The following is a 110893-nucleotide window of genomic DNA, read 5'->3' as shown; positions in this document are numbered from 1 at the left end:
GCTCGAAACATGTGCAGATAGACAACGATAAAGAAGAAGGAGGCGCCGGTGGAGTGCATGTACCGGATCAGCCAGCCCCACTCCACATCGCGCATGATGTACTCGACCGAGGAAAACGCCCCCTCCGCCGAGGGGTTGTAGTTCATGGTCAGCCAGATGCCGGTCAGCAACTGGTTCACGAGCACGAAAAGCGAGAGCGCACCGAAGTAGTACCAGATATTGAAGTTTTTCGGCGCATAGTACTCAGCCAGGTGTTCGTTCCACATGCGGCTGAGGGGGAAGCGCGCATCCACCCACCCGAGCATGCCGCCCTGGATCTTGTTCGTATCACTCATCAGGCCGCCTCCGGATCCTCGCCCACTACGATCGTTCCGTTATCGACGACCCGATGGGGGGGGACCTGTAGATTGGTCGGTGCCGGGACTCCGGCGTATACACGACCTGCATTGTCAAACCGCGAACCGTGGCAGGGACAGAAGAAGCCACCGGGCCAGTTCGTATCCAGCGACCCGGCTTGCGGCATGAACGACGGGATGCATCCCAGATGGGTGCAGATCGGAACAACCACGAAAAACTCGGGGTTGATCGAGCGGTGCTCGTTCTGTGCATAAGCCGGTTGCTGCGAAGCCACGGCGGATGACGGATCACTGAGCCTGTCACTGTTCGCCGCCAGCGCATCAAGCGCGGCCTCCGACCGCCGGATGACCCACACCGGCTGCCCCCGCCAGGTCAGATTGACCTTCTGGCCGGGCTGGAGCGTGCTGGTGTCGACCTCGACCGGCGCACCCGCCGCACGCGTCCGGGCGCTCGGGTTCCAGTAGGCAAGGAACGGAACGGCGACATAGGCCGCACCAACACCGCCGACTACTCCCACCGCGCCAGTCAGGAAGCGGCGTCGGCTATTGTTCGCGTTGTCCTCTGACATCTGGATCCTCTGAGTCAAACCTGTCTGCGGACACAGACCAACCACACGTCAGACAGGCCGCTTGAAGCCCCCAATCGCGCGGTCAGAGCCCGAGTTCTATACAGCTAGAATCCCGCATCCGATGACTAGCGTCAAGGTTGCACAACGCCTCGGATCACAGTGGCAAACGCCGGCAGCGCGTCATCAGACCGATCGGTTAGGTGTACAATCCGGATTGGTATATTGAGTGCTGGCTCGAGTATTACGGATGGCTTTGAAACGCTTTACCCGCTTCATTATCAGTTACACATTGGTGGGCGTTATCGTCGCCATCACCGTTGTATGGCTGGCGCCGGAGCTACTGGAAAATCGCACGCCAACAGCGGGAGACAACAGCAACCCGGCCGCACAACAGCCAGTGAGCAGGCAGCCGAATGAGCAACCGTTCACCTATGCGGATGCAGTCGACGCCGCGGCGCCTTCAGTGGTCAACATCTATACCGCGACCCGCGATCCGGACCCCCGCAACGTTTTCCTCGACTCCCCGGCACTGGACGAACTCCTGGGCGGCATGACGCCGACGGAGGACGCGCAACTCGACACCTCGCTAGGCTCCGGATTGCTGGTCGATGGGCGTGGTCACCTGCTCACCAACCATCATGTCATCAGGGGTGCAGAGCGCATTCAGGTGATGCTCGCGGACGGTCGCAGCGCGCCGGCGAGCGTGATTGGAACCGATCCGGAATCGGACCTCGCAGTACTCCAGGTGAATGCCGATAACCTGCCCCACGTGGCACTCGCCGGATCCCGCCAGAATCGCGTAGGTGATGTCGTGTTTGCGATCGGCAATCCGTTCGGTGTCGGCCAGACCGTGACCCAGGGCATTGTCAGTGCCCTCGGTCGAAGCGAGCTTGGGCTGACAACCTTCGAGAACTTCATCCAGACCGATGCCGCGATCAATCCGGGCAACTCCGGCGGAGCGCTCATTAATGCGCGCGGGGAAGTGATCGGCATCAACACGGCCATTTTCAGCGAAACCGGCAACTCCACCGGAATCGGTTTCGCGATTCCAGCCGACCTGGCCCAGGCCGTTCTAACCGATATCGTCGAAGAAGGAAGGGTGATTCGTGGCTGGATTGGCGCCCGGATTCTCCCCAATCCGGGCCGGAGCGGACTTCGCATTGCCGCCGTCCTGCCAGGAGGCCCGGCCGACGAAGCCAATCTTCAGACCGGCGATGTCGTCGAGACCGCCGACGGTCAGTCCGTTCAGACGGTTCGGGAGCTGCTCAATTGGATTACCAGGCAGTCGCCGGGGAGCGAAGTAATCCTCAGCGGGCGACGCGATGGTGAACCCAGGCGCTGGCAGGTCGCCATCAGCGAGCGGCCGACCGACCTCACCGGTGGCGCGCCGGAGCGCCCACCGCAGCGCTAGTTATCAGTGATCGAAGCGGAGCTCGGCGGAGCGTGCATGGGCCGTGAGCCCCTCGCTACGGGCGAGCCGTGCCGCAACCGGCCCCAGCACTGCAGCACCCTCGGGCGTACACTGAACGATACTGGTTGTCTTGCAAAAGTCGTAGACGCCGAGCGGCGAGGCGAATCGGGCCGTGCGTGACGTCGGCAGCACGTGGCTGGGCCCTGCGCAGTAATCGCCGAACGCCTCTGGCGTGTACCGGCCGAGGAAAATGGCGCCTGCATGATGGATGGCGGCGGCCAGCCGCTCCGGTTCCACCACGGACAGCTCGAGGTGCTCCGGCGCGATCAGGTTGGCTACCTTGGCCGCCTCCGCCAGATCCCGCACGCAGATCAGCGCGCCCCGGCGCGCCAGCGACGCACGGATGATCTCGGAACGCTCCATTTCCGGGAGCAGACGCTCCATCGCCGCCTGAACGTCATCGAGATAGCGTGCCTCCGGGCAAATCAGCAGAGCCCGCGCATCCTCGTCGTGCTCCGCCTGCGAGAACAAGTCCATCGCGATCCACTCCGGATCGGTCTGGCCGTCACAGACGATGAGGATTTCGGACGGCCCCGCCACCATATCGATGCCGACATGCCCGAAGACCCGGCGCTTGGCCTCGGCGACATAGGCATTACCCGGGCCGACGATCTTGTCCACGGCAGGGACCGTCTCGGTCCCGTAGGCCAACGCAGCGACCGCCTGCGCACCGCCGAGCAGGAACAGTCGATCGACGCCGGCGACCGCGGCGGCGGCAAGTACCATGGGGGCGATGTGGCCACCGGGCGCCGGCGCCACCATGACGATCTCGTTAACCCCGGCCACATGCGCCGGGATGGCATTCATGAGCACCGACGACGGGTAGGCGGCCTTACCCCCGGGGACATAGATACCGACCCGCTCGAGTGGGCGGATCTGCTGGCCCAGCCGACTCCCATCCGGATCGGTCTTCTCCCAGTCGCTCTGACGCTGATGGAGATGATAGTGGCGGATCCGTGCAGCGGCCGTCTCGAGGGCGTCGCGATCGGCTGCATCCAGGCCCTCGAGCGCTGCCTGGCAGCCGGCAGCGTCGACCTCGAGTTCGCTGACGGCGTCCACCGCCAGACCATCGAGTTTTTCGCTGTAGTGGCGCAGCGCCTCGTCGCCCCGTTCACGAACGGCGGTGAGGATATCGGCCACAGCCGACTCGACGCCATGCGTGGCCCCGTCTTCCCAGTCGGTCAGGGCCGTGAGCTGCTCGTCGAAGTCGGGCTGAGTCGTGCTGAGACGTTGTATATCCAACATGCCGTTCACCTTTGGGCGCGTTCGTTCGCTGTCTCGGCAATCCGGCCGATCAGTGGTTTGAGTTCGCGGTGTCTGAGTTTCATCGATGCCTTGTTGACCACCAGTCGAGAGCTGATATCCGCGATATGTTCGAGGGGCTCCAGGCCATTGGCGCGGAGCGTATTGCCGGTGTCGACCAGATCGACAATGAGATCCGACAGCCCCACCAGGGGTGCCAGCTCCATCGATCCGTAGAGCTTTATAAGATCGACCTGACGCCCCTTGTCGGCGAAATACCGCCGGGTGATATTGACGAACTTGGTCGCTACCCGGAGGCGCCGCCCCGTCAGCGAGACATCCGGATGTCCCGCCACCATCAGGCGGCAGCGGGCAATGCCGAGATCCACCGGCTCATAGAGCCCGTGACCACCCTGCTCCATGAGCACATCCTTGCCGGCCACCCCGAGATCGGCACCGCCATAGGCGACGTAGGTGGGCACATCTGTCGCGCGGACGATGATCAGTCGCACCGAGGCATTAGTGGTTGGCAACACCAGGTTGCGACTCTCCTCCGGGTCCTCCAGCGGTTCGATGCCGAGAGGGCTGAGCAGGGGCAGCGTCTGGTCGAGGATGCGTCCCTTCGAGAGGGCCAGCGTGAGCTTTTCAGTCATGAGTCGGTCCGCTGTTTCCCGGCATACGGCGGATATCGGCGCCCAACTGCGCCAGTTTCTCCTCGATGCATTCGTAGCCGCGATCGATGTGATAAATCCGATCGACGAGGGTGTCGCCCTCGCTCACCAGTCCGGCGAGCACCAGACTCGCCGAGGCGCGTAGATCCGTCGCCATCACGGGTGCGCCGGTGAGGCGCTTGACGCCATTGCTGATGGCGGTATGCCCTTCCAGGCGGATATCCGCCCCCATGCGCTGGATTTCCTGGACATGCATGAACCGGTTCTCGAAGACCGTCTCCGTCACCATCCCCACCCCGTCGGCGACGGCGTTGAGCGCGCATATCTGGGCCTGCATATCCGTCGGATAGGCCGGGTAGGGTGCGGTCCGCACGGTGACGGCCCGCGGCCGGCGCCCGGCCATGTCCAGATGAACCCAGTCGTCACCCACGGTTATGTCGGCACCACTCTCACGGAGCTTGGCGATCACCGCATCCAGCAAGTGAGGCGCGGTATTGCGCAGATTGACCCGACCGCCGGTCATTGCAGCCGCCACCAGAAACGTACCGGTCTCGATGCGATCGGGCAGCACGTCATAGCGTGCGCCCTGCAACCGCTCGACGCCCTCGATGACGATCGTATCGCTACCGGCACCGCTGACCTGCGCCCCCATTGCATTGAGGCAGTTGGCGAGATCGACGACTTCGGGCTCGCGGGCCGCATTCTCGATCACGGTCCGCCCCTCCGCAAGCGTCGCCGCCATCATCAGATTCTCGGTACCGGTGACTGTCACCAGGTCCATGACCAGGCGCGCGCCCCTCAGCCGACGGCAGCGGGCCCGTATATAGCCATTCTCCACCGAGATATCCGCGCCCATGGCCTGCAGCCCCTCGACATGGAGGTTGACCGGGCGAGTTCCGATCGCACACCCCCCCGGCAGCGAGACCTCCGCCTCGCCATAGCGGGCGAGCAACGGCCCGAGCACGAGAATGGAGGCGCGCATGGTCTTCACCAGCTCGTAGGGCGCGTGGCAGTTGTCGATGAAAGTCGGATCGATCTCGACCCGCATGCGCTCGTCAACGGTCAGGCGCACACCCATCCGCCCCAGCAGCTCCATGGTGGTGGTGACGTCGTGCAGATCAGGAATATTACCAATCGTCGAAGGGCCGTCCGCCAGCAGCGCTGCCGCCATGATTGGCAGTGCCGCATTCTTCGCGCCGGATATACGGATATCACCGTCGAGGGGACGCCCCCCGCGGATCAGCAGTCGCTCCACCGGATCAGTCCTGCTCGGCGGCGGCCTGCGCCGGCGTCAGTGTCCGCATGGAGATGGCATGCAACACGTCACCGTCGATATGCGTCTGGAGCAGGTCATAGACCATGCGATGACGACGCAACAGCGGGATGCCTTCGAAATCGGGCGTGACGATCCGGGCCTGGAAGTGGCGCCCGTCACCGACGACTTCAACATCCGCCTCATTCAAACCCGTCTGCAACAGCGCCCGAATAGCTTCCGGTTCCATCATTGCTCTGCGTCTCCCGCTTCCTCGGCTTCAAAGCCCAACAGTGTAGCAACGGAACTGATCCGCGCGAGCCGCATGAGCGATTCGGGGACGGCCTCGATCTCCAGCGCCCCCTGCACGTCTTCCAGGCGACGCTGCCACTCGATCAGGAGGGCAAGCCCCGCGCTGTCGACCCGGTCAATGCCCGCCAGACTGACACGGTGGGCCCCGCTGTCGACTGGAAGCGTCTCCAGCAGGGCCCCGACACCCTCTGCGGTCAAATCGCCTTCAATGCGCAGATCATGCGGAGCCGTTCCCAGCAGCTGCACCGGCGTCACTCATCGCTCCCGCTGGACTGATCGTACAGAAACTGCCCGACGATCTCCTCGAGCACCAGGGCAGACTGCGTCAGCGTGATGTCGTCACCGTCACTCAGTGAATCGGGCATGCCACCCGGCTCGAGCGAGACGTATTGCTCGCCCAGCAAACCGGACGTTCGTACGCGTGCCGCCGTATCGCTCGGCAGATTGTCGAATTCCGATCGGATGGTCAGCTCGACACGTGCCTCGAAGCGATCGGGGTCAAGCGTAATGGCACTGACCCGCCCCACCTGCACGCCACTGAGGCTCACCGGCGCCCGCTCGCGCAGCCCACCGACGTTCTGGAAATAAGCATCAACGGTATAGCCCTCGGTTCGCTGGAATGCAGTGATATTGCTCACCTGCATCGCCAGCACGAACAGGGCCGCGAGGCCCGCGGCCACGAACACCCCGACGGCAATCTCCATGTTGCGGGAATTATCCACCTGACAAACCTCCGTCAGTCGAACATCAGGGCCGTGAGCACGAAATCCAGAGCCAGTACGACAAGTGATGTCACCACCACCGTCCGCGTGGTTGCCCGGCTCACGCCATGGGAAGTGGGCAGACAGTCATACCCGTTGAAAACCGCGATCCAGCCGGCCGCCACACCGAATAGACCACTCTTGATCAAGCCATTGAGAATATCGTCGGAAAAGCTGACCTGGGACTGCATCTGCGACCAGAACGATCCGCCATCCACGCCGAGCAGGTTCACGCTGACGAGCCAGGCGCCAAAAATGCCCAGCACGTTGAAGATGACCGTGAGCACCGGCAACGACAGCACCGCTGCGAACAGCCTCGGGGCGACCACCCGATGTTCCGGGTCCACCGCCATCATCTCCATACCGGCGAGCTGCTCGGTCGCTTTCATCAGCCCGATCTCGGCGGTGAGCGCGGAACCCGCACGACCTGCGAACAGCAGCGCCGTAACAACCGGGCCCAGCTCACGGGTCAGCGAGAGCGCGACCAGCACGCCGAGTGACTGCTCGGCACCGAAATCGACGAGGGTGTAGTAGCCCTGCAGCGCCAGCACCATTCCTACGAAAAGCCCCGAGACCACGATGATGACCAGCGTCAGGACGCCCACCGAGTAGATCTCGTGGACAAGCAGCCGCGGGCGCCGGAGCAGAGTGCCGATCCCGCCCAGTACGCGCAGCAGGAAAAGCACCGCCCGACCCAGCGTCGCGGCGGTTTCGAAGCTGGTTGCCCCCAGGCGCTGAAACACGCCGATCATCGTCCCCCCTGACGCAACTCGTCCGCCATCGAAGGCGCAGGATAATGAAACGGCACGGGGCCATCAGGCAGGGCGTTCAGAAACTGATCCACCCATGCGCTCTTGCTGTTTCGTAGTTCGGCCGGCGTCCCCGACTCGATCACCCGACCGTCCGAGATCACGTAGGCGCGATCGGCAATCTGTAGCGCCTCTCCCACGTCGTGCGAGACCACCACGCTCGTCAGTCCGAGGGCATCGTTGAGTTGCCGGATCAGCTGCATCAGCGCGCCCATGGAAATCGGATCCTGACCGGCGAAGGGCTCGTCATAGAGAATAATCTCGGGGTCGAGCGCGAGGGCGCGGGCCAGTGATACCCGCCGCGACATCCCCCCCGAGAGCTCACCTGGATAGAAATCGCGAACGCCACGCAGCCCCACCGCCTCGAGCTTCATGAGAACGATTGTACGAATCAGCACCTCGGGCAGGCGGGTGTGCTCGCGAAGCGGAAACGCGACATTATCGAAACAGTTCATGTCGGTGAACAGCGCGCCGCTCTGGAACAACACCCCCATGCGCCGGCGTAGCCGATAGAGATTGCGCCGCGAGAGCCCGGCAACCGATTCACCATCAACCGCCACGCGCCCCGCCGCTGCTCGCAATTGGCCACCGATAAGTCGCAGTAGCGTGGTCTTGCCGGTTCCGCTCGGTCCCATGATGGCCACCACCTCACCGCGGTAAACCTGCAGGTCGATACCGTTGAACAGCCGATTCTGGCCGCGGCTGAAAACGACACCGCTCAGGTCAATCAACGCCTCGGACTGGCTTGCTGGCATGCGGTTGGCTTCGCTACTAACTGGCTCTGACGGGACCCGGAGTATCCGCCAAGGCATAACACCGGTCAAATGCGATACCGTACATTGAGTAACACACCACAGACGGGATTCCATGCTGCTTGCATTCCTTATCGTCACGATCACGATCGGTTTCGTCGCCCTCGCCTGGAGCGCCGACCGTTTTGTCGACGGCAGCTCCGCCCTCGCCCGTCACCTGGGGGTCTCGAGCCTGATGATCGGCCTGACGGTGGTAGGTATCGGGACCTCGCTGCCGGAGATGCTGGTTTCCACTATCGCTGCCCTCGAGGGCACGCCGGGGATAGCCTTGGGTAACGCGCTCGGGTCGAATATCGCCAACGTCGGGCTCATCCTGGGCACCACCGCGCTGGTAAGTCCGTTGATCATCAACGCCGGCATCCTGCGCCGCGAGTTTCCACTGCTGATGATCGTCGTTGTGGCGACTGGTGTTCTCCTTTTCGACGGCGCGCTATCGCGCGTCGATGGTCTGCTGCTCCTCGCCGGCATGATCGGTGTCCTCGCCTGGATGGCCTGGCAGTCGCGCCATGGAGAGAGCGCCGACGCCCTGATCAGTCGGGAAATCGAAACGGCCATACCCGAGGCCATGCCACTGCGGCGGGCGATACTGTGGACCGCCGCAGGGCTCGTCATCCTCATTGTGAGTTCCCGGATCCTCGTCTGGGCAGCCGTAGCGCTGGCGAGCCAGCTGGGCATCAGCGACCTGGTAATCGGATTGACGATCGTTGCCGTCGGCACCAGCCTGCCCGAGCTCGCGGCGGGAATCGCCAGTGTGCGTCGCGGTGAGAGCGAGCTGGCAGTGGGCAACATTATGGGATCGAACGTCTTCAACCTGCTGGCGGTACTGGGGATTGCCGGCGCGATCGCGCCCTTCAGCTTCGACATGAATGATCTGGCGCGGGACTACGGCATCATGACCGGCTTTATGCTGGCGATCGCGGTCATGGGATTTCTGGTCGGCCAGCGCGGGCGACTCAGTCGATGGAAGGGCGGATTGCTGATTATTGCCTACTGCAGCTACCAGGGGCTGCTGTTCTTCAGCCAGAGTTGAGAGGGAGCCAATGACTACGGATACAGATTTCTGTCGTCTCGGCCGCGCGGTGATCGAAACCGAGATGGCCGCCCTCGCCGCGCTCGAGGCCCGTATCGACGGAACCTTTGCCGATGCCTGTCGGATCCTCCTCGCCTGTAGCGGGCGCGTGGTCGTGCTGGGAATGGGTAAATCCGGGCATATCGGCGGCAAGCTGGCCGCGACCCTGGCGAGCACCGGCACGCCCGCATTCTTCGTCCACCCGGGCGAGGCCGGCCACGGTGACCTGGGCATGATCACGTCCGGCGATTGCATCATCGCCCTTTCCAACTCCGGGGAGACCGAGGAAATCAACCGACTGCTGCCGGCCATCAAGCGGCGCGGCCTCGATCTGATCACCATCACCGGCAACGCCGGGTCCACACTTGCCAGTGCCGCGGATGTTCATCTCGATGCCGGCGTCGATGCCGAGGCCTGCCCCCTGGGACTGGCACCCACGGCGAGCACCACCGCCGCCCTCGCCATGGGTGATGCACTCGCGATTGCGCTGCTCGATGCGCGCGGCTTTACCGCCGAGGACTTCGCCCGTTCCCACCCCGGCGGCCGTCTCGGTCGACGCCTGCTACTGCGTATCGAGGACCTGATGCACACCGGCGAGGCGATTCCCGCCGTCTCTCCGGGTACAGCCATGGCGGATGCGCTGCTGGAGATGACTCGCAAGGGCCTGGGCATGACCGCGGTGGTCGATTCCGACCAACGGGTGATGGGCATTTTTACCGACGGTGATCTGCGCCGGGCGCTCGACGAGGGTGTGGATGTCCATGCCACGGCAATCGACACCGTCATGACGCCCGACCCGCGTTGCGTGGAAGCCTCTCAGCTCGCTGCCGAGGCGCTGGCCGTCATGGAGCGACACAGTATCAACGGTCTGCTTGTCAACGACGCCTCGGGGTGCCTGTCCGGCGCGCTGAACATGCACGACCTGCTGCGCGCGGGCGTCGTCTGAAATGCGCCGCGTGGCCATCGGCCTGCTGGCGATGATCCTGGCGACACTGATCGGCTGGCGGATAGTGGGATCTGGCGACGATGATGGCGCCGATACCGCGAGCCCCGACCCTGCCCTGGACGCCTATGCCCGCGATGTCACACTCACCACCACGGATGGCGAGGGTCGGATTGCCTGGCGCGTACGCTCCCCGGATGCGCGCCATAACCGTCACGACAACGCCTGGCGGCTGGTATCGCCGGAGTGGCGAATGGAAACGGACAACGGGGCACCGTGGCGGGGAAGCTCCAACCACGCCTGGATCGGTCCCGAACGAACGCGGGCCCGACTGACCGGAGACGTCGTGATGGAGCGTCAGCGCCGCTCGGGCTGGACCCGTCTGACGACCTCACTGCTGGAACTGGACATACCCGCTCGCTATGCCGAGACCGATCGCGCCGTGACGCTGACTCAACCGGATACCCGGATTGATGCCGTCGGCGCCCGCGCCTGGCTAGACGAGCGTCGGATCGAGCTACTGAACAATGTAGAGGGACACCACGATGCCGCTTCATCCTGAGCACCGTCTGACCGGCGTTATTCTTGCTTTTCTGATCGGGCTGCCAGTAGCCCATGGCCAGGACAGCAGCGACGAGTCCACCGCCCCCCCGGTGGAGATCGTCGCCGACAGCGCCGAAGTCGATGATGCCGAAGGCATCAGCATCTACCGCGGTGATGTTGTCCTGACCCGCGGTACGCTCCGCATCAAGGGCGACGTCATGCACGTCTACGCCAATGATGGCGGGCAACTCGAACGCGTCACCGTGGACGGCGAGCCCGCCACCTACCGGCAAACCCTGGACGACGCGGCCGCCCGGCGCGCCGAGGCGCCGCGCATGGAGTATTTTGCCGCCGGCCCGGAACGCCTCGTCCTCCGGCGGGGGGGACGCCTCTGGCAGGGGGACAACACCGTCACCGGACGCATCATTACCCACTATCCGCAGGAAAACCGCACGGTGGCGGAGCGCGGCGATGACGAGGGCGAGCGTGTCAACGTCAGTGTCACGCCGGCATCGGATTGACCCGGATGACCGCCAACCGACTCGAGGCACACGGGCTGTCCAAGGCCTATCGCGGCAACCCGGTGGTGGATGCGGTATCCATCGGGCTGCAGAGCGGCGAGATCGTGGGGTTGCTCGGCCCCAACGGTGCAGGCAAAACCACGAGCTTTTACATGATCGTGGGCCTGATCCGCGCCGACGGCGGCGAGATCTGGCTGGATGGCCGGGACATCACCGGGCTGCCCATGCATGCCCGGGCCCGGCTCGGGATCGGATATCTGCCCCAGGAGGCATCCGTGTTCCGACGCCTGTCAGTGATCGACAACCTGATCGCTGTCCTCGAGACCCGGAGCGACCTCTCGCGTATAGCGAGGTTCAAGCAGGCCGATGCCTTGATGGATGAATTCAGCATCGGCCATCTGCGCAATCAGTCCGGTATCAGCCTCTCGGGCGGAGAGCGCCGTCGCGTCGAGATAGCGCGGGCGCTCGCCGCCGATCCCCGCTTCATCCTGCTCGACGAGCCGTTCGCGGGCGTCGACCCGATTTCCGTCGGTGATATCAAGGCCATCGTCCGCCATCTGTCCGACCGCGGCATCGGCGTTTTGATTACCGACCACAATGTTCGCGAGACACTGGCACTCGTCGATCGGGCGAGCATTCTGAACGCCGGGCGGGTTATCGCCGACGGCACCCCCGATACGATTCTCGATAACGCCGAGGTTCGTGCCGTCTACCTCGGCGAGGACTTCCACCTCTGACACTGGCGACGGGGTCATGCCCGGCGTTAGGCTTGGCTCGTCAATTGAAGGCACGGTAATAATGAAGCAATCGCTTGAACTTCGGGCAAGTCAGCAGCTGACCATGACGCCGCAGCTGCAGCAGGCGATCCGGCTGCTGCAGCTGCCGGCTGCCGAGCTGAGCCTGGAGATCCGCGATGCGCTCGAATCGAACGTAATGCTCGAGCCGGACGAAGAAACCGACGCCTCGGCTACCGAAGAGCCACCAGAGGCGCCGAGCACCTCTTCACTGGACCCGTCGGAGGCGGTGCTCGGATCAAACGCCACCGATGCCACGGGATTCGGTGAGGGCATCGCGGTCGCCGATCACTGGGATGAACCGGGGGGTAGCGACGACTCCCTTGATCGTCACGCGTCTCCGTCCGCCTCGCTGCGGGATCATCTGCAATGGCAGGTCGATCTCTCGAGTCTCGGGGAGCGAGACCGGCGGATCGCCGCGGCGTTGATCGACGCACTGGACGAGCGCGGCCATCTCACCGAACCCGTGGTCGAGCTGCTGGAAACGCTCGGTGATAACGGCGATATCGACGAGGACGATGTGAATGCGGTGCTGACTATCCTCCAGCACATGGATCCCGTCGGCGTCGCGGCGCCTGACGTCCGTCAGGCACTGCGTATCCAGATCGATGCAATGCCGGCCGAGACCCCCTGCCGCGAAGTCGCGCGGCGTGCCATTGATGCGGACTGGAAACTGTTCAGCCCCGGTCAGCAGTCGACGCTCCGGGATCGGCTCGGCGTGGATCAGGCGACGCTGGACGAGGCGCTGCGGCTCATCCGCCAGCTCGATCCGCATCCCGGGTCACGATTCGGTGAGACACGGACCGAGTACGTCATTCCCGACTGCCGGGTCCGGCGGATCCATGGCCGCTGGGAGGTCGAGATCAATCCCGAGGCAACCCCGCGGATCCGCATCAATGACTACTACGCCAGCCTGGTGCGGCGCGGCGATGGCGGCCACGATAACAACCTCCTGCGCGAGCATCTGCAGGAGGCGCGCTGGCTCATCAAAAGCCTCCAGTCCCGCGGCGAGACACTGCAACGGGTGGCCGAGTGCATCGTCGCGCGCCAGCAGGGATTTCTGGAGTATGGTGAAGAGGCCATGCAGCCGCTGGTGTTGCGCGATGTCGCCGAGGCGATCGAGATGCACGAATCCACGGTCTCACGGATAACCTCCCGCAAATACATGCTCACCCCCCAGGGCACGCTCGAGTTCAAGCATTTCTTCTCGAGCCATGTCCCCACCGCCGATGGCGGTGAATGCTCGGCCACCGCCATCCGCGCCAGGATCCGGCGCCAGGTCGCTGCGGAAAATCCCGCCCGGCCACTCAGCGACTCACGACTTACTGACATCCTTCGCGACGAGGGCATCCACGTCGCACGCCGGACCGTCGCCAAATACCGGGAAGTCATGGGCATTGCGTCGTCGACGGAACGCAAACGTCCGTGTTGAAAAGAAAACAAGAGGGGAAATCATGAAAATCGACATCACCGGCCATCATGTCGACATCACCGACGCACTCCGTGACTACGTCGAGGAGAAGTTCCAGCGCCTCGAACGCCATTTCGATCACGTGGTCGATGTACACACGATACTGACCGTGGAGACAAACACCCGAAAGGCCGAGGCGACCGTGGTGGTCAGTGGCGCCCGACTGTTTGCCGACTCCTCGGCAGAAGAAATGTATGCCGCCATCGACCTGCTGGTCGACAAACTGGATCGGCAGGTCGTCAAGCACAAGGAAAAGCGCAGCGACCATCACCGCGAGCAGGGACGTGTCGGCGACAATCTGGAAGACTGATCGCTATGGAGCTTACCCGACTGCTCTCGGCAGGGCGGACACGCTGCGGCGTGACCGCCACCAGTAAAAAGCGTGCCCTGGAGCGCCTGAGCGAACAGCTCATGGCTGATGTCCCCGCGGGGAGCGAGGCGACGCGCAACATCTTCGAGGGGCTAACGGTCCGCGAGCGCCTTGGCAGCACCGGTCTCGGGCGTGGCGTGGCATTACCACACACGCGCAGTCCCGACATCGAATCGTCGCGAGCGGCACTGATCAGGCTGTCCACCCCCATCAACTTCGATGCCGCTGATCGACAACCCGTGGATCTGCTCCTCGCACTACTGGTGCCGGAGCACAGCAACGACGAGCATCTGCGCATCCTCGCGCGGCTGGCGGAAATGTTCCGGGATGAGGCGCTCTGCGACCGGCTGCGGAACTGCAGTAGCGACGCCGAGCTCTACGCGGTGATAACGGGTGAGAATAACGGGAATGCCGGCGAATGAGCCAGATCCCGGGCACGCTGGTAAGCATCAACGGTATCGGAGTGCTTTTGCGGGGCGCATCCGGCATGGGCAAGAGCGATACCGCCCTGATGCTGCTGCGTGACGGGCATCGGCTGGTGGCGGATGACGCGGTGGATGTCCAGGCCACCGGAGGTCGCTTAATCGGACGGTCACCCGCTGAAAAGCCGGGCTTGCTGTGCCTGCGCGGACCGGGGTTGTTCGATGTCACCCGGCGCTTTGGTCAGGCCGCCATCGCTGCGAGTGCGTCCATCGACTGGGCGGTCGAACTGACCCGGGATCGGCGCCCCGCGACATCGGAAACGGACTGGCAGTCGGTTGTGATCGCCGGCATCCGGATCCCGCAAATCATCATCTCGCCGGATCGGCCGGTAGCGGAGCTCATTCAGGTCGTAGAGGTGGCGAAATGCGACTGATCATCGTCAGCGGACTGTCGGGCTCGGGCAAGAGTGTCGCGCTGGCAACGCTCGAGGACTCGGGCTTCTACTGTATCGATAATCTTCCCGTCGATCTGCTGGATGCCTTTGGCCGGCATATTTCCGACGACGGTGGGAACACGGACTATGCCGTGGGCATCGACGCACGCAACCGGCCGATGTCTCTGAGTCGCTTCCCGGGCATCCTCGACGCCCTGGCCAACCAGGGAATCCGTACGGAAATCGTCTTCCTCGACGCGGATGATGCAACGCTGCTCAAGCGCTTTTCCGAAACCCGGCGACGTCACCCGCTCAGCGGGCCCGACATGCCCCTCAACGAGGCGATTCGCGGCGAGCGGGAGCGGCTGCTACCCCTCAACGAACGCGCCGATCTGACCGTTGATACCTCGCGAACGACACTCCACGAGCTACGCCGCATTATCCGTACTCGACTTGCAGAGTCGGGCAACCACCTCTCGGTCCAGCTCGAGTCGTTCGGCTACAAACATGGCACACCCACGGACGCCGACTTCGTCTTCGACAGTCGTTGCCTGCCAAACCCGCACTGGGAGCCCGAACTGCGTCCCCTGACAGGGCGCGATGCCGCGGTCTCGGCCTTTCTCGCCGACAGCCCGCTGGTATCGCGCTACCTCAGGCAAATCCGCTGTTTCATGGACGACTGGTTACCGGTGTTCGAGACCGAAAACCGGAGCTATCTCACTGTCGGCATCGGATGCACCGGTGGCCAGCACCGCTCGGTCTATCTGATCGAAGCACTCGCCACCCATCTACGAGAGCAGGACATTGGTGTCACCGTCCGGCACCGCGAGCTGCCATGAGCGTCGGCCTACTGCTCATCACTCACCCCCGGGTCGGCGACGCCCTGCGTGATACGGCGCAGGGCATCCTGCAACCGCTGCCGCTCGCGATCGCTACCGCCAGCCCCCGGGCGGACGAGACACCGGGGGCGACGCGGAACCGCATCGAGTTACTCGCCGACGGAGTCGAAGATGGTGACGGGATCCTGATTCTCACCGACGCATTCGGCGCGACACCGGCCAATATCGCCGTTGCCGTCGGCCGCGGTCGAGGCTATCCGGTGATCGCCGGTGTCAATCTGCCCATGCTGTTGCGAGTTCTCAACTATCCGCAACAGCCTGTGGAGGCCCTCGCGGAAACGGCGCTGTCCGCAGCCCACGATGGAATTATCCAGATAACCCCGCCGGGGATCGGCGAGCACGAGGCGAACCATGGCGTCGGATGATTCGATACGCCGGTGTCAGGTGCAGATCGTGAACCGGCTCGGACTCCACGCGCGTGCCGCGGCTCGGTTCGCGACGCTGGCGGGGGAATACACGGCCGCGGTCACGGTGCATTTCAGCGGCCATTCGGCCAACGGCAAGAGCATCATGGGGTTGATGATGCTGGCCGCCGGTCAGGGTAGCGAGCTCGAGCTGGTCGCCGAGGGCCCCGACGCCGAGCAGGCGATCGCCGGCATCCGCGCACTCGTCGCCGATGGCTTCGGCGAGACCGACTGATCACACACAGGAACACGCATGATCGAAGAGCGCGAGCAAAAGCAAGGCAGGATTGCCGAGACCGTCACCGAGCTTTTGCAGGATGGCACGCTGCCGGAGGCGCGCCGCATGCTCAATGCCCTGCATCCCTCGGAGATCGCCAATCTGCTGGAATCCTTCCCCCCTGCCCAGCGCAACGTCCTCTGGGAGCTGGTGGACGAGGAAGTCGATGGCGAGGTCCTCCTCCAGGTCAATGACGAGGTACGCGGCGGTCTGATCCGGGAAATGGACGACCGGGAACTGCTCGCGGCCACCTCCGGCATGGATATGGACGACCTCGCCGATTTCATGCAGGACCTGCCCCGGACCCTCACCGCCGAGATCCTTCACTCGCTGGACAACCAGAACCGTCAGCGCCTCGAAGCCGTCCTCGCCTACCCGGAGGACAGCGCCGGCGGCCTGATGAACACCGATACCGTGACGGTCCGGCCGGACGTGAGCCTGGACGTGGTGTTCCGCTACCTGCGGATGCGCGGCGAGATGCCCGAGCTGACCGACCACCTGTTCGTGGTCAGCCGCTACGACCATTTCCTCGGTATCCTTCGCGTTAGCGATCTGCTGACCTGTGACCCGGCCGGTCGTGTCGAGGATTTGCTAGTCGCCGACACGCTGGTGATTCCGGCCGAGATGTCGGATCGCGACGTCGCCCGTATGTTCGAGGACCGGGATCTGATATCGGCGCCGGTGCTCGACAGCCGCGGGCGACTGATCGGTCGAATCACCATCGACGACGTCGTGGATGTGATCCGGGACGAGGCGGAGCGATCCATCCTGAGCATGGCGGGGCTGGGAGAAGAAGAAGACCTGTTTGCACCGGTATGGTCCAGCTCGAAGCGCCGGGCCGGGTGGCTGGGACTCAACCTGATCACCGCCCTCATGGCGGCGTATGTGATCGGCCTGTTCGAGGCAACGATCCAGGAGATAACCGCGCTGGCCGTTCTGATGCCGGTGGTCGCCAGCATGGGCGGCATTGCAGGCACTCAGACGCTCGCGCTGGTGATCCGCGCCCTGGCGCTCGGCCATCTCGCCACCCGTCACACCCGGGCGTTGCTCCTCAAGGAACTGGGCATCGGATTGCTCAACGGGCTGCTCTGGGCAGTGGTCCTGGCGGGTATCGCGCTATTGTGGTTCGGCCGACCCACCATCGGCGTAATCATCGCCGTGGCAATGACGGTGAACCTCGGTACTGCCGCCGCCTCCGGCGTTATCGTACCGCTGGTCCTCAAGCGCTTCGGGATCGATCCGGCGCTGGCCGGCGGCGTCATCCTGACGACGGTGACCGATATCGTCGGGTTTACCGCGTTCCTGGGGCTGGCGACGTTATTCTTGCTATAAAACGAGGAGATATCATGACAACACGGATGATGACGGCCATTGCCACCGGGGCACTCGGCCTCGCGGCAATTGGCTCAAGCCAGGCTGCAGACTTCAGCTTCCGCATCGGTGGGGGCAGCTGGGACCAGAATCTGTCCGGGCAGTATGCGGACGAGGGGAGCAAGAGTTTCGACCTCGAGGACGACGCTGGCCTCAGCGGTTCGTCCAACGGGTATCTGTATGCCCAGCTCGAGCACCCCGTCTTTCTGCTCCCCAACATCCGCCTCGAGCGCTCGAGTTTCGATGAGGATGGGCGGGGTACCTTTCGGCGTGAAATCGATTTCGGAGGCAAAACTTACAACATCGACGAATCGGTGGATTCAACATTTGAAATCAAGCAGACCGATATCATCGCCTATTACTCGGTACTCGACACGCTGGTCGATCTGGACCTCGGGCTGGATGTTCGCCTGATCGATGCGGACGTCAGTATTCGCAGCCGGGACAACACCAAGGCAGCATCGGAGTCGGTCAGCGCCCCGGTCCCCATGGGATACGCCGCCGTTCGGGTCGACGTCCCCGGCACCGGCGCCTACGTCCGGGCACAGGGCAGCGGCATCGGTTTCGATGGCAGCAGCTTTATCGATACCCGGGCGCTTGTCGGTTATACGTCCGACTTCGGCATCGGGGTCGAACTGGGCTACCGGCGCCAGGAGCTCGAGATCGACGACATCGATGACATTGATGGCGATGTGACGCTTGAGGGCGGATTCGCCGGCGTCCATTACGCGTTCTGACGGGCAGGAGTTTCACAGCAACACGCCTTTTTCCTGGGCCAACTGGTGAATCAGAGACGTCTCCAGGTTAGGCGCCTTCAGAACGATGTCGACCTCGCGCTCACCCAGCACGTCGCCGACCGCCTGCTTGATAGCCGCAATATCTTTCGCTGTTAGACGCATGGGTCTTCCTCTCGGCTTATATACCTTTTATTCAACCACGTCGCTCCGCCTCCGTCTTCAGTGCTCTGGCTGACGAGTATTAATAAAAGCTGTTGAAAACGCACCGCCACGTCCCGGGGGTGCTATGTTTCAAGTCAGTCGTTCAGGCCTGGAGCCCGCCGTATGAAGACCGTCAGTACATTGCCATGCGAGATCATGGAAGAAGCCAACGTCTGGATCCCGATGCCTGATGGCATACGGCTTGCCGCGCGCATCTGGCGCCCCCGGGATGAACGGCCGGTGCCAGCGATCATGGAGTACATCCCCTACCGCAAGCGCTTCGGAACCGCCGCTCGGGACGCCATCGCCCACCCCTACATCGCCGGGCACGGCTACGCCTGCATCCGGGTGGATTTGCGCGGTAGCGGTGAGTCCGAGGGCATTCTCACGGACGAATACCTGCAGCAAGAGCTCGATGACGGCTGCGCGGTGTTGCGCTGGCTGGCAGAACAGCCCTGGTGCACGGGCGATGTCGGCATGATTGGCATTTCCTGGGGTGGATTCAACGGTCTCCAGATCGCGGCCCTCCAGCCACCGGAGCTCAAGGCGGTGGTCGCCGTCTGTGCCTCCGACGACCGGTTTGCCGACGACGTCCACCACATGGGCGGCTGTCTGCTGGGCGACAACATCTCCTGGGCATCGGTGATGTTCGCGTACAACTCCCTGCCCCCCGATCCGGAGCTGGTGGGCGATCGCTGGCGTGACATGTGGTTCGAGCGACTGCGCGGCAGCGGACTCTGGATAAAGAAATGGCTGGATCACCAGCGCCGTGACGACTACTGGGCGCACGCCTCGGTGTGCGAAGACCACGGCGGCATCCGCTGCCCGGTCTATGCCGTCAGCGGCTGGGCGGACGGCTACTCCAACGCCGTTTTCCGGCTGATGCGGAATCTGGATGTCCCGCGCAAGGGACTCATCGGCCCCTGGAGCCACAAGTACCCCCACCTTGGCGTCCCCGGCCCCGCCATCGGCTTCCTGCAGGAGCTGGTGCGGTGGTGGGATCACTGGCTCAAGGGCAAGGATACCGGCGTGATGGACGGGCCCATGCTGCGGGTGTGGATGCAGGAGGCTGTCCCGCCCAATACCTACTACCGACGGCGCCCGGGACGCTGGGTAGGCGAGTCGGAGTGGCCGAGCCCGGATATCCGGGAGCACAGTTACGCGCTGGCCCCTGCTCAACTGGTATCGCCGGAAGACGCCAGCCCTGAATTCGAGCACTCGGTGCAGTCGCCGCTCACGCTCGGGTTGTTTGCCGGTAAGTGGTGCTCCTATGCAGCGGGCCCGGATCTTGCCCACGATCAGAGAGAAGAGGACGGCGGGGCCCTGGTGTTCGAAAGCGATTCCCTGGAGTCCGTATTCGAGATCATGGGCGAGCCCCGCCTGGAACTGGAAGTGGCGGCCGACCGCCCAGTCGCCATGGTGGCGGCGCGACTCTCCGACGTCGCACCTGACGATAAGGCGACACGCGTCACTTACGGGCTTTTAAACCTCACACACCGGGACAGCAGTGAGACACCAGAGCCACTGGAACCGGGACATCGCTATCATGTAACGATCAAACTCAACGGCATCGCCCACGCCTTTCCGGCGGGCCACCGGTTGCGGCTTTCCCTGTCAACATCGTACTGGCCCCTGGCCTGGCCGCCACCGGAACCGGCGCGCCTGCATGTCTATGGTGAAGGGAGCCGGTTCGTACTGCCGGAACGCCCACCGCGTGCATCGGATGCAGCACTACCCGATTTCCAGCCGCCCGAGGGGACGCCTTTACCTGAGATAGAGCGCCTTGGTGCGGCCCATCACAACTGGCTGGTCCATCGCGATCTGTCGACGGACCAGTCAACGCTGGAAGTCATCGACGACGCCGGCAGCCAGTATCACAAGGCCATTGATCTGGTGACCGGATCGCGCACCGTGGAGACCTACTCCTCCATCGGGGATGATTTCCAGTCACTCCGGGCGGAAGTAGTCGCCGAGCGCCACCTCCGGCGGGGAGACTGGGACATTCGCACCGTGACGCGGACCGTGGTGACGTCGACCACGGAGGAATTCGCCGTACACGCCACCCTCGATGCCTACCAGCGGTACCGGCACGGGGAAATCCGCGTGTTCTCGCAGGACTGGAATGAATCCGTCCCCCGGGACCTGGTGTAAGGGGTGGTACGGGACATGGATCGAACAGAAAGCAAACACGTATTCGTGATCGGGCTCGACGACTTCAACCTCGCCGAGCTGCAAACCGTTCGGAATGCCGATGAGTATGAATTCCACGGCCTTGTCGACTACGACACGATGGTCCACCCCCCTTCCTATCCCATGGACGCCATCCTGGCCGAGGCGCGGGAGACGCTCGCGAATGCGCCGGCGGTGGATGCCATCATTGGCCACTGGGATTTCCCCACCACCTCGATGCTGCCGATTCTCCGGCGCGAGTGGGGGCTGCCGACGCCAAGCCTGGAGAGCGTGCTCTACTGCGAGAACAAGTACTGGAACCGGCTCGCCGGCCAGGAGGCAGTGCCGGAGTGTACACCGGCATTCCAGGGACTCGACCCGTACAGCGATGATCCGGTTGGGGACCTGAACATGGCCTATCCCTTCTGGCTGAAACCGTCCGTGGCCTTTTCGTCCTATCTGGGCTTTCGCATCGATGACGAACAGCAGTACCTCCAGGCGATGGCGACCATCCGGGACAACATCCATGTCTTCGCCGAGCCCTTCGACAATATCCTGCAGTACAGCGCCAACAGGGCCGCCCTGCCCGACCATGGCAGCGGTGCCACGTGTATCGCCGAGGGCCTGATCAGCGGCCGGCTTTGCACCCTGGAGGGCTATGTCCATAAAGGCGAGGTGGTGGTCTATGCCATTGTCGATTCGCTGCGGGCGTCGAATAACGTGAGCTTTTTCAGCTACCAGTACCCGTCTCACCTGCCGGTGGGAGTGCGCAACCGGATGATCAGTTACGCCGACACCATCCTGCGCCACATCGGAATGGACCAGTCTCCGTTCAACATGGAATTCTTCTGGGACGAGGCGACCGACAGGTTATGGCTGCTGGAGATCAATCCAAGGATCTCCAAGTCCCACTGCCCGATCTTCCAGATCGCGACCGGGGCTTCCCACCACGAGGTAGCCATCGATATCGCACTGGGCCGCAAGCCGAACTTCCCCCGTAACGAGGGGCGCTTCCCCATCGCCGGCAAATTCATGCCGAGGGTATTCGGCGACACGGTGGTCACCCGAGTGCCCTCCCGCGAGGGGATCGAGACCCTGCAAAAGCAGCATCCGGAACTGGTCGTCCACGTGGCCGTGAACGAGGGCGACCGGCTCTCGACACTGCGCGCCCAGGACAGCTACAGCTATGAAATCGCCGATATCTTCATCGGCGCGGACAGCGAGTCGGCGCTCCACGACAAGTTCCGCCACATCATGGAGGTACTGGATTTCCGGTTCTCCGACGTGGTGCCCACCAACTACAACTGAGACGCGCAACGCCATGGTCCGTCGGACATCCTTTGTCGATATCGATCGCATCCGCGAGCGCCTGGTGTCCCTGATCCGCATTCCTTCGGTGACCGGCGAGGAGAATGCAATCGTCTCCTACATCGCCGACTGGCTGCAGCAGTTCGACGCCGAGATCGATTACTGGAACGACGGCATCGCCGCCCTGCAGCGCGATCCCCGCTATCCCGGCCACGAGGTGGACCGCGCCTGGGCGCCAGTAGTGGTCGGAGTGCTGCGCGGCGAACAGTCCGGTCCCACGGTCCTGCTCACCGGCCACGTGGACGTGGTTCCTCCCGGCGACTATTCACGCTGGGATCACGAGCCCTTCTCCGGGATGACCCGGGGTGATCGGGTGTTCGGTTGCGGCGCCTCGGACATGAAATCGGGGATCGTCGCCGCCATGGCCGCCTTCGAGGCCTTCGCCGAGAGCGGTCGATCATTCCCCGGGCGCATCATCTTCGCCGCCGTGCCCGCCGAGGAAGACAGTGGCCTGGGCACCCTGGCCGCCATCCGTGGCGGCTGGAACGCCGACGCCTGCGTGATCCCGGAGCCCACCACCGGACCGAGCGGTGTGCCCGATCTGGTGATCGCCCACGCCGGGGCCATGTCCCTGAAGGTGAATGTCTCCGGGCGCTCGGCCCATGCCAGCAAACGGCTCCAGGGGGAGAGCGCCCTGGATCACTTCATCACCCTCTACAAGGCCATGCGCGAAGACGAAAAGGCCCTCAACGAGCGCGAGCAACATCCGCTGATGAGAGTCCATCCGCTCCCCTATGCCACGAACGTCGGCACCATCAAGGGCGGGATGTGGTCCTCCAGCGTCATGGACCAGCTCGAGGCGCAGGTGCGGGTGGGGGTTGCCCTGCACGAGACCATTGATCAGGCCGAGGAGCGCTTCCGCTCCGCCATCTTCGAGCACACCCGGGACGATCCGTGGCTGCGGGACAACCCGCCCCGTATTACGCGCCTGGCCTCGGGATTCGGCTCAGCGGAGACACGCCGCGATCACCCCCTGGTGGGAGCCCTGAGCGAGTCGGCAGAGGAAGTGTTCCACAAGAGTCCAACCATTTCAGCCGCCCCCTATGGCTGCGACATGTCCGGCTGGGTTCGCCACGCTCACGTGCCGACGGTGATTTACGGACCCGGCGACATCGGACTGGCCCACGCGCCGAACGAATCCGTCTCTCTGGAGACCACTTACAAGGTCGCACGCACCCTGGTAAAGATGACCGAGAGGCTGCTGGAGATGGACCCCGACGATCTGAAGCTGACCGTCGAAGAGACGGCGGAGTAGGAGGCCTGATGCGCCCGATTGTTGGCATTACGGCATGCTCGGAGATCGTCAACGGCGTTGACAGCCAGTGCGTGGGCGACAAGTACATCCGATCGATCGCGGTTGCCGCCGACTGCGTACCCGTCCTTGTTCCCTCGCTCGGGGAGGCGCTGGATATTCCCTCGCTGCTGGAGCGACTCGACGGCATCCTCGCCACGGGCAGTGATAGCGGAGTGCATCCCCGACACTACGGTGGCAATGCCGCACGGCAGACGCCCGACGGCCTCGATCCGGCCCGTGATGCCACCACGCTGCCATTGCTGCGTGCGGCGGTGGAGAAAGGCGTCCCCGTCCTGGCGATCTGCCGCGGTCATCAGGAGCTGAACGTCGCGCTCGGGGGAACGCTCCATCAGTTTGTCCACGAGCTGGGCGACAAACGCGACCATCGCGAAGACACCGCTCTCCCCAAAAAGGAACGCTACGAGCCCGTACACACCGTGCATCTGGCGCCGGAAGGATTCCTGGCGACACTACTGGAGCGCGAAGACATGGAGGTCAACTCGTTGCACTGGCAGGGGATTGATCGTCTAGCATCTTTGCTGGTGGCGGACGCCTGGGCCGATGATGGGCTGATCGAGGCCACCCATGTGGCCGATGCCCCCGGGTTCGCGGTGAGCGTGCAGTGGCACCCCGAGTGGCGAGCGGAGGAGAACCCGCACTCCGTCGCATTGTTCGAGGCGTTCGCGAAGGCCTGTCAGCAGCGGGCAGCGGAACGTCGGCACTGCTCGGGCAGCGAGTGAACCGGGGTTCCGCGCCCGTTAAAGATTCAGCCGTGCCCTGGCGGCAGTGAGTATCGATTCAAGGAACCGGGGATAGCTCTGGCCGCGATACCCGGCCATGGTCGGAAGCATGCCGCCCTCGCCCCACATGGGATGGGCATTCAGGTCCATGAGCCGCACCTTGCCATCGGAGCCCGTGCGGAAATCCATTCGAGCGTAATCGCGACAGCCCACGCGCTCGAAGAGCAAGCCGGCGTAGCCTGTCATCTTGCGACATACGTCCTCCGAACGAGCCGGCATGAACGCCACTTTACGCCAGTAGGGCGAGTCCGCATCGACCTTCGAGCCATACGTCATGATGGGCGGCAAATCGTCGTCCAGCGCGGAGAAGTCGATCTCCAGCGGCGGCAATACGGTATAACCCGTGGCGGGGTTGCCGATCACTCCAACGGTGTATTCCGGACCGGGGAGATACTCCTGGATAAGCACTTCCTGACCAGGCTCGATCGCGTCGAGGTCAACCAGACGGCGTTTCGCCTCCGCTACGTCATTCACCACGGAACCGCTGTCGACACCGGAGCTCCCGTCACCCCCGTTGGGTTTAATGAAGGCGGGATAGGACGCCCTTTCACACGCCGCGGGATCACCGGTCCGGGCGAGCACCTGGCGCGGCACGGGGATTCCCAGATCCTCGGCCAGTGCGTAGACGAGAAACTTGTGATGACAAAGGACGATGCTCTCGGGACCGGCGCCGGCGTAGGGCAACTCCAGCATTTCGAGCAGCGCCGAGATGTGATGCTGGCGCGCCGGGTTGTTGCGATAGCCGGTGTTACAGAAATTGAGGACCAGGGACGGTGGCCCTTCCGTCAGGGTGCGCCAGAGATCGTCATGGTCATCCAGGAAGCGAAAGCGATACCCCTCAAGCGTCTCCAACGCATCCTGCATGATGCGGACAGCATCATGATCCTGCTGCTCGAACCGGTTGCTCAGGTTGTATCCATAATGCAGACGCGGATCGCCAAGTAGCACCGTTACGTCGAACATTGCCGCCCTCCCCGAGCGTTTTTCTGGTTATGAACCAGAGTCTACAGGGTTAATGCCCTGGAGGAGCGGCATTGGCATTTACCCAATGGTCATTGCCCAGAACCGTAGACCCGTTACCGTCAGAGACCCAGTCGGCATAGCTGTCGGCTCCGGATCGTGGCGCCGAGATTATGCGTGTAAAGAGTGTCTGAGATTGTCGGCATCCGATGCTTGATCGATCTGATCAAGCGGTCCGGACCCGACTGCCAAAGTAAGCAGGCTGGCATCGTCCCGCAGGCAGTGCCGTGGCGTACCTGCTTCAAAGTATTCTTGCCAGTAGCCATCAGTGCCGAGAAGCAGCGCTTCGCCCTGCCGGAGCGAGAAAACCTGGTATTCGGGGGCTCTGAAACGCCTGGCGTTCAGACACCGTGTCAGCTGCTGCTCGTGCCGGTCCTTCTCTTCGCTTGAACGAGGTGCCAGTAGACGGGGCTGCCTCGCCAGAATATGCGGCGTGTTCAGCCATTGCGTCTCAGTCTGGTGGCGTAGGCCTACCCGGCAGTCGCCGCAGTGCCAAACTTGGATCGCAAGCGTATCCAGGTCGAGGGCGACCATGCAGTAGCTGCCGATATCGCGTAGGAAACCGTGCCGGAGCTGGGCCTGCTCTTGTTTGAGGCGAGAATAAACTTCCGCCGGTGAACGAGCAGAAGTCTCGGCCAGCACTTGTAGCGCGATATCGGCCCAGTGCCGAGCTAGCTCAGCGCCCCGAGAGCCTGTCTCTGCGCCATCAACCAACACCGCCAGGAGGCGTTGATCTTGCTGGCCTACTGCGGCTGCATCGTTATTGCGGACGCGCTCGTTGCCTTACCGACTGAACCAGCTGGTCCTCATCAGCCTTTCTCTCCGGCCAGAATCTCCAGGCGCTCGAAGAGCAATGCCTCCCGGTCGGCGTCACCGGCCTGGCTCTGTACGGCATACGCGAAATCATCATTGTTGAGGAGCTCGCCGAGCTCAGTGTCCTCAATGTCATGGCTCGACAAAGGATCACCTGCTCCGCGACCCTTGTAGGCCTCTATCTTGGTCGCAACAAACAGCGGGGGTGTGACCACTCGAATGCTGAGATCACCGCCCAGCGAAACGGGCTCTGCCGTTTTCATTGCCCGGGGATACCAGTGATTGCTTAAGCCCAGCACCTCATCACGGTCCGGCATCAGGTCGACTCGCAGCTCACCCAGCTTCATGGAGCAGGTAGCCATGTCCTCGTCCATCGACGAAGGCTCCTTGAACCCCCTCGCCTTTAGCGCTTGCTTGAAGCGTTGCAGATCAATATAGCTCATGACGCTGATGATCAAATCCACGTCATCGGTGCTGCGCACCTGCTCACGGGTGAACGCATCGGTCAGCAGCAGCCCGGTCGTGCAGCCCCCGACGAAGGCGGCTTGGTCGCGTAATTCTTCTCCGAGTGCCTCGGCCACCTGATGCAGCATGGCCCGCTGATCGTCGAATAGGCTCATCGTTTAATCCAGATACTTTGCCAGCCGTTCGGCAGCAACCTTGCTCTCACGGGGATGACCGAGTCGAATGGCATCAACCAGGGCCAACATGGCGTACAGCTCGGGGTCGCGACGCACCGCAAAGGGCACACTTTTGAAAAGCGGCTCGATGGCCTGACCTTTGTTGTTGCCCCGGGCGTCCGGCCACACCATTGGCAACTCGCCCGAGCTATACAGCTGACCCTCCAGAACCGGTGCGGCGAAGGTCGTAGCAATGCCACGAGTGATCTCGCCAGGCTTGGCCGGGAACACATAGCGTAATCCGTGCACGATGAAGTTGAACAGGGCGCGGGCATTCGCCCGCGGTACGCCGGTCTTGCGATCCTTGCGAACCAGGCCCACCTCCAGACATCGCTGCAGGGCCAGGCTCACCTGGCTCTTGCTGATCCCGGTCGCTTCTGCCAAGGCTCTTACACTATAGCGGGCGAGCAGATGGTCATCATCAGGCCCAGTCCAATAGTGTTCCCAGGCCAGGTCGCGCTCGGCGTCATCCAGCACCCAGTCTCGCCAGTCATCAGGAAGGGCCATGGCCCCCCTACTAGCATGGCTGTTGGAGAGGTTGTTTTCCCTGCGCCCCAGTGCGATTAGCTTCAAGAGCAAGCCAATATCTTGATTTTTCATCTGCTCGCCTTATTACGCTGTCCTTGGTCCCAGGACAAGGGACAGCATTAGTGAAGCAGTATTTAATTGTCAAGAACATGTGCTCAGCGGAAGATAGCGAGACTTGGTAACCGTGCTGGAGGGAATGAGGGTCAACCACGAAGACGAGTGGATAACCGTGAACCTGCCAATAGAGCGGCAAGCTGAATGGAACGCATGTCTGAACACAAAGGAGGTATGCCGTGGGCACGACGTGGGCACAATGCCCAAAACGGCCAAGGGGTATTGCTGTAACCCCTTGATTATATGGTGGCTACGGGTGGATTCGAACCACCGACCCCATCATTATGAGTGATGTGCTCTAACCAGCTGAGCTACGTAGCCTGATTGAGAAGCGGAAGTATCCAGTGCCGGGCGAGCCGTGTCAAACCATTGCCGTCACACGTTGAAGCGGAAATGGCAGACATCTCCCTCACGCATGATGTACTCCTTGCCCTCGAGCCGCATCCGGCCGGCTTCCTTGGCAGCATGCTCGCTCCCGGCCTGAAGATATTCATCCACCGCGATGACCTCGGCGCGGATGAAACCCCGCTGGATATCACTATGGATCCGGCTCGCCGCCTCCGGCGCCGTGGCACCCTCGGGCACCGTCCAGGCCCGCACTTCCTTCGGACCTGCCGTGAAGAACGTCTGCAGGGCGAGTAACGAATACCCGGCCCGGATCACCCGGTTGAGCCCCGGTTCTTCGAGACCGTAGGCGGCCAGCATCTCGCTGCGCTCCTCGGCATCCAGCTGCGAGAGCTCCGCCTCGATCGCCGCGCACACCGGAACGACCCGGGCGTTCTCCCGTTCCGCGAGCTGCTCGAGGTCGGTGAGTGCCGCATTGCCACTCAGCCCCTCTTCATTGACGTTCGCGACGTAGAGAACCGGCTTGGCGGTCAGCAGGTGCAGTTCCCGCAGTACCTCCCGACCGCTGTCGTCCAGTTCCTGCGCCCGGATCGGCTGACCGGCATCGAGTCCGGTCGCCATGGCCTGCAGGGCATCGCGCATGGCGATCGCCGTCTTGTCGCCCGACTTCGCCCGCCGACCATACCGGTCCAGCGCCTTGTCCACGGTTTCCATATCCGCCAGCAACAATTCGGTGTTAATGGTCTCGATATCGGCAACCGGATCGACCCGCCCTTCGACGTGGTGGACATCCTCGCTCTCGAAGCAGCGCACCACGTGCGCGATAGCATCGGTCTCGCGAATGTTGGCGAGAAACTGGTTGCCCAGTCCCTCGCCCCGGGAGGCCCCGGCGACGAGCCCGGCGATGTCGACGAACTCCATCGTCGTAGGGACAACGCTTTTCGGCTTGACGAGCGCGGCCAGCCGATCCAAACGCGGATCGGGAACCGGGACAATGCCGACGTTCGGATCGATGGTGCAGAACGGGTAATTCTCCGCCGGGATACCATTCTGTGTCAGGGCATTGAATAACGTCGACTTGCCAACGTTGGGCAGGCCCACGATGCCGCATTTAAAGCCCATAAAAGCTTCTAGCCTCGCGTATGTAGCTGTTGTTGCGCCGTGTCCCAATGGCCGATGGCCAGCTCGGGTACCTGTGCCGCCCCGGCGTCGACCGCCGAATCGATCGCCAAGCGCTCGTCCCTGGACGGCGCATGGAGAACGTAGGGGATCACCTGGTCGCTGTTCCCCGGATGCCCTACGCCGACGCGGAGGCGGGCGAACTCGCGGCTACCGAGCGCGCCAACAATGTCTCGCAACCCGTTATGCCCGCCATGACCACCGCCCCGCTTGAGCCGGACCACGCCGGCCGGCAGATCGATTTCGTCATGGACAATCAGCACCGCCTCGGGATCGATTCGGTGAAACCGCGCCAGTGCCGCTACCGCCCGACCGCTGTGATTCATGAACGTATCCGGGCAGAGCAGATGCAGATCGGCCCCGTCGGCACGGTAACGCCCGGTCGCGCCATGGAATTTGCGCTCGCTGCGCAGATCCACGCCGAGCCGGTCGGCCACCCGCTCTACAAGCCAGAACCCGGCGTTATGCCGGGTTCCTGCGTACTTCGGGCCGGGGTTACCGAGCCCGGCGATCAGACGGATAGGTGTTGCGGTCATACCGCGACCCTCGGCGGCGGGACTCAGCCCTGCTCGTCGGTGTCACCCGACTCGCCGGTGTCGGCACCATCATCAGACTCCTCGGCGTCTTCGTCGCCCTCCTCGACCGCCTTGCGCGGCATATGGATGCTGACGAGCACCGGGTCATGATCATTCTCGACATCCAGCCCGGGAAAGCTCACCCCCGCCGGCGCCTCGATCTGCGACAGATGGACTGAGTCACCGACGTCGAGCTCGATAACATCCAGCTCGATGGCGGTGGGCAGGTCGTCGGGCATGCACTCGACGTCGATCTCGATCAGATCGTGGTGAATAACCCCGTGGCCCTGCTTCACGCCGACCGCTTCCTCCTGGTTGAGCAGATGGATCGGCACCTGCTGGCGCATCTTCTCCCCGGCCTTGATTCGCAGCAGATCGAGGTGGGTGACCAGCGGCTTGAACGGATGACGCTGGAGGTCCTTGAGAATGGCCTTCTCCGTGCGCTTACCCTTCACCTTCACATCCAGGATCTGGGAGAAAAAGGCCTCTTCGCGCAGCAGACGCAGGATCTGCTCTTCGTCGAAGGACAGCGAGACGGGTTTCTTGTCCGCGCCGTAGAGGATACCGGGCACCCGTTTTGCACGACGCAGGCGGCGGCTCGCACCTTTCCCCTGGTCGTCGCGTACGGCGGCATCCAGTTTCAGTTCAACACTCATTCGTTTTTCTCCATCGTGGCCCCCGCGACCAGGGGCAGTTGGGACAATCAGTCGACGAAAAGCTCGCTGACCGATTCATCGTTATTCACCCGCCGCATGGTTTCGGCGAGCATTTCCGCCAGCGAAAGCTGACGAATCCGGTCGCTGGCGTCGGCGGCCGCGGACAGCGGGATGCTGTCGGTGACCACCAGTTCGTCCAGGTAGCTGTTCTCGATGCGCTCGATCGCCGGCCCCGAGAGCACCGGGTGGGTAATATAGGCAACCACCTTGCCGGCGCCGCGCTCTTTGAGCGCCGAGGCCGCCTGGCAGAGGGTGCCGGCGGTGTCGATGATGTCATCGACGATGATGCAGGTCTTGTCCTCGACGTCGCCGATGATGTTCATCACCTCGAGCTCATTGGCCCGCGGCCGGCGCTTGTCGATGATTGCCAGATCGGCGTTATCGAGTCGCCTCGCCACCGCCCGGGCCCGCAGTACGCCACCAACGTCCGGCGAGACGACGATCTTGTCGGCATGGGTCTGTCGCCAGATATCGCCGAGCAGGACCGGCGAGGCGTAGACATTGTCAACGGGGATATTGAAAAAGCCCTGGATCTGGTCGGCGTGCAGGTCGACGGTGACAACGCGGTTAATGCCGGAGGTGGTGATCATGTCGGCGGCGAGCTTCGCGGTAATCGGCACCCGCTGCGATCGCTGGCGACGATCCTGCCGCGCATAGCCGTAATACGGTATGACCGCCGTGATACGCGCCGCGGACGACCGTCGGAGGGCGTCGGCGATCACCAGCAACTCCATGAGGTTATCGTTGGTGGGCGCGCAGGTGGGCTGGATGATGAAAACGTCGTGACCACGGACGTGTTCGTTGATCTCGACCTGGACCTCACCGTCACTGAAACTGGTGACGATGGCATCGCCAAGCCGGGTCTTGAGGTGGGACGCCACGGATCGAGCGAGTTGCGGATTGGCATTCCCCGCGAACACCATCATGCTTCCGTTTTCCATGGCAACTGCACCCTGCTGCTGATGTATGGCTGGGGCGGCAGGATTCGAACCTGCGCATCCGGGGATCAAAACCCCGTGCCTTACCGCTTGGCTACGCCCCATTTGTCGAAGATTGCCGGGCCTCGAGGCGGCCGGGCAAGGGAGACCGGTTAGCGGCCCGGGTAACCCAGGCCCTGCCATGCGCGTCGATGCCCGCCTTTGCCCGGTCCGCGGATGGTCGATCGTCGAACCAGGCGAATATGCATCCGCCGGTGCCGGTCAGCCGTGTCGGCCCGAACTCCGAGAGCGCGTCGATTGCTGTAGCGATTCGCGGATGGAGCCGACGGACGACCCGCTCGCAATCATTTCGCGAATCCAACGCGTTAAAGCGCGGTATTGTTATACGCTCAGTATGGCGTGTCAATTTGGGATCGTTGAATACGCTGCCCGTATTCACGTTGACGCCGGGATCGAGGACCACCAGCCAGGGTCGGTCAGCATCCATCGGGGTCAGCTGCTCGCCGATACCCTCCGCCCAGACCGCCTGCCCGCGCACGAACACCGGCACGTCGGCGCCCAGTTCAAGACCCAGCTGCTCGAGCGCTGCCGGGGCAAGGCCGCATCCCCAGAGCGCATTCAGCGCCACGAGCGTTGTTGCGGCATCCGATGAACCGCCCCCCAGACCGCCACCGGCGGGAATGCCCTTGCGGATGTGGATACGCACACCGGCGGTTACGCACGCCCGGCGTTGCAATGCCGTGGCCGCTCGCACGGCCAGATCAGCGGACGGTGCCAGGCCCGCCAACCCGCCGTCGCGAACGATTGCACCGTCTCCGGTCACCGTAAAATCAAGCCAGTCCAGCGGTTCGATGAACTGAAAGAGCGTCTGCAGCGTGTGGTAGCCATCCGCCCGCCGACCGGTGATGTGCAGGAAGCGATTGATCTTCGCCGGTGCCGGCCAGTCACGCGACACGTCATTCACTCGCGTGACTCCCACTCGCCAATGGCGATGCGCACCGACATGTCACCGCGGACGACGGCGACCCGCTCGGGAAGGTGGTAGTCGCCGACCGCCCGGAAGGTCTCATAGGTCACACGCCAGCCATCCTGGTGGATGACGCTCGGGCGCCCTTGCGGATCCGGAATGACCCGGCCATCCAGCCAGGGCACCGGACGCCCGGTCACCCAGTAGCGCAGGAAGCTGACCGGCAGGTCGTAACCGGTCACCGCCCGGACGAGCTCGCGCGGGCTCTCCGCGGTGTAGCGCTCGCCATCAGAGGTAGTCAGCCGAACCACGTCGCCATCGCCGGTGATACGCAGGCTACCGGCCCCGAGGGCACCACGCAGGTCGATACGATACTCTCTCCCGGACTGATCCCAACTGACGGTAGCGGTGGCGCCCTCGTCGCCGAGCCGCAGCGAGGTCCGCCCGTTCAGCCGCCAGGCGGCCGGGACCGGCGAGGGCTCCCAGGTCGCCAGCGCCACGCCGGCATCGGTCGAATCGGGTTGCGGTGAGCGAACCGCACAGGCGGTCAGCAGCACGCACAGCAGAATCGGTACCGAGGCACGGAATAGACACCGCTCCTTCATTGATCCAGCCGCTCCATCGTTTCCTCCAGTACTGGATGATCGCCGTCAAAGGCCTGCTGCGCATCCCGCCAGACCGTGCGTGCCTCGTCACGCCGATCCAGCACCCAGAGCACCTCGCCCAGGTGCGCGGCGATCTCCGGGTCGCCGTTGGTCCGTTCATGAGCGCGCTCCAGAAACCCCAGCGCCTCCTCGAGCCGGCCCTGCCGGAAGGCGGCCCACCCCATGCTGTCGACGATCGCCGGTGCATCCGGGCGGATCTCGTAGGCCCGCTCGATCAGCTTCGCCCCTTCGCGGATCCGGTCGGTCTGATCCACGAGAACGTAGCCCAGCGCATTGAGCGCCTCGGGGTTGTCAGGGTTGTCGCGAAGGACATGGCGCAGATCCGCCTCGCCACCCTCGAGATCACCCGCCGCAAATCGGGTCATCGCCCGGGCGTAGCGTAACTCCGCGTCATCCGGCCGCGGCTGGAGCGCGAGGTCGAACACGTCGAGGCTCTCTTCCAGCCGATCGAGACGACGCAGCAGCCGACCCTCGAGCAGCAGACTGCGGCGACCAAGCGGAGCGTTGGTGGCGCGCAAGCGCTGCAGAGCCGTCAGCGCAAGGTCATCATCGCCGCTTCTGAGCGCCACGACCACGGCGGCATTGAGGAGCTGCAGCCGCGTCGTCCCGGCCTCGACCAGCGATCGAAACTGCTCGAGTGCCTGGGAATCGCGATTACCCGCCATCAGTGCACGCGCGTACTCGAATCCCAGGGCCTCGTTGTCCGGTGACTCGGCGAGCAGTGCGCGGAAGACGGCCAGTGCCTCGTCGATGCGATCCAGTTCCAGCAGTGCATCGGCGCGAATCAGTCGGGCGTTACGCGATTCCGGGCGGCTGGCGAGGACGGATGCCACCACCTCCAGGGCCACCGCAGGCTGGTCGCGATGGATTGCCAGTCGCGCCAGAGCCAGTTGCGCCCCTTCCGACTGCGGCGCCGACGCCGCGACCGCCCGCATGACGTCGAGGGCCTCCGGGGGCAATGCACTGTCGCGCAGGCGCTGGCCCAGCCGATCGATGACGGCATCACGATCTCCGGGATCCGTCGGCAGCCCTTCCAGGAACCGATCGATGGCCCGCTCGGTGTTGCCACGGCGCAGGCTGACCAGCCCCTGCAGACGCCTTGCCTCACCACTGTCCGGCGCCAGCGCCACCCAGCGCCCGCCGAGACGGCTTGCTGCCGCCATGTCGCCGGCGCGGAGCGCCAGGCGCGCGCCGCGCGCGATAACTTCGACATCGCTCAGCCGCTCGGCAGTGCGATCATAAAGCGTGCTCGCCCGAGCAATATCACCGCGCGCCACCGCCAGTTCCGCAGCCATCACAATCGCCATTGGCGCCCGATCCGTCGGGGCGGGCGCGGGGGACGCATTGCGCTCCAGCCGGGTGCAGGCCGCCATCAGGCAGACCACCAGCAGTACGCTGAGCAACTTTCGATTCGCGAACCTTTCCATCGACCCCGTATCCTACTTGTGTTGAGGCACTGCTGCCCTACAATCTGCCACATTCCAGTCAACCGGATCCCGATGCCTGTCGTCACCCTGGGGCTCAACCACGAATCGGCACCGCTCACCGTCAGGGAGCAGGTGGTCCTGCCGGCGGAAATGCTGGACAGTGCGCTGTCCGCCCTTGCGCAGCGCCCCGGTGTGCGTGAAGCCGCGGTCCTGTCGACCTGCAACCGAACCGAGATCTATGCCGTGCTGGCACCCGAAGCAACTCCGGCCATCCTGCATCGGTGGTTGGCTCACCAGCAGGGCCTGAGCGCGGACTGGCTCGAGCCCTATCTCTATGTCTACGAAGGCCGGGATGCGGTCGTCCATCTCCTGCGGGTCGCGGCGGGGCTGGACTCGCTCGTCCTTGGCGAGCCGCAGATCCTCGGCCAGGCCAAACTGGCTTATCGCTCGGCGGCAGACGCGGGGTTGCTCGGGCAGATCCTTGACCGCCTCTTCCAGCATGCCTTCTCCCTCGCCAAGCGCGTGCGTACGGAGACGGTGATCGGCACCCATCCGGTATCGGTCGCCTTTGCCGCCGTCACCCTCGCACGCCAGATATTCGACCGGCTCGACCGTCGCCGCGCACTGCTCATCGGGGCCGGCGAGATGATCGAGCTCACGGCCCGGCACTTCCGGGAACAAGGCATGGGCGAGCTCGTGATCGCCAACCGGAGCCACGACCGGGCCGAGGCACTGGCGAGTACCTGCGGCGGAACCGCAATCGGGCTCGACGGGATTGATGCGTTCCTCCCGAAAGCCGACATCATCATCTCCTGCACAGCCAGCAACGAACCCGTTGTCAGTCGCGAGCAGATCCGCAAGAGCCTTCGCAAGCGTCGACACGAACCGGTCTTTATCGTCGATCTCGCGGTGCCGCGGGACATCGAGGCCAGCGTGGACCGGCTCGAGGACGTCTACCTGTACACTGTCGACGATCTTCGCAATGTCATCGACCGCAACCAGCGAAGCCGCGCCGCGGCCGCCGAAGAGGCGGAAAAGCTTGTCGATGAGCAGGCCGAGCGGTTCATGGACTGGATCCGGACGCTGGATGCGGTCAGCGCGATCCGACGCTATCGACTGCATGGCGAGCACCAGCGTGACTATGCCCTGGAACAGGCGCGGCGCGAGATCAGCGCCGGCCAGCCACCGGAGCAGGTGCTGGAGGCGCTCGCGCACCGCCTGACCCGTAAACTTTTGCACTTACCCACCATGGGGCTGCGCGACGCTGCCCGCAGCGGCGATCCGGAGATTATCCGGCAGAGTCATCGCCTGCTGGGCCTCGACGACAGCCGGGACGACGACGACCAATGAATGACAACCTGCGCCGCAAACTCCAGAGCCTGCTGGAGCGCCACGAGGAGATCGAGCAGCTGCTCGCCGATCCGGAGGTCATCGGCGATAACCGTCAGTTCACCCGCCTTTCCCAGGAGTACGCCCGGCTCGAACCGCTGGCGAAGACACTCACCGCATTCGAATCTGCCGAGGCCGATCTCGCCAGTGCCGAGGAACTGGCCACGGACGCCGACGAGGCCATGCGGGCCATGGCCGAGGAGGAAATCGGTGATGCACGGGATCGCATTGCCGAGCTCGAGAGGGCGCTGACGCTGCTGATGATCCCGGAGGATCCCAATGATGCGCGCAATACGTTCATCGAGATCCGCGCCGGCACCGGGGGTGACGAGGCGGCGCTCTTCGCGGGCGACCTGCTGCGCATGTATCTGCGCTATGCAGAGCATCAGGGCTGGAGAACGGAGATCCTGAGCGAGAGCTTTGGCGAGCAGGGGGGGTACCGTGAGGTGATTGCCCGCGTAGCCGGCGAGCGGGTCTACTCAAAACTCAAGTTCGAGTCCGGCGCCCATCGCGTTCAGCGCGTTCCGGCCACCGAGTCCCAGGGCCGCATCCACACCTCGGCCTGCACGGTCGCTATCCTGCCCGAGGCGGCAGAGATCGATGAAATCGAGATCAATCCCGCGGATCTGCGCATCGACACGTTCCGGGCGTCGGGCGCGGGTGGTCAGCATGTCAACAAGACCGATTCCGCGGTACGCATGACGCATGCGCCGAGCGGAGTCGTGGTGGAATGCCAGGAGGAGCGATCGCAGCACAAGAACCGGGCCCGGGCGCTGTCACTGCTACAGGCACGCCTGATGGACCAGCAGCGCGATGCCGCCGCAGCGGAGCGCACTGAAACCCGGAGACTGCTGGTGGGTACCGGTGATCGATCCGATCGAATTCGGACCTATAACTATCCCCAGGGTCGGGTAACCGATCACCGCATCAATCTCACTGTCTACAAGCTCGAATCGGTGCTGACCGGCCATCTGGAGGAGATCATCGATCCATTGATCAATGAATACCAGGCCGATCAGCTCGCGGCACTGGCGGCCGAGAGCTGATCGCCTCGCGCAGCGGCTGACCGCTCAGGCCACCCGCTGCTTCTCGCGGATTTCCTCTAGAGTCTTGCAATCGACGCAGAGCGTCGCCGTGGGGCGTGCCTCGAGTCGGCGGATGCCGATTTCGACGCCGCACTCGTCACAGAACCCGTAATCATCCTTGTAGATGCGCTCCAGCGTCTTGTCGATCTTGCGGATGAGCTTGCGCTCCCGGTCCCGAGTCCGAAGCTCGAGCGCGAATTCCTCTTCCTGCGTGGCCCGGTCAGCCGGATCCGCGTAGTGATGTGCGTCATCGCGCATGTGGCTGACGGTTCGCTCCACTTCTTCCAGGAGCTGGTTTTTCCAGGCACCGAGTATCGACTGAAAATGCGCCAGCTGGGCCTCGTTCATGTACTCCTCATCCTCGGCGGGATGATACGGCTCGATCCCTCGAACGGGCAGGGAAGCATTGTCGGTCATAGTCACCTCCGTTTGGCTCGGCCACTTGTTCATCGTGTCTCAGGCAATGCGCGCCTGAAGCGGTTGAGAGAGTTTAGCGGCGGCTTCGCGCAGCGTGCCCTCGGTCGTTGTCCAGTCGATGCAACCATCGGTAATGGAAACGCCGTACTCGAGCGCCGAGGGGTCATCTCCAAGCTTTTGCTTTCCCCAACCGATATAGCTTTCGATCATTGCCGCGACAATCGATCGGTTACCTTCGACAATCTGATTGACGATATTATCCATCACCAGCGGCTGCAGGCTCGGATCCTTGCTCGAATTGGCATGGCTGCAGTCAATCATCAGGCGGGCCGAAAGCCCCTCATCGGCCAGCGCCTTCTCGCAGAGGGCAATGCTGACCGAGTCATAGTTCGGCTGATCGCCGCCGCGCAACACCACATGCCCGTAGGGGTTGCCGGCGGTCCGGATGATCGCCGAGCGACCATCATGCTGGGTAATGCCCAGGAAGCTGTGACGGCTCGCCGCCGAGCGCATGGCGTTGATCGCGACATCGAGACTGCCATCGGTCCCGTTCTTGAAGCCGACCGCCGTCGACAGCCCGCTCGCCATCTCCCGATGTGTTTGCGACTCGGTGGTGCGTGCGCCGATGGCCGTCCAGCTGATGAGGTCCCCCAGGTACTGCGGGGTAATCGGATCCAGTGCCTCGGTCCCGGCGGGCAGCCCAAGCTCGGCCATATACAGCAGCAGCTCGCGTGCCCGACGCAGTCCCTCTTCGATATCGAAGCTGTCATCCATGTACGGGTCGTTGATCAAACCCTTCCAGCCCACGGTAGTCCGCGGTTTCTCGAAATAGACCCGCATCACGATGAAAAGCGAGCCACTGAGCTCATCGTGCAGTGCCTTGAGGCGTCGCGCATAATCGCGGGCCGCCTCGAGATCGTGGATCGAGCAGGGACCGATCACCACCAGTAGGCGCGGGTCGCGGCCGTCGAGAATGGCCTCCACTGCCTGCCGGCCGGCCTTCACGGTGGCTATCGCCTTGTCCGAGAGCGGCTGCCGCGCCTTCAGGTCAGCCGGCGTCGGCAGCGGATCCTGCGCGATGACGTTGAGGTTATCGATACTGGTTTCGCTCATGAGGTTTTTTCACCCAATGTCTGTTGCTCCTCTCTCCCGGCATGGTAGCCCGCGGCCCGGATTTTCTCCATGGAGGGCGTCGCCCGGAACGCAGTCTGCTATCCTTCGAGATCATTTGTACAGGTTTTATCGCCATGGCCATCGATCGCAAATTACTCGACATTCTTTGCTGCCCGGTTACCAAACAACCGGTCCACATACTCGAGCGCCACAGACTCAAAAGCCTCAACGAGCGCATTGCCGAAGGCGGCGTTCACTACCAGGACGACTCTCCCGTGGAGACGCCCCTCGAGGAGGGGCTGATCACCGCCAACGAGGAGCGTGTCTACCGGGTCGATGACGGCATTCCCGTGATGCTCGAGGAGCGAGCCATCAACCTGCGCGCCGCCGATCTGAAGTGAGCGACGGCATCACCCTCGGCGAGGCTCAGCGACGGGGCGTGGAGTTGCTCGCGGCCGCCCGGAGCGATGCCGAGATCGACGTGGACTGGCTGCTCACCGCTGCGACCGGGCTGAACAACGCCCGGCGCCGCGCCCATCCCGAAGACTGGATGACGGAGACCGCCTGGCGGCGCTTTCGCGCCCTGCTACAGCGCCGCTACCGGGGTGAGCCTGTTGCCTATCTGCTGGGCCGGCGGGGATTTCTCGATTTCGATCTGGTGGTGACACCCGCGGTGCTGATCCCGCGCCCGGAGACCGAGCATCTGGTGGAAGCGGCGCTCGAAACACCGGCGGCCCGGGTACTCGAGCTGGGCACGGGCAGCGGCTGTATCGCCATCGCACTGGCCCGGGCCTGGCCCGCCGCCAGCGTCGACGCCACCGACTGCTCGGCCGAGGCATTGACGGTCGCCACGCAGAATGCGGCCATTCTCGGCGTGGAGGGCATACGCTTTCTACGCGGTGACTGGTACGAACCGGTCTCGGGGCCGCGTTATAACCTGATTGTTGCCAACCCGCCCTATATCGGCGAACAGGAACCGGAACCGGACCAGGACGATGCCCGCTTCGAACCGCGGATTGCACTAAGGGCGGAGGAAGACGGCCTGGCTGCATTGCGGACCATCATCGCCGGTGCACCCGATCATCTGGAGCCGACCGGGCGGCTCTGGGTCGAGCATGGCTTTCGCCAGGGGCCCGCCGTCCGTGATTGCCTCGCAGCGCACGGGTTCGAGGCCATTGAGACACGCCTGGATCTGGCCGGCCATGAACGGGTCAGTGGCGGCCGGCTGGGATATCCGCGCGATGAATGACGAACAGCTGATTCGCTACAGCCGCCAGATCATGGTGCCGGGCCTGGACCTCGCCGGTCAGGAGCGGTTGCTGGCAAGCCGCGTGCTGCTGGTCGGGGCCGGCGGACTGGGTTCCGCCGTTGCCCTCTACCTCGCGGCGGCGGGTGTCGGCCATCTCAAGGTGGCCGACTTCGACCGGGTGGCGCTTACCAACCTGCAACGCCAGATCCTGCATGGCACATCGGACGTGGGCCGACTGAAAACCGATTCCGCCCGCGAGCGGCTCGCCGATATCAATCCCGAGGTAACGGTCGAGCCGGTTAACCAGCCGCTGACCGCGGATAACCTGCCGGCGATCGTTGATGCCGTGGACCTCGTCATTGATGGCTCCGACAACTTCGCCACCCGCTTCGCGGTGAATGCCGCCTGCGTTGGCAGTCGAAAGCCCCTGGTCTCCGGCGCCGTGATCGGCATGGACGGTCAGGTCGCCGTATTCCGACCCGACCTCGGCGGTCCCTGCTACCACTGCGTCTACCCAGACACCGGCGAGGAAGCCGTCAGCTGCAGCGAGAATGGCGTACTTGGACCCATGCCGGGCGTGATCGGCAGTCTTCAGGCGGTTGAAGCCATCAAGGTGTTGACCGGACTGGGCGAGCCACTCAACCACCGGCTCCTCAGCGTGGATGCCCTCACCCAGCGCTGGCGCCGGATCGGCCTACGTCGCGATCCGGCCTGCCCTGTCTGCGGCCCCGACGCGGGTCAGTGCGACTGACTGCTGTCCGGTGACCGGTTGGCCGGATCGGTAAACATCGCCTCGACATCGACGGCATCGAAACGATACGGCTCGTTACAGAAATCGCAGCGCACCTCGACCTGCCCTTCTGCTTCGAGCGTATCCCGCATCTCCTGCTCACCGAGCCCCTCGAGCATCGCCGCGACCCGTTCGCGCGAGCACCGACAGCGGAATCGGAACGGCATGGGGTCGAAAATGCGGAGATCCTCTTCGTGGAACAGGCGGCGGATGACTTCGCCGGGCGCCAGCTCACGCAGTTCCGGCCCGGTAATCGTCGCCGCCAGCTGATCCGCCCGTGCCCAGGCATCGGCATCGCCACCGGCGGCATCACTCGCCGGCAAACGCTGGATCAGCATGCCGGCGGCGCGACCCTCGTGGGCGGACAGCCAGACTCGGGTCGCGAGCTGTTCGGACTCGCGGAAGTAATGCTCCAGCGCAGCGCCGAGACTGCCCCCGGCGAGATCCACCACCCCCTGGTAGCGATCGGCGTCCGATTCCGGATCGATGGTGATCGCGAGCGTCCCGCCGGCGGCCTGGGTGTCGAGCGGCACGTCCACCGGGACCGTATCGCTGGTCCGCGCCATCGCCCGCAGTGAGCCGTCGCTACCCGCCTGAACCAGCAGAAGGCGGAGCGGACCGCCGGCCTGTAGCTGCAGGGTCAGGTCGCAGGGATACTTGAGCGTCGCCGCCAGCAACGCCACGGCCGCGAGCCCCTCGCCGATCAGCCGATCCACGGCCGGATCGTACTCCGCCCGCCGGGTGATCTCGGTGAAGGCCTCGTCCAGCTGGACGACTTCGCCGCGTACGTCGGCATGCTCGAAGAGGAACCGATGGAGCCGATCAGTCATGGGGCATCAACCATCCAGACGCCGTTTGAGGATCTCATTGACCTGTTGCGGGTTCGCCTTACCGCCCGAGGCCTTCATCACCTGACCCACAAAAAAACCCATCAGTTTCGTCTTGCCGGCACGGTACTGCTCGAGTTGCTCCGGGTTGGCAGCGATCGCCTCATCCACCATCGCCTCGATGGCAGAGTTGTCGGTGACCTGCCGGAGGCCGCGCGCGCTGATGACCGTATCGGCATCGCCCTCGCCATCCCATATCGCCTCGAAGACCTCCTTGGCGATTTTTCCCGAGATAGTCTCGTCACGGATTCGCTCGAGCAGACCCGCGAGTGTCGCGGCGTCGACCGGGCTCTGGGTAATATCCAGGCTCGCCTTGTTCAGCGCTCCCGACAGCTCACCCATGACCCAGTTGGCAGACAGCTTGGCATCACCAGCGGTCGCAACCACGGCCTCGAAGTAGTCCGCCAGCTCGCGCGAGCCGGTCAGCACGCCAGCGTCGTAGCCGGACAGGCCATAGTCCTGCTGGAAGCGCGCGGACTTGGCATCGGGGAGCTCCGGCAGCTCGGCGCGCACCTCGTCGATGAACGCGGTGGTAATCTCCAGTGGCAGGAGGTCGGGATCGGGGAAGTAGCGGTAATCATGGGCCTCTTCCTTGCCCCGCATCGAACGGGTCTCGCCCCGGTCCGGATCGAAAAGCCGGGTCTCCTGGATCACCTGGCCGCCGTCCTCGATCAATTCGATCTGGCGCTCGATCTCGTAGTTGATTGCCCGCTCGACAAAGCGAAACGAATTGAGGTTCTTGAGTTCTGCGCGGGTCCCGAACTCGGTCTGGCCGACCGGCCGTACCGATACGTTGGCGTCACAGCGAAAGCTGCCCTCCTGCATGTTGCCGTCACAGATGCCCAGATAGCGCACCAGTGAGTGCATTTTCTTCATGTAGGCAACCGCCTCTTTCGCGGTCCGCAGCTCCGGCTCCGAGACGATCTCCAGCAGCGGAGTCCCGGCACGGTTGAGGTCGATGCCGGTCATCCTCGCGAAGCCTTCATGCAGGCTCTTGCCGGCGTCCTCCTCGAGATGCGCCCGGGTGACACCCACCCGCTTGCGCGGGCCATCCTCGGGATCGATGTCGAGATGGCCGGTACCAACCACCGGTAACTCGTACTGCGAGATCTGATACCCCTTGGGTAGATCGGGGTAGAAGTAATTCTTGCGCGCGAACACCGACCGACCGGCAACATCCGCATCCAGCGCCAGGCCCAGGCGAACGGCGAAGCGCACCGCGCGCTCATTGAGAACGGGCAGCATGCCCGGCATGCCCAGGTCGATGGCCGCGGCCTGGCGGTTGGCTTCGGCGCCATACGCCGTCGGCGCGCCCGAGAATATCTTGGTGCGGGTGGCGAGCTGCGCGTGCAGCTCGAGCCCGATCACTGTTTCCCATTGCATGTTCTGCTACCCCTCCACCGACGGCCGCTGCCGGTGCCAGTCCGTGAGCTGCTGGTACCCGTGGGCAGCGCCAAGCAGGCGCCCCTCCTCGAAATGATTGCCGATCAGCTGCAGACCGACCGGCCGACCGTCACCGAATCCGGCAGGGATCGACAGCGCCGGCAGCCCGGCCAGATTCACCGCGATCGTAAAGATATCCGACAGATACATCTGCACCGGATCATCCGCCTTCGACCCCAGCGGAAAGGCCGTGGATGGCGACGTCGGGCCGGCGATCACGTCCACCGACTCGAAAGCCCGCGCGAAATCCTGCTGGACCAGCCGCCGTACCTGCTGCGCTTTGCGATAGTAGGCGTCGTAATAACCCGCCGACAGGGCGTATGTCCCCACCATGATGCGGCGCTTGACCTCCTCCCCGAAGCCCTCGCCGCGACTGCGCTTGTAGAGATCTTCCAGATCCGCTGGACTGTCACAGCGATAGCCGTAGCGCACGCCATCGAAACGCGACAGGTTGGACGAGGCCTCGGCGGGAGCGATTACATAGTAGACCGGCACCGCCATGCCGGCGTTGGGCAGCGAGATCTCACGCACCTCGGCGCCGGCCTCGCGCAGCGCCTCCGTCGCGGCGGTCACCGCGCTCGAGACCTCGGCATCCACGCCGTCCGCCTCGATGAACTCTTTCGGCAGACCCACTCGCAGTCCCCGCACATCGGTCTGCGCCAGCGCGGCCCGGTAATCCGGTACAGCGCGATCGACGCAAGTGGAGTCGCGGCGATCGAATCCGGCCATGCCCCGCAGCATGATCGCCAGATCCTCGGCGCTCGAGGCCATCGGCCCGGCCTGATCGAGGCTCGACGCAAAGGCGACGATGCCGTAGCGCGACACCCGCCCGTAGGTGGGCTTGAGGCCGCTGATCCCCGTTAGCGCCGCGGGCTGGCGAATCGAGCCGCCCGTATCCGTGCCCGTCGCCGCCGGCACCAGCCCCGAGGCAACGGCCGCCGCCGACCCGCCCGACGACCCACCGGGCACCGCCTTGCGATCCCAGGGATTTTTCACCGGACCGAAAAAGCTCGTCTCGTTGGACGACCCCATGGCGAACTCGTCCATGTTGGTCTTGCCGACGGTCACGGCACCGGCCGCCCGGAGCTGCTCCACCACGAAGGCGTCGTACGGGGGAACAAAGCCCTCGAGCATTCGGCTGCCACAGCTGGTGCGCACCCCGCGGGTGCAGAAAATATCCTTGTGCGCGATCGGGATGCCGGTCAGCGGACCCGCCTCGCCACGCGCCCTGGCCGCATCTGCGGCCTCGGCCTCGGCCAGCGCCGAATCGGGCGTGAGGGTGATGAAGGCGTTGAGATCGGCGGCCTGCTCGATCCGCTCGAGCGTGGCACGGGTCAGCTCGACGCTGGAGCATTCCCCCTGTTCGAGCGCCCTACCGAGTTCAGCAATGGTGCGGTCATGCATAGTGAGTCGGAATCCTGAGCCATAGCCCTATCGGGCCGGTGATTATTCGATAACGCGGGGGACGAGGTAATAGCCGTCCTCGGTGGCCGGGGCAATGGCCTGGAAACGCTCGCGCTCATCCGGCTCGGAGGGCTCATCCGTTCGAAGGCGCTGGGTCATCTCCAGGGGATGGGCGAGTGGATCGACGCCCTCGGTATCAACGGTGCCCAGCTGTTCAACGAAATCGAGGATCTCGGAGAGATTGCGGGCATGCGTCTCGCTGTCCTCGGCACTTACCGCCAGTCGGGCCAGATGCGCGATCTGGGCAACTTCATTGGCACTGATGGGCATGTCGGATTTCCTGACGGCTTGATCATTAAGCCTCTAAAACTACCACAGGGCCTACCTTGCCCAAACCCCCGCCGGTTGATAGATTGATGCGTCTTTTCAACTCGTCTGGATTTCTTCATGTTCAAGGGCATACGGGGTATTTTCTCCAATGATCTTTCGATCGATCTGGGTACGGCCAACACCCTGATTTACTCCCGCGGGCAGTCGATCCTGCTCAACGAACCCTCGGTCGTCGCCATCCGGCAGGATCGCGACGGCGGCCCCAAGACCATCGCCGCGGTCGGCCGCGAGGCCAAACTGATGCTCGGTCGAACACCGGGGACAATCAAGGCGATACGCCCACTCAAGGACGGCGTGATCGCCGATTTCACCGTCACCGAGAAAATGCTCCAGCACTTCATCAAGAAAGTGCACGAGGCCCGCTTCTTCCGGCCCAGCCCGCGGGTCCTCGTCTGCGTGCCTGTCGGATCGACCCAGGTGGAGCGCCGTGCGATCCGTGAATCGGCCGCCGGCGCGGGGGCTCGCGAGGTATTTCTGATCGAGGAACCCATGGCCGCCGCGATTGGCGCCGACATGCCGGTTGGCGAGGCCCGGGGCTCGATGGTGCTGGATATCGGCGGCGGCACCTCGGAAGTTGCCGTAGTCTCGTTGAATGGCATCGTCTACTCGGCCTCCGTGCGTATTGGCGGCGACCGCTTCGACGAGGCCATCGTCAATTACGTTCGCCGCAATTACGGCATCCTCATCGGCGAATCGACGGCGGAGCGGATCAAGCACGAGATCGGCCAGGCCTTCCCGGGCAACGAGGTTCGCGAGCTCGAGATCAAGGGGCGCAACCTCGCGCAGGGCATCCCGCGCAGCTTTACACTGAACAGTAACGAGATCCTCGAAGCCCTTCAGGAGCCGCTCTCGGGGATTGTCGGCGCGGTCACCACCGCCCTCGAACAGACACCACCGGAGCTGGGGGCGGATGTCGCCGAACGGGGGATCGTCATTACTGGCGGTGGCGCTCTGCTCCGCAATATCGACCGGTTGCTCATGGAGGAAACCGGCCTGCCGGTCGTCATCGCCGAGGAACCGCTGACCTCGGTCGCCCGCGGCGGCGGCCGGGCGCTCGAGCTCATGGACGAGAAGGGCGCGGACCTTTTCACCAGCGAGTAATACCGTTCAGGCTCACATGACCGGGAGGGCTTCACGCCGGAGGCTGCAAGACCATTAAACCGCTTTTCTCACAGGCGCCATCCGTCACTGCCCGATTCGTCCTCGTCGCCGTTATGTCGTTCGGGCTCCTGCTCGTCGACCACCGCGACGGGCTTCTGGAACCGATCCAGGACAGCCTGTCGGCCATCGCGCAGCCGATCCGCTTCATCGCCTCCTTCCCCGACCGGGTAGGCCAGCTAGCCACCGAGATAACCACCAGCCGTCGTGAACTGATCCAGGAAAATCAGCGGTTGAAAGATCGGCAGCAGGTCTACCAGGCCCGGCTCCAGCGCCTCGACGCCCTGGAGGTCGAGAACATTCGCCTGCGCAGCCTGCTCGATTCGTCCTACGAGCTCGAGCGTCCGGTGGTCATTGCCGAGCTCACGGCGGTCGACCTCGATCCATTCAACCATCTGATCCAGATCAACAAGGGACTGCGTGACAGCATCACCGCCGGGCAGCCGGTCATTGACGCCAACGGGGTAATCGGCCAGGTCGAGACCGTTTCTCCTTTTACCGCCACCGTCCGACTGATCAGCGATCCCAGTCATGGCATTCCCGTGCAGGTCAATCGCAATGGTCTGCGAAGCGTTGCCTTCGGTACCGGCCGCACGGATACGCTGACCATCACCAGTCTGCCCAATAACGCCAGTATCGAGGTCGGCGACCTGCTCGTAACCTCCGGCCTGGGCGGGCGCTTCCCGGCCGGCTACCCCGTGGGCGAGGTTCGAAGTGTCAGCATTGATGAGAGCAAGGCCTTCTCCAGCATCGACGTCAAACCCCTCGGCGCGCTGGGGCGGGTCGAGGAGGTCCTGCTGATCGAGGAGGGAGGCAACCGTCGTGAGTAGCGCCCGCCCCCATGCACGCTGGCTCATCGCACTCACCCTGGTGATTGCGCTGGCGCTGACCATCCTGCCGCTGCCGGACGTCCTCGAGGCCTATCGGCCGGAGTGGGCGATGCTGGTCGTCCTCTACTGGAGCCTCGCCCTCCCGGCTCGCGTGGGAGTTGGCGTGGCCTGGCTGGCGGGACTGCTGCAGGACGTGCTCCAGGCCACGGCGCTCGGCTCCCACGCCCTGGCATTCGCGATCGTGGCTTACCTGACCATTCAGCTGTATCAGCGTATCCGCAGCGTGCCGATCTGGCAGCAGGCACTGACCGTACTGGTCATGCTCAGCGCGGCCCGGGGCGTGCTCTTCGTGACCCGGGGACTGACCGACAACCCGAACGTGGGCTGGCAGTTCTGGCTCCCCGCGCTCACCAGTACGCTCCTCTGGCCCGCGGTGTTCGTGCTGTTGCGATTCCTGCGCCGGAGCTTTCAGGTCAACTGATATGGACCTGGGCACACTGCGCGACAAACCCCGCGAACGCCGGATTATCCGCGGTCGCTTGCTCACCGCCGGAGTGATCGGGACGCTCCTGTTTCTGCTGCTCGCAGGCCGGATCGCCTGGCTGCAGACGGTTCAATACGACCATTTCGCCGCCCAGTCGCAGAACAACCGCGTCCGTATCGCCGCCGTTGCCCCGACCCGCGGACTGATCCGGGACCACCGCGGCCACATCCTCGCCGAAAACCAGCCGGCGTTCCGCCTGACGATCGTGCCGGAGCGGACTGATGACCTCGCCGCGCTGATTGACGAGATCGATGCGTTGATCGGGGTGAGTGATGCGGAGCGGGACGCCTTCAACGACGCCCGTCGACGCGGCCGGGGGTTCCAGGCAGTCCCACTCAAGCTGCAACTGAGTGACAGGGCCGTGGCTCGTATCGCAGTCAATCGCCACCGTTTCCCCGGTGTCGAAGTCCAGCCGCATCTTGTCCGCCACTACCCCTACGGACCAATCGGCGCCCATGCCGTGGGCTATGTTGGCCGGATCAACGAATCCGAGCTCCGCGAGCGCGACCGTCGCCGGTACCGGGGTAGCAGTGTGCTCGGCAAGACTGGTGTGGAGAAGGCCTATGAAGACCGGCTTCGTGGCGAGATGGGGTCCGAGCGCATCGAGACCAATGCCCTCGGCCGTCCCATCAATGTCATCGAGCGCGATCCGCCGGTCCCCGGCGAAGACCTGACCCTTACCCTGGACATCGACCTGCAGCGGGTCGCCGAGCAGGCCCTGGGGGAACGCCGCGGCGCCGTTGTCGCGCTCGATCCACGAACAGGCGCTATCCGGGCCCTTGCCAGTCAGCCGTCTTTCGACCCCAACCAGATCAGTCAGGGACTGGACCGGGCGACTTTCCAGGCGCTGCAAAGTGATGTGGATCAGCCGCTTTTCAATCGGGCGATCGCCGGGCGCTATCCGCCCGGCTCACTGGTCAAGCCCTTCCTCGGGATTGCCGGCGTTGCCTCCGGTGCCGTCGATGTCGACGAGGAAATCTACAGTGACGGGACATACCGCCTTCCCAACGTCTCCCGTGTGTGGCGTGACTGGAAGCGGGGGGGGCATGGCGAGGTCGACCTCGAAAAGGCAATCGTCGAATCCGTTGATAGCTACTATTACGAGCTCGCCCGGCGCATGGGGATCGACGCCATGCACGACTGGATGACCCGATTCGGTTTCGGCCTCGAAAGCGGCGTTGATCTGCCGGGGGAACGCCAGGGCATCATGCCCTCCCGTGAGTGGAAAACCGAGACCCTGGGAGAGCCGTGGTATCAGGGCGAGACGCTCAACACGGGCATCGGGCAGGGATTCATGCTGGCGACACCGATCCAGCTGGCCACTTCCACCGCGATGCTCGCCAACCGCGGCGCACCGATCCGACCGCACCTGATCGATACGGGCGATGAATCCGCACCCTCCCCGGTAAAAACACGGCCGTTGATGCTTGAAGACGAGACGCTGTGGCAGACAACGATCAACGGCATGGTGGACGTTGTTCACGGCGATTCCGGGACGGCACGTGGCATCAACGAAGGACTCGATTACCGGATCGCCGGTAAAACCGGCACGTCACAGGTAATCAACATCCCGCAAGGCGAGGAATACGACGAGGACGAGATTGAGCAACGCTTTCGCGATCACGCCATGTTCACGGCCTTCACACCCGTCACCTCGCCCGGGCTCGTGGTGACCGTTCTCGTCGAAAACGGCGGCAGCGGCGGCGGTACGGCGGCACCCGTCGCTCGCGAGGTCATGGACGCGTGGAGACAACAACAGGAGACAGGTGGTGAACTGGCCCGACGGTGGCGTTAATGCGGTCGCCCGCCGGGCGACAGGAGGCCTGCTCCAGCGTGCCCTGCACCTCGACGGCGTGCTACTGGTCCTGCTTGCGCTGCTGTCGGGATTCGGCCTGATCGTCCTCTACAGCGCCTTTGGCGGTAGAATCGAACCGGTCCAGGGACACCTCATCCGGCTCGGCATCGGCGCTGCGGCGATGGTGATCGTCGCACAAATCCCGCCCTGGCAACTGGCACGCATCGGCCCCGGGCTTTTCGTTCTGGGGGTCGTGTTACTGATCGCCGTTCTGGTCGCCGGCCAGCTGGGCGGCGGGGCCCGTCGCTGGCTGGACCTGGGCATCGTCGGTTTTCAGCCCTCGGAGCTCATGAAGCTCGCCCTGCCCATCTTGGTGGCCTGGATGATCGCGCGATCCCCCCTCCCGATCACATTGGGTCGGTCCGCCATCGTGCTTCTGATTATTGCCCTGCCTGTCGGCCTGATCGGCGCTCAGCCCGACCTCGGGACCGCCGTGCTCGTGGGCGCCGCCGGCGCCAGCGTCCTGTTCCTCGGCGGGCTGCGCTGGCGGATCATCACTGCGCTGGCGCTGCTCGCCTCCGCCGCCGTGCCGCTGCTCTGGCAGTTCGGCATGCAGGACTACCAGCGCGAGCGGGTACTGACTTTCCTTGATCCGTCACGCGAGCCGCTCGGTGCCGGCTACAACATCATCCAGTCGCAGATCGCGATCGGATCCGGCGGCATCAACGGCAAGGGCTGGCTGAATGGCACCCAGGCCCATCTGGAATTCATCCCCGAGCGGCACACCGATTTCGTCTTTGCCGTAATGGCCGAGGAGTTCGGTTTCGTCGGCGTTGTGTCGCTACTCGCCCTCTACCTCGCGATCACGGCCCGGGGTCTGTGGATCGCCTACGAGGCGCAGGATAATTTCTCGCGCCTGCTCGCGGGCGGCCTGTCGCTGACCTTCTTTGTCTACTGCTTCGTCAATGTCGGCATGGTCTCCGGTGTGCTTCCGGTGGTGGGACTGCCGCTGCCCCTGCTCAGCTACGGTGGATCAGCCATGGTGACGCTTCTGACAGGCTTCGGTATTCTCATGTCCATTCATACCCACCGGCGGATGTGGTCATCGTGAAAACGCCTCATCACTGTCTGCGTCTCGTATCAGCCACTGCGCTCAGCCTTTTGCTTGCGATACCGGGGATCGCCGCTGAACCCGCTGATCCGGCCGAGTCAACGGCGATCCGCGCCTTCAGCGAGCGGGTCGCCAAACGCCACGATCTGAGCGCCGACGCGATCGAGCGACTGATCAGCGACGAGGCCAGGTACGAGCCGGCAATCATCGAGGCCATCAACCGTCCGGCAGAGGCATTGCCCTGGCACCGCTACCGCGACATCTTCCTCACCGAGGCACGGATCGCCGGCGGGCTTGAATTCCGGCGGCGCCACCAGCAATGGCTCGAGGCCGTTGAAACGCAGTACGGTGTGCCGGCCGAGATCGTGGTGGCGATCATTGGCGTCGAGACGTTCTACGGCCGCTATACCGGGGATTATCGTGTGATCGATGCGCTGCGAACGCTGGGATTCGGCTACCCGGCGCGCGGCGAATTCTTTCGGGATGAACTCGAGGCGTTCCTCGTCCTCACCCGGGAGGAGGACATAGACCCGACCACCCCGCTCGGTTCTTACGCCGGCGCCATGGGCGTCCCGCAGTTCATCAGCAGCAGCTATCGCGCCTATGCCATCGACTTCAACGACAACGGCCGTCGCGACCTGTTCTCGGAGCCGGCGGACGCCATCGGCAGCGTCGGTCATTACCTGTCCCGCCACGGCTGGCAGGCCGGCGCCCCCATCGCCGTTCCCGCCGAGCTGGACGGCAGCGGATGGCGCTCGCGGTTGCGGCCGTCACTCGAGCCGGTCGATACGGTCGCCACGCTGGCATCGGCGGGCGTGAGCCCCGAGCGTCCCCTGGCCGCCGGGCTCGATGCGCGATTACTCGAGCTGCAGGCCGAAACCGGCGCAAGGCACTGGGTCACGCTGCGCAACTTCTATGCGATCACCCGGTATAATCACAGCTCGCTGTATGCCATGGCGGTGCATCAGCTCGCCGACGCCATCCGCGAAGCCGGTTCCTGAGATGCGGATCCCTATCCTGTTGGTAACCCTCCTGATTGCCGGCTGCAGTGGTCTGGCCCCCGAACCGCAGGACGGTCCCGGGCGGGTGATCGATGATCCGATGGCGATCCCCGATGCGGAGCCGCAGGACATGCCCCTCAGCCAGTATGGCAACCCGGAACGCTACGAGGTTTTCGGCCGCACCTACCGGGTCATGGACAGTGCCGATGACCACCGCGAGCGGGGCATTGCGTCATGGTATGGCCGCAAGTTCCAGGGCCGGCGGACCTCGAGCGGCGAACCCTACGATATGTACGCCATGACCGCTGCGCACAAACACCTGCCCCTGCCCACCTGGGTAGAAGTTCGGCACTTGGACAACAATCGATCGATCGTGGTCAAGGTCAACGATCGGGGGCCGTTTGCCGACAACCGCATCATCGATCTGTCATACGCCGCGGCGGCGAAACTCGGGATGCTCGACACGGGCACGGCACCGGTGGCGATCCGCACGGTGACAGCCGGCGAGGCCTCCGAGCCGGCCGAGGAACCCGCTGACGGCAACGAGAGCGATTACTGGATCCAGCTGGCCGCGTTCCGCAGCGCCGGCAACGCCGAGCGTCTCGCCAAGCGGCTTCGAGCCGCAGAGCTATCCGCGACGCCCACGATCCGACAGGGTGAGGATGGATTGCATCGTGTCCGTCTCGGCCCCCTGCCGGACGCCGACAGCGTCGATCGGCTCAGCGCCGAGCTCGATAGCGCCCGTTTTCCCGCCGGGCATGTCATCATTCCCGACAAACCAAGCCAATCGGACTGAGAACACCCACCATGACGCCGTTCAGACTCGCCATTCTGGTCATCACCCTCCTGCTCGGCGGACACGCCGCCGCGCAGTCCCAGCCGGTACCGGTGCCGGATCCACCGCAGCTGGGCGCCAAGGGGCATATGTTGATGGACTTTCACAGTGGCCGGGTACTGGCCAGTGAGCAGAGCGATGTCCGACGCGACCCGGCCAGCATTACCAAGGTGATGACGGCCTTCGTGGTATTCAACGAGCTGCGCTCGGGCGATCTCTCCATGGACGAACAGGTCCTGGTCAGCGAAAAGGCCTGGCGGGCCACCGGCTCGCGGATGTTCATCGAGGTGGGTAATCGGATCGCGGTCGAGGACCTGGTGCGCGGCATGATCATCCAGTCCGGCAACGATGCGAGCGTCGCACTGGCCGAGCACATCGCCGGCAGCGAGGCGAACTTCGCCGCACTGATGAACCAGTATGCCGCTCAGCTGGGCATGACCAACACGCACTACACCAATGCCACCGGGCTGCCCGGCGACGATCACTACTCGTCGGCGGCGGATACGGCGACCCTGGTACGCGCCCTGATCAGCCAGTTCCCGGACTACTACCGCTTCTATTCCGAGCGCAAGTTCACCTGGAACGACATCACCCAGCGCAACCGCAATCGCATGCTCTGGCAGGATCAGTCAGTCGATGGCGTCAAGACCGGCTACACCCAGGCCGCGCAGTATTGCCTGGCGACCTCTGCCAAGCGCGATGGCATGCGGCTGATTTCAGTCGTGATGGGCGCGGAGACACCCGGAAAACGCGTCGAGCAGTCAAGGTCCCTGCTCAACTACGGCTACCGCTTCTTCGAGACTCACCGCCTCTACGGGGCCGAGGAAACCGTCGATACCCCACGTCTGTGGAAGGGGACCGCAGACACGCTGCCGGTGGGCGTGAGCGAGGATATCTACATCACCCTGCCGGCCGACACCTACGACCGGCTGGATGCGCAAATCACATTGAACGACCCGCTTGAGGCCCCCGTCGCCAAGGGCGACAGCATCGGCCGCCTGACCGTCTCGATCGATGGCGAAACGGTCAGGGAACGGCCCGTCATCGCCCTCGAGGCCGTGCCGGAGGCCGGCTTTGTGGGTCGGACCATCGATAGTGTGCGGTTATGGATCAATTGAAAGCGTCTCCCGAGGGATTGACCTTTCCCTGCAGCTTCCCGATCAAGGCCATGGGCCGGAACAGTGACGAACTCCGTCAGACAGTGCTCGAGATCGTCCAGCGCCATGCCCCCGAGCTATCGGCCGACACCCTGACCACCGCCGAAAGCCGGGGCGGGCGTTTCATCTCGGTGACCGCCACCATTACCGCCAGCAGCCGGGCCCAGCTCGATGCGATCTACGGGGAGCTGAAGGCCCACGACAGCGTGCTCGCCACGCTCTGATGGACGCGCCGATCGCGATCCGCGACTGGGGCCGGTGCGACTACGAGACGGTCTGGGCGGCGATGCGACGCTTCACGGACACGCGCGACGCTGACACCACGGATGAGCTCTGGCGGGTCGAGCATCCGGCGGTATTCACGCTGGGGCAGGCCGGCCGCCACGAGCATGTCCTCGATCGCGGTGACATCCCCCTCGTACAGACCGATCGCGGGGGCCAGGTCACTTACCATGGTCCGGGACAGGTCATTCTCTATCCCCTCCTCGACCTGCGCCGCCGACGGTTGGGTGCCCGGGCACTGGTCACCCGGCTCGAGCAGACCGTCGTCGACTGGCTCGCCAGCCGGGGAATCACCGCCGCGCCGCGCGCCGATGCACCGGGTGTCTATGTCGATGACGCAAAGATCGCGGCACTCGGCCTGCGGGTCCGGCACGGGTGCAGTTATCACGGGCTTGCCGTCAACATCGCCATGGATCTGTCGCCGTTCCAGCGCATCAACCCCTGCGGTTATGCCGGCATGGCGGTCACCGACCTGGCCTCGCTGGGCGTCGACTGCTCGCTGACCAACGCCGGAGAAGCCCTCACCGACCAGCTGCTGGCGCGGCTCAGCGCCGGCTGAGGCGGGCATCCAGGGTGGCGAGGCGCGCCGGCGTCCCGACGTCGCACCATTGCCCCGCGTGATGATGACCGGTCAGCTGACGCCGCTCGCAGGCGCGATGGAGGATGGGCGCCAACGGTGCAACACCGGGGAGCACACCGGCGAACAGCTCCGGGCGATAACAGGCGATGCCGGCGAAGGTGTACCGCGGCGCATCACCACCCTCGGAGACCACCGCATAGCCATCGAACCGGAAATCACCGTCGGGGTGATGCTCGGGGTTATCCACCAGCACCAGGTGGCCCAGTCCCTCGGGCCGGGTCGGCAGCATCGCCGGATCAAAGTCGCTCCAGACATCGCCGTTGATCACCACGAACGGATCCGATCCCAGCAACGGCAGCGCGCGGACAATCCCGCCGGCGGTCTCGAGCGCCCGATCCCCCTCGTCGGAGAGCCGGACTTCGAGGCCCTCCGGGGCATGCCGGGCGACGTGGTCACGGATCGCATCCCCCAACCAGGCCGTATTGATGACCACCCGCTCGAAGCCACTGGCGGCAAGCCGCGCGAGATGCCAGTCGAGCAGCGTCCGCCCGCCGACACTCAGCAACGGTTTCGGGCAGTGATCGCTAAGCGGGCGCATACGCTCGCCCCGCCCCGCGGCCAGGATCATTGCATTCATGCCGGGGCACCGCCGTCCGGCGAGGGCAGATCCGCAATCAGCCGCGCAAGGTCACGACAACGCGGATCATCCCCGAGCTCACGCTGCAGATAACCCAGAAAACGGGCCGCATCGGCGATATAGCCCGGTTTGTGGTCGCGGTGGCATAGCCTGGCGAAAATCCCCAGGACCTTGAGGTGTCGCTGGGCCGCCGTTCGGTCGATCGCCCGCGAGAGGTTGTCCGGCAACATGATCTCTGCGGCCCTCGCCTGATCCCGATAGTAGTCGATCCAGACCGACTCCTCGGCCGGGTCCAGACTGAAAAAGGCATCCCGCAGCAGGCTTGCCAGGTCATAGACGACCGGCCCCACCAGCGCATCCTGGAAGTCGATGATGCCGGGGTTCGGAGTGGCCACCATCAAGTTGCGCACCATGTAGTCGCGATGCACCACGACCCGGGACTGTCGGGCCATTTCCTCGACGAGTACCGCGGTACCCGCGTGCCAGCGCGACCACCACCGGGCATCGGGCTCGATACCCAGGTGGCGGCGCACATACCAGTCGGGGAAGAGCGCGAGCTCGCCGGCGATCCGCGACGCATCGAAGCGCGGCAGCCAGTCCGGTGGTGCCCGGCGCTGCAAACGGACCAGCGCATCAATGGCGTCGGTCAACAGCGATTCCCTCGGTTCGTCCCGCAGGGCGCCGAGATAATCGCGGTCGCCGAGATCCTCGAGGAGCATGAAACCGGCGGCACTATCGGCGGCGTGGATAATCGGCACATGCAGTTCGGCGTCCGCCATCACCCGGCGGACATGACGGAACGCCTCGCAGACGGCGAACTGATCCGGCGCGTCCATCACCACGCGGGTACCGCGGGGCGTATCCAACCGGAAATAGCGGCGATTACTGGCATCACCCCCCATTGAATGAATAGCCATCGGCGCGACCCCCTGCGCCCGTAACCACTCGATCATCCGCTCGCCGCGCGGATCGAACCGCTCGATTGCCACGATTGCCGGCACCCCCCACCGTGAATATCCTGAAGTCTATAAGGTACGCTCCTATCTCCAAAGCGCTCTATCAACCGACTGGGACAACCGATTCCGTGCCGCGACTACACCCCGTGCCCTTCATCGCCGTCGCCCTGGTAACGGCACTGATCTGGACCAGGACCGCGACGGCGGCCGACGGCCGCTGGTCCCTGTGCAGCGCGCCGCTACTGGCGCCCATGACCGATGCCTCCGGTACCGCATCGACGGATAACGGCATGATCAACGTCAGCGCCGATGAGGCGCGGGTCTCCGGCTCGCCGCCAGTCTACGAATTCAGTGGTGATGTCCGCGTACAGGAAGGCGATCAGCGCGTGCGCGGTGAGCGGCTGCGCTACGACACGGGCGTGGGCGACGTGCAGGGCGATGGCGGCATCCGGTTACGCCACCCCGGTGTCCTGATCAGTGCCGAGCGGGCGCGCTACTGGCTGACCTCGGAGCGCGGCCAGTTCGAGGGAGTCAGCGATTACCGTATCGCCGCCGGGCATCTCCAGGGCAGTGCCGAGCGCATTATCCGCGAAGGCCCCACCCGCAGCCGCTACCAGGGCGTCACCCTGAGTACCTGCATGCCGGAACAACCGTTCTGGACCCTGAGCGCAAGCAGCGCCGAGATCAATCGCGAGACGCGGCAGGGACGCGCCCGCAACGCGGTACTCTCGATCGGCCGACTGCCGGTTTTCTACACCCCGTATCTCCAGTTCCCGGTGGGCGACGAGCGGCTGACCGGACTGCTCGCTCCTACGATCGGGCATTCCGACAGCAACGGCACAACGGTCTCCCTGCCCTGGTACTGGAACATCGCTCCGAATCAGGACGCGACCATCACGCCCACTTCCTACTGGAAACGCGGCGTGCTCCTCGATACCGAGTACCGCTATCTCTCCGACTGGGTCGAGGGCGAGATCAGCGGGAGTTACCTCCCTTCGGACGATGTCTACGGCGACGATCGCTGGGCCATCGATCAGACGCATGAACTTCGCCTCGGCCGCTCCGTCCGCGGCGAACTCCGGCAGCAACGCACCAGTGACATGGCGTTCAACGACGACTTCGGGAACGACTTCAACTACCGCTCGGCGGCCTTCATGGAGAGCCGTGCGGAACTCTCCTGGGCCGACCGGGGATTCCTGGCCTCGATCGACGCCCAGACATGGCAGCGCGTCGATGACGAACGCCGAGCCCCCTATGCGCGTCGACCGCGGGTGCAGCTTGGCTACGATCCCATCGAGGGCGTGGGGCCGTTCCAGTTCGATATCGCCTCGGAGTGGACCGATTTCTACAACGACGATGCCACGCGAGAACAGGGTGTCGAGTACAACATCGCCCCGCGCGTTTCGATGCCCGTCAACGAGCTCGCCTACCGCTTCGAGCCCGCCGTGGCGTTTCAGCATTCAGGTTATGATCTGACCAACCCCGTTGGCGATGACGATTCGCCGAGTGCATCGGTACCGATCTACACTGCTGATGCCCGGTTGTTCTTCGAGCGACCGGACACGCTCTTCCAGGGCGTCTACCAGACGCTCGAGCCGCGCATCCTGTACCGCAATGTGCCCGATCGTGACCAGGACGAGCTTCCGGATTTCGGAAGCGCCTCGACAGACGGCAATTTCTCGCGGCTTTTCCGGGCGACAGCATTCAACAACGACCACACCGAGCAGGCCAGCGTGGGTGTCACGACCCGATACGTCGACGATCGCACGGGCCGGGAGTACCTGCGCGCGTCCTTTGGCCAGACGTTCTTCTTTCATGACAGCGCGGAGCAGGACCGGTCGGATTACATCACTGAACTGCGCCTGTCGCTGCCGCGCGGCTTCGAGATAGACGCCGACTATCGCTGGGATCCGGAAAACACCCGTACCAACAAACTGCGGACACTGCTCCGGTGGCGCGGGGATCGTCAGGCAGCGGTCAATCTATCCCTGAGACGCAAAAAAGAAGACGGCATCACGGAGCAGAACCAGGTCACCGCCTCCCTGGCCGTCCCTGTTACCCCGGCATGGCGGGCCTTCGCGGGGACACGGGAGGATCTCGAGGAGCGACAGACACTGGAGAGCTTCTTCGGCGTTGAGCAATCGGGCTGTTGCCATTCCGTCCGCTTTGTCGTGAGCGAGGAGCGCCTGCGCGATGCGAGCCCGGGGCAACCCTCGCTGGATCAGGAAATCATGCTGGAGCTCGAGCTCAAGGGTCTGGGCGGCATCGGTGATAGAATCCGGGCTTTCCTTGACGCCGAGATCGACGGCTACAACCCAAGGCGCTGAAATCAATGATGAGAACGCTGCTTGCCACTCTGCTGCTGGTGTTCGTACAGACCGCCCAGGCGGAAGAGGTACTGCTCGAGCGCATCGTCGCGCTGGTCAACGACGATGTCGTGCTCAGCTCCGAGTTCGAGGCCGAACTCGCCTCGGTGCGACAAAACCTCGAACAGCGAAATGTAGACATGCCGCCGGCCTCCGAGCTCCGCCAGCAGGTGCTGGACCGTCTGATCGTCCAGACCCTGCAACTGAATGTCGCTGAGCGGCGGGGTGTCCGCATCGATTCGGCAACGCTGGACGCCGCCGTGCGGCGGGTTGCGGATCGTAACCGCCTGTCACTGACCCAGCTTCGTGACGCCCTCTCCGAGCGCGGCATGGACATGGCGGCATTCCGGGACCAGCTGCGCCGCGACATCGTCACGCAGCGGCTGCGCCGCCAGGTCATGAACCAGCGGGTGGATGTCACCGAGCAGGAGATCCAGCAGTTTATCGAGCGCAACCGCAGCCTCGACCGGGATTACCGCCTCTCGCAGATCCTCGTCAGCCTGCCCGAGGCGGCCTCGGCAGATGCCATCGAGGCGGCGCGCAACGAGGCGCAGACGGTCATTGAGCGTCTCGAGGACGGGGAATCATTCGCTCGCGTTGCGACGGCCGCCTCTGACGCGCGTAATGCCCTCGAGGGCGGCGATCTTGGCTGGGTTCCCGCCTCGCAGCTGCCGACGGCCGCCGCCGATGCGATCCGGGAGCTCGAGCCGGGCGAGCGAACGGCGCCACTGCGCACCCCGGCCGGATTCCAGATCTACCGACTCGAGGAGACGCGCGGCAGTGGCCAGGAGATGGTCGAACAGGCCCGCTTACGGCATATCCTCATCCAGCCCAACGAGGTAGTCAGCAATGAAGACGCCCGACTGCGTCTGCAATCGTTGCGCAGCCGCCTCCAGGGCGGCGGTGATTTCGCCGATCTGGCGCGCGCCAATTCCGACGATCCCACCTCGGCCGGCGATGGCGGCGAACTGGGCTGGGTCGACCCCGGCAGCCTGCCCGATGCGTTCCGCACCGCCGTCACCCGGCTCGAGCCGGGCGAGATCAGCGAGATTTTCCGAACGCGGGGCGGCTGGCATATCGCCGAGGTGCTCGAGCGTCGCGAGCGGGACACCAGTGAGACCATCGCCCGCGAGGAGGCGGAACAGGCCATCAGGCAGCGTAAAAGCGAGGAGGAAACCGAGCTCTGGCTGCGTGAACTGCGCGAAGAGGCCTACATCGAAAAGCGGCTCGGCAACGGCTGATGACCGATCGGCCGCGAATTGCAATCACTCCGGGGGAGCCTGCCGGCATCGGCCCGGAGCTGGTCGCACGGCTTGGCGATGCCTTTCCGCAGGCCCGGCTCGTGGCGATCGGCGACCCCGCTCTGCTGCCGGCCACCGATCATCTGGAAATCATGGCGGTGAAGACAGCGGCACCCGTGACGCCCGGTGTCCTCGACCCGCGCAATGCGGCGTACGTCCTCGAGACCCTGCGCACGGCAGTCAGCGGCTGCCAGGACGGGACCTTCCAGGCTATGGTCACCGGCCCGGTCCACAAGGGCGTGATCAACGAGGCCGGCCATCCGTTCAGCGGCCACACCGAGTACCTCGCCGCGCTGACCGGCGCACCGATGCCGGTCATGATGCTTGCCGCCGGTTCACTGCGGGTAGCGCTGGTCACCACCCATCTACCGCTTCGGGACGTCGCCGATGCCGTCACGGCCGAGCGTCTGGAGACGATTCTGCGGATCCTCGACCACGATCTGCGCCGCTTCTATGCCATCGAACAGCCCCGCATCCTGGTGGCCGGTCTCAATCCGCATGCCGGTGAATCCGGCCACATGGGTCGGGAGGAAATCGAGACCATAACGCCGGTGATCGAGCGGCTACGTGACGCCGGGCTCGACCTCACCGGTCCGCTGCCGGCGGATACCCTGTTCACGCCCGGTCGGCTGGACGGAGCGGATGCCGTGCTCGCCATGTACCACGACCAGGGCCTGCCGGTGCTCAAGCATGTCGGCTTCGGTCGTGCCGTGAACATCACCCTCGGGCTGCCCATCATCCGCACCTCGGTGGATCATGGCACTGCACTCGATATCGCGGGGCGCGGTATTGCCGATACCGGCAGCATGCGAGCCGCCATCGAGGAGGCGATCGCCATGGGCCGGACGGGTCGCTGATCCATGCATCGCGCCCGACGGCGTTTCGGCCAGAACTTCCTCCACGATCGCCAGATCATCCAGCAGATGGTCATGGCAATCGCGCCGCGGGCGGGGGAAGCGTTCCTCGAGGTCGGTCCCGGCCCGGGGGCCCTGACCCGACCACTCCTCGATCATGTCGGCAGCCTCGCCGCCATCGAGGTCGACCGTGACCTGGCCGCCCGGCTGCGCCAATGGGATGCGGCCGGAAGCGGGCGGCTGCGGGTCATCGAGGCGGATGCGCTATCGGAACCGGTCGAGCCGTTGATCGAGGCGGCGGGACAGCCCCTGCGTATCGTGGGCAATCTGCCCTATAACCTCTCCACCCCTCTGCTCTTCCATCTCACCGCCCCTACCCACGGGATCGGGGACCTGCACCTGCTGCTGCAGCGCGAGGTCGTCGACCGAATGGCCGCCGGACCGGGATCACGGATCTATGGCCGCCTGTCCGTCATGATCCAGGCCCGCTGCGCGATCGAGCCACTGTTCGAGGTCCTGCCGGGGGCCTTCTCGCCGCCGCCGAAGGTCACTTCCCGATTCGTCAGGCTGACCCCCCATGCCTTTCCCCCGCTGGGTGAAACCGACAACGAATGCCTCGCCCGGGTTGTAGCCGCGGCGTTTGCCCAGCGCCGCAAGACCCTGCGCAATGCACTCGGCGGTCTGCTCGACGCGACGGCGATCCGCGACGCCGATGTCGATCCGACGACCCGTGCCGAACAGGTCGACCTGGCCGGCTACGGCCGCCTGGCGGACACGCTGCACAGACAGCGGACAACGCAATAGGAGTTTTTATGGCGGACTATGCCATCGGTGATATCCACGCCTGCTACGAGCCTTTCCAGGCACTGCTCGAACAACTCGAATTCGACTCCACCCATGACCGGCTCTGGCTGACCGGCGATCTGGTCGGGCGTGGACCGCAGCCGGTCGAGACGCTGCGGGCGGTACGCGACCTCGGCGATGCCGCCCACACCGTGCTCGGCAACCACGACATCCACTGCCTAGCAGTTGCCATCGGCGAGGGCAAAAAGCGCGCCAGCGATCGGCTCGAACCGCTCCTCGAGGCCCCGGATCGCGATGATCTCATCGACTGGCTGCGCCACCAGCCGCTGCTGATCGATTTGCCCGACCTCCCCTACACGCTCACCCATGCCGGCATCGCCCCGCAGTGGGACCTGGCCACCGCCGCGCATTGCGCCGCCGAGGCCGAGGCCGCGCTTCGGAGTGCCGACCCGGCTTCGCTGATGGCCAACCTCTATGGCGACGACCCCGATCGCTGGTCGAACGACCTGGCCGGCTGGGACCGCCTACGATTCATCATCAACGCCTTCACGCGGATGCGCTTCTGCAAGGCCGACGGGCGCCTCGACTTCAGCGCCAACGGCCCGCCGGAGTCGGCGCCGGACGGGCTTTATGCCTGGTACGAGGCGCCCGATCGGCAGGTCGGCCCGAACACGACCACCGTGATCAGCGGTCACTGGTCCCGACTCGGCTGCCGACAGGGCCCGGGCTACGTGACGCTGGATACAGGCTGCCTGTGGGGTGGCCAGCTGACCGCGGTGCGGCTCGATACAACGCCGGCAGTGTTCACGCATCGGGATTGCCCCACCCAGCAGCCGCCCGGCTAGGCGGGCCGTTGATCAGCCCCGGCGATGATCGAGGGCGGGCAGTCGCTCGCGAACGGCGCACTGATAACCCGGATCAAGATCGGCCAGGGCGATGGCCGGGCCGGTGCCGATCCCGGCGCTCGCGATGCACTCGCCCCAGGGATCGACAATCAGACTCTCGCCATGGGTGGCGCGATCGTTGGCATGGCGGCCGCCCTGATCCGGGGCCAGCATGTAGCAGCCGTTCTCGATCGCCCGCGCCCGCACCAGCACCGACCAGTGCGCGGCACCCGTGGTGGCAGTGAACGCGGACGGCGCCAGCAGGATAGTGGCACCGGCATCCACCAGTGCCCGGTAGTGCTCGGGGAAACGCAGGTCGTAACAGATCGACAGTCCCAGCCGGCCGGCCGGTGTCGGCGCGACCACTACCGACTCGCCGGGAGCGAACGTCGCCGACTCGCGATAGGTCTCGCCGCCGGGTAGCGACACATCGAAGAGATGCCGCTTATCATAGCGTGCGATCCGGCCACCGGTGGGGCCATAGACCAGGCAGGTCGCGCGGACGCGGTCCGCCTCGCTCCCGTGCAGCGGCAGGCTCCCGCCCACGAGGGTGATGCCATGGCGACAGGCCGTGTCGGCCAGGAAGGCCTGGATGGGCCCCTCGCCGTCGGCCTCCGCCACTGTCAGCGTGTCACGCTGATGGCGGCCGAGGAACGCAAAATTCTCCGGGAGGACCACCAGTTCGGCGCCCTGCGCCACGGCCGAGTCGATGAGATCACCGGCATCGGCGAGGTTGGTCGCCACATCCATTCCCGAGACCATCTGCACCACGGCGGCCCGGGTGGACCGCTCCAGGCTTGTATCACTCATCGTTGCCACCCGTCAGATTCGGTGAAACAAGGTCGAACTCGGGCGCCTCCCAGGTCCCACCGATGTGGTACGTAAAATCGGTCAGTTGCTCGACGCCCGATTCCAGCATTCCCCGCGTCACGAACAACAGCGCCGCGGCGGCCGGCCCACCGGCCAGTCCACCGATAAAGGCCAGTGCCGATGACAGTTGCGGCGTGACCGTGACCCGCTGATCGTAGCGCCGTCGGACCAGGTCTGTCTCGCCGCGCACCGACAGATCCATCGATGGCCCGGTGAGCGACAGATCGTCGGTGTACATGCGACCGGCATCGACCTGCCAGGTCCCCTGCAGCCGATCGTAACTGAGCCCCTCGCCCACCACGTCGGAGAAATCGAGACCCAGACGGCGGGGGAGCACCGACAGGCTGAACAGCCCCAGCGCACGACCGGCACCGGGATCGACTGCCGGTAGACTGCCGTTGCGCAGATCGATTTGCAGATTACCGGCAAGAGACGGTATCGCTGGCTGCAACATCGCCCCCTGCCAGCGCAGATCGCCACTCAGCGTCCCGTCACCGCGCTCCATCGCCCCGGGCAGGCCCAACGCCCGTAGCAGCTGGCCGGCATCGCGGGTATACAAATCGAAGCGCAGCTCGCTGTCGGCCACACCGTCCGGTGTTCGGTCCACCTGCGCCTGCAGATCCACCCATTCACCATCCAGTCGCAGGCGCGCTCGCCCGGCTGCCGCATCGGCGTTGACCTGGCTGAGCTGCAGGCGACCGAGCCGCTCACCGGCAACATGGAGCTGCTCGGCCACCAGATCAATATCGGTGGCAGGTAGTGGAGGGGCAGATCCGGACGATCCGTGCGACGTCGCCTCGGCCGATGCCTCGGTGGAGCGCGGCCGGACATCCAGGCGATCCAGGCGCAATACCCAGGGGGCCTGCGGCCCCGGGCGCTGGATCATACCCTGCGCCGCGCCGGTCGCCGCCAGCGACCAGTCATCGGGACGCAGCCACCCGGCCAGGTTCATCGCCCCGACCCGCCAGCGACTGACATCGAGACCTGCAAGCGCCAGATCGACGCGAATGGGTGTCGGCAGCCCGATGCCCTGCGTCTGCCCGCCTGCCGCGCCGGCAAGCTCGGTGAGATCGACCACCGGGAGGGCGCCACTCAGCCGGGTCGACGGGCGCTCGGGCAGCGACGGTGGCGTATCACCGAAATGCAGCGCGGCTCGGTCCTGCTGCATCACCGCCTGCAGACGGTCATCGTAGTCCAGTCGCCACTGCGACGTGCCGGTATCCGACCACTCCAGACGCAGCGGCGCGAGCGCGTCGGCCTGTTTTGCAAGCCCCGCGGGCAGTCTCAAGGCAATGCCCTCGAGGCTCGATCGAACGGTCAGGCGCCGTTCCCCCGTCGTCTGCCGCTCCATCGCCACAAAACCGGGCTGCTCCCAGCGGAGCTGCCAGGCGGCGACGCCATCGGCACGACCTGCCACCGGCGCCATTCCGGGCCAGTCGGCAAGCGCCAGCCGGGTATTCGCCGAAACCCGGATACGCGCCTCATCACCCTCGCCCCGCGTCTCGGCGGTGGCCACGATCGGCCGGTCCGCGAGGCGCGCTCGCACCCCGGATGATGCCACCCCCTGCCGATCGAACGTCACCTCGCCCCTTATGTCATCGAGCGCGAGCGCCGGATCGGTCACCGACAGGTCGGCCCCGGTCAGCCGCAGGCGCCCTTCAAGGGTCATGGGCCGACCCTCGAACGGAAACAGGAGGTCGAGGGCGAGATCACCGTCGCCCCGCCACTGCAGCCGCTCGAGGCGTTGCTGCGAGGGCATCAGGGGGGAGCGCTGGAGCACCGCCTGCATTCCGGCGAGCGGTCCCGCCAGCCGCCCGTTGATACGCAGGCGGGGACTGGCCAGATCATCGATACGTGCCGTTGCCTGCTGCAACGCGGTGGAACCGATACGCCCGCTATCGACGCTTATCTGCATGCTGCGGTTACGGAACCGCAGCTCGCCGCCCAGTGCCTCGAATCGTGGCCAGTCACGCTGGAAGCGGAACTCCACATCGTCGACACGGGCGCGCAGATCGAAAAGCGATCCGCCATCATTCCCGGGAAAGCGATCCGGGCGCCCGAACCAGCGCAGGCTCGCCGCACGCATCGCACCCGATTCAACCGCTCGATCGAGCCAGTCGACGAGGCGCTCGTCCATGATGCCAACGGGCAGCCACTGCAGAGCCCGGGCGGCGTCGACCCGCCCCACCGCCGCGTTGAGATCGACAAACGGCGGCTCTCCGGCACCGACATCCATCCGGCCATCGAACCGGATCGGTGTACCGCCGGCCTGTCCCTGCCCGTCGACGAGTTCGAGTCGCCAACGCCCCTGCGGCGATCGCCACCACTGGAGCGTCGTGGCGATGCCATCGATTGCCGGTGGCTGGCGGATCATTGGATCGGCGGGATCACCCCGCCAGCGCATCCGCAGTCGATCCACCTCGACACGCCCGCCCCGCGGTCCCGCCTCGACGCGCAGCGACGCACCGTCGATGTCGGGGCCGGTGCTCACATCCGTCAGACCCGCCGCGCTCAGATCGGCGGAGAGACGCCAGTTCGAGGGCTCCCGCCAGACCAGTGTCGCGCGCTCGGCCCGACCGGCAACCTCGACCGGTCTGTCCAGACGGTCCCCCAGCAGGGAGGCCATCGGGGCGAGTGGGGCATCGCTGAGGGCAACCCGCCATTGGCGATCGGCACTGCGGGCGAATGCGATCGGACCCGGCGCTGGTACGGGACCGTCCGCCAGCACCAGGCGTTGTGGCTGAACCTGCCCCTGCCAGTCGCCATCTCGATGCCGTGCCCGGGCAAGCACTCGCAGTGACTGGACCTCGCCGTCAAGCCACCCCAGCGCCTCCCCCGACAGGTCGGCGCTGACCCGAATCCCCCCAGTCTGCGGGAGACTGATCCAGAGCCGACCGGACAGCGTTGCGGCACCATCCGGCCGCATCGCACCGGCCGGGAGCCAGGGGCCGATGCGCTTACCGCTCAGCCCCTCGAGGTCGACCACCGCGCGGGCGCTGGACATCTCGCTCGAATCCAGTCGCATGCGGCCCTGAACCCGTTCGTCTCCCTGGCGGGCATCGAGCGCAAAGCGCCACTGACCACCGGGTTCACGGCGCCAGCGCAGCGCCACCGACTCGAATCCCGGCCGGGCCTCATCATTGCGATCCACCAGTGAAAGCCGCGAATCGCGGATCAGTAAACGATCCACAGGCAGGCCCTGCAGGGCCTCGAGAAAGGATTCAGGGGCGATCGGCGAGGCGCCCGGCAGCAGTCCGGCGATACGCCAGTTACCGGAGGGCTGTTGCCGAAGCGTGACATCGAGTCCCTCGGCACTGAGCGCATGGAGCCGGAGCTCGCCGGCACGCAGCGATCGCCAGGGAGCGATGGCGAGCGTCATCGTCGACAGCGCGAGCGGTCGGGTTTCATCCGCATCCCCAACCCTCACGTCGCGCAGCACCAACCCCGGGCGCAGACGATCGAGCCGCGCATCGAGACCGCCGATCGCAACCGGCACCCCCAGCTGATCGGAGACAAGGGCCCCAACGGGTGCCGTCAGTGCCGGCGCCGCGGCAAAGACAAGCCGCACACCGGTGAGCAGGATCGCCGCCGAGACCAGCAGTGTTACCAGCGTGTAGAGCAGCACCGCCTTGAGGCGCTCTTCACGTTGGGGCCAGATCCAGCGATGCAGCCTCTGAGCGATAACCGTGCCCACGTTCATGCCTACATCAGCACCACATCGAACTGCTCGGGGTTGTAGAGCGGCTCGGCCTGGAACGCGATGGGCTTGCCGATGAACGCCTCCAGCTGAGCCAGATTATCGCTTTCCTCTTCCATCGCTCGATCCACCACGTCCTGCGCGGCGAGCACCATCAGGCGAGTGATTTCGAACTGCCGCGCCTCGCGCAGGATCTCCCGGGTAATCTCGTGGATGACCGTCTCGGCGCTTTTCAGATGGCCCCGGCCACCGCAGGTGGGACAGGGCACACACAGCTGATTCTGGAGTGACTCGCGAATGCGTTTACGGGTCATTTCCACCAGCCCCAGGGCCGAGACCTCGCTAATCTGCGTTCGCGCCTGATCGTGCTCCAGCCCCTTGGCGAGCGAGCGCATCACCTGGCGGCGATGCTCGGCGGTCGCCATATCGATGAAGTCGATAATGATGATGCCGCCGAGATTACGCAGCCGCAGCTGTCTCACGATCGCCTGGGCGGCCTCGAGGTTGGTCTTGAAAATCGTCTCCTCAAGGGTGCGATGGCCGACATAACCACCGGTGTTGACGTCGATGGTGGTGAGCGCCTCGGTCTGATCGATAATCAGGTAACCGCCGGACTTGAGCATGACCCGTCGCTGCAATGCCCGCTGGATCTCGTCTTCCACGCCGTACAGATCAAAGATCGGCCGTTCGCCGGGATAGTGTTCGAGCCGCGACCGGGCGTCGGGAAGAAAGGTCTCGCTAAACGCGAGCATGCGCTCGTACCACTCACGCGAGTCGATACGGATCCGTTCCATGTCCTCTCCGACCGAATCGCGCAGGACACGCAGCATCAATGGCAGGTCTTCATGCAGCAACGTCCTTGGCTGCGCGCTTCGCGAGCGCTCATGGATCGATGCCCAGACGCGCTGCAGGAACTGCCAGTCACGGGTCAGTGCAGGCTCCGAGGCGCCCTCGGCGGCGGTGCGGAAGATACAGCCGCTGCCAGGGTCCCCGGCAAGCAGCGATGTCCCGATCCCGCGCAGCCGCTCGCGCTCCGCGGAGGACTCGATGCGGGCCGAGATACCGACACCGGGATTGTCAACGAGCAGGACCAGGTAGCGTGACGGGATCGCGATCTGAGTGGTCAGGCGCGCGCCCTTGCCCCCGATCGGATCCTTGACCACCTGCACCAGGATGCGCTGCTGCTCGCGGAGCAGGTGCTGGATGCTGCGCGGCTCGATGGTCGGCGGATCTACCAGCGCCTGGCTCGCATGGATATCGGAGGCGTGGAGGAAGGCCGTGCGCTGCAGCCCGGCGTCGATAAACGCCGCCTGCATCCCCGGCAGGATCCGCGAGACCTCGCCGAGGTAGATATTCCCCACCAGTCCGCGACTGCGGGACCGCTCGATGTGGATCTCCTGGACACTGCCATTATCGAGGACGGCGACCCGCGTCTCCTGGGGAGTAATGTTGACCAGCAGCTCGTGTGTCACTGCCCCGCCGGCCAGCGCAACTGGTAATCGATACCGAACTCGACAAGCAGACTGTGTGTTTCCACCATCGGCAGGCCCATCACGCCGCTATAGCTGCCCTCGAGCTGCTCGACGAACACTCCGCCCCGCCCCTGGATCGCGTAGGCGCCGGCCTTGTCGAGCGGCTCGCCGCTCTGCCAGTAGGCTACCTGTTCAGTAGCGCCTATCGAGCGCAGGGTCACCATGCTCAGGGAGAGCCGAGTCAGCTCACGCTGGCCGTCCACCATGGCGATGCCGGTGAGCACCCGGTGGGTACGGCCCGATAACCGCTCGAGCATCGCCATTGCATCGTCTCGATTATCGGGCTTACCGAGAATATCGTCGTCGATCACCACGGCTGTATCCGCACCCAGCACCGGCATGCCGGTCCCGGGCTTGAGCGCCGCAAGACCCGCCCGGGCCTTCTCCAGCGCCAGGCGGAACACGAGCACCTCCGGGCTCTCGCCGCTCTGAACCTGCTCGTCGATCGCCTGCGGAATGCACTGGAACCGCACTCCCATGCGCTCGAGAATCTCCGCTCGACGCGGCGAGGCCGATGCCAGATAGAGGTCGGGGGAGTAATCCGGGTGTTGCGCGTCAGTCATTTGAACCTCCAGCGACGGACGTTGATCAGGCGCGGTGGTAGGGATGCCCGGCAAGGAGCGTCCACGCCCGGTAGAGCTGTTCCGCGACAATGACGCGGACCAGCATATGCGGCAGGGTCAGGGCCGAGAGCGACCAGCTTCGCTCGGCAGCGGCAAGGCAGCGATCGTGGAGCCCGTCGGCGCCGCCGATGATAAAGGCGAGATCGCGGCCGTCGTGGGTGGCGGCATCGAGGTACTCGGCCAGGTCCGGCGTTCGCCATGACCGGCCACGTTCATCGAGCGCGATCACCCGCGCCTTGCCCGCGGAGGCCAGCAGCGCATCCGCTTCCTGGCCCCGCGCCCGCTCGACATCGCCGCTGCGCCGGGCGTCGCCGGCATTCACGGCCTTGACCGTCAGCGGCAGATGACGGGGCATTCGCTGGGCAAACTCCTCGACACCGGTCCGAATCCATGCCGGCGGGCGCTGCCCGACCGCGACCATGTTCAGGCGCATCGCGATCAGTTCTCCGACTCGTCCACCGTCCAGATTCGCTCGAGACGATAGAAATCGCGAACATCTTCGAGCATGACGTGGGCGACCACATCCCCCAGATCGACCAGCACCCACTCGCTGTCATCGAGACCCTCGATGCCGCCGGGCCGCAGGCCCTGCTCCCGGGCCGCATCCACCACCGCCTCGGCGATCGAGCGGACATGGCGCCGGGAATTGCCAGTGGCGAAAGCCATGAAATCGGTAATCGGCGTACGCCCGCTGACATCAATGATGCGCGGATCAACGGCCTTCAGGTCATCCAGTGCCGTAACCACGCAATCGCGCAGGGCCTGGGGTCGGACAGCGGTTTCAGACATGATGGGGGTTCAACCTCCCGGGCGTGATTGCCCTTGATACCTGGGGATAACCATAGCATCCACTTAAAGCCAGTTCGTGCCAGACGGCATCGGGCATCAGCCCCTGGGCCGAGTGACCGAGCGCGAGGCAGCGACGGATCGCGGTAGCGGAGATCTCCAGCCGCGACACCGCATGGAACAGCACGTATCCGGACGGCGCCACGCGCAGAGCGGCGGGATCGACGACCCGACGCGGGCGCATCCACTCATCGAGTGCCGGCGCCACCGCCGCAGTGTCTCCGCCCCGGGTCACCACCACCAGGTGCGCCAGCGACGCGAGCCGCCGCCACTCGTGCCAGCGCATCAGCCCCCGGAATGCGTCCTGCCCCATCATGAAGCAGAGCGGCCGGCGATCGCCCAGCGCGCGACGCAGGTGGTGGAGGGTGTCCACCGTGTAGGACGGTCCGGGTCGATCCAGCTCGCATCGATCCACCACCAGCCCGGGAATCCCGGCGACGGCGGTATCAAGCAGATCGGCCCTTGCCCGGGCGCCGAGACGGGGCTGGGGCCGATGCGGGGGGACGTGACCCGGCACCAGGCGAATCTCGGACAGATTGAGCGCCTCGAGCAGCTCGATCGCCGGTCGCAGGTGACCGTAGTGCACCGGGTCGAAGGTACCGCCCAGCAGCGCGACCGGCGCGCCCCGCGCGTTATTCATTCGCGGATATGCCCCTCGCCGAGGACGATGTATTTCTGCGTCGTCAGTCCCTCGAGACCGACCGGTCCGCGGGCATGGAGCTTATCGGTACTGATGCCGATCTCGGCCCCCAGGCCGTACTCGAAACCATCGGCAAACCGCGTCGAGGCATTGACCATGACCGAGCTTGAATCGACCTCGCGCAGAAAGCGCTGCGCACGGGCATGATCACGGGTAATGATGGCCTCGGTGTGCCGAGAGCTGTGGCGATCGATATGCTCAAGGGCGGCATCAATGCCGTCGACCACCGCCACCGAGAGGATCGGCGCCAGATACTCGGCATCCCAGTCATCGGCCTGCGCCGGAGTGATCCCGTCGACGATCGCACGGCTGCGCTCGCAGCCCCGCAGCTCCACGCCATGGCCGTCGAACACGGTCTTGAGTCGCGGCAGCAGGGCCGGCGCGGTAGCGGCGTCGACCAGCAGTGTCTCGAGGGTGTTACAGGTCCCGTAGCGCTGGGTCTTGGCATTGACCACCACCCGCTCGGCCATGTCCGCATCGGCGCCGGCATCGACAAAGCAGTGACAGACCCCGTGGAGGTGCTTGATCATCGGTACCGTCGCTTCCCGCATGATGCGCTCGATCAGCCCCTTGCCCCCGCGCGGGACCAGCACGTCGATGAACGCGTCGAGGGTGATCAGCGCGCCCACAGCGGCGCGATCGGTGGTGCCGACAACCTGGACGGCGGTCTCCGGCAGCCCCGCCTCGGCCAGCCCCGCGGCAATGCAGTCGGCGATCGCCCGGTTGGAGTGGAGTGCCTCGGAGCCGCCCCGCAGCACGCAGGCGTTCCCCGATTTAAGGCAGAGTGCCGCGGCATCAGCGGTCACGTTGGGGCGCGACTCGTAGATGATGCCGACCACGCCGAGCGGCACGCGCATACGCCCCACCCGGATACCACTGGGCATGGGATCGAGATGACTGACCGCGCCGACCGGATCCGGCAGTGCGGCGATCTGTTCCAGACCGGCGGCCATCGACTCGATGCGCGCGTCGGTCAGCGTCAGCCGATCGAGCAGCGCCGCATCGAGACCGCTTTCGCGACCGGCCGCCAGGTCCACCTCGTTGGCCGTGCGCAGCGCGTCGCGCTCGTGGCGCAGGCGCGCCGCGATGGCATGGAGCGCCGTATTGCGCGCGCCGCCGTCACTCGCCGCCAGGCGTCGGCCGGCGGCACGGGCGGCGCGACCGAGGCCGTGCATATAGGCATTGATATCGTTGTCAGGGCTATGGCTTTCCGCGCTCATCCATGTCTCTCTTTGCGATCCGCGGTTGCGACGCGACGCGCCGCAACGGTCGATAATTCCAGCAGTTCGTCCCAGGGCCGTCCCGGCTCCGCGCCCTTGATCACCCGATCGACCCGCGCCGCCCGGCCGAGCAATCGCGCCCAGACACCCGCCGGCGTGGCGCGAGCGACCGTCTGCAGGCGGCCCTGGCGGTTTTTCCAGATCCGGTGCCGGCCCATTACCGCGGCGGCGCGCTCACCCCCCGCCATGGAGGCCTGCAGATCGGCCAGCACGCGAATATCCCGGGCGACACCCCAGAGTACCAGCACCGGTTCCTCTCCTTCGGTGCGCAGACGACGGAGAATACGCAGCGTGCGCACCGGATCCCCCGCCAGCATCGCCTCGGGCAAATCAAAAACGGCGAACCGGGCGCTGTCGCTGACAGCATCCCGCGCCATCTCCTCGCTGATCGGACCGCCATCGGCGAGCAGGGCGAGCTTCTCGATCTCCTGGGCCAGTGCCAGCAGATTGCCCTCGTTGCGCTCGGCCATCACCGCCGCAGTCTCGGCATCCAGCTGCATTCCGTGCTCGCGCGCGCGGCGCCGGGCCCAGCCACCGAGTTCGCTGCGCCGCAGCGGCCAGGCGTAGGCCATCACACCGGCACTGGCGATCGCCTTCGCCCACGCTGACTGGCGCTGGGCGGTCTCAAGGCGACCGGTGACCACGATGAGGATATGCCCGGGATCAGGCGCGTTGGCACGCGCCTTTAGCGCAGCGCTGCCGTCACGACCCGGCTTGCCACCCGGCAGGCGCAGCTCGATGAGGCGACGCTCGGTGAATAGCGACAGATTGTCCGTGGCGGCGGCCAGTCGCTGCCAGTCGAAACCCTGGTCAACGTGCAGCACCTCCCGCTCGTCGAATCCCGACTGCCGGGCGCGCCGGCGGAGACGATCGAGCGCCTCCTCAATGAGTAACGGCTCCTCGCCCGCGATCAGGTAAATCGGGGCGAGATCGCGATCGATACGGCCGGGGAGTTCGTCGAAGCGGACCTCGGGCATGGCTACACTCGCCTACAAACGCCGCCCGATCCGGGAGAGCAACAGCTGCAGGGCATCGTCCTGCAGATCTCGACGCAGGCTCTCCTCTTCGGCATCCCGACCCTGGAGGTCATCGTTGGCCGCAAAGCTCGCGGAGCTGCGTACGGTCTGACGGGCCAGGGTTGCCTGCTCGGGACCGGCCTTACCGCCGGCCTCCAGGCTGAAGCGAATGCGATAGCGCAGCTCGTACTCACTGGCCAGACCGTCGGCATCGGTGGCGACCGTCCGTCGACGACTCGACACCGCCATGATGTTGATCACCGCCCGGGCATCGATCGCATCGTTGACCACAACCGCGTCCAGGTCCCGCAGCCGCTCGGCAAGCCGATCGCGGAAGCGATTGCCGACATCCCCCTCGATCGCCACCGGAACGCCCTCGAAGCCGCCGCCCCCGGCACCTCGCAGCTGCCAGCCACAGGCGGCAATGCCGAGCGCCAGTGCAGCCACGAAGACGACACGGACCAGCGACATTACCCGGCGACCACGTTCACCAGGCGACCCGGCACGACGATGACCTTGCGCACCGTCAGCCCGTCAATGAAACGCTGCACGTTCTCATCGGCCATCGCCTGCTCGCGAATCGTCGCCTCATCCGCGTTTGTCGAGACCGCGATGCGGCCGCGGAGCTTGCCGTTGACCTGAATGACGAGTTCGACCTCGTTACGGACCCGGGCGGACTCGTCGATCGCCGGCCAGGGCTGATCAACCGCCGCCCCGTCACGGCCAAGATCGCTCCACAGGGCGTGGCTGAGATGCGGCGTAACGGGCTGCAGCATCAGCACCACCGCCTCGAGCACCTCCTGACGAACACCCCGGGCTACCGCGCCTTGCGTTGTATAACGCCCGAGGGCATTGCAGAGCTCCATGATCGCGGCGATGGCGGTATTGAAGGTGTAGCGACGACCCATGTCGTCACCCACCTTGGCGATGGTTTCGTGGAGCTTGCGACGCAGTGCCACGCCCTCATCGTCGAGCCCCTCAGTGCGGGGCACGGGGACCGACCCGGCACCGACATGGTCGTAGACCATACCGTGCAGTCGACGCAGGAACCGGGCGGCGCCCTCGACTCCCGTGTCCTGCCACTCCAGCGCCTGGTCGGGCGGCGCGGCGAACATGGTGAAAAGCCGCAGCGTGTCGGCGCCAAAGCGCTGGACGAGGCTTTCCGGATCCTCGCCGTTGTTCTTCGACTTGGACATGGTCGTCCAGCCGGTGGAGACCAGATCAGCACCGTCGCTGCGGCGAGTGGCCCGCAGAATTCGCCCCTTGCCATCGCGCTCGACATCGACCTCGCCCGGGGCGACCCACTCGCGACCGCCCGCTTCGCTGTCGTGATAGAACGCCTCTGCGAGCACCATGCCCTGGCAGAGCAGGTTGGTCGCAGGCTCGTCGCTGCCGATATAGCCGAGGTCGCGCATCAGCTTGTGCCAGAAACGGAAATACAGCAGGTGCATCACGGCATGCTCGATGCCACCGATGTACTGGTTGACCGGCAGCCAGTAGTCGGCGCGCTCATCGAGCATCGCCTCGGCATCGGGGCTGCAGTAGCGGGCGTAGTACCAGGACGACTCGACGAACGTATCGAAGGTATCGGTCTCGCGCTCGGCCGCCCCGCCGCAGCGCGGGCAGGCGACCTGGCGCCAGTCGGCATCCGTTCGGAGCGGCGACTGCACCCCGGTAAAGGCGACGTTTTCCGGGAGTGTCACCGGCAGATCATCCTCCGGTACCGGAACGGCGCCGCAGTCCGGGCAGTGGATGACGGGGATAGGGCATCCCCAGTAACGCTGCCGTGAGACACCCCAGTCACGCAGCCGGTAATTGGTGGTGCGCCGGCCGATGCCCTGTGCCTCGAGATGCGCGGCGATGGCCTCGAAGGCGGTGTCGAAATCCATGCCGGTGTAAGCACCGGCATCAACGGTGATCAGATCGTCCTTTACCGTCCAGGGCTCGGCCTGCACATCGACGTCACTGCCATCGGCGGGCCCCACGGCCTGGCGAATCGGCAAGCCGAAGCGCGTCGCGAATTCGTGGTCGCGGCCGTCGTGCCCCGGCACCGCCATGATCGCGCCGGTGCCGTAGCCCATGAGAACGAAATTGGCGACCCAGACCGGGATGCGTTCGCCGGAGAGCGGATTGATCGCCTCGACGCCCAGCGGCATGCCCTTTTTCTGGAGCTTCTCCATGGCCTCTTCGGTGACCGCTCCCTGGCGAATCTCCTCGAGGAAGGTGGCAACCGCCGCATCCTGCCGACCGGCCTCGAGCGCCAGCGGGTGATCGGCGGCCACCGCCATGTACGTCACGGCGTAAAGGGTGTCCGGACGGGTGGTGTACACCCGTAGCGGATCGCCGCCCCGGGCGAGGGCGAAATCCAGCTCGACGCCCTGCGAGCGGCCGATCCAGTTGCGCTGCATGGTCTTGACGGCATCCGGCCAGCCCGGGAGGGCATCGAGGCCATCCAGCAGCTCATCGGCGTAATCGGTGATGCGCAGGAACCACTGCGGGATCTCGCGGCGCTCGACAATGGCTCCGGACCGCCAGCCACGGCCGTCCACGACCTGTTCGTTGGCCAGTACGGTCTGATCCACCGGATCCCAGTTCACCACCGCGCTGGCCCGGTACACCAGGTTCCTGTCGAGCAGCCGGGTGAACATCTGCTGTTCCCAGCGGTAGTAGGACGGATCGCAGGTGGTGACCTCCCGCGTCCAGTCATAGCCATAGCCCATGCGCTGCAACTGCCGGCGCATGTGGTCAATATTCTGATAGGTCCACTCCGCCGGCGGCACGCCATGCTTGATGGCGGCATTCTCGGCCGGCAGACCGAACGCGTCCCACCCCATCGGCTGGAGCACGTTGCGCCCCTGCATGCGCTGGTAGCGACTGATAACGTCACCGATGGTGTAGTTGCGGACATGCCCCATGTGCAGCCGCCCGCTCGGGTACGGCAGCATCGACAGGCAGTAGAAGGTCTCGCGCGACGGGTCTTCCACGACCCGGAAACAGCCTTCGTTGTCCCAGTAGGCCTGCGCGTCGGCCTCTAGGCGGGCGGGATTGTATTGCTTTTCCATAGGGCGGCAGGATACCCCGCCGCCGGGTGGAATTGCACCTGCCGTTAGCGACCCGACTGGCGCGCGGCACGCTCGAAACGGCTGCCGTGGCACTTCGGACACGGCGGGATATGACCGCTGCGCTTGAAATGCAGGACCTCGCCGCAGTCACGACAGACAAGCGCTCCGGGCCCGGTCACCTCGCCGGTGTGATAACGCCGTGCCGCCTGCAGTTCGCGGTCAAGGGTCTGCCACTGCAGCCGCGTCCGGTCGGCCACCGATGCGAAACGATCCCAGATCCAGTTCTCTACCAGCTGCAGATCCATGTACAGCCAGTCGGAGTAGTTTCCGCGCGCCTTGTCGACGTACTCCGCCGCATCCTCGAGGTCGCGCTGCAGCCAGCCGGCTACCCGGTCGGCCTCGTCGCGGCTCAGCTCCCCCAGCGCGACGCTGCGCTCGCGCACGGCATCCAGCGCCTCGTGGAAACCCTGCTCCACCGCCTCGCCGGTGGTCTCCATGCGCTCGCGAAGGCGCTCGAGCATACGCTCGTAGCCGTGGACCTCGTGTTCACGCTGTTGCTCGTTATCGGTCATTGCCCTCACTCCCCGCTGGCGTTTTCGTTCAGTCTACCGCCTTGTCATCACCCGCCGCGACCCGGTCGCCGCCAGCCCCCGGTCAGCCACAGGCCAGCGATGCCGATCATCGACAGCGCCGCCATCGGCCAGTCACGCCAGCGTACGTACGGCGTCGTACCCGCACGGGGCTGAACCGTGGCGGAGAGAATGGCGGATTCGAACAGGGGGCCGGCCTGACGGACTGCGCCGCGCGAGTCGATAAACGCCGATACCCCGGTGTTGGTCGCGCGGATCATCTCCCGACCGGTCTCGAGCGCCCGCATCCGCGCCATCTGGAGATGCTGCCAGGGCGCTGTCGAGGCGCCGAACCAGGCATCGTTGCTGACATTGAGCAGAAGATCGGCCGCGGGCAGTGTATCCGCCACCTCGGCGCCGAAGGTCACCTCGTAGCAGATACTCACGCCGAGGTCATGCCCCGCCGCCCGCAGTGGCGCGGCGGACTGTCCGGCACTGAAGTCACCCAGCGGCGTGCCGACGAAATCCAGAACACCGCCGGCGATATCGCGGAACGGCACATACTCCCCAAATGGCACGAGATGGCGTTTCTCGTAGAACTGCGGCGGGTCACCCGGCACCACCACGGCGTTGTAACGGTTCTCGTCACGGGCCACGGGGGCACCAATCACTAGGCTGCTGCCGGCATCCGCGGCCTCGCGGGCAAGCGGATCAATCCACCGCGTGGCCTGCTGGTAGAACACCGGCAGTGCCGTCTCCGGCCAGACGATCAGGTCATCACCGAACCGGTCGCGGGTCATCTGCAGGTATTCGCCCAGGATGGCGCCGCGCTCGTCCGGGTCCCACTTGCGCGCCTGGCCGATGTTGCCCTGGAGGATGGAGACCGAAAGCGGTTCGTCGATCGGCACCGTCCAGTCACGGTCGAGGGCGAGCCCGACCGACACCGTGGCAAGCGCGATGCCGAGCGCCAGCGCGAACCGTCGGGTCCCCGGCTGCGCCAGCCAGGCGGCAATCGCGCCCGCGGTCATCACAACGGCGAGACTCACGCCAACCACCCCGAACACCGGCGCCAGATGGGCCAGCGGAGTATCGATCTGGGTATACCCGAGGCTCAGCCAGGTGGCGCCGGTCGCAAGCCAGCTGCGAATCCATTCGACCCCGATCCAGGCAAGCGGCAGGGCCAGCAGCGGCGTACGCAGCCGGTTGCCGCCACCGACCCACCAGCCGGAGACGAGGGCAATCATGGGGATCAAGGCAAACAAGGCGACCAGCACGGCGGTGGCCACCACCCCCGCAAGCGGACCGCCGCCGTAATCGGCAATGCTGTGATAGATCCAGTAGACACCGGCGCCGGCGTAGCCAAGACCGAAGACGTAACCGGTCGCCAGCGCGCCGCGGAGCGTACCGATGGTCGTGAGGCGGCTGAAGATGATGGCGAGGGCGGCGACGGGTGCCAGGGCCTGGCCAAAGGGGGCAAACCCGAGCGCCAGCAGGGCCCCTGCCACCAGGGCCAGCGGCAGGTTGATCAGTCGGCGCATGCCGCGTCGGGGGTCACCATCAGTAGATGCAGACGGCGGCTGTCAGCCCGCACGACATCGAAGCGCAGGCCCTCAATCACGAGATTCTCGCCGCGCTGCGGGACATGACCGAAGGCGTTCGCCACTACGCCACCGATGGTATCGAATTCCTCGTCACTGAAATCGGTGCGAAAATGTTCGTTGAACGCATCGATGGGAGTCAGCGCCTTGACCACGGTCTGGCCATCGTCGGTGCGGTTGAGGATCCAGGCATCGTCATCCAGATCGTGCTCGTCATCGATCTCGCCGACGATCTGCTCGATGACGTCCTCGATGGTGACAATCCCCGCGAGTCCGCCGTATTCATCGACCACGATCGCGAGATGGTTACGGCTTTCCTGGAAGAGCTTCAGCAGCGCATCGAGGCGCTTACTCTCGGGGACGAAGAGCGCGGGGCGAAGCAGCTCGCGGAGCTGGAACTCCCGCTGGTGCTGTGGATCGAGATAGGGCAGCAGGTCTTTGGCGATCAGAATGCCGATCACATCGTCGCGATTGTCACCGGTGACCGGGAAGCGCGAGTGGCCGCTGTCGATGATCGCCGGTAGCAGCTCCCAGACCGACTCCGAGCGTCGCAGCAGCGAGACCTTGGAGCGCGGGATCATTACGTCGCGAACCTGCAATTCGGCGACATGCAGAACGCCCTCGCACATCGACAGGGCATCGGCATCGAGAATGGCCCGCTGCTGAGCGGACCGGAGCATCGTCACCAGGCTCTCGCGGTCGTGCGGCTCCTGCCCGCCGAGTGCACGACCGATGCGCATCAGCCAGGTGTCCTGCCCCGTATTTCCGGCCTGTTCGTCGCTCATGCCAGCGGTTGCTCTGTCTGATAGGGGTCGTCGTAACCCAACTGCGCCATGATGCCGCGCTCTTCCGCCTCCATTGCTTCCGCTTCTACGCTATCCATGTGATCGAAGCCAAGCAAGTGAAGCACTCCGTGAATGGTGAGATGCGCCCAGTGGGCCTCGGCCGTCTTACCCTGCTCCCGGGCCTCGCGATGGACAACCGGCGCACAGATCGCCAGGTCACCGAGCAATGGCAGTGTCACGCCAACCGGCAGCGCCGCGGGAAAAGACAGCACGTTGGTCGGCTGATCGCGACCCCGATAGTCGCGGTTGAGGGTCTGGCTCTCCGGCGCGTCGATCAGACGGATCGCCACCTCCCAGTCGTCACGCCGCCCCGCCAGCGCCGTGGCGACCCAGTGTTCGAAGGCCCGGTCATCCGGCACCCATTCGTCGGTGACGCACTGGAGGTCGAGATCGCCCATGTCGGTTCAGTCGCTTCGGGAATCGCCGGCATGGCGATCGTAGGCGCGAACGATACGTTGAACCAGGTCGTGGCGAACGACATCCCGGGCGCTGAAGAAGGTAAAACTGACGCCGCTGACCTCGTGGAGCACGTCGATCGCATCGCGCAGTCCGGATGTCTTGCCGGCGGGCAGATCGATCTGCGTGACGTCGCCGGTGACCACGGCCGTGGATCCGAAACCGAGACGGGTCAGGAACATTTTCATCTGCTCGACGGTGGTGTTCTGCGCCTCGTCGAGAATGATGAACGCCCCGTTGAGAGTCCGGCCCCGCATATAGGCAAGGGGGGCCACCTCGATGACGTTGCGCTCGATAAGCTTGTTGACGCGCTCGAAGCCGAGCATCTCGAAGAGCGCGTCATAGAGGGGGCGGAGATAGGGGTCGACCTTTTGCGCCAGGTCACCGGGCAGAAACCCGAGACGCTCGCCGGCCTCGACCGCAGGGCGCACCAGCACGAGGCGCTCGACACGATCCTGCTGGAGCGCCTCCACCGCGCAGGCCACCGCCAGATAGGTCTTGCCGGTTCCGGCCGGGCCAATGCCGAAGGTCAGGTCGCAGCGCTGGATGGCGGACAGGTAGCCGCGCTGGTTGGGGCCACGACCGCGGATCAGTCCCTTCCGGGTGGGGATCGAGACGTCGTCATCGCCCGCCGGACTGCCGCCGGCATCGTCGTCCTCGGCCTCGGCCTCCGCCTCGGCAGTGCGCAGCTGCAGATGCACCTGCTCGGCCCCGATCGCCTCCCGGGGTGTCTGCCGATACAGGGCCCGAACGACATCGCGGGCCACATCCGTCGCCGCCTCATCACCAGTGATGCGGAAACGGTGGCCGCGGTTCTCGATCTCCACACCCAGCCGACGTTCCAGCTGCCGCAGATTCTCGTCGAACTGGCCACAAAGGTTGGCCAGGCGCTCGTTATCCGCCGGGGCCAGCGTGAAATCCACCGTCTCGGCCGCTCCTCGCCCGTTCAAGCGGATGCCACCGCCAGCTCCGGCTCCAGGCGGGTGTCGAGGTCGATCAACTCGCCGCGCAGTGAGTGCGCCAGCGCCTCGGTGATGCGAACGTTCACAAACCGGCCGATGAGCCGGCGATTGCCGGGGAAGTTAACCACCCGGTTATTCTGCGTCCGGCCCTTGAGTTCGTCGTCACTCTTGCGTGAAACGCCGTCGACGAGCACCGACTCGACCCGTCCGACCATCGACGCGCTAATCGCCTGCGCGTTGTCGTCGAGCTTTGCCTGGAGGCGCTGCAGTCGGGCCTTTTTGGCCTCCGCCGAGGTCGCATCGGGCAGCTGCGCCGCCGGCGTGCCCGGCCGCCGCGAGAAGATGAAGCTGAACGACTGATCAAAGCCCACCTGCTCGACCAGATCCATGGTGGCCTCGAAATCGCGATCCATCTCGCCGGGAAAGCCGATAATGAAATCCGACGACAGCGTAATATCCGGGCGCGCCGTCTTCAGACGTGCCACCAGGTCGAGGAAGTGATCCCGGCCGTGGTTGCGCTTCATCAGCGCGAGAACATTGTCCGATCCGCTCTGGACGGGCAGATGCAGGTGGTTCACCAGCTCCGGGACCTGTGCATAGGCATCGACCAGGGCCTGGTTGAAGTCAAGCGGGTGGGAGGTGGTAAAGCGGATGCGGTCGATGCCGTCAATGGCGGCAACATAGTGGATCAGCAGCGCCAGATCCGCGGCCTCGCCTTCCGGACCCTCGGCGGCATAGCCGTTGACGTTCTGCCCCAGCAGCGTCACCTCGCGCACCCCCTGTTCGGCGAGCTCGGCGCATTCCGCGAGAACGTCCTCGAACGGGCGGCTGATCTCCTCGCCGCGGGTGTAGGGCACCACGCAGAAACTGCAGTACTTGCTGCAGCCCTCCATGATCGAGACAAAGGCCGTCGGCCCCTCGGCGCGCGCCTCCGGCAGCCGGTCGAACTTCTCGATCTCGGGGAAGCTGACATCCACCACCGCGCGCCCGGTATCACGCGCCCGGGTCACCATATCCGGCAGACGATGCAGTGTCTGTGGGCCGAAGACCAGGTCCACGAACGGCGCCCGCTCGACGATGGCCGCCCCCTCCTGGCTGGCCACGCACCCCCCGACGCCGATCAGAAGATCCGGATGGTCCTCTTTGAGTGCCCGCCACCGGCCCAACTCGGAGAACACCTTTTCCTGCGCCTTTTCGCGGATCGAGCAGGTGTTAAGAAGGATGATGTCCGCCGCTTCCGGCGTTTTCACCCGCTCGTAGTCCCCCTCGGCCGCGAGAATATCCACCATCTTGATCGAGTCATACTCGTTCATCTGGCAGCCGTGGGTGCGCACATAAACTCTCTGTGTCATGGGGTCAGAATACTATCGCCCATAGTGATCCTCAATGCGCACGATATCGTCTTCACCCAGATAGCTGCCGGACTGCACCTCCACCAGCTCCAGGGGGATCATGCCGGGGTTTTCAAGCCGGTGAACGGTGCCTAGCGGGATGTAGGTGGACTGATCCTCACCAAGCAGGAAGACCTCGTCGCCACGGGTCACGCGGGCGGTGCCACGAACCACTACCCAGTGCTCGGCGCGGTGGTGGTGCATCTGCAGCGAGAGGCGGGATCCCGGCGTGACGACTATGCGCTTGACCTGGAATCGCTCCGAGCGCACCAGGCCCTCGTAGCTGCCCCACGGACGATGAACCTGACGGTGCTCGAGTGCCTCGGGTCGGCCATCATCCTGCAATCGCCGAACGATCTGCTTGACCGAGTGGACCTGATCGCGAGGGGCCACCAGCACCGAGTCGGCGGTCTCGACCACCACGTGATCTTCGAGCCCCACCGTCGCGACCAGCCGACTCTCGGCGCGCACATAGTTGTTGTGGCTGTCCTCGGCCATAACGTCACCGAGCAGCACATTCCCGGCGGCATCGCGCTCGACGGCGTCCATCAGCGTTGCCCACGATCCCAGGTCGTTCCAGTCGGCATCGAGCGGCAGGGTCACGGCCGCGTCGGTCTGCTCCATGACCGCGTAGTCGATGGAATCCGCTGGACAGCGCTCGAAGGCGGCCTCGTTCAGGCGCACGAAGTCCATGTCCTGCTCGGCCGCCCCGATCGCCGCCTCGCAGGCCTCGAGGATAGCCGGCGCATGGCGCTTGAGGGCGTCGAGATAACGCGAGGCACGCATCACGAACATCCCCGAGTTCCAGTAGAACCGGCCGCTGTCCACATACGTCCGTGCGGTCTCGGCATCGGGCTTTTCGACAAAGCGCCGCACCCGGCGCGCCGGCCCGCCGTTCACCGGCTCGCCCGCCTCGATATAGCCGTAACCGGTCTCGGGACAGGTGGGGACCACGCCGAAGGTGACCAGTCCACCGTCCCGGGCGGCCTCGATCGCGTCGACCACGGCCGCGCGCAGGTGCGCCGGCTGGCCTACCAGGTGATCGGCCGGGAATACCGCCAGGATCGCATCCGACGATGCGCGCAGCGCCTGTAGTGCCGCCACGGCCACGGCCGGAGCCGTGTTGCGGCCCACTGGCTCGAGCAGGATCTGCGCGCTACCGAGCGGATTGTCCCGAAGCTGCTCGGCGACCAGGAAACGATGCGACTGGTTACAGATCACCATCGGCGAACCCAGACCGGGGATGCCCTCAAGGCGCTCGAGCGTCTGCTGCACCAGCGTCCGGCCGCCGGCGGCCACGTCCAGGAACTGCTTGGGATAGGTCTCGCGCGACAGCGGCCAGAGACGCGAACCGATGCCACCGGAGAGGATGACCGGGAGAACGGGCAGTTCGGCGGTCGGTTCGCTCATGCCTTCGCTCCCGCCTCGCCCGGCGTTACCGGCGGACGGCCGATGGCGTGGTACTGGAACCCGAGGCGCGCCAGCACCGCCGGGTCATAGATATTGCGGCCATCGAAGATCACGGCGTCGGCAAGGTGACTGCGGATCAACTCGAAGTCGGGACTGCGGAACAGATTCCACTCGGTCATGACCACCAGCGCATCGCAGCCCTCAAGGGCGGCTTCCGGGCTGTCGCACAGGGTCAGGCCGGCACGATCGCCATACAGCCGCCGCGTCTCGTCCATCGCCTTCGGATCGAACGCCTGCACGGAGGCACCGGCCTCCCAGAGCGACTCCATCAGGCGCCGACTGGCGGCCTCACGCATGTCATCGGTGTTGGGCTTGAACGACAGGCCCCAGAGCGCGAAACGCCGGCCGGCCAGATCGCCCCGGTAATGCTCGCGAATACGGTTGAAAAGGTAATGCTTCTGGCGGTCGTTGACCTCCTCCACCGCCTGCAGCAGCTGCGGGACGTAGTCGACATCGTGCGCGGTCCGCGCCAGGGCCTTGACGTCCTTGGGGAAACACGAGCCGCCGTAGCCGGCGCCGGGATAGATAAAGTGATAGCCAATCCGAGGATCGGCACCGATGCCGATGCGCACGCGCTCGATGTCTGCGCCGACGCGATCGGCGATATTGGCGAGCTCGTTCATGAAACTGATCTTGGTCGCGAGCATGGCGTTGGCGGCGTACTTGGTCAGCTCCGCCGAACGCACATCCATGCTGATCAACCGGTCGTGATTGCGGTTGAACGGCGCATAGAGGGCATGGAGCTGTTCGCGCGAATAGGCGTCGTCACAACCCACGATGACCCGCTCGGGTTTCATGAAGTCGTTGATCGCCGCCCCCTCCTTGAGGAACTCGGGGTTGGAAACCACCGAGTAGGAGGTGGTGACGCCGCGCTGCTGCAGCCGGCGATCCACCGCCTCGCGGACACGGTCTGCCGTGCCCACCGGAACAGTGGATTTGTCGACGATGATCCGGTGGCTCTCCATTGATGTCGCGATCGTGTCCGCCACCGTAAGCACATGGCGCAGATCGGCCGATCCATCCTCGTCGGACGGCGTCCCCACGGCGATAAACTGAAAATCGCCATGCTCGACCGCCATCGCGGCATCGGTGGTAAAACGCAGGCGCCCGGCATCGCGATTGCGGATGACCATGGCCTCGAGGCCCGGCTCGAAGATGGGCATCTCGCCACGGTTGAGTTGTTCGATCTTGTCGGCGTCGACGTCGACACAGATCACGTCATTGCCCACCTCGGCGAAACAGGCCCCGGTGACGAGGCCGACATAGCCGGTGCCGAAAATACTGACTCGCATCCCTGCCTCCGCGTGATCAGTTGGTGTGCGCGGCGGCTTCCAGAGCCACCTGCATCATTTCCTGGAAGCTGTTCTGGCGCTCATCGGCACTGGTGGATGCCCCGGTCACGACATGATCGCTGACCGTCAGCACGCTGACCGCCCGCTTGCCGGTTTCGGCCGCTACACCATAGAGCCCGGCGGCCTCCATCTCCACGGCAAGGATGCCGTGGGCCTTCAGCGTGTCGAAGAAGTTCGCCCGCGGGTTGTAGAAGAGCTCCGAAGAAAAGACATTACCGACGCGAGGCGTGGCGCCGGCGGCACGCGCCGCATTGACTGTCGCCTCGAGCAGGCCGTAGTCGGCGATCGCCGCGAAATCGTCGCCATCCAGGCGGGTGCGATTGACGCTCGAGTCAGTGGACGCGCCCATCGCCACAATGATGTCCCGCACCTTCACCGCCGGGCTGATACCACCGCAGGTCCCGACACGGATAATCTTCTCCACCTCGTACTGGGTGTAGAGCTCGAAGGCGTAGATCGACATCGACGGAATGCCCATCCCCGAGCCCATGACCGAGACCGGCGTATCGCCATAGCGTCCCGTGTAGCCAAGCATGTTGCGGGTGTTGGTGACTTCGCGGACATCGTCGAGGTAGTTGTCGGCGATGACCTTCGCGCGCAGGGGATCACCCGGCATGAGGACGGTGTCGGCAAAATCGCCTGGCTCGGCACTGATATGCGGGGTCGCCATGGGGTTCGCTCCTTTGCGATTGCGTGAATATTAAAACCTTGAAACTGTACCCACCCCGCCGGCGACTGGCCAGCCATTAGCGCCGGTGAATGTACATTCAGGTCGCAGTCGCGGCAGAATGCGGGTTGATTTACAGGGAGCCCATCATGCCCGATTCCGGCCCTCTGGCCCTGTTTGATATGGATGGAACGCTGACTCGACGGGATACGCTCAGCGACCTGTTGCTCAGGCAGTTCGGTGTCACGCGCTGCCTCGCCGCGAGTGTGAGTCTTGCCCCGTCGCTGCTGGGCGTGCCGGTGGGCGCCGTCCATCGCGATCACGCCAAAGTCCATCTGCTACGCCACTTCTTCGGCGGGATGGCGGACGAGACGTTCCGGGCCATCGGCCGGGACTACGCGCTCAATCACCTCGATTCGCTACTCCGACCCCTGGCCCGGGAGCGACTCGACTGGCACCGCCAGGCCGGCCATCGGGTGGTGGTCATATCGGCATCCATCAGCGAATGGCTGCGGCCCTGGACCGACTCCCTCGGCATCGAGCTGCTGGCAACACACATGGAGCGCCGCAACGGTCGGCTCACCGGCGATCTGGCGGGCCGCAACTGTCGCGGCCCGGAGAAAGTCGAGCGCCTGCGGGCATTGCTCGACCCCGCCGAGTATCATCCGATCTATGCCTACGGCGACACCGCGGGGGACACCGAGATGCTGGCACTGGCCGATCACGCAACCTACCGGGGACTGCGCTGAGATGGCGGCCGACGCCGAGCGCCTGACAATCCCCGCCCTCCTCCGAACGGCACCGGGGAGCGCGCAGAAGGCCGCTTTGATCGCTTATACGGCCAAAGGGCCGGTGACCCTTGAGCGGCAGCGCCTGCTGGCCATGGCCGAGGCCCATGCACAGACCCTGGGCGATGCCGGGATCGGTCGCGGCGACCGGGTGCTGATTCAGGCGCCCAACGGCGTCGAGTGGATCGTCATCGCCCTCGCCACCCTGATGCACGGGGCCGTCCTGGTCCCGGTGGACGCCCAGATGGGCCGCGAAGACCTCGCCCACGTCATCGCCGACGCCGATCCGGCACGGATCTACATCACCCGGGCGCTGCGCGCCGCCCTGCCGGAACCATCGCCCACGGCGCCCGTCATCGAGATCGACTCACTGTCGCTGACAGTGACGGACGATGAGCCTGCCGACTCGGCGCCGCGCGACGACCCCGATGCCGCCGACATTGCCACCCTGTTCTACACCTCGGGGACAACCGGCCCACCGAAGGGCGTGCCGCTCACCCACGCCAATCTGGTCAGCAACGTTCGCGCCCTGCTCGAAGAGCGTATCGCCGGGCCGGAAGACCGGGTGCTGTTACCCCTGCCGCTGCATCACGTCTATCCGTTCAGCGTCGGGCTACTCACGGTGATGGGCACTGGCGCGACGCTGATCCTGCCGCGCTCACTGGTGGGCCCGCGCATCGCCGAGGCCCTGCGGGCGGGCCGCGCGACCATCCTGCTCGGCGTCCCGCGGCTCTACGAAGCGCTGTGGAGTCGGCTCGAGGCACGCCTGGGCGGCCAGCAGCCCTGGCGGCAACGGCTCTTCCATGCCAGCGTCGACACCTGCCAGCGGCTCCAGGCACGTCTCGGCTGGCCGATCGGGCGTTGGCTGTTCCGACCGGTCATGAAGCGCCTCGCACCCTCGTTGCGCCTGGCGGTGAACGGCGGTGCGGCACTGGATCCGACCATTGCCCGACGTCTTCAGGGCCTGGGCTGGAGGCTCGCGAGTGGCTACGGCCTGACCGAGACGGCACCGATCCTCACCCTCAACGCCCCGGGCGATGGACGACTCGAGACCGCGGGTCGCCCGCTGCCCGGCGTGTCGCTGCGCATTGTCGATGGCGAGGTTCGTGCCCGGGGCCCGAACGTCTTCACCGGTTACCGGCATAGCGTTGTACCCAACGACGAAATCTTCGACGCCGAGGGCTGGTTCCGCACCGGGGATGGTGGCCAGATCGACGATGACGGTTACCTGCATCTCAGCGGTCGACTCTCATCCACCGTCGTGCTCTCGGGCGGTGAGAACATCGACCCGGAACGTATCGAGCGGGTGTTGAACGCCCAGCCGGCCATCCGCGAGGCGGGGGTCCTGGCGCGCGACGGTCGGCTCGCCGCCGTGATCGTGGCCGCCGACACGGATGATTCGCCGGACGCACGGCAAGAGCGAGTCAATGCCGCGCTCCGTGCCGCCCGGGCCGATCTCCCGGCCCATCACGCGGTGGGCGAGATCCGGCTGAGCGTCGATCCCCTGCCCCGGACCCGCCTTGGCAAACTGCGCCGTCCCCACCTGGCGACGCTTTTCGACAGCCTCGGCGAAGAGCAGCCAGAGACACTCCAGGCACCGATCGACGCCGAAGCCATGGCGCCGGAGGACCAGGCCCTGCTGGCCGACGAGGCGGCCCTGGCCACCTGGGAGTATCTTGCCGAGCGTTTCGCGAACAAACGGCTCACTCCGGACAGCCGACTCCATCAGGACCTGGGGCTCGACTCCCTCGGCTGGATGGATCTGGGCCTGGGACTGCGCGATCAGGCCGGGATCGAGCTCGACGATGCCGCCATCGGCCGGGTGGAGACCGTGCGTGACCTCCTCCAGGAGGTGATTCAGGCCGACCCCGCCGCGATCGCGGGTACCGGGGAGGGACCGACAACGCTGATCGAGCAGCTGGCCGCACCGGAGGCACTGCTCGATGAGTCATCAAAGCAACTGCTGACGCCCCGCGGCCCGTTCCGCTACGCTACGGCCAGGCTGGCCCTGGGTGGCTGCCGGGCCATCAATCGGCGCTTCGCGCATATCGAGGTCGAGGGGGAGTGGCCGCAGAACGGTCCGTTCCTCATCACGCCCCGGCATATCAGCGCCTACGACCCCGTCGCCCTCACCGACAGCCTGACCCGCCGCCAGATCGAGCCGCTGTTCTGGGCCGGGTGGACGGGGCTGTTGTTTTCGTCGGCCCTGCGCCGGGGCTTCAGCCATATCGCGCGGATTCTGCCCATCGATCCGGGGGCAGCACCGCAACGGAGCCTGGCGCTGGCCACCGCGACGCTGCAACGCGGCCATTCCCTGGTCTGGTTCCCGGAGGGACAGCGCGGCCGGGATGGCGAGCTACAACCCCTGCGCCCGGGCATCGGCCTCCTGCTCGCGGCGCATCCCGTCCCAGTGGTGCCGGTCTGGATCGACGGGACGGACTCGGTGCTGCCCGTCGGTCAGCTCATCCCGCAGCGGGGCACCATCCGAATTCGCATCGGCGAGCCGCTGTTACCCGAGGATTACGGCGAGGACAGCCGGGTGATCGTTGACTCGGTCAGTCAGGCAATGGCGGCACTGGGGCCGAGCACTACGGCGTCAGACCCGGTTGGCGGAAGTCAGGCGGAGGGCGCAGACGCTGGCGATGGCGCCGCCGAGACGCAGTAGTGGAGAGCTACCGTCTTGGTAGACTATGCCCCGTGGTCCCTGGGTAAGTCTGTGTTCCAGGGCCGGATACGGCTCAGCTGATCGGCCAGCGCTTCCTCCGTCACTTCAGTGTCGTACGCCGCCTGCGCCCGGAGCCAGTAACCATTGCTCAACCCGAAGAACCGACACAGTCGCAAATCGGTGTCGGCCGTTACGGAGCGTTTTCCCGCAATGATCTGCCCGATACGCTGCGCCGGCACGCCGATTTCCCTGGCGAGGCGAAACTGAGAGAGCCCCATAGGGTCGAGGAATTCCTCCTTCAGCAACTCGCCCGGGGTTACCGGATCAATCTCGCGCATGGGGTACTCCCTAATGGTAATCGACGAGCTTATCTTTGCTCTCCGGCGGGAGGCAGGCGGAGGGCGCAGACGCTGGCGATGGCGCCGCCGAGGCCCAGTAGTAGAAAACTGCCACCCCAGGCCATCACTGTGCCCCCGCCGGCGGAGCGGATCAGGTCCAGCATTGCACCGAAGGCGGCCGGCGCCAGTGCCCCCGCGCTGAAACCCGCCAGACTGCGCCAAGCGAGAGTGACGCCGAGATAGCCGGGGCGGATACGCTCGGCGAGTGCCGTGGTGAGGATGGGCGAGTCACCCAGGCAGACGAAGGCGTAGGCCAGAGCCAGCGGGACGAGCAGGATCGGTGGGGCGACCACTAGCCATCCGATGGTGAACGAAAGCGTCGCACCAAGGAGCGCCAGCGCCACCAGCAGGGGACGTTGCCCGGTACGATCCGAGAGATGCCCCATGGAGAGCGCGGCCGTGGCGCCGAACAGGTGCAACCCGCCGCCCAGCCAGGCACCGGCGATGCTGGCCCCGGCCAGCTCGCCGCCCTTCACGGCAAAGCCGGCAGCCAGGAAGGCCGGGAGCCATGCCCACATGCCGAGCAGCTCCCAGTTATGGGCCACGTAGCCAGTAATCAGCAGCCGCGCCCCGCGGTTGCCCACCACCTCCTCGGTCAGTCGGGCACGGGGGGGCCGCTCATGGACCCGGTTGGGTAATTCGCGCAGGGCGATGACGAGGATCGCCGCGCCGGCCGTCGGTAACAGGCCGGTCAGCATAAACGCCCCCTGCCAGCCCGCCAGGCCGATCCCCACGGCCGAGAGACCCAGCGAGACGGCGTACCCCACGGAGGTAGAGGCAATCAGCCATCCCATCGCCTTGCCACGACGTTCGGTGGGCACCTCGTCGGAGAACACGATTATCAGGGGGGTATACACGCCGCCCTGGGCCAGACCGATTGCCCCGTACAGCAGCATCGCCGACCACCAGTCCGTCGCCAGGAATCCGAAGGCCGCACTGGTGATGGCGGCCGCCACCGCGGAGATTTCAACCATGCGACGGGCGCCGAAATGATCCGCCGCCCAGCCGAAGACAAATAGCGACACGGCATAGCCGGCCGTAAAGCTGGAGACGATGGCGCCGGCCGCAGCGCCACTAAGCCCCCAGGCGTCAATCAATACGGGGATGCAGGCCGCCACCGTCATGAAGGTCGCGAACAATAGGATGCGTGCGGCGCAGATGGCCTTGATGCGGTTGGATGTCAGCATTGGACGCATTGTCCCGGAAGCAAAGAAGCCCCAGGGACATCAGGGGCTTCGGAGGAATCTGCTACAAAAGAGGATGAAGTGGCGACTAGAACGGGATGTCGTCGTCGAAATCATCCACCGGCGCCGTCTGTGGAGCCGGTTCCTGACTGGCGGCCGGTGCCGGGGCACCCTGCTTCATGCCGCTGCCAGCGCCACCGCCCATGCTTCCGCCACCCATGCCGCCGCCACCGGCGCCATCGAGCATCTGCATGTCGTTCGCCACGATCTCGGTCGTGAACTTGTCCGTACCGTCCTGACCCTGCCACTTGCGGGTCTGCAGCCGGCCCTCGACGAAGATCTTCGAGCCCTTTTTCAGGTACTCACCGGAGATCTCCGCCAGCCGACCGAAGAACACGATCCGGTGCCATTCCGTCTTTTCCTGCTGCTCGCCGGTCTGGCGGTCCTTCCACTGATCGGTGGTGGCGAGTCGCGCGTTGGTAATGGCGCTTCCCGCCGCCGAATAGCGCACCTCGGGATCGGCGCCGAGATTGCCGATAAGAATGACCTTGTTGACTCCACGTGCCATGACGCTGCCTCCGTTGACTGATGGGGCGGGGTCGATGTGACCGCCGCCATGTGTTGCCACTCTACCCGTTCACGACCGCCGACCAAATGCCCGGCCGACCGGTGGTCACTGCAGGTCCATGAACCCCATGGCCTCGATCTTGAGCAGGACCTGCTGGGCGGCCTCCTCCACCGTGCAGTCGGTGGTATCGATCCGCAGCTCCGGTGTCTCGGGCGCCTCGTAGGGATCATCGATGCCGGTAAACCCGGTGATCTGACCGGCCCGCGCCTGGGCATAGAGTCCCTTGCGGTCGCGTCGTTCGCATTCCTCGAGCGGCGTCGCGACATGGATCTCGAGGAACCCGCCGTTCGCCGATTCGACCATCTCGCGCACGGCGTTGCGGGTGGCGGTGTAGGGCGCGATGGGCGCGCAGATGGCCACGCCACCGTTACGAGTGATCTCGGCCGCGACAAAACCGATGCGACGAATATTGAGATCACGATGGGCCTTGGAAAATCCCAGTTCGCTGGAAAGATGCTTGCGGACCCGGTCGCCGTCGAGCAGCGTTACCGGGCGTCCGCCCCGCTCCATCAATTTGACCATGACCGCGTTGGCGATGGTCGACTTCCCCGATCCGGATAACCCGGTAAAGAATAGCGTCAGCCCCTGCTTCGCGCGCGGCGGGAAGGTCTTGCGGAGCTCCTCGACCACCTCCGGGTAACCGAACCAGTCGGGGATCTCGAGGCCCTCGCGCATGCGCCGGCGGAATTCGGTGCCGGAGATGTTCATCACCGTCTCGGTCGACTCGTCCACCTCGTCGATCGGCGCATAGCCGGCCCGCTCCTGCACATAGACCATCATCCGGAACGGCACCATCTGGATGCCCAGCTCGTCGGCATAACGGGTCACCATCTCCTGAGCGTCGTAGGGGCCGTAGATCTCCTCGCCGTGGCTGTCCTTGCCCGGGCCGGCATGGTCACGGCCGACGATGAGATGGGTACAGCCGTAGTTGCGGCGGATAATCGCATGCCAGATCGCCTCCCGCGGTCCACCCATGCGCATTGCGAGCGGCAGCAGCGACAGCGCCGTGGTCTGCTCGGGGTATTTGTGCAGCACATGCTCATAGCAGCGCACGCGGGAGTAGTGATCGACATCGCCGGGCTTGGTCATACCCACCACCGGGTGGATCAGCAGATTGGCCTCGGCCTGGCGGGCGGCCAGGAAGGTCAGCTCGACATGGGCGCGGTGCATGGGGTTACGGGTCTGAAACGCGACGATGCGGCGCCAGCCATTGCGCCGGAAGCGCTCACGCAGCTCGGCCGGGGTCAGGCGCAGGTGCGTGAAATCGTAGTGCCCCGGCAGGTCCAGCGCCTCGATCCGACCGCCTACATAGACGGGATGGCTCTGATCGCGCAGCCAGGTGACCGCCGGATGCGCCGGATCGCGGGTGCCGAAGACCTGCTCGGCCTCGCGCTCGCGGTCGGGCCGCCAGATATCAGAGACGGTCAGGATCGCGAGGATGACGCCCTCCGGATCGCGCAGGGCCACCCGATCGCTGGTGTCGATCGCGGCCGCGAACGCCTCGCTCACGTCGAGGGTGATTGGCACCGGCCAGAGTGTGCCGTCGGCGAGCCGCATGTCGCTGACCACGCGATCGTAGTCGCGCTGATTCATGAAGCCCTCGAGGGGCGAGAAGCCCCCGTTGGCGAGGAGCTCCAGATCGCAGAGCTGGCGCTCGGTCAGGTCCCAGCTCGGATAGTCCACCGCGTCGGCCTTGACCGATTGCGCGGCCGCTTCGTCCAGCCTCAGATCCTTGAGTGTGCCGCCGTAGGGCGGGATCAGGTCCGTCATGTCGTCTCCGCTTGAGTTGTTGTTTCCTGGTACGAGGCCGGGGCACTCAGGCCGACGGCGGCCAGCAGCCACACCCCCGCCGCCAGTGCGCAAAAGATGAATACGCCGCCCACGCCATACGCGCCCTGGATGGCGCCGCCGAGAACACCACCCAGAAAGGCACCCAGGAACTGCGCCGTGGAATAGACGCCCAGCGCCGTCCCGCGCAGGCCGTCCGGTGCGAATCGAGTCAAAAGCGAGGGCAGGCTCGCTTCGAGGGTGTTAAAGCCCACGAAAAACAGCCACAACCCCAGCAGCACCGCCGGCAGGGACTGGCTGAATCCGGCCAGGATCAGATCGGCGATGATGACCAGCGCAGCGACGAACGCCAGCAGCCGATGCAGGATCCGGCGCCGCTCGCCGATACCGATCAGCGCCCCCATGCCCAGCACCGACAGCGCCAGTACCGGGATGTAGATCTTCCAGTGATCGCCGCCGGCGAACCCCAGCCGCGACTCGAGCACCACCGGCAGGACCACGAAACTCGCCGTGAGCACCAGGTGCAGGACCAGCACGCCCAGGTCCAGGCGCAGCAGATCGGGGCTGCGCAGCACGATCGGCAGCCCCCCGGCGCGGGCGTTGACCTCGGGTCGGAAGGCGACCTCGCCACCCGCCGGCACGAGGCCGTAGAGCAGGGCCACCGCCACCAGTGCCAGTCCGGCGGTCGCCCAGAAGACTCCGGCCAGTCCGGCCTGGGCGGCAATCGCCGGCCCTGCCACCAGCGCGATCATGAACGCGGCCCCGACGCTGATGCCGATGACCGCCATGGACTTGGTGCGCTGCCGATCGCGGGTCAGATCGGCGGCGAGTGCCATGACGGCGGCGGCAATCGCGCCGCAGCCCTGCAACGCCCGTCCCAGGATCACGCCATGAATGCTCTGCGCCTCGGCGGCCACGCCACTGCCGAGCGCGAAGATCAAAAGCCCGAACACGATCACCGGCCGACGCCCGATGCGATCCGAGAGCATGCCGAACGGGATCTGCAGAAGGGCCTGTGTGAGCCCGTAGGCGCCGACGGCGAGCCCGATCAACGCCGGTGTCGCCCCGGTCAGCTCGGTGCCGTAAATCGCGAAGACCGGGAGGATCAGGAACAATCCCAGCATCCGCAGGCCAAAGATCGTGGCGAGGCCCGCCGTGGCCCGACGTTCCGCCGAATTCATCGACCCGGCGCTGGATGGCTCTTTGCCGTGCACATTTTCCCCTGTCGGTCGAGTGAGTACTGGCGCGCTATACTATCAAATTGTCCGATCCGGGAAGCCCATGGACTCAATCGTCATTGAAGGCGCGCGTACCCATAACCTGCGCGACCTGCACCTCACACTGCCGCGTGGCAAGCTGATCGTCATCACCGGGCTGTCCGGTTCCGGCAAGTCGTCGCTCGCCTTCGACACCCTCTACGCCGAGGGCCAGCGGCGTTATGTCGAATCACTCTCGGCCTACGCCCGTCAGTTCCTGTCGATGATGGACAAACCCGACGTCGACCATATCGAGGGGTTGTCACCGGCGATCGCCATCGAGCAGAAGTCCACCTCCCACAACCCGCGCTCCACCGTGGGGACGGCCACCGAGATCCACGACTACCTGCGGCTTTTGTTTGCCCGCGCCGGCACGCCGCACTGTCCCACCCATGGCCATGCGCTCGAGGCGCAAACGGTAAGCGAAATGGTCGATCAGATCCTCGCCCAGCCCGACGATCGGCGCTACATGCTGCTCGCACCCCGCATCCGCGGCCGCAAGGGCGAGCAGCGCGAGGTATTCGCCGATTTGCGCAACCAGGGGTTCGTGCGGGCACGGGTGGACGGCCGGGTGGTGGATCTCGACGAACTGCCCGCGCTCGACGCCAACACCCCCCACGACATCGATGTGGTGGTCGACCGCTTCCGGATCCGGCCCGACCTGGCGATCCGGCTGGCGGATTCGGTGGAGACCTGTCTAGCGCTTGGTGACGATGTTGCGGAGCTCGCCGATATCGACGATGCCGATCACCCGCCGCTGGTATTCTCGGCGCGCTATGCCTGCCCCGAGTGCGGCTACGCCATCGCCGAGCTGGAGCCACGGCTTTTCTCCTTCAACAACCCCCAGGGCGCCTGTCCGACCTGTGACGGGCTGGGCGTGGAGCAATTCTTCGATCCGGCGCGCGTCGTCGCCCATCCCGAGCTATCCCTGGCAGCCGGTGCGGTCCGCGGCTGGGATCGTCGCAACGCCTACTACGGCCAGATAATCAACGACCTGGCGAGCCATTACGGGTTCGATGTCGATACGCCGTGGCGGTCGCTGCCCGAGAACATTCAACAGATCCTTCTCTACGGCAGTGGCGAGACGCTCATCCGGTTCCATTACGCCGGGGCCCGCCGGGGTCGTGGCCAGATCAGCGAGCATCCGTTCGAGGGTGTGCTGAACAATATGACCCGCCGCTATCGCGAGACCGAATCCACGGCCGTCCGCGATGAGCTGGCCCGTTATCTGACCCGCCGCACCTGCCCGGACTGCAATGGCAGTCGCCTCAATGCGGCTGCGCGCCATGTCACCGTAGCCGATTACGACGTGGCGGGGATCAACGCGCTGTCCATCGGCGAGGCGGCCCGGGTCATGGCGGAACTGGACCTGACCGGTGCCCGCGCCACCATTGCCGAGAGCATCCTCCGCGAGATCGGTCAGCGTCTGCGGTTCCTTGTGAACGTGGGGCTCGATTACCTGAGCCTGGAGCGCAGCGCCGATACCCTGTCCGGCGGCGAGGCGCAGCGGATCCGGCTAGCGAGCCAGATCGGCGCGGGACTGGTCGGGGTGATGTATGTCCTCGATGAACCCTCGATCGGGCTGCACCAGCGCGATAACAACCGCCTGCTGGATACACTCCGGCATCTGCGTGATCTGGATAATACGGTGATCGTCGTCGAGCACGATGAGGACGCCATCCGTGCCGCCGATTATATTGTTGACATGGGTCCCGGCGCGGGTCACGAGGGCGGCGCGGTGATCGCCGCTGGCACCGCCGCCACGCTGATGGATACTCCGGGCTCGCTGACCGGTGATTATCTGGCCGGTCGCCGTCAAATCGCCGTGCCGGTACAGCGTAACGCCCCCGATCCGGCGCGCATGATCCATATCCGCCGCGCTCGCGGGCATAACCTGCAGTCGGTGGATGCGAGCCTCCCGGCAGGGCTGATGATCGGCATTACCGGTGTCTCCGGTTCGGGCAAGTCGACCTTGATCAACGGCACGCTGTACCCGGCCGCGGCCGCCGCGCTCAATCGCGCCGACGCAGCGCCGGCGGACTGCGAGGCCATCGACGGGCTCGAGCATTTCGACAAGGTCGTGGATATCGACCAGAGCCCCATCGGCAAGACACCGCGCTCCAACCCCGCCACCTATACCGGGCTTTTCACGCCGATTCGCGAACTCTTCGCCGCCACGGCCGAGGCCCGCTCACGGGGCTACGGCGCCGGGCGCTTCAGCTTCAACGTCCGCGGCGGGCGTTGCGAGGCATGCCAGGGCGATGGGGTGATCCGGGTCGCCATGCACTTCCTGCCGGATGTCTACGTCCCCTGCGACACCTGTCGGGGCGCCCGCTACAACCGCGAGACACTCGAGATCCGCTATCGCGGCCATACCATTGCCGATGTACTCGAGATGAGCGTTGGCGAGGCCCTGGAGATCTTTTCGAGCATCCCGGCGCTCGCCCGCAAGCTGCGCACGCTGGTCGAGGTGGGGCTGGGCTACGTCAAGCTCGGTCAGAACGCCGTCACCCTCTCCGGTGGCGAGGCGCAGCGAATCAAGCTGGCGCGCGAGCTGTCCCGCCAGAGCACCGGGCAGACGCTCTATATCCTCGACGAACCCACCACCGGTCTGCATTTCCATGACATCGCCCAGCTGCTCGAGGTCCTGCACCGACTACGCGACGAGGGCAACACGCTGGTGGTCATCGAGCATAACCTCGATGTGATCAAGACCTGCGACTGGCTGATCGACCTGGGACCCGAGGGTGGCGGAGGCGGTGGCCGCATCATCGCGACCGGCACGCCGGAGAGCGTCGCGACGGAGCCGCAATCGCATACCGGTCGCTATCTCGCCCCGTTGCTCAGGGGAGCAGATGCTTGACTGCGTCACGCTCCTCGACAAGCTCCTGCTCGGTGGCGCTCATGCGCTCGCGGGAGAAATCATTGATCTCGAGCCCCTGAACGATCTCGTAACGCCCGTCAACGCAGCGAACCGGGAATGAGTAGATCAGCCCCTCGGTGATGCCGTAGCTACCATCCGAGGAGATGGCCATGCTGACCCAGTCATCACCCGTCGTCCCCAGCGTCCAGTCACGCATGTGATCAATGGCGGCGCTGGCGGCAGAGGCGGCGCTTGACTGGCCTCGGGCCTTGATGATGGCGGCGCCACGCTGCTGAACCGTGGGAATAAAGCTCTCTTCAAGCCAGTCCTGATCGACCAGCTCGGTGGCCGCCTTACCATCCACTACCGCGTGGGTAATGTCCGGGTATTGCGTGGCGGAGTGATTACCCCAGACCGTCAACCGCTCGATACCGGTGACATGACTGCCCGTGCGATTCGCGAGCTGGGCCAGCGCGCGGTTGTGATCGAGGCGGGTCATCGCGGTGAATGACCGCGGATCAAGATCCGGCGCGTTATGCCGGGCGATCAGGGCATTCGTGTTCGCGGGATTGCCCACGGCGAGAACGCGCACGTCACGGCTGGCCACCGCATTCATGGCCTGCCCCTGGCCGGAGAAGATCGCCGCATTCGCCTCGAGGAGATCCTTCCGCTCCATGCCCGGTCCGCGCGGCTTGGCGCCTACCAGGAGGATATAGTCAGCGTCTTTGAATGCCTCTTCGGGCTTGTCACTCGCCTGCAGGCCGGCGACCAGCGGAAACGCGCAGTCGTCAAGTTCCATCATGACACCCTGCACGGCGTCCATGGCCGGCGGCACTTCGAGGAGCTGCAGGATCACCGGCTGATCGGACCCGAGCATATCGCCCGAGGCAATGCGAAATAGAAGGCTATAACCGATCTGGCCGGCGGCGCCGGTGACCGCTACACGTACAGGTGTCTTCATGGGACTCCTCCATCAATAATTTCCGAAAGTCTAGCAGAAGACGCCGTCCGACCGTACGAGGATCGGTGCCCGACACAAAAAAGCCGCCCGAAGGCGGCTTTTGCCGGTACCGGCCGAGGGCCGGTTAATCCGCCGGTTGCCCTAGGCCACCTCTTCCTGATCGTCATCTTCCTCGACGACGGGACGGTCGACCAGCTCGACGAACGCCATCGGCGCATTGTCACCGGCGCGGTAGCCCGCCTTCAGGATCCGCAGATAGCCGCCGGGACGCTCGTTGTAACGCGGTCCGAGCTCGTCAAACAACTTGCTGACAATCGCCTTGTTCCGCAACCGCGAGAACGCCAGCCGACGGTTGGCAGTGGTGTCGTTCCCCGCCAGCGTGATCAACGGCTCCGCGACCCGCCGCAGCTCTTTGGCCTTCGGCAGCGTGGTCCGAATCGCCTCGTGCTCGAACAGCGACGCCGACATGTTCCGGAACATCGCCTGGCGGTGGGAACTGTTCCGATTGAGTTTTCGTCCGGCTTTACGATGACGCATCAGTGATTCCCCTTAACCCATGGCCCGGCTGCTGTCTTCGAGACTGGCCGGCGGCCAGTTCTCGAGCCGCATGCCGAGCTGAAGCCCGTTCTGTGCCAGGACTTCCTTGATTTCGTTGAGTGACTTCTTACCCAGATTGGGCGTCTTCAGCAATTCGACCTCGGTGCGCTGGACGAGATCACCCACGTAATGAATGCTCTCCGCCTTGAGGCAGTTCGCCGAGCGAACCGTCAGCTCGAGGTCATCGATTGGCCGCAGCAGTACCGGATCCACATCCGGCTCCTTGCGCCGGGGCTGGGAGGCGCCCTCGCCCCCTTCCAGATCGACGAACACGGACATCTGATCGCGGAGAACACCCGCGGCCAGTCGCACCGCCTCTTCCGGCTCCATAACCCCGCTGGTCTCGACATCCATGACGAGCTTGTCGAGGTCGGTGCGCTGCTCGACGCGCGCGCTTTCGACGTTGTACGAGACGCGACGCACCGGGCTGTAGGTCGCATCGACAGCGAGCCGGCCGATGGTGCGCTCTTCTTCAGGGTCCCGGGCCGTTGCCGGCTCGTAACCCCGTCCGCTCGCTACCGTAATGGACATGCTGATCTCGCCGGCCTTGGTGAGATTGCAAATGACCAGATCGGGGTTTTTCACCTCGATATGCTGCTCGTCGGCGATGTCCGCCGCCGTCACCGCACCGGGACCCTTCTTGTTCAGTCGAAGTGTGGCCGTCTCCCGGCCGGAAAGCCGAACCGCCAGCCCTTTGAGATTGAGCAGGATGTCGACGACATCTTCCTGAACCCCGTCCATCGCCGTGTACTCGTGCAGTACGCCGTCGATTTCCACTTCGGTCACTGCGAACCCTGGCATGGAGGAAAGAAGGACACGCCGCAGCGCGTTGCCCAACGTGTGACCGAAACCGCGCTCAAGCGGCTCGAGCGTGATGCGGGCGCGGCTATCGCTAACCGCATCCACCTCGACCACTCGGGGTTTAAGGAAGTCCTTAAACTGACCCTGCATGAATACCACTCCTGATCGGTAATGACGCCGCTCGCGACATTACTTGGAATAAAGCTCGACAATCAGAGACTCGTTGATCTCTGCAGCGAGCTCCGAGCGCTCCGGCCGCTGCTTCAACGTTCCCTTGAAATTCTTGGAGTCGCCCTCGAGCCACTCCGGCACGCCGTTCTGCTGGGCCATTTCGAGCGCCGCCTGCACCCGCAGCTGCTTTTGTGCCCGCTCGCGGATGGCGATCTCGTCACCCGGCTTCACCTCGGCCGATGCGACGTTGGTCGTCCGGCCGTTGTGCATGACCGCGCGGTGCGCCACCAGCTGCCGCGCCTCGGCGCGCGTCGCGGCAAATCCAAGCCGGTAGACCACGTTATCGAGGCGAGTTTCGAGCAGCTGGAGGAGGTTTTCACCCGTGTTGCCCTTGCGACGGTCCGCCTCGCGGTAATACTTGCGGAACTGCTTCTCGAGCACACCGTACATGCGGCGCACCTTCTGCTTTTCCCGCAGCTGCAGCCCGTAGTCCGAAATCCGCCCCCGACGCTGACCGTGCTGGCCGGGCGGGGTATCGAGCTTGCACTTGCTGTCGAGTGAGCGAACGCCGCTCTTCAGGTAAAGGTCTGTTCCCTCGCGGCGGGCGAGCTTACAGGTCGGTCCGATGTAACGTGCCATTCTTATAGTCCCCTGATCAGACGCGACGCTTCTTGGGCGGACGGCATCCGTTGTGTGGAATCGGCGTCACGTCTTCGATATTGGTGATGCGGTAACCGACATTGTTGAGCGCACGCGCAGCGGACTCACGACCCGGGCCAGGCCCCTTTACCCGCACCTCGAGGTTCTTGAGACCATAATCCTTGGCGGACTCGCCGGCACGCTCAGAGGCGACCTGCGCAGCAAACGGCGTGCTCTTCCGTGATCCACGGAAACCGCTGCCGCCGGCACTGGCCCAGGCGAGCGCATTGCCCTGACGGTCGGTAATCGTTATTACCGTGTTGTTGAAGCTCGCGTTGATATGCGCGATGCCATCGACAACCGTGCGCTTGACGCGCTTACGGGTGCGGGTGGTTGGCTTGGCCATTTAAAAACTGTCCTGCTATTGCGTTAACGGGTGACGGAGCGACGCGGTCCCTTACGAGTCCGGGCGTTGGTCTGCGTGCTTTGCCCGCGGACCGTCATGCCACGCCGATGGCGAATGCCGCGATAGCACCCCATGTCCATCAACCGCTTGATGTCCATGGCCACCTGACGGCGCAAGTCGCCCTCAACGGCGTATTCATTGATAACAGCGCGAAGGCGCTCGAGCTCATCATCGGTGAGCTCCCGGATCTTGCGATCCGGCGCGATGTCTGCTGATTTGCAGATCGCCGCTGCACGAGTCCGGCCTACGCCGTAAATCGAGGTCAGCGCGATCTCTGTATGTTTGTTGGCGGGAATGTTGACGCCAGCAATACGGGCCATGAGCCGTTACTCCAGGATTATTCTTTCACTCGGAAACCCGGCAGTATAACCAGATCACCCATTTGCATTCAAGATATGCGTCTTCGTCAGCCCTGACGCTGTTTGTGTCGGGCATCGGAGGTGCAGATCACCCTTACCGTGCCGCCCCGCTTGATTACCTTGCAGTTGCGGCAGATTTTCTTGACTGAGGCACGTACTTTCATCGTCCCGTCTCCAAATTTCCTGTTCAGCGTGCCAGGCCGCTGCCGCCACCACGGCCGTGCGCCTGCAGATTGGCTTTCTTCATCAGCGGCTCGTACTGGTGCGAAACCAGATGGGCCTGAAGCTGCGACATGAAGTCCATCACCACTACTACGATAATGAGCAACGCGGTTCCGCCGAAGTAGAACGGCACGTTGAGGTAGAGGATGAGGAACTCGGGGAGCAGACAGACCGCCGTGATGTATCCCGCGCCCACCAGCGTGAGTCGCGTCATAACCTTGTCGATATAGCGCGAGGTCTGTTCACCCGGACGGACGCCGGGAATGAACGCGCCAGAGCGCTTGAGATTGTCAGCAGTATCCCGCGAATTGAACACCAGTGCGGTGTAGAAAAAGCAGAAGAAGATGATGGCCGCCGCATAGAACGTAATGTAGAGCGGCTGTCCGGGGCTGAGCGTCTGCCCGAGACGCTGCATCCACGCAAACCCTTCCATCTCGCCGAACCACTGCCCGATCGTCGCCGGAAACAGGATAATGCTCGAGGCGAAAATCGCCGGGATAACGCCGGCCATATTGATTTTCAGCGGCAGATGACTCGTCTGACCCGCGTACATCTTCCGCCCCTGCTGACGGCGCGCATAGTTGATCGTTATCCGGCGCTGGCCGCGCTCCATGAACACGATGAACCAGATAACGCTCACCGCGAGCACGAGCAGGAGCAAAACCGTAGGAATACCCAGCTCACCCGTCCGGGTAAGCTCGAGCGTGCCGCCGAGTGCCGACGGCAGCCCCGCGACGATACCTGCGAAAATGATTAGCGAGATGCCGTTGCCGATGCCCCGCTCGGTGATCTGCTCACCCAGCCACATCAGGAACATCGTCCCGGTAACCAGCGTCGTAGTCCCGATAAACACGAACATGGGCCCGGGGTTGAGCACGACGCCCTGATTCTGCAGCGCAACGGTGATACCGATTCCCTGGAACAGCGCCAAGCCCAGCGTGCCGTAGCGCGTGTACTTGGTAATCGCCCGGCGGCCCTGCTCACCCTCGCTGCGCAGTTGCTTGAGTTTGGGCACCACGGCGGTCATCAACTGCATGATGATTGACGCCGAGATATAGGGCATCACACCCAGCGCGAAAATCGAGAGCCGGCCCAGCGCCCCGCCTGAGAACATGTTGAACATGTCGAGGATCGTTCCCGACTGTTGCTCGAACATGTCCGCAAGCGCGCCCTGATCGATCCCCGGGATGGTGATATGCGCACCCAGCCGGTAGATCACCAGAGCGATCACAACGAAGGTAAGCCGCTGACGGACCTCCGTCAGGCGACCCACGCCCCCGAGTGAACCGGCGTTGGCGGATGGCCCGGCCACTTAAACCTCGACCTTGCCGCCGGCTTTTTCGATCGCTGCCCGGGCGCCCGCCGTCGCACGAACCCCACGCAGGGTCACGGCACGATAGACTTCACCGGAGAGCACGACCTTCGCCTCGCGGGCATTGCGGGGTACAACCCCCGCCGCCTGCAGCGACTCGAGCGTAACCAGGTCGCCGTCGACCTGCCCGATCTCATGCAACCGAACCTCGGCGACGTACTGACCCTTGTGCGAGCTGAACCCGACCTTCGGGACCCGCCGCTGGAGCGGCATCTGACCACCCTCGAAGCCGACCTTGGTGAAGCCGCCGCTACGCGCTTTCTGGCCCTTGTGACCCCGGCGCGCGGTCTTGCCCATGCCGGAACCGGCACCACGACCGACGCGCTCGGCGTCCCGGCGCGAACCCGGTGCCGGACGTAAAGTATTCAATCGCATATTCTAGACCTCCTCGACAGAGAGCATGTAGGAGACCTTATTGATCATCCCGCGGTTCTCCGGCGTATCCGCCACCACAACGCTGTGGTGCATCCGGCGCAGGCCGAGACCCGCGATACACGCCTTGTGTCTCGCCACGCGATTGGCAAAGCTGCGAACCACCGTGACACGAAGCTGCTTACTCTTAGCCATGATCAGCCCTGGACCTCTTCTACCGTCTTGCCGCGCTTGGCCGCCACGTACTCCGGAGAATCATAGGTGGTCAGAGCGTTGACCGTCGCCTGCACAACGTTGATCGGGTTGCGCGAGCCCAGCGCCTTTGCGAGCACGTCGTTAACCCCGACGACCTCGAACACGGCGCGCATCGGGCCACCCGCGATGATCCCGGTACCCGCGGAAGCCGGCTGCATATAGACCTTGCTCGAGCCGTGATACCCCGTCATAGCGTACTGCAGCGTCGGCCCGTTAAGGTTGACTGCCCGCATGTTGAAGCGCGCCCGCTCCATCGCCTTCTGAATGGCCAACGGCACTTCCCGCGCCTTGCCATAACCGAAGCCCACCGAGCCATCGCCGTTACCCACAACCGTCAGGGCTGTGAAGCCGAACTGGCGGCCACCCTTAACGACCTTCGCTACGCGGTTGATGGTAATGAGCTTCTCGCGGAGGCCCTCACCATTGACATCGTTCGTCGCCATCGCCTACCTGCCCCTATTCAGAATTTGAGTCCGGCTTCACGGGCTGCGTCGGCGATTGCCTGCACCCGGCCGTGATAGTTGAAGCCCGAGCGATCGAAGGCCACCTCGGTGACACCCGCTGCCGTGGCGCGCTCGGCGATCGCCCGGCCAACCGCCTTGGCTGCCTCGACGTTGCCACCATTGGCCAGCGACCCGCGCATGTCTTTCTCGAGCGTCGATGCGGACGCGAGCGTCCTCGATGCATCGGCCGAGATGATCTGCGCATACGTATGTCGCGGCGTCCGGTGAATCGTCAGCCGAACTGTCCCGAGCTGCCGCATCTTCGCACGAGCCTTGCGGGCCCGGCGGTCTCTTGCTGCCTTCTTTTCCATCGCCATCACTTCTTCTTGGCTTCTTTCATGATGACCCGTTCATCGGCGTAGCGGACACCCTTGCCCTTGTAGGGCTCCGGCGGCCGGTATGCCCGGATATCCGCAGCGACTTGGCCGACCTGCTGCTTATCCACACCACGGACCACAATTTCGGTATTCGTCGGTGTCTCCACTGTTACCCCGGCGGGCACGGCGTGCTCCACCGGGTGCGAAAACCCGAGCGTCAGGTTGATCGTCTCACCCTTGGCCTGGGCCCGGTAACCGACGCCCACGAGCCTGAGACGACGCTCAAAGCCCTCGTGGACACCCTGCACCATGTTGTTCAGCAGTGCCCGGGTAGTCCCTGCCAGCGCAACCGCCGCCTGACGCTTGCGATTGGGCGCAAACGTAAGCGTTTGCTCTTCCTCCGCCACATCCACCCATTCGTGGATCGTGTGGTGGAGCTCGCCCTTCGCACCCTTGACGGTGACCTGGCGATCGTCGCCAAGCCGAACTTCCACGCCGCTCGGGATCGTTACCGGACTCTTCGCTACTCTCGACATGACCGTTTATCCCGTCTTTAAAACACCACGCAGAGTACTTCACCGCCGTGGCCGGCGTCGCGCGCCGCCCGGTCGGTCATAACACCCTGCGAGGTGGAAATGATGGCTGTTCCCAGCCCGCCGCGCACGCGGGGCAGCGTCCCCCGCCCTTCAAAGCGCCGCAGGCCGGGCCGACTCACGCGCTGAATCTCCTCGATGACCGGACGGCCCTCGTAGTACTTCAGCGTTACCGCCAGCGTGGGCTTTTTCTCGGTTCCCTCGACCCGATAGTCGTGGACATAGCCCTCGTCCTTCAACACACGGACGATAGCCAGCTTCAACTTCGAGGAGGGCATCGAGACCTCCGGCTTCTCAGCGGTCTGCCCGTTACGAATCCGGGTCAGCATATCCGCGATGGGATCGGTCATGCTCATGTTCGCGTCACCTGGTTCCTTGCCTGGTTACTATTGCCCATGCCACTTACCAGCTGGACAGCTTCAGGCCGGGGATCTCACCGCGCATTGCGGCCTGGCGGAGCATGTTCCGGGAAAGACCGAACTTGCGGTAGTAACCGCGCGGCCGGCCGGAAACATTGCACCGGTTGCGGCCCCGCACCGGGCTGGCGTTCCGGGGCAGGTTCTGTAGCTGCTCCTGGGCTGCCACCCGCTCCTCCTCGGAGGAGGCAGGGCTGCGAATAATCTCCTTAAGCTCGGCGCGTTTCGCCGAATGCTTATTGCGAAGCCGCTCACGCTTGAGCTCTCGCTGGACCATGGAAACCTTGGCCATTTCCTGCCCTCTTTACTTGCGGAACGGGAATCCAAAGCCCTCCAGAAGGGCCATGGCTTCCTCGTCCTTAACTGCTGTAGTGCCGATCGCGATATCCATACCGCGGACTGCATCGATTTTGTCGAATTCAAGCTCCGGGAATACCAGCTGCTCGCCGATCCCGAGGTTGTAATTGCCGCGACCATCAAACGAACGCGGGGAGAATCCGCGGAAATCGCGGATGCGCGGCGCGGCGATGTTGACCAGCCGATCAAGGAATTCGTACATCCTGTCGCGACGCAGCGTCACTTTGACGCCGATGGGCCAGCCCTCACGAATCTTGAACCCGGCCACCGCCTTTCGCGTGTAGGTCACAATCGGCTTCTGGCCCGTGATCAGCGAAAGATCCGTTGACGCATTGTCCACGACCTTCTTGTCGCGCGTCGCCTCACCGAGGCCGATATTTACCACGATCTTGTCGAGCCGCGGCACCTGCATCGGATTGGCGTACTCGAATCGCTGCGACAACGTCTCAACGATCTTGCTTGTGTATTGCTCCCGCAATCTGGCCATCTCGATACCCTAATCAATCAGCGTGTTGTCGGACTTGAAGAAGCGCACGCGGCGGCCGTCTTCACCCACTCGAACACCGACGCGATCAGGCTGACCGGTGCTCGGGTTGTAAATCGCTACGTTCGAGCGATGCAGCGGCTTCTCCTGCTCAATGATCCCGCCGGAATCATTGGCCTGGGGATTCGCCTTCTTGTGCTTTTTCACCTTGTTCGCATTCTCGACAACGACGCCATCCCGATCCGGCACGACACGGATGACGCGACCGCGCCGCCCTTTGTCCTTGCCCGCGATCACCATGACTTCGTCACCGGCCTTAATCTTCTGCATCGTTACAGCACCTCCGGCGCCAGAGAGATGATTCGCATGAAACGCTCCGTGCGGAGCTCACGCGTCACCGGTCCGAACACGCGGGTACCGACCGGCTGGCGGTTCGCGTTCAGGAGCACGGCCGCATTACCGTCGAAGCGGATCAACGACCCGTCCGGACGACGCACTCCGCGCTTCGTGCGAACCACGACAGCATCGTAGACCTCGCCCTTTTTCACCCGACCACGGGGAATGGCGTCCTTGACACTGACTTTAATGATGTCGCCGATGCCGGCGTAACGGCGCTTGGAACCCCCCAGTACCTTCACGCACTGTACCTCCCGGGCCCCACTGTTATCCGCCGCGCCTAGCAGCGTCTGCATCTGAATCATGGCGATTGACTCTCTATGATTGGTCGTTGCTTATTGGGCGGGCCGTTCGAGCACGTCCACAAGCTGCCAGGTTTTCTGTTTCGAGACGGGACGGCATTCCACGACCGACACCCAGTCCCCCTTCTGGCAGACGTTTTCCTCGTCATGCGCGTGGACCTTCGTCGTCCGCCGGATGTACTTGCCGTACAGCGGATGCGGGACGAGTCGCTCGACCACGACGGTAATCGTCTTATCCATCGCCGTGCTCACCACACGACCGTTGACCGTGCGCTTGACGCTTTCGCTCTTACTCATGACTCGCTGCCACCCCTGGTCTTCTCATTAAGCACGGTCTTGATCCGCGCGATGTCCCGGCGCACCCGTGTCATCTGGTCCGGACGCGCGAGCTGGCCCGTGGCCTGCTGCATCCGGAGATTGAACTGCTCTTTGCGACGCTCGAGGAGTTCTTTTTCCAGGCCCTCGACCGTCTTGTCTCGCAACTGGTTTGCCTTCATTACATCACCGTCCGTTCGACGAACCGGGTGTGCACGGGCAGCTTCGCCGCCGCGCGGCGGAACGCCTCGCGGGCGACCTCTTCCGACACGCCCTCGATTTCATAGATCACCCGGCCCGGCTGCACCTTGGCGGCCCAGTGATCGACATTGCCCTTGCCCTTGCCCTGCCGGACCTCGAGCGGCTTCGACGTGATCGGGGCATCCGGGAAGATCCGGATCCAGATCTTGCCGCCACGACGGACGTGGCGATTGATCGCCCGACGGCCAGCCTCGATCTGCCGCGCCGTCACCGGTCCGCGGGTCGTGGACTTGAGCCCGAATTCCCCGAAGTTGACCTTGTCACCGCGGGTCGCCAGGCCGTTGTTACGACCCTTTTGCTGTTTCCTGAACTTTGTACGCTTTGGCTGAAGCATGACTGACTCCTTTTAACCGCCCTAGCCGGCGGCCCGCTGGTTCGGCGCCGTATCGGTATCGAGGATTTCGCCCTTGAACACCCAGACCTTGACGCCGATCACACCGTAAGTCGTCATCGCCTCGGCGAGCCCGTAGTCGATATCGGCCCGCAGCGTGTGCAGCGGAACACTGCCCTCGCGGTAGTACTCGCTACGCGCAATCTCGGAACCGTTGAGGCGCCCACCGACCTGCACCTTGATGCCCTTCGCACCGAGCCGCATGGCGTTCCCGACCGCACGCTTCATCGCACGACGGAACATGATCCGGCGCTCAAGCTGCTGCGCGACGCTGTCCGCCACCAACTGCGCGTCAAGCTCCGGCTTGCGGATCTCTTCGATATTGACGTGGACCGGGATACCCATGCGCTCCGTCAGCTGACGGCGCAGGCGATCGATGTCCTCGCCCTTCTTGCCGATGACGATTCCCGGGCGTGCCGTATGAATCGTGATCAGGGCGTTCTTGGCCGGACGCTCGATGCGGATCTTGCTGATCGACGCATGCGACAGCCGCTCGTTGATGAACTTGCGGATCTTGTAATCGGTATGCAGCTGCTCGCCGAAGCGGTTGCTGTTCGCATACCACATCGACCGCCAGTCTTCCGTGATACCGAGCCGAAACCCTGTTGGATGAACCTTGTGTCCCATTCCTTACCCCTAGTCCTCAGCAACGGCCACGGTGATGTGGCTCGTCCGCTTCAGGATACGATTCGCCGACCCCTTGGCCCGTGGCTGAATCCGCTTGTACATCGGGCCCTCATCGACCTGGATGCGCGCAATGCGCAGCTCATCAATGTCCGCCCCGTTATTGTGTTCCGCGTTGGCGATCGCCGAGTCCACCACCTTGCGCACAATCCCCGATGCCTTGCGGGGACTGAACTCAAGCACCTCGAGGGCGCGCGAAACCGGCAACCCCCGGATCTGGTCGGCGAGGAGCCGCACTTTCTGCGGCGAAATAATCGCGTATCGAAGCCTGGCCGCCGTTTCCATGCTTACCTCTTCGCCTTCTTGTCGGCCTGATGGCCCTTGAATGTCCGCGTCGACGCGAACTCCCCGAGCTTGTGACCGACCATGTTCTCGTTAACGAGCACCGGCACATGCTGACGACCGTTATGGACCGCAATGGTCAATCCGACCATCTCCGGGACTACCATGGATCGCCGCGACCAGGTCTTGATCGGGCGCTTACTGTTGGCCTCCGCGGCCTCCTGAACCTTTTTCAGGAGGTGCGTATCGATAAACGGGCCTTTGCGAATCGAGCGTGGCACTTCTGATCCACCCCTTTCCGTTAGCGTTTGCGACGGCGCACGATAAGATTATCGGTGCGCTTATTGCTGCGGGTCTTGTGACCCTTCGTCGGGATACCCCAGGGCGTCACCGGATGACGACCACCCGAGGTTCGACCCTCACCACCACCGTGGGGATGGTCGACCGGGTTCATGACCACACCGCGAACCGTTGGACGGCGACCCGCGATCCGGGTCGCGCCAGCCTTACCCAGCGACCGGAGCGAATGCTCCGAATTGCTCACTTCGCCGATGGTCGCGCGGCACTCGCTGAGCACTTTGCGCATCTCGCCCGAGCGAAGCCGCAGCGTGGCGTAGGCGCCATCACGGGCCACGAGCTGCACGCCCGCTCCGGCCGAGCGCGCCATCTGCGCTCCCTTGCCCGGCCGCATCTCGATGCAATGGACCTGCGTGCCGAGCGGGATATTGCGCAGCGGCATCGTATTGCCCGGCTTGATCGGCGAACCCTGGCCGGAACGCACTTCCTGGCCAACCTTCAGGTTTTTGGGTGCGATGATATAGCGGCGTTCACCGTCCCGGTACAACAGCAGGGCGATATTCGCGCTGCGGTTCGGGTCATATTCCAGCCGCTCGACCCGCGCCGGAATATCTTCCTTGTTGCGCCGGAAGTCGATATCGCGGTAACGCCGCTTGTGGCCACCACCGATATGGCGGGTGGTGATCCGACCCTGGTTGTTCCGGCCACCGCTCTTGTTCAGCTTCCGGACCAGGGGCGCATAGGGCTCACCCCGATGCAGCCCGCTCTTCACCGGCTGGGCGACAAATCGCCGACCGGGGGAAGTAGGTTTTGCTTTACGCACTGCCATGATCGTTCAGTCCTGTTCGCTTATTCCACGCCGCCGACGAAGTCCAGCTCATAGCCTTCTGCAAGCGCTACATAAGCCTTCTTCCAATCGGGCCGGCGCCCCTGAATCCGTCCGAAATTCTTTCGCTTGCCGTTGACATTCGCGACGCGCACATCACGCACCACAACCTCGAACAGCTGCTCAACGGCCGCCTTGATCTCGCGCTTGGTCGCATCGCGTGCCACTTTGAAAGCAACCTGATTGGCCTCGTCCGCGATTACCGTGCTCTTTTCCGAGACGTGCGGACCGCGCAGCACCGTGTACATCCGTTCCTGGTTCATGCGAGCCACTCCTCGACACGCCGAAGCGCATCCGTTGTCATGACGACGTTCTCATGGGCGAGCAGCGTGACCGGATCAAGGCCCACCGTGTCCCGCACATCCACCTTCGGCAGATTGCGGACCGCGAGGTAGAGCGACTCGGAGACCTCGGTACTGACGATCAGGACATCCTCACTGCCAACGACCGAACGCACCTTATCGAGCGCATCTTTCGTTCGCGGCCCGTCGACGTCGAACGACGTAACCACCTGGAGCCGCTCTTGGCGCAGCAACTCCGAAAGGATCGAGCGCAGCGCGCCGCGATACATCTTTCGATTGACTTTCACCGAGTGGTCGCGCGGTTTAGCTGCGAACGTCTGCCCACCGCTGCGCCAGATAGGACTGCGGATCGTACCGGCTCTTGCCCGGCCCGTGCCCTTCTGTCGCCAAGGCTTAACGCCACCGCCGCTTACTTCGGAACGGGTCTTCTGTGCCTTCGTTCCCGCACGCGAACCAGCGAGATACGACACAACGACCTGATGGACCAGCGGCTCGCGAAAATCGGCGCCGAGGACGGTCTCCGAAACTTCAATGGTCGAGCCATCGCCCTGTAATGTTAACTGCATCAGTTACCTCCCGCCGCAGCGAGCTGCTTGACAGCCGGCCGAACGATGACGTCGGCATTGGCCGGACCGGGGATCGCGCCTCGAACCAGCAGCAGATTGCGCTCTACGTCGACACGAATCACTTCCAGATTCTGCGTCGTCTCGCGAACATTACCCATCTGCCCGGACATCTTCTTGCCGGGGAAAACACGCCCCGGATCCTGCGCCTGCCCGATTGAACCCGGCGCACGATGTGACGCGGAGTTGCCGTGCGAGTTGTCCTGCGTCTGAAAGTTGTGGCGCTTGACCGTACCTGCGAAGCCCTTGCCCTTGGAAGTGCCCGTCACATCGACGAATGCACCGGCCTCGAACTGCTCAACAGTCAGCGCTCCACCCGACTCAACACCAGCATCAGCACCGCTTTCCAGGCGGAATTCCCAGAGTCCGCGGCCCATCTCGACGCCCGCCTTCGCCACGTGCCCGGCGATCGCCCGGTTGACGCGATTCGGACGCCGCTCGCCGACAGTAACCTGCACAGCGCTGTAGCCATCTGACTCTTTCGCTTTGATCTGCGTGACGCGGTTCGGCGTGGCCTCGACCACCGTGACGGGAATCGACTCACCCGTATCCGTAAAAACCCGCGTCATGCCGCGTTTGCGGCCGACGATTCCGATTGCCATCGTCGCTATCCTCTTCTATCGGCTGAGCTGATCGCTGCAGATGCGGATACACCTCACCTGCCAGGAGCTAACCAACCGAATTGTTTCTGTCGAATTGATGCCGACACTAGCCGGCCTAAAGAGGCCCGCTCCGGCGGGCTGGTTTGAAACCAGTGCCGGAGTAGTTCCCCGAAACTCAGGAGAGCTTGATCTGTACGTCGACACCGGCGGCGAGGTCTAGCTTCATCAGCGCGTCGACCGTCTTGTCCGTCGGGTCGATGATGTCCATCAACCGCTTGTGAGTTCTAATTTCGTACTGATCGCGCGCGTCTTTGTTGACGTGCGGCGAGATCAGAATCGTATACCTTTCCATCTTCGTCGGCAAGGGGACCGGGCCCTTGATCTGGGCCCCGGTACGCTTGGCCGTCTCGACGATCTCACGAGCCGATTGGTCAATCAGCCGGTGATCGAACGCCTTCAGACGGATCCGGATCTTCTGATTATTCGATGCCATCGCCGATTACTCGAGGATCTTGGAGACGACGCCGGCACCGACGGTGCGGCCGCCTTCGCGCACGGCAAAGCGCAGGCCGTCTTCCATCGCGATCGGC

At 64.7% G+C, this 110893-nt stretch carries 126 protein-coding genes, 2 tRNA genes and 1 pseudogene (1 of these 129 cut by a window edge); 42 read left to right on the top strand and 87 right to left on the bottom strand.

All coding sequences use genetic code 11. From position 1 onward, the window contains the following. Both EV698_RS00640 and petA read right to left on the bottom strand, forming a co-directional pair. On the bottom strand, positions 1 to 335 hold the 5' portion of the coding sequence (locus EV698_RS00640) for a cytochrome b (RefSeq protein WP_130502252.1). The gene continues 919 nt to the left of window position 1, outside the view; the window shows 335 of its 1254 coding nt (coding positions 1–335); the start codon lies at positions 333 to 335; its stop codon lies beyond the left edge, outside the window. Next, the gene (gene petA / locus EV698_RS00635; RefSeq protein WP_130502251.1) at positions 335 to 925 is read right to left on the bottom strand and encodes a ubiquinol-cytochrome c reductase iron-sulfur subunit; all 591 of its coding nucleotides are present in this window, start codon (positions 923 to 925) and stop codon (positions 335 to 337) included. Before petA ends, EV698_RS00640 begins: the two co-directional genes overlap by 1 nt. 247 nt (positions 926 to 1172) lie before the next feature. Here petA and EV698_RS00630 point away from each other — a divergent pair, with 247 nt between their 5' ends. Beyond that, the gene (locus EV698_RS00630) at positions 1173 to 2336 is read left to right on the top strand and encodes a S1C family serine protease (protein WP_207220466.1); all 1164 of its coding nucleotides are present in this window, start codon (positions 1173 to 1175) and stop codon (positions 2334 to 2336) included. Positions 2337 to 2339: 3 nt separating this feature from the next. Here EV698_RS00630 and hisD read toward each other — a convergent pair whose 3' ends face one another. The 8 genes from hisD to EV698_RS00590 are packed head-to-tail and all read right to left on the bottom strand — an operon-like array spanning position 2340 to position 8198. Further along, positions 2340 to 3641 carry a histidinol dehydrogenase gene (hisD, locus tag EV698_RS00625; RefSeq protein ID WP_130502250.1) on the bottom strand — a complete coding sequence of 434 codons (1302 nt, stop codon included), beginning with the start codon at positions 3639 to 3641 and terminating at the stop codon, positions 2340 to 2342. A 5-nt stretch (positions 3642 to 3646) separates the two neighbouring features. Beyond that, positions 3647 to 4291, bottom strand: a complete 645-nt coding sequence (gene hisG / locus EV698_RS00620; RefSeq protein WP_130502249.1) for an ATP phosphoribosyltransferase — start codon at positions 4289 to 4291, stop codon at positions 3647 to 3649. After that, positions 4284 to 5564, bottom strand: a complete 1281-nt coding sequence (gene murA / locus EV698_RS00615) for a UDP-N-acetylglucosamine 1-carboxyvinyltransferase (protein ID WP_130502248.1) — start codon at positions 5562 to 5564, stop codon at positions 4284 to 4286. The genes hisG and murA overlap by 8 nt, the downstream gene beginning before the upstream one ends. 4 nt (positions 5565 to 5568) lie before the next feature. Beyond that, on the bottom strand, positions 5569 to 5814 hold the full coding sequence (locus EV698_RS00610; RefSeq protein ID WP_239016156.1) for a BolA family protein: 246 nt from the start codon (positions 5812 to 5814) through the stop codon (positions 5569 to 5571). Next, complete coding sequence (locus EV698_RS00605; protein ID WP_130502247.1) at positions 5811 to 6128, bottom strand: STAS domain-containing protein; 318 nt, start codon at positions 6126 to 6128, stop codon at positions 5811 to 5813. Before EV698_RS00605 ends, EV698_RS00610 begins: the two co-directional genes overlap by 4 nt. After that, positions 6125 to 6577: an outer membrane lipid asymmetry maintenance protein MlaD gene (mlaD, locus tag EV698_RS00600; RefSeq protein WP_130503953.1), complete on the bottom strand. Its 453-nt coding sequence runs from the start codon at positions 6575 to 6577 to the stop codon at positions 6125 to 6127. The genes EV698_RS00605 and mlaD overlap by 4 nt, the downstream gene beginning before the upstream one ends. 32 nt (positions 6578 to 6609) lie before the next feature. Further along, on the bottom strand, positions 6610 to 7386 hold the full coding sequence (gene mlaE, locus EV698_RS00595) for a lipid asymmetry maintenance ABC transporter permease subunit MlaE (RefSeq protein WP_130502246.1): 777 nt from the start codon (positions 7384 to 7386) through the stop codon (positions 6610 to 6612). Beyond that, the gene (locus EV698_RS00590) at positions 7383 to 8198 is read right to left on the bottom strand and encodes an ABC transporter ATP-binding protein (protein ID WP_130502245.1); all 816 of its coding nucleotides are present in this window, start codon (positions 8196 to 8198) and stop codon (positions 7383 to 7385) included. The genes mlaE and EV698_RS00590 overlap by 4 nt, the downstream gene beginning before the upstream one ends. 112 nt (positions 8199 to 8310) lie before the next feature. On the opposite strand from EV698_RS00590, the gene EV698_RS00585 reads away from it, so the two are divergent. Genes EV698_RS00585 through EV698_RS00520 form a run of 14 tightly spaced genes read left to right on the top strand, consistent with a single transcriptional unit; the run spans position 8311 to position 18510 of the window. Further along, on the top strand, positions 8311 to 9285 hold the full coding sequence (locus EV698_RS00585) for a calcium/sodium antiporter (protein ID WP_130502244.1): 975 nt from the start codon (positions 8311 to 8313) through the stop codon (positions 9283 to 9285). A 10-nt stretch (positions 9286 to 9295) separates the two neighbouring features. Then, positions 9296 to 10270 (top strand): KpsF/GutQ family sugar-phosphate isomerase, encoded by a 975-nt coding sequence (locus EV698_RS00580; protein WP_130502243.1) that lies wholly within the window; start codon positions 9296 to 9298, stop codon positions 10268 to 10270. A gap of 1 nt (position 10271) precedes the next feature. Then, positions 10272 to 10829, top strand: a complete 558-nt coding sequence (gene lptC, locus EV698_RS00575) for an LPS export ABC transporter periplasmic protein LptC (RefSeq protein ID WP_130502242.1) — start codon at positions 10272 to 10274, stop codon at positions 10827 to 10829. Beyond that, positions 10813 to 11331, top strand: coding sequence for a lipopolysaccharide transport periplasmic protein LptA (gene lptA / locus EV698_RS00570; protein ID WP_130502241.1), 519 nt, complete (start codon positions 10813 to 10815; stop codon positions 11329 to 11331). Before lptC ends, lptA begins: the two co-directional genes overlap by 17 nt. A 5-nt stretch (positions 11332 to 11336) precedes the next feature. Next, on the top strand, positions 11337 to 12068 hold the full coding sequence (lptB, locus tag EV698_RS00565; protein WP_130502240.1) for an LPS export ABC transporter ATP-binding protein: 732 nt from the start codon (positions 11337 to 11339) through the stop codon (positions 12066 to 12068). 16 nt (positions 12069 to 12084) lie between these two features. Further along, positions 12085 to 13557: an RNA polymerase factor sigma-54 gene (locus EV698_RS00560; protein WP_420853012.1), complete on the top strand. Its 1473-nt coding sequence runs from the start codon at positions 12085 to 12087 to the stop codon at positions 13555 to 13557. Between the two features lie 22 nt (positions 13558 to 13579). After that, positions 13580 to 13906 (top strand): ribosome hibernation-promoting factor, HPF/YfiA family, encoded by a 327-nt coding sequence (gene hpf, locus EV698_RS00555; RefSeq protein ID WP_130502238.1) that lies wholly within the window; start codon positions 13580 to 13582, stop codon positions 13904 to 13906. 5 nt (positions 13907 to 13911) lie between these two features. Continuing rightward, entirely contained in the window at positions 13912 to 14388 is a 477-nt protein-coding gene (locus tag EV698_RS00550) for a PTS sugar transporter subunit IIA (RefSeq protein WP_130502237.1), read from the top strand. After that, positions 14385 to 14822, top strand: coding sequence for an HPr kinase/phosphorylase (locus EV698_RS00545; RefSeq protein ID WP_130502236.1), 438 nt, complete (start codon positions 14385 to 14387; stop codon positions 14820 to 14822). Before EV698_RS00550 ends, EV698_RS00545 begins: the two co-directional genes overlap by 4 nt. Continuing rightward, the gene (gene rapZ / locus EV698_RS00540) at positions 14813 to 15661 is read left to right on the top strand and encodes an RNase adapter RapZ (RefSeq protein WP_130502235.1); all 849 of its coding nucleotides are present in this window, start codon (positions 14813 to 14815) and stop codon (positions 15659 to 15661) included. The genes EV698_RS00545 and rapZ overlap by 10 nt, the downstream gene beginning before the upstream one ends. Continuing rightward, positions 15658 to 16086 (top strand): PTS sugar transporter subunit IIA, encoded by a 429-nt coding sequence (locus EV698_RS00535; protein WP_130502234.1) that lies wholly within the window; start codon positions 15658 to 15660, stop codon positions 16084 to 16086. The genes rapZ and EV698_RS00535 overlap by 4 nt, the downstream gene beginning before the upstream one ends. Next, positions 16073 to 16360: an HPr family phosphocarrier protein gene (locus EV698_RS00530; RefSeq protein WP_420853011.1), complete on the top strand. Its 288-nt coding sequence runs from the start codon at positions 16073 to 16075 to the stop codon at positions 16358 to 16360. Before EV698_RS00535 ends, EV698_RS00530 begins: the two co-directional genes overlap by 14 nt. Positions 16361 to 16378: 18 nt before the next feature. Next, entirely contained in the window at positions 16379 to 17734 is a 1356-nt protein-coding gene (mgtE, locus tag EV698_RS00525; RefSeq protein WP_130502233.1) for a magnesium transporter, read from the top strand. A gap of 14 nt (positions 17735 to 17748) precedes the next feature. Next, entirely contained in the window at positions 17749 to 18510 is a 762-nt protein-coding gene (locus EV698_RS00520; protein WP_130502232.1) for a TIGR04219 family outer membrane beta-barrel protein, read from the top strand. A gap of 12 nt (positions 18511 to 18522) precedes the next feature. Here EV698_RS00520 and EV698_RS10280 read toward each other — a convergent pair whose 3' ends face one another. Then, a complete protein-coding gene (locus EV698_RS10280) occupies positions 18523 to 18672 on the bottom strand; it encodes a hypothetical protein (protein ID WP_165385675.1) in 150 nt (49 codons plus the stop codon). A gap of 162 nt (positions 18673 to 18834) precedes the next feature. Here EV698_RS10280 and EV698_RS00515 point away from each other — a divergent pair, with 162 nt between their 5' ends. The 4 genes from EV698_RS00515 to EV698_RS00500 are packed head-to-tail and all read left to right on the top strand — an operon-like array spanning position 18835 to position 24282. Continuing rightward, a complete protein-coding gene (locus EV698_RS00515) occupies positions 18835 to 20862 on the top strand; it encodes a CocE/NonD family hydrolase (protein ID WP_130502231.1) in 2028 nt (675 codons plus the stop codon). Between the two features lie 15 nt (positions 20863 to 20877). Then, the gene (locus EV698_RS00510; RefSeq protein WP_130502230.1) at positions 20878 to 22188 is read left to right on the top strand and encodes an ATP-grasp domain-containing protein; all 1311 of its coding nucleotides are present in this window, start codon (positions 20878 to 20880) and stop codon (positions 22186 to 22188) included. A gap of 13 nt (positions 22189 to 22201) precedes the next feature. Then, positions 22202 to 23503: an ArgE/DapE family deacylase gene (locus tag EV698_RS00505; protein WP_130502229.1), complete on the top strand. Its 1302-nt coding sequence runs from the start codon at positions 22202 to 22204 to the stop codon at positions 23501 to 23503. Between the two features lie 8 nt (positions 23504 to 23511). Next, positions 23512 to 24282 (top strand): gamma-glutamyl-gamma-aminobutyrate hydrolase family protein, encoded by a 771-nt coding sequence (locus EV698_RS00500; RefSeq protein ID WP_207220465.1) that lies wholly within the window; start codon positions 23512 to 23514, stop codon positions 24280 to 24282. Positions 24283 to 24300: 18 nt separating this feature from the next. On the opposite strand, the gene EV698_RS00495 is transcribed toward EV698_RS00500, so the two are convergent. The 13 genes and pseudogenes from EV698_RS00495 to EV698_RS00435 form a co-directional block, all read right to left on the bottom strand. Further along, on the bottom strand, positions 24301 to 25305 hold the full coding sequence (locus tag EV698_RS00495; protein ID WP_130502228.1) for a D-alanine--D-alanine ligase family protein: 1005 nt from the start codon (positions 25303 to 25305) through the stop codon (positions 24301 to 24303). A gap of 168 nt (positions 25306 to 25473) precedes the next feature. Next, a pseudogene (locus tag EV698_RS00490) lies at positions 25474 to 26118 on the bottom strand (hypothetical protein); the annotation flags it as partial. 53 nt (positions 26119 to 26171) lie between these two features. Beyond that, positions 26172 to 26795, bottom strand: a complete 624-nt coding sequence (locus EV698_RS00485) for a hypothetical protein (protein ID WP_130502226.1) — start codon at positions 26793 to 26795, stop codon at positions 26172 to 26174. 3 nt (positions 26796 to 26798) lie between these two features. After that, positions 26799 to 27455, bottom strand: a complete 657-nt coding sequence (locus tag EV698_RS00480) for a hypothetical protein (protein WP_130502225.1) — start codon at positions 27453 to 27455, stop codon at positions 26799 to 26801. Between the two features lie 286 nt (positions 27456 to 27741). Next, a tRNA-Met gene (locus EV698_RS00475) sits at positions 27742 to 27818 on the bottom strand. Positions 27819 to 27872: 54 nt separating this feature from the next. Next, entirely contained in the window at positions 27873 to 28964 is a 1092-nt protein-coding gene (gene ychF, locus EV698_RS00470) for a redox-regulated ATPase YchF (protein ID WP_130502224.1), read from the bottom strand. 8 nt (positions 28965 to 28972) lie between these two features. Next, positions 28973 to 29557 (bottom strand): aminoacyl-tRNA hydrolase, encoded by a 585-nt coding sequence (gene pth / locus EV698_RS00465; RefSeq protein ID WP_130502223.1) that lies wholly within the window; start codon positions 29555 to 29557, stop codon positions 28973 to 28975. 23 nt (positions 29558 to 29580) lie between these two features. Continuing rightward, positions 29581 to 30252, bottom strand: coding sequence for a 50S ribosomal protein L25/general stress protein Ctc (locus tag EV698_RS00460; RefSeq protein ID WP_130502222.1), 672 nt, complete (start codon positions 30250 to 30252; stop codon positions 29581 to 29583). A gap of 47 nt (positions 30253 to 30299) precedes the next feature. Next, positions 30300 to 31253 (bottom strand): ribose-phosphate diphosphokinase, encoded by a 954-nt coding sequence (locus EV698_RS00455; protein WP_239016153.1) that lies wholly within the window; start codon positions 31251 to 31253, stop codon positions 30300 to 30302. 26 nt (positions 31254 to 31279) lie between these two features. Then, positions 31280 to 31354: transfer RNA gene (locus EV698_RS00450), tRNA-Gln, on the bottom strand. Next, positions 31345 to 32205, bottom strand: a complete 861-nt coding sequence (ispE, locus tag EV698_RS00445; RefSeq protein WP_420853044.1) for a 4-(cytidine 5'-diphospho)-2-C-methyl-D-erythritol kinase — start codon at positions 32203 to 32205, stop codon at positions 31345 to 31347. Before ispE ends, EV698_RS00450 begins: the two co-directional genes overlap by 10 nt. Positions 32206 to 32210: 5 nt before the next feature. Beyond that, on the bottom strand, positions 32211 to 32822 hold the full coding sequence (gene lolB, locus EV698_RS00440) for a lipoprotein insertase outer membrane protein LolB (RefSeq protein ID WP_130502220.1): 612 nt from the start codon (positions 32820 to 32822) through the stop codon (positions 32211 to 32213). Beyond that, positions 32819 to 34309, bottom strand: a complete 1491-nt coding sequence (locus EV698_RS00435) for a tetratricopeptide repeat protein (protein WP_130502219.1) — start codon at positions 34307 to 34309, stop codon at positions 32819 to 32821. Before EV698_RS00435 ends, lolB begins: the two co-directional genes overlap by 4 nt. Before the next feature lie 72 nt (positions 34310 to 34381). On the opposite strand from EV698_RS00435, the gene hemA reads away from it, so the two are divergent. Beyond that, a complete protein-coding gene (gene hemA / locus EV698_RS00430) occupies positions 34382 to 35659 on the top strand; it encodes a glutamyl-tRNA reductase (RefSeq protein WP_130502218.1) in 1278 nt (425 codons plus the stop codon). Continuing rightward, positions 35656 to 36744 carry a peptide chain release factor 1 gene (gene prfA, locus EV698_RS00425; RefSeq protein WP_130502217.1) on the top strand — a complete coding sequence of 363 codons (1089 nt, stop codon included), beginning with the start codon at positions 35656 to 35658 and terminating at the stop codon, positions 36742 to 36744. The genes hemA and prfA overlap by 4 nt, the downstream gene beginning before the upstream one ends. Before the next feature lie 24 nt (positions 36745 to 36768). Here the strand turns inward: prfA and dksA are convergent, their stop codons facing one another. Both dksA and EV698_RS00415 read right to left on the bottom strand, forming a co-directional pair. Next, positions 36769 to 37200, bottom strand: a complete 432-nt coding sequence (dksA, locus tag EV698_RS00420; RefSeq protein ID WP_130502216.1) for an RNA polymerase-binding protein DksA — start codon at positions 37198 to 37200, stop codon at positions 36769 to 36771. Positions 37201 to 37239: 39 nt separating this feature from the next. Further along, a complete protein-coding gene (locus tag EV698_RS00415) occupies positions 37240 to 38313 on the bottom strand; it encodes a 3-deoxy-7-phosphoheptulonate synthase (RefSeq protein ID WP_130502215.1) in 1074 nt (357 codons plus the stop codon). Between the two features lie 134 nt (positions 38314 to 38447). Between EV698_RS00415 and EV698_RS00410 the strand changes: the two genes are divergently transcribed. From EV698_RS00410 to EV698_RS00400, 3 genes are read left to right on the top strand one after another with little or no spacing between them, the layout of a single operon-like run. After that, positions 38448 to 38714: a Trm112 family protein gene (locus tag EV698_RS00410; RefSeq protein ID WP_207220464.1), complete on the top strand. Its 267-nt coding sequence runs from the start codon at positions 38448 to 38450 to the stop codon at positions 38712 to 38714. Next, positions 38711 to 39562, top strand: a complete 852-nt coding sequence (gene prmC / locus EV698_RS00405; protein ID WP_207220463.1) for a peptide chain release factor N(5)-glutamine methyltransferase — start codon at positions 38711 to 38713, stop codon at positions 39560 to 39562. The genes EV698_RS00410 and prmC overlap by 4 nt, the downstream gene beginning before the upstream one ends. After that, a complete protein-coding gene (locus EV698_RS00400; protein WP_130502214.1) occupies positions 39555 to 40313 on the top strand; it encodes a HesA/MoeB/ThiF family protein in 759 nt (252 codons plus the stop codon). The genes prmC and EV698_RS00400 overlap by 8 nt, the downstream gene beginning before the upstream one ends. Here the strand turns inward: EV698_RS00400 and hslO are convergent. Genes hslO through gatC form a run of 4 tightly spaced genes read right to left on the bottom strand, consistent with a single transcriptional unit; the run spans position 40301 to position 44416 of the window. After that, positions 40301 to 41182, bottom strand: a complete 882-nt coding sequence (hslO, locus tag EV698_RS00395; RefSeq protein WP_130502213.1) for an Hsp33 family molecular chaperone HslO — start codon at positions 41180 to 41182, stop codon at positions 40301 to 40303. The genes EV698_RS00400 and hslO overlap by 13 nt on opposite strands. A 6-nt stretch (positions 41183 to 41188) precedes the next feature. Beyond that, positions 41189 to 42622 (bottom strand): Asp-tRNA(Asn)/Glu-tRNA(Gln) amidotransferase subunit GatB, encoded by a 1434-nt coding sequence (gatB, locus tag EV698_RS00390; protein ID WP_130502212.1) that lies wholly within the window; start codon positions 42620 to 42622, stop codon positions 41189 to 41191. A gap of 6 nt (positions 42623 to 42628) precedes the next feature. Further along, complete coding sequence (gene gatA, locus EV698_RS00385; RefSeq protein WP_130502211.1) at positions 42629 to 44086, bottom strand: Asp-tRNA(Asn)/Glu-tRNA(Gln) amidotransferase subunit GatA; 1458 nt, start codon at positions 44084 to 44086, stop codon at positions 42629 to 42631. A 42-nt stretch (positions 44087 to 44128) separates the two neighbouring features. Continuing rightward, positions 44129 to 44416, bottom strand: coding sequence for an Asp-tRNA(Asn)/Glu-tRNA(Gln) amidotransferase subunit GatC (gene gatC, locus EV698_RS00380; protein WP_130502210.1), 288 nt, complete (start codon positions 44414 to 44416; stop codon positions 44129 to 44131). A gap of 117 nt (positions 44417 to 44533) precedes the next feature. On the opposite strand from gatC, the gene EV698_RS00375 reads away from it, so the two are divergent. Genes EV698_RS00375 through lipB form a run of 10 tightly spaced genes read left to right on the top strand, consistent with a single transcriptional unit; the run spans position 44534 to position 53748 of the window. After that, positions 44534 to 45577, top strand: coding sequence for a rod shape-determining protein (locus EV698_RS00375; RefSeq protein WP_130502209.1), 1044 nt, complete (start codon positions 44534 to 44536; stop codon positions 45575 to 45577). A 53-nt stretch (positions 45578 to 45630) separates the two neighbouring features. Further along, positions 45631 to 46464 (top strand): rod shape-determining protein MreC, encoded by an 834-nt coding sequence (gene mreC / locus EV698_RS00370; RefSeq protein WP_130502208.1) that lies wholly within the window; start codon positions 45631 to 45633, stop codon positions 46462 to 46464. Next, positions 46457 to 46945: a rod shape-determining protein MreD gene (gene mreD / locus EV698_RS00365; RefSeq protein WP_130502207.1), complete on the top strand. Its 489-nt coding sequence runs from the start codon at positions 46457 to 46459 to the stop codon at positions 46943 to 46945. The genes mreC and mreD overlap by 8 nt, the downstream gene beginning before the upstream one ends. Position 46946: 1 nt before the next feature. Beyond that, entirely contained in the window at positions 46947 to 48803 is a 1857-nt protein-coding gene (gene mrdA, locus EV698_RS00360; RefSeq protein ID WP_130502206.1) for a penicillin-binding protein 2, read from the top strand. Beyond that, the gene (gene rodA / locus EV698_RS00355) at positions 48778 to 49914 is read left to right on the top strand and encodes a rod shape-determining protein RodA (RefSeq protein ID WP_130502205.1); all 1137 of its coding nucleotides are present in this window, start codon (positions 48778 to 48780) and stop codon (positions 49912 to 49914) included. The genes mrdA and rodA overlap by 26 nt, the downstream gene beginning before the upstream one ends. Then, a complete protein-coding gene (gene mltB, locus EV698_RS00350; protein WP_239016151.1) occupies positions 49911 to 50915 on the top strand; it encodes a lytic murein transglycosylase B in 1005 nt (334 codons plus the stop codon). Before rodA ends, mltB begins: the two co-directional genes overlap by 4 nt. A gap of 1 nt (position 50916) precedes the next feature. Then, positions 50917 to 51711, top strand: a complete 795-nt coding sequence (locus EV698_RS00345) for a septal ring lytic transglycosylase RlpA family protein (RefSeq protein WP_130502204.1) — start codon at positions 50917 to 50919, stop codon at positions 51709 to 51711. 11 nt (positions 51712 to 51722) lie between these two features. Further along, positions 51723 to 52868 carry a D-alanyl-D-alanine carboxypeptidase family protein gene (locus tag EV698_RS00340; RefSeq protein ID WP_130502203.1) on the top strand — a complete coding sequence of 382 codons (1146 nt, stop codon included), beginning with the start codon at positions 51723 to 51725 and terminating at the stop codon, positions 52866 to 52868. Continuing rightward, entirely contained in the window at positions 52856 to 53131 is a 276-nt protein-coding gene (locus EV698_RS00335) for a YbeD family protein (protein WP_130502202.1), read from the top strand. Before EV698_RS00340 ends, EV698_RS00335 begins: the two co-directional genes overlap by 13 nt. Beyond that, the gene (gene lipB / locus EV698_RS00330) at positions 53131 to 53748 is read left to right on the top strand and encodes a lipoyl(octanoyl) transferase LipB (RefSeq protein WP_207220461.1); all 618 of its coding nucleotides are present in this window, start codon (positions 53131 to 53133) and stop codon (positions 53746 to 53748) included. Before EV698_RS00335 ends, lipB begins: the two co-directional genes overlap by 1 nt. Here lipB and murU read toward each other — a convergent pair. Beyond that, complete coding sequence (murU, locus tag EV698_RS00325; RefSeq protein WP_130502200.1) at positions 53735 to 54406, bottom strand: N-acetylmuramate alpha-1-phosphate uridylyltransferase MurU; 672 nt, start codon at positions 54404 to 54406, stop codon at positions 53735 to 53737. The genes lipB and murU overlap by 14 nt on opposite strands. After that, entirely contained in the window at positions 54403 to 55395 is a 993-nt protein-coding gene (locus EV698_RS00320) for an aminoglycoside phosphotransferase family protein (RefSeq protein WP_130502199.1), read from the bottom strand. Before EV698_RS00320 ends, murU begins: the two co-directional genes overlap by 4 nt. A 95-nt stretch (positions 55396 to 55490) precedes the next feature. Between EV698_RS00320 and EV698_RS00315 the strand changes: the two genes are divergently transcribed. The 5 genes from EV698_RS00315 to EV698_RS00295 are packed head-to-tail and all read left to right on the top strand — an operon-like array spanning position 55491 to position 61532. Continuing rightward, positions 55491 to 57689 carry an LPS-assembly protein LptD gene (locus tag EV698_RS00315; RefSeq protein WP_130502198.1) on the top strand — a complete coding sequence of 733 codons (2199 nt, stop codon included), beginning with the start codon at positions 55491 to 55493 and terminating at the stop codon, positions 57687 to 57689. A gap of 5 nt (positions 57690 to 57694) precedes the next feature. Further along, complete coding sequence (locus EV698_RS00310; RefSeq protein WP_130502197.1) at positions 57695 to 58969, top strand: peptidylprolyl isomerase; 1275 nt, start codon at positions 57695 to 57697, stop codon at positions 58967 to 58969. Next, positions 58969 to 59886, top strand: a complete 918-nt coding sequence (pdxA, locus tag EV698_RS00305; RefSeq protein ID WP_130502196.1) for a 4-hydroxythreonine-4-phosphate dehydrogenase PdxA — start codon at positions 58969 to 58971, stop codon at positions 59884 to 59886. The genes EV698_RS00310 and pdxA overlap by 1 nt, the downstream gene beginning before the upstream one ends. Before the next feature lie 3 nt (positions 59887 to 59889). Then, complete coding sequence (gene rsmA, locus EV698_RS00300; RefSeq protein WP_130502195.1) at positions 59890 to 60687, top strand: 16S rRNA (adenine(1518)-N(6)/adenine(1519)-N(6))-dimethyltransferase RsmA; 798 nt, start codon at positions 59890 to 59892, stop codon at positions 60685 to 60687. Positions 60688 to 60695: 8 nt separating this feature from the next. Beyond that, positions 60696 to 61532, top strand: coding sequence for a symmetrical bis(5'-nucleosyl)-tetraphosphatase (locus tag EV698_RS00295; RefSeq protein ID WP_130502194.1), 837 nt, complete (start codon positions 60696 to 60698; stop codon positions 61530 to 61532). 12 nt (positions 61533 to 61544) lie between these two features. On the opposite strand, the gene EV698_RS00290 is transcribed toward EV698_RS00295, so the two are convergent. The 20 genes from EV698_RS00290 to deoD are packed head-to-tail and all read right to left on the bottom strand — an operon-like array spanning position 61545 to position 84510. After that, a complete protein-coding gene (locus tag EV698_RS00290) occupies positions 61545 to 62381 on the bottom strand; it encodes a carbon-nitrogen hydrolase family protein (protein ID WP_130502193.1) in 837 nt (278 codons plus the stop codon). After that, positions 62374 to 66141 carry a YhdP family protein gene (locus tag EV698_RS00285; protein ID WP_130502192.1) on the bottom strand — a complete coding sequence of 1256 codons (3768 nt, stop codon included), beginning with the start codon at positions 66139 to 66141 and terminating at the stop codon, positions 62374 to 62376. Before EV698_RS00285 ends, EV698_RS00290 begins: the two co-directional genes overlap by 8 nt. A 2-nt stretch (positions 66142 to 66143) precedes the next feature. Further along, complete coding sequence (gene rng, locus EV698_RS00280) at positions 66144 to 67610, bottom strand: ribonuclease G (RefSeq protein ID WP_130502191.1); 1467 nt, start codon at positions 67608 to 67610, stop codon at positions 66144 to 66146. Next, positions 67607 to 68233: a Maf family protein gene (locus EV698_RS00275; protein WP_130502190.1), complete on the bottom strand. Its 627-nt coding sequence runs from the start codon at positions 68231 to 68233 to the stop codon at positions 67607 to 67609. The genes rng and EV698_RS00275 overlap by 4 nt, the downstream gene beginning before the upstream one ends. Positions 68234 to 68258: 25 nt before the next feature. Further along, positions 68259 to 68726, bottom strand: a complete 468-nt coding sequence (rlmH, locus tag EV698_RS00270) for a 23S rRNA (pseudouridine(1915)-N(3))-methyltransferase RlmH (protein WP_130502189.1) — start codon at positions 68724 to 68726, stop codon at positions 68259 to 68261. A 5-nt stretch (positions 68727 to 68731) separates the two neighbouring features. Next, positions 68732 to 69082, bottom strand: coding sequence for a ribosome silencing factor (gene rsfS / locus EV698_RS00265; protein ID WP_130502188.1), 351 nt, complete (start codon positions 69080 to 69082; stop codon positions 68732 to 68734). After that, the gene (gene nadD / locus EV698_RS00260; protein WP_130502187.1) at positions 69075 to 69779 is read right to left on the bottom strand and encodes a nicotinate-nucleotide adenylyltransferase; all 705 of its coding nucleotides are present in this window, start codon (positions 69777 to 69779) and stop codon (positions 69075 to 69077) included. The genes rsfS and nadD overlap by 8 nt, the downstream gene beginning before the upstream one ends. Continuing rightward, positions 69776 to 71059, bottom strand: coding sequence for a glutamate-5-semialdehyde dehydrogenase (locus tag EV698_RS00255; RefSeq protein WP_130502186.1), 1284 nt, complete (start codon positions 71057 to 71059; stop codon positions 69776 to 69778). The genes nadD and EV698_RS00255 overlap by 4 nt, the downstream gene beginning before the upstream one ends. After that, positions 71056 to 72096: a DNA polymerase III subunit delta gene (holA, locus tag EV698_RS00250; RefSeq protein ID WP_130502185.1), complete on the bottom strand. Its 1041-nt coding sequence runs from the start codon at positions 72094 to 72096 to the stop codon at positions 71056 to 71058. Before holA ends, EV698_RS00255 begins: the two co-directional genes overlap by 4 nt. 12 nt (positions 72097 to 72108) lie before the next feature. Next, positions 72109 to 72606, bottom strand: coding sequence for an LPS-assembly lipoprotein LptE (locus EV698_RS00245; RefSeq protein WP_130502184.1), 498 nt, complete (start codon positions 72604 to 72606; stop codon positions 72109 to 72111). Next, entirely contained in the window at positions 72606 to 75197 is a 2592-nt protein-coding gene (gene leuS / locus EV698_RS00240) for a leucine--tRNA ligase (protein WP_130502183.1), read from the bottom strand. Before leuS ends, EV698_RS00245 begins: the two co-directional genes overlap by 1 nt. Before the next feature lie 44 nt (positions 75198 to 75241). Beyond that, complete coding sequence (locus EV698_RS00235) at positions 75242 to 75769, bottom strand: zinc ribbon-containing protein (protein WP_130502182.1); 528 nt, start codon at positions 75767 to 75769, stop codon at positions 75242 to 75244. Between the two features lie 47 nt (positions 75770 to 75816). After that, entirely contained in the window at positions 75817 to 77304 is a 1488-nt protein-coding gene (lnt, locus tag EV698_RS00230; protein WP_207220460.1) for an apolipoprotein N-acyltransferase, read from the bottom strand. Continuing rightward, on the bottom strand, positions 77292 to 78149 hold the full coding sequence (locus EV698_RS00225; RefSeq protein ID WP_130502181.1) for an HlyC/CorC family transporter: 858 nt from the start codon (positions 78147 to 78149) through the stop codon (positions 77292 to 77294). Before EV698_RS00225 ends, lnt begins: the two co-directional genes overlap by 13 nt. Then, positions 78146 to 78607, bottom strand: coding sequence for an rRNA maturation RNase YbeY (ybeY, locus tag EV698_RS00220; RefSeq protein WP_130502180.1), 462 nt, complete (start codon positions 78605 to 78607; stop codon positions 78146 to 78148). The genes EV698_RS00225 and ybeY overlap by 4 nt, the downstream gene beginning before the upstream one ends. Positions 78608 to 78613: 6 nt before the next feature. Further along, positions 78614 to 79615 carry a PhoH family protein gene (locus tag EV698_RS00215; RefSeq protein WP_130502179.1) on the bottom strand — a complete coding sequence of 334 codons (1002 nt, stop codon included), beginning with the start codon at positions 79613 to 79615 and terminating at the stop codon, positions 78614 to 78616. After that, the gene (gene miaB, locus EV698_RS00210) at positions 79612 to 80979 is read right to left on the bottom strand and encodes a tRNA (N6-isopentenyl adenosine(37)-C2)-methylthiotransferase MiaB (protein WP_130502178.1); all 1368 of its coding nucleotides are present in this window, start codon (positions 80977 to 80979) and stop codon (positions 79612 to 79614) included. Before miaB ends, EV698_RS00215 begins: the two co-directional genes overlap by 4 nt. Positions 80980 to 80991: 12 nt before the next feature. Continuing rightward, positions 80992 to 82428: a mannose-1-phosphate guanylyltransferase/mannose-6-phosphate isomerase gene (locus tag EV698_RS00205; RefSeq protein WP_130502177.1), complete on the bottom strand. Its 1437-nt coding sequence runs from the start codon at positions 82426 to 82428 to the stop codon at positions 80992 to 80994. Then, positions 82425 to 83780, bottom strand: a complete 1356-nt coding sequence (locus EV698_RS00200) for a UDP-glucose dehydrogenase family protein (RefSeq protein ID WP_130502176.1) — start codon at positions 83778 to 83780, stop codon at positions 82425 to 82427. The genes EV698_RS00205 and EV698_RS00200 overlap by 4 nt, the downstream gene beginning before the upstream one ends. 16 nt (positions 83781 to 83796) lie before the next feature. Continuing rightward, positions 83797 to 84510 carry a purine-nucleoside phosphorylase gene (gene deoD / locus EV698_RS00195; RefSeq protein ID WP_130502175.1) on the bottom strand — a complete coding sequence of 238 codons (714 nt, stop codon included), beginning with the start codon at positions 84508 to 84510 and terminating at the stop codon, positions 83797 to 83799. A 146-nt stretch (positions 84511 to 84656) separates the two neighbouring features. Here deoD and EV698_RS00190 point away from each other — a divergent pair, with 146 nt between their 5' ends. Both EV698_RS00190 and EV698_RS00185 read left to right on the top strand, forming a co-directional pair. Further along, a complete protein-coding gene (locus tag EV698_RS00190) occupies positions 84657 to 85256 on the top strand; it encodes an HAD-IB family hydrolase (protein ID WP_165385673.1) in 600 nt (199 codons plus the stop codon). 1 nt (position 85257) lies between these two features. Beyond that, the gene (locus EV698_RS00185; protein WP_130502173.1) at positions 85258 to 87960 is read left to right on the top strand and encodes an AMP-binding protein; all 2703 of its coding nucleotides are present in this window, start codon (positions 85258 to 85260) and stop codon (positions 87958 to 87960) included. Positions 87961 to 87983: 23 nt separating this feature from the next. Here the strand turns inward: EV698_RS00185 and EV698_RS00180 are convergent, their stop codons facing one another. From EV698_RS00180 to EV698_RS00160, 5 genes are all read right to left on the bottom strand, one after another. Continuing rightward, positions 87984 to 88298: a HigA family addiction module antitoxin gene (locus EV698_RS00180; RefSeq protein ID WP_130502172.1), complete on the bottom strand. Its 315-nt coding sequence runs from the start codon at positions 88296 to 88298 to the stop codon at positions 87984 to 87986. Between the two features lie 29 nt (positions 88299 to 88327). Next, entirely contained in the window at positions 88328 to 89545 is a 1218-nt protein-coding gene (locus tag EV698_RS00175) for an MFS transporter (RefSeq protein ID WP_165385672.1), read from the bottom strand. Between the two features lie 85 nt (positions 89546 to 89630). Further along, the gene (ssb, locus tag EV698_RS00170) at positions 89631 to 90110 is read right to left on the bottom strand and encodes a single-stranded DNA-binding protein (RefSeq protein WP_130502170.1); all 480 of its coding nucleotides are present in this window, start codon (positions 90108 to 90110) and stop codon (positions 89631 to 89633) included. Positions 90111 to 90215: 105 nt separating this feature from the next. Continuing rightward, entirely contained in the window at positions 90216 to 91940 is a 1725-nt protein-coding gene (locus tag EV698_RS00165) for a bifunctional sulfate adenylyltransferase/adenylylsulfate kinase (RefSeq protein WP_130502169.1), read from the bottom strand. Beyond that, entirely contained in the window at positions 91937 to 93172 is a 1236-nt protein-coding gene (locus tag EV698_RS00160) for an MFS transporter (RefSeq protein ID WP_239016150.1), read from the bottom strand. Before EV698_RS00160 ends, EV698_RS00165 begins: the two co-directional genes overlap by 4 nt. A 67-nt stretch (positions 93173 to 93239) precedes the next feature. Between EV698_RS00160 and uvrA the strand changes: the two genes are divergently transcribed. Next, a complete protein-coding gene (uvrA, locus tag EV698_RS00155; protein ID WP_130502168.1) occupies positions 93240 to 96077 on the top strand; it encodes an excinuclease ABC subunit UvrA in 2838 nt (945 codons plus the stop codon). On the opposite strand, the gene EV698_RS00150 is transcribed toward uvrA, so the two are convergent. The 30 genes from EV698_RS00150 to EV698_RS00005 all read right to left on the bottom strand — a co-directional run. Further along, positions 96058 to 97038 (bottom strand): malate dehydrogenase, encoded by a 981-nt coding sequence (locus tag EV698_RS00150; protein WP_130502167.1) that lies wholly within the window; start codon positions 97036 to 97038, stop codon positions 96058 to 96060. The two genes, uvrA and EV698_RS00150, sit on opposite strands and share 20 nt — an antisense overlap. A 141-nt stretch (positions 97039 to 97179) precedes the next feature. After that, positions 97180 to 97575, bottom strand: coding sequence for a 50S ribosomal protein L17 (rplQ, locus tag EV698_RS00145; RefSeq protein ID WP_130502166.1), 396 nt, complete (start codon positions 97573 to 97575; stop codon positions 97180 to 97182). A gap of 12 nt (positions 97576 to 97587) precedes the next feature. Beyond that, positions 97588 to 98586: a DNA-directed RNA polymerase subunit alpha gene (locus EV698_RS00140; protein WP_130502165.1), complete on the bottom strand. Its 999-nt coding sequence runs from the start codon at positions 98584 to 98586 to the stop codon at positions 97588 to 97590. Positions 98587 to 98625: 39 nt separating this feature from the next. Then, positions 98626 to 99246, bottom strand: coding sequence for a 30S ribosomal protein S4 (gene rpsD / locus EV698_RS00135; protein WP_130502164.1), 621 nt, complete (start codon positions 99244 to 99246; stop codon positions 98626 to 98628). A gap of 16 nt (positions 99247 to 99262) precedes the next feature. Beyond that, positions 99263 to 99652: a 30S ribosomal protein S11 gene (rpsK, locus tag EV698_RS00130; protein WP_130502163.1), complete on the bottom strand. Its 390-nt coding sequence runs from the start codon at positions 99650 to 99652 to the stop codon at positions 99263 to 99265. Positions 99653 to 99675: 23 nt separating this feature from the next. Continuing rightward, positions 99676 to 100032 (bottom strand): 30S ribosomal protein S13, encoded by a 357-nt coding sequence (gene rpsM / locus EV698_RS00125; RefSeq protein WP_130502162.1) that lies wholly within the window; start codon positions 100030 to 100032, stop codon positions 99676 to 99678. Between the two features lie 86 nt (positions 100033 to 100118). Continuing rightward, positions 100119 to 100235 (bottom strand): 50S ribosomal protein L36, encoded by a 117-nt coding sequence (rpmJ, locus tag EV698_RS00120; RefSeq protein ID WP_069134058.1) that lies wholly within the window; start codon positions 100233 to 100235, stop codon positions 100119 to 100121. A gap of 23 nt (positions 100236 to 100258) precedes the next feature. Further along, a complete protein-coding gene (gene secY, locus EV698_RS00115) occupies positions 100259 to 101605 on the bottom strand; it encodes a preprotein translocase subunit SecY (RefSeq protein ID WP_130502161.1) in 1347 nt (448 codons plus the stop codon). Beyond that, positions 101606 to 102040 carry a 50S ribosomal protein L15 gene (gene rplO, locus EV698_RS00110; protein ID WP_130502160.1) on the bottom strand — a complete coding sequence of 145 codons (435 nt, stop codon included), beginning with the start codon at positions 102038 to 102040 and terminating at the stop codon, positions 101606 to 101608. 3 nt (positions 102041 to 102043) lie between these two features. Beyond that, positions 102044 to 102232, bottom strand: a complete 189-nt coding sequence (rpmD, locus tag EV698_RS00105; RefSeq protein ID WP_130502159.1) for a 50S ribosomal protein L30 — start codon at positions 102230 to 102232, stop codon at positions 102044 to 102046. 2 nt (positions 102233 to 102234) lie between these two features. Then, positions 102235 to 102735, bottom strand: a complete 501-nt coding sequence (gene rpsE, locus EV698_RS00100; protein ID WP_130502158.1) for a 30S ribosomal protein S5 — start codon at positions 102733 to 102735, stop codon at positions 102235 to 102237. A gap of 17 nt (positions 102736 to 102752) precedes the next feature. Then, the gene (gene rplR / locus EV698_RS00095; protein WP_130503944.1) at positions 102753 to 103106 is read right to left on the bottom strand and encodes a 50S ribosomal protein L18; all 354 of its coding nucleotides are present in this window, start codon (positions 103104 to 103106) and stop codon (positions 102753 to 102755) included. Positions 103107 to 103111: 5 nt separating this feature from the next. Next, on the bottom strand, positions 103112 to 103648 hold the full coding sequence (rplF, locus tag EV698_RS00090) for a 50S ribosomal protein L6 (protein WP_130502157.1): 537 nt from the start codon (positions 103646 to 103648) through the stop codon (positions 103112 to 103114). A gap of 17 nt (positions 103649 to 103665) precedes the next feature. After that, positions 103666 to 104061 carry a 30S ribosomal protein S8 gene (gene rpsH, locus EV698_RS00085; protein ID WP_041381836.1) on the bottom strand — a complete coding sequence of 132 codons (396 nt, stop codon included), beginning with the start codon at positions 104059 to 104061 and terminating at the stop codon, positions 103666 to 103668. A 46-nt stretch (positions 104062 to 104107) separates the two neighbouring features. Next, a complete protein-coding gene (rpsN, locus tag EV698_RS00080; RefSeq protein WP_023367912.1) occupies positions 104108 to 104413 on the bottom strand; it encodes a 30S ribosomal protein S14 in 306 nt (101 codons plus the stop codon). A 12-nt stretch (positions 104414 to 104425) separates the two neighbouring features. After that, the gene (gene rplE / locus EV698_RS00075; protein ID WP_130502156.1) at positions 104426 to 104965 is read right to left on the bottom strand and encodes a 50S ribosomal protein L5; all 540 of its coding nucleotides are present in this window, start codon (positions 104963 to 104965) and stop codon (positions 104426 to 104428) included. 9 nt (positions 104966 to 104974) lie between these two features. Beyond that, on the bottom strand, positions 104975 to 105292 hold the full coding sequence (rplX, locus tag EV698_RS00070; protein WP_130502155.1) for a 50S ribosomal protein L24: 318 nt from the start codon (positions 105290 to 105292) through the stop codon (positions 104975 to 104977). 2 nt (positions 105293 to 105294) lie between these two features. Then, on the bottom strand, positions 105295 to 105663 hold the full coding sequence (rplN, locus tag EV698_RS00065; RefSeq protein WP_130502154.1) for a 50S ribosomal protein L14: 369 nt from the start codon (positions 105661 to 105663) through the stop codon (positions 105295 to 105297). 30 nt (positions 105664 to 105693) lie between these two features. After that, positions 105694 to 105957, bottom strand: a complete 264-nt coding sequence (gene rpsQ, locus EV698_RS00060) for a 30S ribosomal protein S17 (protein WP_130502153.1) — start codon at positions 105955 to 105957, stop codon at positions 105694 to 105696. Beyond that, entirely contained in the window at positions 105954 to 106157 is a 204-nt protein-coding gene (gene rpmC / locus EV698_RS00055) for a 50S ribosomal protein L29 (RefSeq protein ID WP_130502152.1), read from the bottom strand. The genes rpsQ and rpmC overlap by 4 nt, the downstream gene beginning before the upstream one ends. Next, positions 106157 to 106570: a 50S ribosomal protein L16 gene (rplP, locus tag EV698_RS00050; RefSeq protein WP_023367924.1), complete on the bottom strand. Its 414-nt coding sequence runs from the start codon at positions 106568 to 106570 to the stop codon at positions 106157 to 106159. Before rplP ends, rpmC begins: the two co-directional genes overlap by 1 nt. A 21-nt stretch (positions 106571 to 106591) precedes the next feature. Further along, a complete protein-coding gene (gene rpsC, locus EV698_RS00045; protein WP_130502151.1) occupies positions 106592 to 107254 on the bottom strand; it encodes a 30S ribosomal protein S3 in 663 nt (220 codons plus the stop codon). 9 nt (positions 107255 to 107263) lie between these two features. Continuing rightward, positions 107264 to 107596 (bottom strand): 50S ribosomal protein L22, encoded by a 333-nt coding sequence (rplV, locus tag EV698_RS00040; protein WP_023367928.1) that lies wholly within the window; start codon positions 107594 to 107596, stop codon positions 107264 to 107266. A 2-nt stretch (positions 107597 to 107598) separates the two neighbouring features. After that, a complete protein-coding gene (gene rpsS, locus EV698_RS00035) occupies positions 107599 to 107874 on the bottom strand; it encodes a 30S ribosomal protein S19 (RefSeq protein WP_130502150.1) in 276 nt (91 codons plus the stop codon). Between the two features lie 20 nt (positions 107875 to 107894). Next, positions 107895 to 108719, bottom strand: a complete 825-nt coding sequence (gene rplB, locus EV698_RS00030) for a 50S ribosomal protein L2 (protein WP_130502149.1) — start codon at positions 108717 to 108719, stop codon at positions 107895 to 107897. Between the two features lie 20 nt (positions 108720 to 108739). Further along, positions 108740 to 109039: a 50S ribosomal protein L23 gene (gene rplW, locus EV698_RS00025; protein WP_130502148.1), complete on the bottom strand. Its 300-nt coding sequence runs from the start codon at positions 109037 to 109039 to the stop codon at positions 108740 to 108742. Then, complete coding sequence (gene rplD / locus EV698_RS00020) at positions 109036 to 109644, bottom strand: 50S ribosomal protein L4 (protein ID WP_130502147.1); 609 nt, start codon at positions 109642 to 109644, stop codon at positions 109036 to 109038. The genes rplW and rplD overlap by 4 nt, the downstream gene beginning before the upstream one ends. Further along, positions 109644 to 110303 carry a 50S ribosomal protein L3 gene (gene rplC, locus EV698_RS00015; protein ID WP_130502146.1) on the bottom strand — a complete coding sequence of 220 codons (660 nt, stop codon included), beginning with the start codon at positions 110301 to 110303 and terminating at the stop codon, positions 109644 to 109646. Before rplC ends, rplD begins: the two co-directional genes overlap by 1 nt. A gap of 175 nt (positions 110304 to 110478) precedes the next feature. After that, the gene (gene rpsJ / locus EV698_RS00010) at positions 110479 to 110796 is read right to left on the bottom strand and encodes a 30S ribosomal protein S10 (RefSeq protein ID WP_130502145.1); all 318 of its coding nucleotides are present in this window, start codon (positions 110794 to 110796) and stop codon (positions 110479 to 110481) included. Positions 110797 to 110802: 6 nt separating this feature from the next. Continuing rightward, positions 110803 to 110893, bottom strand: a 91-nt coding sequence (locus EV698_RS00005; RefSeq protein WP_476749581.1) for an EF-Tu C-terminal domain-related protein, incomplete at its 5' end; no start/stop codon positions are given.

It is taken from the genome of Spiribacter vilamensis, from assembly GCF_004217415.1.
GTDB classification, from domain to species: domain Bacteria; phylum Pseudomonadota; class Gammaproteobacteria; order Nitrococcales; family Nitrococcaceae; genus Spiribacter; species Spiribacter vilamensis.
The sequence above is the reverse complement of the archived record's forward strand: the minus strand, read 5'-3'. Positions and strand labels throughout refer to the sequence as shown.

Coding starts and splice junctions, on each gene's coding strand:
- rsmA (WP_130502195.1), top strand. CDS start 59,890: ATGCATCGCGCCCGACGGCGTTTCGGCCAGAACTTCCTCCACGATCGC.
- EV698_RS00415 (WP_130502215.1), bottom strand. CDS start 38,313: ATGAGCGAAACCAGTATCGATAACCTCAACGTCATCGCGCAGGATCCG.
- EV698_RS00205 (WP_130502177.1), bottom strand. CDS start 82,428: ATGAGCGAACCGACCGCCGAACTGCCCGTTCTCCCGGTCATCCTCTCC.
- rpmD (WP_130502159.1), bottom strand. CDS start 102,232: ATGGCTAAGAGTAAGCAGCTTCGTGTCACGGTGGTTCGCAGCTTTGCC.
- EV698_RS00275 (WP_130502190.1), bottom strand. CDS start 68,233: ATGACTGACGCGCAACACCCGGATTACTCCCCCGACCTCTATCTGGCA.
- EV698_RS00495 (WP_130502228.1), bottom strand. CDS start 25,305: ATGTTCGACGTAACGGTGCTACTTGGCGATCCGCGTCTGCATTATGGA.
- EV698_RS00480 (WP_130502225.1), bottom strand. CDS start 27,455: ATGAAAAATCAAGATATTGGCTTGCTCTTGAAGCTAATCGCACTGGGG.
- pdxA (WP_130502196.1), top strand. CDS start 58,969: ATGACCGATCGGCCGCGAATTGCAATCACTCCGGGGGAGCCTGCCGGC.
- EV698_RS00515 (WP_130502231.1), top strand. CDS start 18,835: ATGAAGACCGTCAGTACATTGCCATGCGAGATCATGGAAGAAGCCAAC.
- gatC (WP_130502210.1), bottom strand. CDS start 44,416: ATGCCCATCAGTGCCAATGAAGTTGCCCAGATCGCGCATCTGGCCCGA.
- mlaD (WP_130503953.1), bottom strand. CDS start 6,577: ATGGAGATTGCCGTCGGGGTGTTCGTGGCCGCGGGCCTCGCGGCCCTG.
- EV698_RS00175 (WP_165385672.1), bottom strand. CDS start 89,545: ATGCTGACATCCAACCGCATCAAGGCCATCTGCGCCGCACGCATCCTA.
- EV698_RS00235 (WP_130502182.1), bottom strand. CDS start 75,769: ATGACCGATAACGAGCAACAGCGTGAACACGAGGTCCACGGCTACGAG.
- EV698_RS00190 (WP_165385673.1), top strand. CDS start 84,657: ATGCCCGATTCCGGCCCTCTGGCCCTGTTTGATATGGATGGAACGCTG.
- lnt (WP_207220460.1), bottom strand. CDS start 77,304: ATGCGCCGACTGATCAACCTGCCGCTGGCCCTGGTGGCAGGGGCCCTG.
- rpsC (WP_130502151.1), bottom strand. CDS start 107,254: ATGGGACACAAGGTTCATCCAACAGGGTTTCGGCTCGGTATCACGGAA.
- EV698_RS00150 (WP_130502167.1), bottom strand. CDS start 97,038: ATGAAGACACCTGTACGTGTAGCGGTCACCGGCGCCGCCGGCCAGATC.
- rpsN (WP_023367912.1), bottom strand. CDS start 104,413: ATGGCCAAGGTTTCCATGGTCCAGCGAGAGCTCAAGCGTGAGCGGCTT.
- miaB (WP_130502178.1), bottom strand. CDS start 80,979: ATGACACAGAGAGTTTATGTGCGCACCCACGGCTGCCAGATGAACGAG.
- rplR (WP_130503944.1), bottom strand. CDS start 103,106: ATGGAAAAGAAGGCAGCAAGAGACCGCCGGGCCCGCAAGGCTCGTGCG.
- rapZ (WP_130502235.1), top strand. CDS start 14,813: ATGCGACTGATCATCGTCAGCGGACTGTCGGGCTCGGGCAAGAGTGTC.
- EV698_RS00460 (WP_130502222.1), bottom strand. CDS start 30,252: ATGAGTGTTGAACTGAAACTGGATGCCGCCGTACGCGACGACCAGGGG.
- rplQ (WP_130502166.1), bottom strand. CDS start 97,575: ATGCGTCATCGTAAAGCCGGACGAAAACTCAATCGGAACAGTTCCCAC.
- rpmJ (WP_069134058.1), bottom strand. CDS start 100,235: ATGAAAGTACGTGCCTCAGTCAAGAAAATCTGCCGCAACTGCAAGGTA.
- mgtE (WP_130502233.1), top strand. CDS start 16,379: ATGATCGAAGAGCGCGAGCAAAAGCAAGGCAGGATTGCCGAGACCGTC.
- pth (WP_130502223.1), bottom strand. CDS start 29,557: ATGACCGCAACACCTATCCGTCTGATCGCCGGGCTCGGTAACCCCGGC.
- mrdA (WP_130502206.1), top strand. CDS start 46,947: ATGGACCTGGGCACACTGCGCGACAAACCCCGCGAACGCCGGATTATC.
- EV698_RS00550 (WP_130502237.1), top strand. CDS start 13,912: ATGGAGCTTACCCGACTGCTCTCGGCAGGGCGGACACGCTGCGGCGTG.
- EV698_RS00590 (WP_130502245.1), bottom strand. CDS start 8,198: ATGCCAGCAAGCCAGTCCGAGGCGTTGATTGACCTGAGCGGTGTCGTT.
- uvrA (WP_130502168.1), top strand. CDS start 93,240: ATGGACTCAATCGTCATTGAAGGCGCGCGTACCCATAACCTGCGCGAC.
- EV698_RS00140 (WP_130502165.1), bottom strand. CDS start 98,586: ATGCAGGGTCAGTTTAAGGACTTCCTTAAACCCCGAGTGGTCGAGGTG.
- rpsE (WP_130502158.1), bottom strand. CDS start 102,735: ATGGCGACGAACGATGTCAATGGTGAGGGCCTCCGCGAGAAGCTCATT.
- rpsH (WP_041381836.1), bottom strand. CDS start 104,061: ATGAGCATGACCGATCCCATCGCGGATATGCTGACCCGGATTCGTAAC.
- lptC (WP_130502242.1), top strand. CDS start 10,272: ATGCGCCGCGTGGCCATCGGCCTGCTGGCGATGATCCTGGCGACACTG.
- lptA (WP_130502241.1), top strand. CDS start 10,813: ATGCCGCTTCATCCTGAGCACCGTCTGACCGGCGTTATTCTTGCTTTT.
- rplP (WP_023367924.1), bottom strand. CDS start 106,570: ATGCTTCAGCCAAAGCGTACAAAGTTCAGGAAACAGCAAAAGGGTCGT.
- mlaE (WP_130502246.1), bottom strand. CDS start 7,386: ATGATCGGCGTGTTTCAGCGCCTGGGGGCAACCAGCTTCGAAACCGCC.
- lipB (WP_207220461.1), top strand. CDS start 53,131: ATGGACGCGCCGATCGCGATCCGCGACTGGGGCCGGTGCGACTACGAG.
- EV698_RS00610 (WP_239016156.1), bottom strand. CDS start 5,814: ATGATGGAACCGGAAGCTATTCGGGCGCTGTTGCAGACGGGTTTGAAT.
- deoD (WP_130502175.1), bottom strand. CDS start 84,510: ATGGCGACCCCGCATATCAGTGCCGAGCCAGGCGATTTTGCCGACACC.
- EV698_RS00200 (WP_130502176.1), bottom strand. CDS start 83,780: ATGCGAGTCAGTATTTTCGGCACCGGCTATGTCGGCCTCGTCACCGGG.
- rplV (WP_023367928.1), bottom strand. CDS start 107,596: ATGGAAACGGCGGCCAGGCTTCGATACGCGATTATTTCGCCGCAGAAA.
- hemA (WP_130502218.1), top strand. CDS start 34,382: ATGCCTGTCGTCACCCTGGGGCTCAACCACGAATCGGCACCGCTCACC.
- rplC (WP_130502146.1), bottom strand. CDS start 110,303: ATGGCAATCGGAATCGTCGGCCGCAAACGCGGCATGACGCGGGTTTTT.
- EV698_RS00400 (WP_130502214.1), top strand. CDS start 39,555: ATGAATGACGAACAGCTGATTCGCTACAGCCGCCAGATCATGGTGCCG.
- rplD (WP_130502147.1), bottom strand. CDS start 109,644: ATGCAGTTAACATTACAGGGCGATGGCTCGACCATTGAAGTTTCGGAG.
- EV698_RS00500 (WP_207220465.1), top strand. CDS start 23,512: ATGCGCCCGATTGTTGGCATTACGGCATGCTCGGAGATCGTCAACGGC.
- rsfS (WP_130502188.1), bottom strand. CDS start 69,082: ATGTCTGAAACCGCTGTCCGACCCCAGGCCCTGCGCGATTGCGTGGTT.
- dksA (WP_130502216.1), bottom strand. CDS start 37,200: ATGACCGACAATGCTTCCCTGCCCGTTCGAGGGATCGAGCCGTATCAT.
- EV698_RS00505 (WP_130502229.1), top strand. CDS start 22,202: ATGGTCCGTCGGACATCCTTTGTCGATATCGATCGCATCCGCGAGCGC.
- rplN (WP_130502154.1), bottom strand. CDS start 105,663: ATGATTCAGATGCAGACGCTGCTAGGCGCGGCGGATAACAGTGGGGCC.
- EV698_RS00165 (WP_130502169.1), bottom strand. CDS start 91,940: ATGACGGACCTGATCCCGCCCTACGGCGGCACACTCAAGGATCTGAGG.
- EV698_RS00435 (WP_130502219.1), bottom strand. CDS start 34,309: ATGGAAAGGTTCGCGAATCGAAAGTTGCTCAGCGTACTGCTGGTGGTC.
- leuS (WP_130502183.1), bottom strand. CDS start 75,197: ATGGAAAAGCAATACAATCCCGCCCGCCTAGAGGCCGACGCGCAGGCC.
- rplE (WP_130502156.1), bottom strand. CDS start 104,965: ATGGCCAGATTGCGGGAGCAATACACAAGCAAGATCGTTGAGACGTTG.
- gatA (WP_130502211.1), bottom strand. CDS start 44,086: ATGCATGACCGCACCATTGCTGAACTCGGTAGGGCGCTCGAACAGGGG.
- rpmC (WP_130502152.1), bottom strand. CDS start 106,157: ATGAAGGCAAACCAGTTGCGAGACAAGACGGTCGAGGGCCTGGAAAAA.
- hisG (WP_130502249.1), bottom strand. CDS start 4,291: ATGACTGAAAAGCTCACGCTGGCCCTCTCGAAGGGACGCATCCTCGAC.
- EV698_RS00310 (WP_130502197.1), top strand. CDS start 57,695: ATGATGAGAACGCTGCTTGCCACTCTGCTGCTGGTGTTCGTACAGACC.
- rplO (WP_130502160.1), bottom strand. CDS start 102,040: ATGCGATTGAATACTTTACGTCCGGCACCGGGTTCGCGCCGGGACGCC.
- holA (WP_130502185.1), bottom strand. CDS start 72,096: ATGCCCGAGGTCCGCTTCGACGAACTCCCCGGCCGTATCGATCGCGAT.
- rpsQ (WP_130502153.1), bottom strand. CDS start 105,957: ATGAGTAAGAGCGAAAGCGTCAAGCGCACGGTCAACGGTCGTGTGGTG.
- EV698_RS00410 (WP_207220464.1), top strand. CDS start 38,448: ATGGCCATCGATCGCAAATTACTCGACATTCTTTGCTGCCCGGTTACC.
- rlmH (WP_130502189.1), bottom strand. CDS start 68,726: ATGCGCCTGAACATGGTCGCGGTCGGGCAGCGCCCGCCGGCATGGATT.
- EV698_RS00255 (WP_130502186.1), bottom strand. CDS start 71,059: ATGAGCGCGGAAAGCCATAGCCCTGACAACGATATCAATGCCTATATG.
- EV698_RS00580 (WP_130502243.1), top strand. CDS start 9,296: ATGACTACGGATACAGATTTCTGTCGTCTCGGCCGCGCGGTGATCGAA.
- EV698_RS00510 (WP_130502230.1), top strand. CDS start 20,878: ATGGATCGAACAGAAAGCAAACACGTATTCGTGATCGGGCTCGACGAC.
- EV698_RS00585 (WP_130502244.1), top strand. CDS start 8,311: ATGCTGCTTGCATTCCTTATCGTCACGATCACGATCGGTTTCGTCGCC.
- EV698_RS00345 (WP_130502204.1), top strand. CDS start 50,917: ATGCGGATCCCTATCCTGTTGGTAACCCTCCTGATTGCCGGCTGCAGT.
- petA (WP_130502251.1), bottom strand. CDS start 925: ATGTCAGAGGACAACGCGAACAATAGCCGACGCCGCTTCCTGACTGGC.
- rpsD (WP_130502164.1), bottom strand. CDS start 99,246: ATGGCACGTTACATCGGACCGACCTGTAAGCTCGCCCGCCGCGAGGGA.
- hisD (WP_130502250.1), bottom strand. CDS start 3,641: ATGTTGGATATACAACGTCTCAGCACGACTCAGCCCGACTTCGACGAG.
- EV698_RS00545 (WP_130502236.1), top strand. CDS start 14,385: ATGAGCCAGATCCCGGGCACGCTGGTAAGCATCAACGGTATCGGAGTG.
- EV698_RS00245 (WP_130502184.1), bottom strand. CDS start 72,606: ATGTCGCTGGTCCGTGTCGTCTTCGTGGCTGCACTGGCGCTCGGCATT.
- EV698_RS00225 (WP_130502181.1), bottom strand. CDS start 78,149: ATGAGCGACGAACAGGCCGGAAATACGGGGCAGGACACCTGGCTGATG.
- rplB (WP_130502149.1), bottom strand. CDS start 108,719: ATGGCAGTGCGTAAAGCAAAACCTACTTCCCCCGGTCGGCGATTTGTC.
- EV698_RS00630 (WP_207220466.1), top strand. CDS start 1,173: ATGGCTTTGAAACGCTTTACCCGCTTCATTATCAGTTACACATTGGTG.
- rplW (WP_130502148.1), bottom strand. CDS start 109,039: ATGAACCAGGAACGGATGTACACGGTGCTGCGCGGTCCGCACGTCTCG.
- EV698_RS00285 (WP_130502192.1), bottom strand. CDS start 66,141: ATGAACGTGGGCACGGTTATCGCTCAGAGGCTGCATCGCTGGATCTGG.
- ssb (WP_130502170.1), bottom strand. CDS start 90,110: ATGGCACGTGGAGTCAACAAGGTCATTCTTATCGGCAATCTCGGCGCC.
- hslO (WP_130502213.1), bottom strand. CDS start 41,182: ATGACTGATCGGCTCCATCGGTTCCTCTTCGAGCATGCCGACGTACGC.
- EV698_RS00375 (WP_130502209.1), top strand. CDS start 44,534: ATGTTCAAGGGCATACGGGGTATTTTCTCCAATGATCTTTCGATCGAT.
- rpsK (WP_130502163.1), bottom strand. CDS start 99,652: ATGGCCAAGCCAACCACCCGCACCCGTAAGCGCGTCAAGCGCACGGTT.
- EV698_RS00485 (WP_130502226.1), bottom strand. CDS start 26,795: ATGAGCCTATTCGACGATCAGCGGGCCATGCTGCATCAGGTGGCCGAG.
- EV698_RS00535 (WP_130502234.1), top strand. CDS start 15,658: ATGAGCGTCGGCCTACTGCTCATCACTCACCCCCGGGTCGGCGACGCC.
- gatB (WP_130502212.1), bottom strand. CDS start 42,622: ATGCAATGGGAAACAGTGATCGGGCTCGAGCTGCACGCGCAGCTCGCC.
- EV698_RS00295 (WP_130502194.1), top strand. CDS start 60,696: ATGGCGGACTATGCCATCGGTGATATCCACGCCTGCTACGAGCCTTTC.
- EV698_RS00560 (WP_420853012.1), top strand. CDS start 12,085: ATGCCCGGCGTTAGGCTTGGCTCGTCAATTGAAGGCACGGTAATAATG.
- EV698_RS00530 (WP_420853011.1), top strand. CDS start 16,073: ATGGCGTCGGATGATTCGATACGCCGGTGTCAGGTGCAGATCGTGAAC.
- EV698_RS00335 (WP_130502202.1), top strand. CDS start 52,856: ATGGATCAATTGAAAGCGTCTCCCGAGGGATTGACCTTTCCCTGCAGC.
- rpsM (WP_130502162.1), bottom strand. CDS start 100,032: ATGGCCCGTATTGCTGGCGTCAACATTCCCGCCAACAAACATACAGAG.
- hpf (WP_130502238.1), top strand. CDS start 13,580: ATGAAAATCGACATCACCGGCCATCATGTCGACATCACCGACGCACTC.
- murU (WP_130502200.1), bottom strand. CDS start 54,406: ATGAATGCAATGATCCTGGCCGCGGGGCGGGGCGAGCGTATGCGCCCG.
- EV698_RS10280 (WP_165385675.1), bottom strand. CDS start 18,672: ATGCGTCTAACAGCGAAAGATATTGCGGCTATCAAGCAGGCGGTCGGC.
- EV698_RS00520 (WP_130502232.1), top strand. CDS start 17,749: ATGACAACACGGATGATGACGGCCATTGCCACCGGGGCACTCGGCCTC.
- ybeY (WP_130502180.1), bottom strand. CDS start 78,607: ATGGGCGATCTCGACCTCCAGTGCGTCACCGACGAATGGGTGCCGGAT.
- ychF (WP_130502224.1), bottom strand. CDS start 28,964: ATGGGCTTTAAATGCGGCATCGTGGGCCTGCCCAACGTTGGCAAGTCG.
- EV698_RS00185 (WP_130502173.1), top strand. CDS start 85,258: ATGGCGGCCGACGCCGAGCGCCTGACAATCCCCGCCCTCCTCCGAACG.
- prfA (WP_130502217.1), top strand. CDS start 35,656: ATGAATGACAACCTGCGCCGCAAACTCCAGAGCCTGCTGGAGCGCCAC.
- EV698_RS00340 (WP_130502203.1), top strand. CDS start 51,723: ATGACGCCGTTCAGACTCGCCATTCTGGTCATCACCCTCCTGCTCGGC.
- EV698_RS00290 (WP_130502193.1), bottom strand. CDS start 62,381: ATGAGTGATACAAGCCTGGAGCGGTCCACCCGGGCCGCCGTGGTGCAG.
- nadD (WP_130502187.1), bottom strand. CDS start 69,779: ATGAATAACGCGCGGGGCGCGCCGGTCGCGCTGCTGGGCGGTACCTTC.
- rpsJ (WP_130502145.1), bottom strand. CDS start 110,796: ATGGCATCGAATAATCAGAAGATCCGGATCCGTCTGAAGGCGTTCGAT.
- rplF (WP_130502157.1), bottom strand. CDS start 103,648: ATGTCGAGAGTAGCGAAGAGTCCGGTAACGATCCCGAGCGGCGTGGAA.
- EV698_RS00180 (WP_130502172.1), bottom strand. CDS start 88,298: ATGCGCGAGATTGATCCGGTAACCCCGGGCGAGTTGCTGAAGGAGGAA.
- lolB (WP_130502220.1), bottom strand. CDS start 32,822: ATGAAGGAGCGGTGTCTATTCCGTGCCTCGGTACCGATTCTGCTGTGC.
- rplX (WP_130502155.1), bottom strand. CDS start 105,292: ATGCAGAAGATTAAGGCCGGTGACGAAGTCATGGTGATCGCGGGCAAG.
- EV698_RS00455 (WP_239016153.1), bottom strand. CDS start 31,253: ATGGAAAACGGAAGCATGATGGTGTTCGCGGGGAATGCCAATCCGCAA.
- lptB (WP_130502240.1), top strand. CDS start 11,337: ATGACCGCCAACCGACTCGAGGCACACGGGCTGTCCAAGGCCTATCGC.